Genomic DNA, 93,574 nt, shown 5'->3' with positions numbered 1-93,574 from the left:
CTTGGCCCCTATGCCGGCCTGGTGCTCCTTCAGGATGCCAATGATCTGCTCTTCGCTGAAACGGCTTTTCCGCATCGTCTGTCTCCTCGTTTGGAGAACAGGCTAACTTCAAACCGCGGATTTTTCAGGGGAGCAGGTCATGTCGAACCCGCCCCGCCTTGCTGGCGGCGTAGAGCTCCTTCCCGGCCGCCGGAAACACCTCTGCGAGCGCCTGCCGCATATGTTGGATCGTCTGCTTGCGCGTCTGCGACGGCAGTTGTGCGGCAACTGCCTCGAGTTCTCCGGGGCTGGGCGCGAGCGGGTCCGTCGCCAGCGACACCCACTGACCCAACGCTCCGCCCAGCCTTTTGCGCTGAGCGGTGGAGAGCTCGAGCGCCTCGAAGCGCTCCCGGATCGACGGCGGCCATGTTGCCGCCGGTTTTGCAATGCGGGTTCTGGGCATCTCTTATTGTCCCTTTATCTCGAAATGTACCTTCGCGAGGACGGCGCGTTGGCTGCGTTCGAGAAGATGCAGATATTGCCGCTGGGCGATCAGCGAGCTGACTTCCGCGTAGTAGCTCTGGGTGGTCTCGATGCTCTTGTGCCCGAGAAGCCGTCTGACAAGGTCCATCGCGCTCGGGTCCTGATCGAGGGTGATCTTACCCGCGATATGGCGCATTACATGCAGGTTGACCTCGAGGCCGCAGTGCTTCTTGAGTTGCTTCTTGAAGGTGCCATTGGCCTTCTCTTTCGTGATATGCCCCATGTCCTGCGCAAAGCGTTTGCCGCCATGACCAGGAAACAGGTGAGGATTCTGGTCACTCGAGCCGGCATTCGCCCGTGCCGGGGGCAGGAAATCGCGAATGTAGGCCTTGATCATCCAGACCGTTTCCCGGTCGATCTGGACATGGATCGTTTCTATCGTCTTTGTCTCGATCGCGGGAATGCGGAGCGTTCCTGCGCCCTCCGATGTGGGCAGCAAGAGATGCGGGTCATCTCCGGTCCAGCGCAGACCCACCAGCGAGCTGCGCCTAAGCGGTCCGACATATTGGGCAATCCGGATGAAGATCACATTCCTGGCCTGAGCGATGTGTTTTCGGGCGGGGGTCTTCTTGTGTCCGACACCGCGCCGCGAGAGATGCCAGAGGGTAGCAGGGGCTTCGAAATACCGCCGAAGGCAAGCCTCTTCCGAAAACGCCTGCAGGCGCTCTGCGTGGCGTTTGCCGATCCGGCGCTCCGCAAAAATCCGGACCTTCTTTCCTTCCGAGTTGAGCTTCATCCCAAAGACCGCGGGATCGATGTCGCGCTTGAATTCCTCAAGATCCTGCATGTCATCGGCAGACAGGCCGGTTGCTCGCGCTACCGAGCAGAGCGTCTCAACCAACCCGTGCTCGTAGCGACCCTTTTCCTTCGAGTTGTAGGTCTTGCCTTGCGACTCCACCCGGACCCGGCGGGCCCGCCGGGCGCCGACAACCATCGCCTGGGCGACCGGGAGCGCGAAAAGATCCGACAATGCGCCCGGTTTTTCCACGACCCGCTCGCTGGTCTGCGCCGCATGCCAGGCGCGTTTGACAGCGTCGCGCCAGTTCTTCCGTGACCCTTCCTAGAGAACGATGCTGCCGTCCTCGATGTCTTGACGCGCCGGGCCAACACCGAACTCGAGGTATTCGTCGTTCGGATCGTCGACCACGAGCGCGCTCCAATCGGAGAGGGAGCGCGCGGAAACCGCCCTGTCGAGAATGGCATCAAGCGGCCCGCGAATCTCCTCTGGCACGTCCGACCAGCGCAGGCTTTCTTGACGGTGAGATGTGGTGGACACCGAGGGCAGTGGTGTCAATCGTTGCCCGTCGGTGGTGGCCGCGTTCCAGACGCGGATGAAGCGCCTGAGCTTTTCAGTATGTGTCGCAGAGCGGGTTGCACGATCATTCTCGAAGAACGCCAGACAGAAGCCCTCCGGCAGTGCCATGGGAGCCAGACCGAGCTTCGCGCCCGTAAGCGCGAAGCGCTTGGCGACGGCAGCGACGCTCTTTTCGTGGTCTGCCAGATCGGCTTGCACTGCGCGGAGCGCGCGCGCCCAAGGCCGCAGCAAGGCATCGACCTCGGCCTTCCGGACCTCCCGCTGGAAAGGATCAACGAGTTTCACGGCACGGAGGATCAGAGAGCGTTTGTTCTCGACGCTCTTCTGGCTGTCTACACCAAAATCTTCCGGAGTGGCGTTGGCCAGCATGCGACCGATCTGCGCGACCGTGGCGTGCATGTCCTCCGGCACCGCGGAGTGGCACCGAGCCAAGGAGTCGATCGCGACGGTGGCGCGGCGAGCGTCCTCCTGGTTCATGACAAGGCTGGCCGCCAGCTGAGCGTCGCGCAGAGTTGGGATCTTGTCCCGCAGAGTGAGGGCCAGCCAGCGCGTCGGTTCATCATTCCAGATGCGCAGGGCCCGCCGCGCATCTGATAGGATCTGGCTCGCTCTCGTTCCAAGGGCATGTCTTAGATCTGGGCCGACATCCTCGAGAGCGGCACGCAGACGGTCTACCGACAGATTGTTGTTGTAGCCGAGGACCGCGGTCATATCGCGCAAGGAGGTGACGGTTGCCTTACGGGTCGCGACCGGCAGGTTCGACAGGCACAGCGCACGCTCCAGATCGGCGGTGTTGCCTTCGGCAATGAAGTTCGTGTGTTTCATAAGGGTGTTCTCTTTCGGTTTGATCTGCCGCTTGTTGGACGCGGTCTCACCCAGAAGACCGGGTCCAGCAGGCGGCATTTGAAGTCAGGGGGAGCCATTGGAGGGCGTGTCGGGACATCCTCGGACGCCGGGGGACAGGCACGGACATCGGGGCGGAAGGGAGGGTCTGCATTCCCACGCCATGCAAACCCCTCCCTCTCCCCGATCATGCCTAACAAGCTGAATTGGCTATCTTTTCTTCGGCCTTCGGATTCTCCCGCCGAGCCTCGAGCTGGATGCAGTAGGTGCGCCAGTTGTCGAGCATCTCGCTCTCGATGCCCTTGAACCGCCAGACATCGAGAGCGGTCAGCGTCCATCGTCCGGTGGACCGGGACCCTTTGAGCTTGCCCGCCTCGAGGTAGCGACGCACCTGCCGCTCCGAACGGTTCAGCTCATCGGCCGCCTCGGATATCGAAAGCGGGGCGTCGGGCGGCTGTAGTTCCATGCTGATCTCCAATCCTGAGGTCTCGAAGAACACATGGTTCCCATCCAGAGATGGCGGAAATCGGCATTCAGGAGAAAGGCCGAGCGTGACGCGCGCTCAACCCGAAGGAGAGCCCTCCACCAGCGAATGCGCGAATTGTGCCAGGTCAGACGCCACCATGCCTGAAATCCGTCGGCGACGGTTGGCGGCAGCCGACCGTCTTTTCTGGGGATTCCAGATTCCTTGATTCAGGGGCGGGATTCGGCTCGTGTTTTCATAGGGTTCTGGGGCATCGGTCGCAGGAACAGGACCGTTGGGCCGCAGGAACAGGACCCTGAGGTTGCAGGAACAGGACCCGGGGGTCGCAGGAACAAGACCCGAGGTCGCAGGAACAGGACCCGGGAGTCACACCATGCCTATACCCCGGAAATGGCGGCATAGGCGCTGGTCTTGATTGGCTCGGACCGCCGCAATCAATCGCTCGCACCAATCAACCAGATATTTTTCTCTTTTTTGAGGATCTCGGGCGCACCCACCTCGACAATACGACTGATATCCGCGGCATCGTTCAGACCGCTCAGCCACGGCACGTCTCGAAAACAGGACGTACCAGCTGACCTGATCACCCGACTTGTTTTGCCTCCCCTGGCCGCAAAGACCGCACCGACAAAGCCCTTGCGCAGGATCGCAGCAACAGGGTCAGCCCCGCCATTCGGCCGCCGTAAGGGCTTATGCGATGGCGGGAGCCTCCAGTGGGCGGCGCCCCGTCCCTGCCCTTGCGCTCGGCGCGGCGCGCCCGCCCTCGAGACGGGAACCATCCAGCGCTGGATCTGTGTTTGACAGGAAAGACCGACCGATCGGAGGTGCGCCATGCCGCTCGACCAGACCGCAAAGACCGCCATCCTCTACAGGATGGTCATGCCCGGCCATCTCTGCCCCTTCGGCCTCAAAACCAAGGCGCTGCTCGAACGCGAGGGCTTCGAGGTCGAGGACCATTGGCTGGAGAGCCGCGAGGAGACCGACGCCTTCAAGGACCGTCACGGGGTGAAGACGACGCCACAGGTCTGGATCGGCGATACCCGCATCGGCGGCTACGACGAGCTGCGCGCGCATTTCGGCAAGCGCGTGAAAAGCGAGCACGAAACCAGTTACCAGCCGGTGATCGCGATCTTCTCCGTGGCCTTCCTGATGGCACTGGCGGTGAGCTGGGTCGCTTTTGAGACCATCTTCACCTTCCGCGCGCTGGAGTGGTTCGTGGCGATCTCGATGACGCTCCTGGGGATCCAGAAGCTGCAGGACGTCGAGGGCTTCTCGACGATGTTCCTGAACTACGACCTCCTGGCCCGGCGCTGGGTGCGCTACGGTTACCTCTACCCCTTCGGCGAGACGCTGGCGGGCGTCCTGATGATCGCCGGTGCGCTGACCTGGATCTCGGCGGCGGTGGCGCTTTTCATCGGCACGGTGGGCGCGGTTTCGGTGTTCAAAGCGGTCTACATCGACAAGCGCGAGCTGAAATGCGCCTGCGTCGGGGGTGGCAGCAAAGTGCCCCTTGGCTTCGTCTCGTTCACCGAGAACCTGATGATGATCCTCATGGGTCTCTGGATGCCGCTAAAGGCGCTCTTGTTTTGATGCGGCGCGCTGAACGAAACCGTGATGCGGCAGCCAGGGCGCGGAGGCTTGCACCGGCGCTGGCCGGCGGCATAGCGTGACCGACGATGCGCCTCACGGTTCTCCTGCTCCTCCGCGCCGTCTGCCTGGCGCTGCTTCTGCCCTTCGCCGGGGCGGCACATGCGGAAGCGCGCGAAGCTGGATCTGACCCGCACTGCGCCAGCCACGAGGATTGCGCCAAGGCGCAAGAGGTCCTCTTGGATCACACTCTCCCGGATGATTGCTGCGACACGGGTCACCCGGCCGGGCACGGCGCCACGCAGTGCGCGTTGCACGGCTGCGGCGCGTTTCTTCTGGAGGCCGGCGTAGCGCCGGACCATTTCGCCGCGCGGGCCGCCGGGTTCCCCCGGGCCGGCCCCGGCATGGCACCGCGCAGACGCGCAGCGGCGCCGCATCGCCCTCCCGCGCGCTGAAGAATTCTCTGTCAGACGAAGCTTTCCGATCCTGAGCCGGCAGGCTGCCGGCGCGCATCTCCTTATGGAGGACAAATGAGACAATTTGCACTTTCCACCGCCCTTCTGGGCCTCGCCGGCACCGCCTTTGCCGCGGGCTCCGGGGACCACAGCCACGGCGACATGCCCGCGGGCCAACCCGGAGCGGCCGCCGAGGTCACCCGCACGATCGAGATCCGCATGATCGAGACCGACGGCGGCATGGGCTACGAGCCGAACGCGCTCGAAGTCCAGGCTGGCGAGACCGTCCGGCTCGCGGTGACCAACGCGGGCGCGCTCGAACACGAACTCGTGCTGGGCACCGAAGCGAGCAACCGCGCCCATATGGCCGAGATGGCGGAGATGCCGGACATGGAGCACGACGACCCGAACGCGCTGCGCCTCGACCCCGGCGAGAGCGGCGAGATCGTCTGGACCTTCACCGATGAAGGCACCTTCCAGTTCGCCTGCCTGATCCCGGGCCACATGGAGGCCGGCATGCACGGCCCCGTCACCGTCAACTGAACCCGTTCGGGGCCGACGCGCGTACTGTTGGAACCCGCGCCCGGCTCCCAGGAGACCGAGATGAAACAGACCACTCTGACCCGCCGCGCCATGCTGACCGGCCTTGCGGCTGCGGGCCTCACCGCATTTTTGCCCCGCAATGTCCGGGCCGCCGCGCCGCGGATGCATGTCCTGAAGGACCCCAACTGCGGATGCTGCTCCGCCTGGATCGAGATCCTCGAGGCCGAGGGCTTCGAGGTCACCACCGAGGCCTCGGTCGGCACCGCGCTCAGCCGCTACAAGCTCGACAACGGCATCCCGATGGACGTGGTCTCGTGCCACACCGGGAAGATCGAGGGCTATATGATCGAAGGCCACGTGCCGGCCGCCGACATCCGTCGTCTGCTCGACGAAGCCCCCGACGCGGTCGGCCTCGCGGTGCCCGGCATGCCCTACGGCTCGCCCGGCATGGGCCCGGAGAGCCAGCGCGAGGCCTACGACGTGCTGCTGATCCTGCGGGACGGCTCGACCGAGGTCTTCACCTCCTACGACGCGGCCTGATCGCCAAGATCAGACGCGCGCGCCGGCCATTGCGGCCGGCGCGCCTGTTTGTCCCGCCGAGGTCCGGCGCCGCGACGCGAACATCCACCACATCACCGGCCACGCTATGTTCGACGACGAAGGGCGCCTGACCGCGGATGTCGATGCCTTTCCGGCGAGCGAGATCGTCTTCGCCACCGGGTCCCGACCGCATGTGCCGGCAATCCCCGCGATCGAGGAGGATGCGCACCGCCAACCCAACGGTCCGGGCCGCAGGCGATGTCACCGGGCGCGACCAGTTCGTCTACACGGCGGCCTATGGCGCCAAGCTCGCGGCCCGGAACGCGGTGGCAGGCGAGGCGCGCACCTACGACAACAGCACGATGCCCTGGGTGGTCTTCTCCGACTCGCAGGAAGCAGGTGCAGGAACAGGACCCGGGGGAAATGCCATGCCGATGCCCGAGATCTGACAACTTGAGCGCAGGTCTTGCGCAGCATCGGACGCGAGCTCCGGCGACACCACTGTCTGTGACCGACGGTGGAGCCTGAAGCGCAAGGCCGCGCCACCGCATTTTTGGCGCCAGCTCCTCGAATCGATGCTTCCCGGACCCTCCGCCCTCGTATGATCGATAGTGATCGAGTGATTGTTAGTGATCACTTCTCCACGCCATCAATCATACTACGCAGTTCGAACGAGGCGGCCAATGACAATCCATAACTATCTATTTGTATTCAGAAATTAACCTCACCACCACGTCAAGAAAGCTCCCGCCCCCTTCTTTGGAGCGGTTTCTCGTTGACAAAACTTCCTTCATTGCGACCATATATGCACAGTATTGATTGGTATTGATCGCCGCATACTGGCAGCGTCTCGGTGCCCCGAACCCCGTGAAGGATCCCATGAAGGACAGCCCCGATCTCTCAGAAATCCGCCGGATGAAGATCGCCGAGATCGTGGAGCGGCGCGGCTCGGTCGCCGTGCGCGACCTCTGCAAGGAGCTGGGGCGGTCCGAGGCGACGATCCGGCGCGACCTGCGCGAGCTGGGGCGCCAGGGCCTGGTGTCGCGCACCCATGGCGGCGTGATGTCGAAGACCAGCGCGATCGCCGACCTGCCCCAGGACGAGCGCAAGCTGATCGGCGCGGATGAGAAGCAGCGCATCGCGCAGGTCGCCATCGACCGGCTGGAAGGCGACGAGGTGGTGTTCCTCGATGCGGGCACGACCGCGCTGACCCTCGCCGAACTGGCCGGTCAGAAACCCGGCTGCCGCTATGTCACGACCTGCCTCGGCGTCGCGAAGCGCCTGAAGGCCCAGGGCCTGTCGGATTTCTACCTGGTCGGCGGCCGCTATCTGCCGGTGAACGACTCCGTTGTCGGCAGCCTCGCGATCGCCAACCTGCGCTCCCTCACTTTCGACGTGGCCTTCTTCTGCTGCTCGGCCGTCAACCTCGAGCGCGAATGCATCGAGATCGGCGACGAGACCTACGCGCTGATACAGAAAGAGGCGATCTCGGCCTCGCGCACCCGCTACGTCATCGCCGACCACCGGAAGTTCGACACCTACGCCTTCTCTCGCACGGCGGGCTTCGACGAACTCGACGGGATCATCACCAACGCGGAGCTGGGCGAGGAGGTGCTTGCCCAGCTCGGCGCCAAAGACATGGAAGTCATCAAGGCATGAACAAACCGCTCGCAAAGGATCTGGAAGGGGCCACCGAGGCGGTGTCGCTCGAGGTGCGCAACCTGCACAAGAGCTGGGGCGCCGTGGAGGTGCTCTCGGACGTCAGCTTCAAGATCAGGGCGGGCGGCTTCCTGACCCTGCTCGGCCCCTCGGGCTGCGGCAAGAGCACCCTGTTGCGGCTGATCTCGGGGCTCGACGAGGTCAGCGGCGGCGAGATCCTGATCGACGGCAAGGACGTCTCCCGGGTGTCGGCCGCCGACCGCAACCTCGGCATGGTGTTCCAGAACTACGCGCTCTTCCCCCATATGACCATCGCCGAGAACATCGGCTACGGGCTGAAGATCCGCAAGGTCGACAAGCCGAAGAAGGACAAGGCCATCGCCCGCGTGTCCGAGCTGATGGGCCTCGGGCCGCTGCTCGAACGCAAACCGGCACAGCTCTCGGGCGGCCAGCAGCAGAGGGTGGCCCTGGCGCGGGTTCTGGTCTCGGACCGGCCCCTGGTCTTGATGGACGAGCCGCTCTCCAACCTCGACGCCAAGCTGCGCACCGAGATCCGCAGCGAGATCCGCGCGCTCAACAAGCAGCTCGGCATCACCGTCGTCTATGTCACCCACGACCAGAGCGAGGCGCTGTCGATGTCCGACGAGGTCGTGCTTCTGAACGGCGGCAAGATCTCGCAATGGGGCACGCCGCACGATCTGTACGAGAACCCGGCCAACACCTTCTCGGCCAGTTTCATCGGGACGCCGCCGACCAACCTGTTGGAGGCCGCGGATGTCGACCTGCCCGGCACGCTGCGGATCGACGGGGCGATCGCCCCGGATGACTGCCTGATCGGCGTGCGCCCCGAAGAGATCCGCTATCCGCGCGGCGACAAGCCCTTCGGGCTGACCGCGCGGGTCCAGTCGCTGGAATACGAGGGCAAGGTGACGCTCGTCCACCTCGAGACCCGCTCGGGCGCCCGGGCGATCGTCTCGCATGGCGGGCTCGAGGCGCCCGAGCCGGGCACCGAGGTGACCTTCGGCTGGGATCACCAGGCGACGCATTTCTTCTCGAAACAGGGTGGCAGCGCGATACCGCGACGCTCCTGACCTGGCGGGCCGCAAAGAGGAGGCGGCCCACCGACCTGCAACCAAAGGGGGGGACCCACAATGAACTTCAAGAGCACCACAGCGCTTGCGCTTATGGCGGGCGGAATGGCCGGCCTGCAGGCCACGACCGTCACCGCGGCGGATCTCGAGTTTTACTTCCCGGTCGGCGTGAACGCCCCGGCCGTGGAGACGATCCAGGCCCTGACCGACGAATGGGCGGCGGCCAACCCGCAGCACAACGTGAAGGCGGTCTACGCCGGCAACTACGAGGAGACGACCACCAAGGCGCTGACCGCCGCCAATGCCGGCGACCCGCCGCAGGTGGCCGTGCTGCTGGCGATCGACATCTTCACCCTGATCGAGGAAGGCGCCGTCACGCCGATCTCGGACATCGCGGATTCGCCGGAAGAGCAGGAATGGCTGGCGGGCTTCTACGACGCCTTCATGAACGACACCAAGTTCGACGGAAAGATCTACTCGGTGCCATTCCAGCGCTCGACCCCGGTCTTCTACTACAACAAGGAGGCCTTCCGCGAGGCCGGGCTCGATCCCGAGGCCCCGCCCGAGACCTGGGACGCGATGATCGAGATGGGCAAGCAGCTCACCAAGCGCGACGACAACGGCAACGTCACGCAATGGGGCACCCGCATCCCGACGCTGGGCCTGGGCGGCGCCTGGCTCTTCGGCGGGCTGGTCGCCTCCAAGGGCGACGTGCTCTCGACCGAGACGGGCACCGAGGCGCGGATCAACACGCCCGCGGCCATCGCCTCCCTGGAGTTCCTGACCACGCTGGCCGAGGAAGAGGTCATGGCGCCGGGCGGGATTTCCTGGGGGGATACGCCCAAGGCCTTCCTCGAAGGGCAGACCGCCTCGATGTGGACCTCGACCGGCAACCTGGCCTTCGTGAACGAGAACGCGAGCTTTGAATGGGGCGTCGGCTTCCTGCCGGGCGGTGACGGCCCGGGGGCTCCGATCGGCGGCGGTAACTTCTACATCTTCGAGGACACCACCGACGAGGAGCGCGAGGCGGCGCTGGACTTCATCAAGTTCATGACCGCGCCCGAGAATGCGGCCCGCTGGAGCATCGCGACGGGCTACGTGGCCCCGCGCCCCGACACCTGGGAAACGCCGGTGATGAAGGACTACGCCGAGCGGCTGCCCCAGGCGCTCGTGGCGCTGGACCAGCTGCCCCACGCGGAGCGCGAGTTCGCCACCTTCCAGCGCGCGAAGGTGACGCAATACCTGGTCGAGGCGATCGAAAGCGTCGTCACCGGCAGCACCGAGGCCGAGGCCGCGGTCGCCGAGGCCCAGGAAAAGGCCGACGCCGTGCTCGGCGACTACCGCTAAGCCGGCGGGTCTGGCCAAGGGCGCGCGCCCTGCCCTCCCGGGGGCGCGCGCCCGCTCTCTCCATCCCTCCCTCAAGGCCGTTACAACCGGAGACCGGGCGACCATGAACAAGCGATTGCCACTCGGGCTGGGGTTCATCCTCCTGGTCTTGCCCTGCAGCCTGCTGGCGGCCTTCACGCATTACCCTGCGATCAAGGCGCTGGTGAACTCGCTCTGGAACAATTCCAGCTCCTTCCGGCCCTCGCGTTTCGTCGGCGCGGAGAACTACCAGGCCATGCTGAACGACGACCGCCTGGCGCAGGTCCTGTGGAACAGCATGATCTACGCGCTCGGGACCGTCCCGCTGGCGATCGGCCTGTCGATCGGCATGGCGCTCCTGGTCAATTCGCGCTTCCCCGGCACCTGGCTGATGCGGCTGTCCTTCTTCATGCCCACCATGCTGCCGCTGGTGGCGGTGGCCAACATCTGGCTCTTCTTCTACGCGCCGGGCATCGGCCTCGCCTCGCAGATCCTCAATGCCTTCGGTCTGCCCTCGATCAACTTCCTCGGGCGCACCGACACCTCGCTGGCCTCGATGATCGTCGTCGCGATCTGGAAGGAGGCCGGGCTCTTCATGATCTTCTACCTGGCCGCGCTGCAGGGCATTCCGGCCAACCTCAAGGACGCAGCGCGGCTCGAAGGCGCGGGCCCGGTCCGGGTTTTCTTCGATGTCGTCCTGCCGCTCCTGCGCCCGACCACGATCTTTGTGGCGGTCAACGCGCTGATCAACGCCTTCCGGCTTGTCGACCACATCATCGTCATGACGCGCGGCGGTCCGAACAACTCCAGCGCCCTGCTGCTCTACTACATCTACGAGGTCACCTTCGGGCACCGCGATTTCGCTTACGGCGCGACGCTGACCGTGCTGATGGTGGTGATCCTCGGGCTCTTGGCAGCATTCCAGTTCTGGGTGCTCAACAGAAAGGCGCATTACCAATGAGCCGCGATCTGAACCGCATCCTGATCGGCACCCTGTCGCTTGTCCTGGCCGGTGTCTGGGGCCTGCCCTTCCTCTATTCGGTCTGGACGGCCTTCCACCCCGAGGAGTTCGCCGCGAACTTCCAGTGGAACGCGCCGCTCACCTTCGACAACTTCCTGGAGGCCTGGAACGCCGCGCCCTTCGCGCTTTACTTCGCGAACACGCTGATCCTGATCGTCATCGTGCTGATCGCCAATTTCGTGCTCTGCACGCTGGTGGCCTATGCCTTCGTCCGCTACCGGTTCCGCTGGGCGGGGTTCCTCTTCGCGCTGGTCATGGTGCAGCTGCTGATCTCGCCGGAAATCCTGATCGTCGAGAACTACCTGACCCTGTCGCAGATCGGGCTGACCGACACGATCATCGGCATCGCCCTGCCCTATCTCACCTCGGCCTTCGGGATCTTCCTGCTGCGCCAGACCTTCATGACGGTGCCGAAATCCCTCGACGAGGCCGCCCAGATTGAGGGCGCGGGCGCCTGGCGCGTGCTCTGGACGGTCTATGTCCCGCTCGCGCGGCCGATCTACCTGGCCTACGGGCTGGTGATGACCAGCTTCCACTGGAACAACTTCCTCTGGCCGCTGATCGTGACCAACTCGCCCGAGGTGCGGCCCGTGACCGTGGGGCTGAGCGTCTTCGCCACCGTCGAAAGCGGCATCGAATGGTCGCTGGTCAATGCGGCCACGCTGATGACCACCGCGCCGCTCATCATCGCCTTCCTCATCTTCCAGCGCCAGTTCGTCGCGAACTTCATGCGCGCCGGGATCAAGTGACGCACCGCGCCCCGGCCGGACAAGGGACTGTTCCTCTGATGCGATTTGCCCATATCTCCGACCTGCATCTCTGCCGAGAGCCGCAGGGCATGCATGGCCTCAGGGAGGACACCCCCGCCATCGTCGAGGCCGTGGCGCGCGACCTCACCGAGATCTCGGACAACCTGGACTGCGTGATCGTCTCGGGCGACCTGACCGAGGACGCGGCGGAGGACTCCTTCGCCCAGTTCGAGCGCCTGTTCGCGGCGATCGGCGTGCCGGTCTACACGATCCCCGGCAACCACGACGGGCCCGCCGCCTATCACGCGCAGAAGGCACGCTCGGAGTTTCTGGCCCGCGCCGATCTGACCGGGCGGCTCCGGCGCATCGGCGGCGTGCGGCTCTTCGGCCTCGACACCAACCTCGAGGGCCAGGCCACCGGGGCGCATGACGCCGCCGACCTGCGGACCCTCTCCGAGGCCTTGCAGGCGCCCGAGGACGCCCGACTGGTCATCGTCATGCACCACCCGCCCTTCCGGACCGGACAGGCCGATTTCGACCAGATCACCGAGACCACCGGCGCGGAGGACTTCGCAGGCGCGGTCCGCGCCGCACCTCGCAAACCGATCCTGCTTTGCGGCCATGTGCACCGCCCCTATTTCGCCGAGTTCGAGGGCGCGATGTGTTTCGTCGGCGGGACGCCCACCGCGCCTTTCGTCGCCGCGCGCCCCTTCGGTGACACGCCGATCCGGCCCTCGCCCGAGCCCTATGCCTATTTTGTGCATCAGATCGACGAGACCGGGGCCCATGTCGCGACACCACGCAGCGTCGACATCGCCGGTTCCAAGCAAGCGGGGCGCAGCCATGCTTGACGCCCGCGGCTGCGACGACCTGATCGATGCGGTGGTCACCGTCTCCCGCGCCGAGATCATGCCACGCTTCCGGCGCCTCGCGCCCGGCGACATCGCGACCAAGGCGAACCCGTTCGACCTGGTGACCGAAGCCGACCTGCGCGCCGAAGAGGCCCTGGGCCGCGCCGTGGCGCAGATCCTGCCGGGGGCAGAGATCGTAGGCGAGGAAGCCGTGTCCCGGGATGCCGCGCGGCTCGACGCCATCGGCACCGCCGAACACTGCGTCATCATCGATCCCATCGACGGCACGGCGAATTTCGCCGCCGGACTTGCGGTCTTCGGGGTCATCCTTGCGGTCGTCGCGCGCGGTGAGACGATCTTCGGCCTGCTCTTCGACCCGGTCATGGAAGACTGGGTTGTGGCGCGGCGCGGCGACGGGGCCTGGCTGGCCGATACCTCGGGCAATGCCTCGCGCCTGCGCGCCAGCGCCCGGGAGGAGATGCCGGGGAGCCGGGGCCTCTTGCCGCTCAACGCCCATGACGGGCCGCAACGCGGGCCGTTCCTTTCGCAGTTCTCCGATGTCGGCCAGGTCCAGGACCTGCGCTGCTCCTGCCACGACTACCGGCTGCTGGCCTCCGGCGAGGCCGATTTCCTGGTCTCGGTCGCGCTGAACCCCTGGGATCACGCCGCCGGTCAGTTGGCCATCGCCGAGGCCGGGGCCTGGTCACAGGTCGACGGTGAGGCCCGCTATTCGCCGCGCCTCCGCCAGGGCCGCATGGTCGCCGCCGGAACCGAGGCGCTGGCTGCGGATGTCACGAGATGCCTGCCCGCCCGCGCATGAGAATGCCCCTCGGCTGGGCGCAAAAGCCAAGGACCCGCGCGGCCGCCCGTGCGCCAGGGGCCAGCACCCTGCCAAGAGAGGGGGTCACGCCGTGCTGTTTCTCTTGAACATCGCCAGCGCCGCCGCCCTTCTGGTCTGGGCCGTGCGTCTGGTGCGCACCGGCTTCGAGCGCGCCTTCGGCGTGCAGCTGCGCGTCTGGCTGCGCCACTCCACCTCCAACCGCGTCCGGGCCGCGGGCTGCGGGGCCTTCTCGGCGATCCTGCTGCAAAGCTCTACTGCCGTGGCGGTGCTCATGGCCGGTTTCGTCTCCGCCGGCAGCATCAGCGGGTTGGCCGGGCTCGCCATGCTGCTCGGCGCGGACCTCGGCTCCGCGATCGTCGCCCAGCTCTTGAACTCGCGCCTCTCCGCCGTGGCGCCGGTCCTCCTGCTCGCGGGGGTGCTGATCTTCCTGCGCAGCCGCCGCCGCACCGCCCGCCAGATCGGGCGCGTGCTGATCGGCCTGGCGCTGATCTTCGTCTCGCTCGACCTCATCCGCGAGGCAAGCCAGCCGCTTCTGGCCAATCCCGCCGCCAGCGCCGTCATGGCCTATTTCGCCAACGACCTGATGACGGCCTTCCTGGTCTCGGCGCTCTTTGCCTGGCTGGTGCATTCCAGCGTCGCGGCGGTGCTTCTATATGCAACCATGGCGGCCAACGGCATCCTGCCGGTCGAAGCCGCCTTTGCCATGGTGCTGGGCGCCAATCTCGGCGGCTGCATCATCGCGCTTCTGCTGACCCTGAGCGCCGATGTGACCGTCCGGCGCGTGGTCTGGTCCAACCTCGCGCTGCGGGGCGGCGGCGCGCTGATCGCGCTTTACGCCCTGTCCGTCATGAGTGCGCCGCCCGACTGGTTCGGCAGCGAGCCTGGCCAAGCCGCGCTGAACCTGCACATCGCCTTCAACGCCGTGGTCCTGCTGGCCTGCCTGCCGATCGCCGGGCGCATCCATGGCGCCGCCGTGTCGCTTCTGCGCGATCTGCCCGACGACGCCGAGCCCGCGGCCCGGCAAAGCGCGCTGGATCCCGAGGCGCTGGCCCATCCCAAGCGCGCCCTGTCCTGCGCGCGGCGCGAGCTGGTCCACCTGAGCGGCCTCGTCGAGGCCATGTTTCGCCAGACGATGCCGCTCTTCCAGGCCTTCGACGAGGACCGCGCCCAGCAGATCGTCGCCTGCAACCGCCAGGTCGAGGAGGCCTCGCTCGATCTGCGGGTCTACCTGGCCGGCGTCGGCGCCGACGAGGAACGCGACCGCATCGTAGCCCAGGCCTTCGACCTCGTGGGCACGGGCGTCAACCTCGAGGCGGCGGCCGACGTCCTGGCGCAGACCATGGTGGCGCTGGCCGCGCAGAAGCACCGCGAGGACCTGCGCTTTTCCGAGGACGGATGGCAGGAGCTCCTGGATTTCCACGACACGGTGCTGCGCAACATCCAGCTGGCGGTCTCGGTCCTGATGAACGGCGATCCGGCCCTGGCCGAGGCGCTGGTCGAGCAGAAGGACAAGGTCCGCGCGACGGCGAGCCGGCTCGAGCAGCGCCACCTCCTGCGCCTTCAGACCGGCGGCGAGGACACGCTGGAGACCAGCAGCCTGCATCTCGACCTCCTGCGGGCGCTGAAAACGGTCAACGCCTCCTTCGCCATGATCGCCTACCCGGTCCTGAACGAGAACGGCAGGCTGCTGACAAGCCGCCTTGCCGCCGGCCCGGCCTGAGACCCGCCAAGAGGGAGAGACGCAAGATGCACCAGGACGTTCTGGCCGAGAGCCCGCACCGGCGCCACAACCCGCTGAAGGACGAATGGGTCCTTGTCTCGCCCCACCGCAACAAGCGCCCCTGGCAGGGCAGTCAGGAGACCCCTGCCCTCGATGACAAACCTACGTTCGACCCGGAGTGTTACCTCTGCCCCGGGAACCGGCGCGCGGGCGGCGCGACCAACCCTGCCTACGAGGGGCCTTTTGCCTTCAACAACGACTTCCCCGCGCTCCTGCCCGACACGCCCCGGGGCGCCGAACCCGAAGACCCGCTCTTTCGCGCGGAAACCGCGCGCGGCACGGCGCGGGTCTTGTGTTTCTCGGAGCGCCACGACCTGACCCTGCCGCAACTGCCGGTCCCTTCGATCCGCCAAGTGGTCGACCTCTGGGCGCAGCAGATCGAGGAGTTGGGCCGGCTCTACCCCTGGGTCGCGGTCTTCGAGAACAAGGGCGCGGCGATGGGATGCTCGAACCCGCACCCGCACGGCCAGGTCTGGGCCTCGGATTTTCTGCCCAACGAGGTCGCGCGCGAAAACCGCTGCCAGGCCGCCTACCGCGACCGGCACGGGACGTCCCTGCTCGTCGATTACGCGGCACGCGAGGCCGATCTCGGCACGCGGACGGTGGTCGAGAACGCGCATTGGATCGTCGTGGTGCCCTATTGGGCCGTCTGGCCATTCGAGACCCTGGTCCTGCCGAAACGTCCGGTGCAGCGCCTGCCCGAGTTGTCGGCGGAGGAGCGAGACGCGCTGGCAGAGATGCTCAAGGCGCTCTGCACCCGCTACGACAACCTCTTCGAGACGGAGTTTCCCTATTCGATGGGCTGGCACGGCGCTCCGACGACTGGCGCGTCGGCTCCGCATTGGCAGTTGCACGCGCATTTCTACCCACCGCTCCTGCGCTCGGCCTCGGTGCGCAAATTCATGGTCGGCTACGAGATGCTGGCCGAGGCGCAGCGCGACCTCACGCCGGAAATGGCCGCCCGGCACCTGCGCGAGACATCGGGCGTGCATTATCGCGACCGCGCGACCGCACTCTGAGCCTTCGCCTGCACGAGCGACGGTACCGATGCCGGCGGGGCTGGCACGGCTACATCGACCGTAATAGGAGCGTGCGACTGCGTTACGATGATCCCGGCACCGTGACATCGGATGAAGCTCAAATCGACGTTGAAGGCAGCACGCGAAGATCTGCAGCGCGTCGCGACACCCGCTCTGATGGATCCGGACCGCGGGTGGGGCGAAGTGCCAATCCGACCTCGGATTGCTGAGATCCGCCTGACAGGTCCTGGCCTTTCAGGGCCGGAGGGAATGGCCCTGCCGAGACGATCTACTCCGCTCTCACCACCCTCTGAACTGCCGGGCTCCACCGCAGCGGCATAGCGCGCACCGCCGGGCGTCTGCTCGCGTCCGACGACACGCTGGCACGGCGTGAAACCCTTCGCCGAAACCGCGCCGCAAGGCCGGCTCTCCTCGAATGCGCGGTGAACGAGACCGGAGCCGCCATCCTTTTGCCAGAGTTTCGCCCAAACCGGGTCACCCCTCGCGACGGTATTGGGGACCGGTCAAGATTCTGCCCCACCAGCCTTGGATGTCTAATATGACCGCGCTTCCCTTGCCGGCTTCCTTGGACGGCCATGCCGCAACTGATGCGCATTTCGGCGCCAATATTCTCGCTCCCCGCGCCGCGATGACGGGCCCGGGCTCTTATGCAGAGGCCATCGAAGAGCTCGGCGTCAGCGCTCTGCGCTATCCGGGCGGCTCCCTGACCGAGGCCTATTTCGACATCGGCGACCCCGATGCTGCCCGCGTCACCGACAACGAGACCGGCGAGGAGATCGACTTCATGCCGATCTCTGACCTGATGGGCTACGCCGCGGCGACCGGACAGCCGGTGACCCTGGTCATCCCGACCCGCACCGCGCTGTCCGAGACCGAACTCGACGAGCTCGGCAATCGCCTGCCGGATATCGACGAGGCGGAACTGCGCGATTTCGTGCGCGACACCGTGACCGGGGAATACGGGGATGCCACCATCGCCGCCTTCGAGATCGGCAACGAATACTGGGGGGCCGGGCGGATGAACTCGGCCGAATACGGCCGCCTGGCCGCCGAGATGACCGAGATCATCGACGACGAGCTCGCGCGCATCGCGGAGGAGACCGGAACGCCGGTCGAGACCGACATCATCGTGCAGATGGGGCAGAACTACGATCACGCCGATCTCGAGGACGACTACGCCGGGCTTTCCAACGAAGAGATCCTCGCCGACCTCAACGAGACCTACGGGCTCGAGCTGACGGCCGAGGAGGCCGTCTCGGGCAGCGGCCGGATCAACTGGCAGCTCGTCAACAACGAGATCGTCATCCAGGGGTTCGAGGATGCCGGCGCGCTGGACGAGGTGGACGGGGTCACGGCCCACGTCTTCTCCAAGGCCCCGGAAATCGAGAACTCGCGCTACAACGACATCACCCAGATCGAGAATACCTGGCACGAGGTCGACCCCGACCTCGAAATCCACGTCACCGAGTGGAACCAGAAATCCACGACCGAGGCGCTCGATCGCACCGAGGACTACGGCCTCTATCAAGCGCACGAGATGCTCAATATGCTCGAGGTCTTCCTCGACACCGGCGTGGATGCCGCCCATGTCTGGCCTCTCATTCAGAACACCCGCAATGCCCTTTCGGGCGAGACCGAACACGACGATCCCACCGCACCAGGTGAGATGTTCGCGATGATGTCGGAAAGTCTTCCCGGCAAGACCGCCATCGACTTCCTACCCGACGACAGGGAGACCGAATATCGCCTGGACGGGATCGACGTGCACGGCTTCACCGACGCCGAGGACATCGTCTTCTACATCGCCTCCACCAGCCGTTTCGAAACCCAGACCACCAAGATCGATATCTCCGGGCTGGTCGTCGACCAACAAGCCGTCAGCGCGCGCCAGCTCGGCGTCGCCGAAGGGGACGCGCCGGGGGACACCGACTCCCAAGCCCGCCTGGAGCTCCTGGCGGAGGAAGAGGTGCTCGAAGATGGCGTGATCACCGCAACGCTGGCGCCAGGCGAGATCCTTGAGATCACTCTCTCCGGGGTCGTGCCCACCGAAGACTTCGCGCCGGTCATGGCCGCCGCTGCCGCGTCAGAAGAACCCTCGCTCTATGAGGAACTGATGATTGACGATCCCGCCCCTGCCGAAGTGGTCGAGACAGACGACGGGAGCTCTGAGGGTGGCGATGGCGGCGGCGATGGCGGCGAGGACGGGGCCGATATGGACATCTTCCTCGGCCTCCTTCCGCTCCTGGTTCTCGGTGGCATCGTTGGGTTCTGAGACGCCTCTCTTGGGCCAAGGCACTCAGATTTGATGCTGGTTGGATCTGCCCCAAGCGTCTCGACGGGCTGACCATGAGGAATCTGGGGCGAGGCCCGTGCGGCGGCCTCGACGCCGCCGCTGGAATGCGCCCTAAAGGAGGCTCGCCAACAGGCACTTTGCCCGGAGCAAGTCGCGCGCCTCTTGGCGGAGCTCGATCAGGGGCTCCAGTTATTCAAAGAGCGCCGCCAGCGCGCGTCCGTGGTGGGTGAGAATGGGGATCTCGCGGACAGTGCCGACATCACCCTGATCCGGGGCGAAATAGCCGTCGAAATAGGTCTCGGTCTCGATCGTCTCGTCGACAAGAGTTTCGACGGCAAGCTCTGCGCCGAGTGCCCGAACCTGCACTGGTTCCGCTCGCTGTCTCATGCCCGGGACGAGATCGGGCGCTGGCGCAACCACTACAACATCGAGCACCCGCCTTCAGCGCTCGGGTACCCGTCCTCAACGGAGTTTCCGATCACACCACCACGCCAGCGCTTGAACCTCTTATGGCCTCCACGCTGCCGCTCGACACTAAATATCGACCGAAACCTTCTGGGTTGACGCGGCCATAACCTAAGGGAAGGTAAATCTCCGACCCTGCATGATTTTTGCCGCGCAGTGAGGGCGTTTCAATGGTGGGCCGGGCAACGGAAATTCTCTCAGGAAGCGCGCTTTCCATACAGAAAGTTGAGATTCCAATAATCAATCCACTTAGCGTATTGCTGATGAAGATCTTTCGGGGTCTACTAATGACCGCGATCTATCTGCTCCGCGCGGACAAGGGAGAGGAACATGTCTGCTGGACACGAAGGCCGCTGTCTTTGCGGCAAAATCAGCTACGACACAGGTGATGACCCTCTTTGGATCACTGTTTGCTATTGCCGGTTCTGCCAGCGCGCCACGGGATCGGACCGGATGATCGAGCCGATCTTCGAGCGCTCTTCATTCGCATTCAAAAACGCGCAGCCCACTATTTTTGCCCTCCCCTCGGAGGGAAGCGGTAAGGAAATAATTGTTCATTTCTGTCCGGACTGCGGCACCAAGCTGGCCTTGACCTTCGAGCGCTGGCCCGATCGCATCGGCATCTATGCAGGAACGTTGGATATGCCTTCGGCTGTGTCGGCAACAACAGAAAATACCAAACATATCTTCGTCTCCGAGGCCCAGCCAGGGACGATCTTGCCGGCAGGATTCAAGACCTTTGACCGCCATGCTACCGAGAACGACGGCAGTCCGCTCGAACCAACGACGCACGCTTCACCTCACATCGTGGGCGGCTGACGCGATTAGGGCCGCCCGGGCACCGAATGCGGGGGCCACGCAACCGGATTTGATCGAATGTTCCCCAGTAGCGCTGTCCTGTTGCCAGTCATTCAGGCGCGTAGCATAAAAGGCCGCATTGAGGGTGGCGATGCAGCATACTGAAGACCGAACCGCGGTCCGCTTTAGTCCGGACATGGTCTCGGGGGCGGATCGGCCAACTGTCCGACACAGGCCGGAGGCCGCCATGGTCACTTCGGGCTGGGCGCGGTCATTTGCTGCGCTTGTCATGAACGGCAGCAGTGCGCAGAAACAGGTCACAAGCAGGGCATGCAACCTTACCGATATCTCTCTCCTTCTTGCTCGCAATGCTCAATTACCCGGTCGACCCAACGGTCAAACCAAACCCACGTTCCCTTATAGTCGCCCTGGCATCCATATCCTTTACCCGGATTCTTGCCGTCAAGTTTTTTCCAAAGAACGATATGGTCATGCATTTTAAAGTTTGGAATGCCAGCAGCATTGACTTTCTCGACCACCTTCCCTGGCGGGAGGCGAGCCTTGGTGACCTCCTTCAACATTATCCTCTCGATTTTATTCGCTTCGTCGCTTCCGGAGGCAACGATCGACACAGCTACGTCTGCAGCCCCTGGCTTTTTAGCTGTCATTGGCACAAAGCCGTATGACGTTCTATAAGCTGGATCCTTCATCTGCTCGTCGGTCAGCCCGTTCTCGAAGGCATCAATGGTCGTTTCAAGGCTTTTTGGCAGGCCAGAAGCTTTCTTCAAGGCAGATATCTGCTCGGTTCCGAAAGAGACGAACTGGAGTGCGATTGGGAGACGTTTTTTCTAGGCCATACTGAGCACCAAATTCCTTCTTGAGGAGGTCATTGAAATTCAACGCACAGGATTACAGCTTGGCGCCAAGGGCGTCGTCAATTCGGCTAGTTGTCCGGTGCTCAATTTCGTTTCGAATCTCGATCAGAAATTCGAGGTTCTTGGCGACGCCACCTTTTGCCGGGCATTTTCCTTGCTTCAAGCAATGAGCAAGATCCCAGTATTTATCTTCACTCGCCTTTTTTTCGCCCAGGGTATTTGTAGTCCACGCCCTCGCGCTTGAACCATGCATGCAAAAGGTATGTCATGTAATCATCGCAGCCACGATGAAAAGTTCGGATCGGAACGTGAACCCGCCAGCGTTAAAAGTTTGGATAGCTGAAATCATGGCTTCGCGGGCCTTGATCAATAATTCATCTCCACGAAGGCTCAAGCCAGTTTCGTGGTCAATATCCGGCCAAGTTACAAGAAATGCTTCAAGATTTTCATCTGCCGCAGCTTTGACTGCCTTGTGCTTCGCTTCAGTTCGAATTTCGCCAATGAGCCGATGATTTACCGACCTCGTTGGTCGAGTGAAATACGCCAGAATATCTTGGTCATTGTACTCGTCTTTGCCGAGCATCGCCTTGACCAATGCGACTTCCCATCTTTCGAGGGTGTTTCCCTTGCGCCTTTTAATTTTCTTCTTCGGCGGCCCTTCCTCGACCATACATCACCTTCGTTGAAACTACATTGGGCTTGTCGCGTTTGCGTGCCGCCCCAAGACCTTATCTATGCAGATCAAGTATCCCTGGCCAAGGGGTCTCTACAACCCAAGGCTGAGTTTCTCTTGGGTCAGCACTGCGCGCACAGGCCCAATAAGGCTTGTTGAGAGGCCCCTCGAATTGGCGACCTTAAGTTGCTACTTTGCAGCGACGGATGCTCGCATAAATGTCCGGTATGGGCCGCAACCGGACCCCGAGAGAACCCCAGACCGCACATGAGACGCACCACTCCCATGGCAATGCTCGGGTTTGCTCAAAACAAGACCTGACCGAGCGCGAGTCGCCGAGACCAATCCCCCACCTCCCATCCAATTTCTGCAACTATACGTCCAATCATTGCAGTTTTAGCATCTCTCACGACACCGTAGGGTCCGGGCATCCGCATCTCTGGGAGGAGTGACATGCTTAGAACCACCGTTGCCGCCACGGCCCTCTGCACCGCCTTCGCGTGGGCAGTTCCCCTTGCCGCCACGGCGGGAAAGCAGGACGACACCATGCGCGTCGCCCTGGCCGAGGAAATCCTGAACCTCGACTACAACTACACGACCAAGCGCGAATACATCATCATGGCGGAGTTGACCGACGCGACGCTCTTCGATCTCGACCCCGAGACGCAGGAGTTCGCGCCGGCCGTCGCCACCGAGTGGAGCTGGGTCGACGACACCACGCTGGACGTGACCCTGCGCGAGGGCGTGACCTTCCACGACGGCTCCGCGCTCACCGCCGAGGACGTCGCCTATACCTACAACTGGATCGTCTCCGAGGAGAGCGAAGCCCAGGCCAAGGGCACCATCGAGCGCTGGCTCGACCGCGTCGAGGTGACCGGCGACCTGTCGCTGCGCTTTCACCTGAAGACCGTCTATCCGCTGGTTCTGCGCGACATGGCGCAGCGGGTGAAACTGCGCCCCGAAGGCGCCTATCGCACCGAGGGCGGCGAGATCGACGAAAGCGCGATGGCCATCGACCTGATCGGCGCGGGCCCCTACCGGGTCGTGTCCTTCGAGCCGGGCCAGGAGGTCGTTCTGGAGCGCTTCGACGCCTATTGGGGCGAGGCACCGGCGATCGAGAATGTCGTGGTGCGCAACCTGCCCGACATTGGCACCCAGCAGGCCGAGCTGATGTCCGGCGGTGTCGACTGGATGTTCAAGGTGCCGCTCGACGTGGCGGAATCCCTTGGCAGCACGCCGCAGGCGACGCATCTCTCCGGCCCCGACCTGCGCGTCGGCTTCCTGGTCCTCGATGCAGCCGGCTACACCGACGCGGACGGCCCGCTGACCAACGTGAAGGTCCGGCAGGCGGTCAACCACGCGCTGAACCGCGAGGAGATGGCCGAATACCTCATCGGCGGCTCCTCCGAGGGCATCCACACGCCCTGCCACCCGGCGCAGTTCGGCTGCACCGAGGATATCGCGGCCTATCCCTACGACCCCGAGAAAGCGCGCGCGCTCCTTGCCGAGGCCGGTTATCCCGATGGCTTCCCGCTGGAGCTCTGGGCCTACCGCGACAAGCCCGCGGCCGAGGCCATCGCCGCCGATCTCGAGGCCGTCGGCATCGACGTGAACCTGCGCTACGTGAAGCTCGCCTCGCTCAACCAGGCGCGCGCGCAGCAGGAGATCCCGGCCTATTTCGGGACCTGGGGCTCGGGCGGCACCGCCGATACCGCGGCCATCGCCCGCGTGCATTTCTCGAGCGACAGCGACCGCAATCTCTCCGGCGACGCGGAGCTGACCGAAACCGTGCTCGCCGCCGAGCAGACCGCGGACCCCGAGCAGCGCAAGGCGCTATACGAGGAGGCCCTCACGACCATCGCCGATCAGGCCTATTGGGCGCCGCTGTTCTCCTATTCGCAGAACTACCTCGTGAACCCCGACCTCGACTTCCCTCTCAGCCCCGACGGGCTGCCGCGTCTCGACAACGCGTCCTGGAAGTGACCTGACATGGTCCCGCGCCCATGATGGCGCGGGACCAGCACGAGGCGGAGGAGACCACATGCTCAGATACATCCTGCAACGCGGCGCGCTGGCGCTCGCGGTGGCCTTCACGGTCTCGCTGGCGACCTTCTTCCTGCTGAATGTCGCGACCGACCCCGCCTATGCCATCGCCGGCGAGGACGCGACTCCGGAGGTGCTGGCGCAGATCCGCGAGACCTACGGGCTCGATCGGCCGCTCGCCACGCGCTATTTCGACTGGCTCGGCGGCGTGCTGACCGGCGATTTCGGCGAAAGCTACTACTGGAACAAGCCGGTGGCGGAACTGGTCGCCTCCCGCGCACCGACGACCATCGCGCTGGCCCTTTCGGCGCTTTCGGTGACCATCCTGATCTCGATCCCGCTGGGGGCCTTGGCGGCGCTCAAGCCCAACTCCTGGGCCGATCGCTTCGCGCTCGGCGTCGCGGTCTCCGCGCAGGCGGTGCCGAACTTCTGGCTCGGGCTGATCATGATCATCCTCTTCGCCGTGACCGTACCGATCTTCCCGGTCTCGGGCGACGACACCTGGCTGCACTTCGTCCTGCCCGCCTTCGTGCTGGGCGCCAGCTCGGTGCCCGCGGTGATGCGCCTGACGCGCACCGGCCTCATCGAGGTGATGGACAGCGACTACATCCGCACTGCCCGCTCCAAGGGGTTCCGCGGCATGCCGCTTTTGACCCGCCACGCCATGCGCAACGCCATCCTGCCGGTCGTCTCGGTGCTGGCGGTGCAGCTCGGCCAGAAGTTCGGCGGCTCGGTGATCACCGAGAGCATCTTCGCCATCAACGGGCTGGGGCGGCTGGCGCTCGAGTCGATCCTCGGCTCGGACATCCCCACGGTGCAGATGCTGATCTTCGTCTTCGCCCTCGTCTTCGTGGCCATGAACCTCCTGGCCGACATCCTGAACGCTGCCCTGGACCCGAGGATCCGCATCGGATGAGCCTGACCCGGACCACCCCCGCCCAGACCGACCCGACCCAGCCCCTGGCCGCGGAAAGCGCCGCCGAGGCCACCCAGCGCACCCCCGAGGCTCTGCCGCCGACGCCACGCCGGCTGGCCCTGACCCGGGCGCGCGGCCACGGCGGGCTCTTGATTGGCGGCACGATCATCGCGCTTCTGGTGCTGGTGGCGATCTTCGCGCCGCTGCTCGCGCCGCATGATCCCTTCGCCCAGTCGCTGAGCGCGCGGATGCTGCCGCCCGTCTGGGCCGAGGGCGGCAACCCGGAATACCTGCTTGGCACCGACCAGAACGGCCGCGACTACCTGAGCCGGCTGATCTACGGCGCGCGTATCTCGCTGATGATCGGCCTCGGCGCCGCCTGCATCGGCATGGTGATCGGCGTCACCCTGGGCGTGGTCGCGGGCTATTTCGGCGGCTGGATCGACCACGCGGTGAGCTTCCTTCTGACCGCCCAGCTGGCGCTGCCCGGGCTGCTCCTGGCCATGGCGCTGGTCTTCATCATCGGCCCGTCGGTCTGGGTGGTGATCTGCATCGTGGGTGTGCTGCACTGGACCTATTACCTGGTGGTCACCCGCGCCGCGACCCAGCGCATCCGCAGCCTGGACTTCGTCGCCGCCGCGCAGGCCGCGGGCGCCAGCCCCGGCCAGGTGATCCGCCACGAGATCCTGCCCAACCTGGTCAGCGCGATCATCGTGATCTTCACCTTCGAGCTCGGCATCGCGATCCTCGCGGAATCGAGCCTGTCCTTCCTCGGCGTTGGGATCCAGCCGCCGATGCCCTCCTGGGGCCTCATGATCGCCGAGGGTAAACAGGCGATGTTCTACCGCCCCTGGCTGGTGGTGCTGCCCGGCCTCTGCCTCTTCGCGCTGGTGATCGGCGCCAACCTTCTTGGCGACGGCCTGCGCGACGTGACCTCGCCCGACGGGAGGAACTGATATGACCATGCTCGAGATCGACAACCTGTCCGTCTCCCTCGACCTGCCGGCCGGCCCGCTGCACGCGGTGCGCGACGTCTCGCTCAGCCTCGACCGTGGCGAGAGCCTCGGCATCGTCGGCGAAAGCGGCTCGGGCAAGTCCATGTCCGCCCTGGCGCTGATGCGGCTCCTGCCACGGCGCGCGGGCATGACGGCCGATGCGATGCGCTTCGACGGCACGGAGCTCACTCGGGTGGACGAGGCGACATTCGCCCGCGACTACCTGGGCCCGAAACTGGGCATGATCTTCCAGGAACCCATGACCTCGCTGAACCCGGTCTACCGGATCGGGCGGCAGCTGACCGAGGCGAGCGTCCGGAGCGGCAAGCTCTCGGCCTCTGCAGCCCGGGAGCGCGCCATCGAGCTCCTGGACCGCGTCGGCATCCCCGAGCCCAGGGCCCGCATGGCGCAGTATCCCCACCAGCTCTCGGGCGGGCAGCGCCAGCGCGTGATGATCGCGATGGCGCTGATGATGGAGCCGGACCTGCTGATCGCGGACGAGCCCACGACCGCCCTCGACGTCACGGTGCAGGCCCAGATCATGGAACTGCTGGCCGATCTGCGCCGCGAGATGGGCATGGGCATGATCCTCATCACCCACGACCTGGCCGTGGTGGCCCGCAACGTCGACCGCGTCGCGGTGATGTATGGCGGCGAGGTGGTGGAATCCGGCGCGGCCGCCTCCGTGCTGCGCGAACCGCGCCACCCCTATACCCGCGCGCTTCTCGGAGCGATCCCGCGCACCGACGGCCCGGTGCGCAAGCTCGAGGCGATCCCCGGCACGGTGCCGTCGCTCTATGCGCGCCCCCGGTCGTGCGTCTTCGCGCCGCGCTGCGCACAGGCCCGGCCCGAATGCACCGTGTCCCGCCCGCCGGTGCAGGGAGACGCGGGTCACTGGCGGCGCTGCGTGCTGGCCGACGCCGAGCTGCGCGCGGCACAGCAGGCCCCCGAGGTGATCGAGCGCGCGCGGACCGGTGCTGCCGAGACCGCGCTCGAGGCCCGTGGCGTCAGCCGGGTCTTCCAAAGCCGCAAGGGTCTGTTCGGCCCTCCGCACGAAATCCGCGCCGTCGACAATGTCGACCTCAGCGTGCACCGGGGCGAGATCCTCGCCCTCGTGGGCGAAAGCGGCTCGGGCAAATCGACGCTCGCGCGCATGTTGCTCGGCCTCGATGCGCCGACCTCCGGGGAGATCCTGCTCGACGGCATCCCCGTCTCTGACATGGCCCCGATGGACCGGGCCGGCCGCGTGCAACCGATCTTCCAGGACCCCTACTCCTCGCTCAACCCACGCCGAACCCTGGCCGAGATCATCGCCCGCCCGCTGGCCCTGCGCGGCGAAGGCGACGCCGGGTCGCGCCGCAAAAAGGCGCGCGAGATGATGGAGCTCGTGCGCCTGCCGGACCGCCTTCTGCACTCCTATCCGTCGCAGCTGTCGGGCGGGCAAAGACAGCGGGTCGCCATCGCCCGCGCGCTGGTCACCGACCCGCGGATGCTGGTCTGCGACGAGCCGACCTCCGCGCTCGATGTCAGCGTGCAGGCGCAGATCCTGAACCTTCTCAGCGAGTTGCAGCTCGATCTGGGCCTGACCTGCCTGCTCATCACGCATGACATGGCGGTGGTCCACCAGATCGCCACCCGTGTCGCGGTGATGCTGAACGGGCAGTTGATCGAGACCGGGCTGGCCGAGGATGTGCTGGTTCGGCCCCAAACGACCTACACCAGGCGCCTTCTCGCGGCGGCGCCGAGGTTCGAACACGACGAGGCAGCGAGCGAGGAAATGGCGCCATGAAACACGACCGCGCGCAGACCGTCACGCCGGAGACGCTGTTCTCCCAAGCCTCGCTCTGGCAATCGTGGCTCGACGTCGAGGCCGCCCTCGCCCGCGCGCAGGCAGAGATCGGCATGATCCCGGCCTGGGCGGCCGAGGACATCAGCCGCCACGCCCGGATCGAGGCGATCGGCGAGGATCGCATGCGCGCCTCCATCTCTCGCACCATGGCCCCGGTCCTGTCGCTGACCCGTTGCCTTGCCGAGGATGCGGGCGACGCGGGCCGCTACGTGCATTGGGGGGCCACGACGCAGAACGTCATGCAGACCGGACGGCTCCTGCTGATCCGCCGTGCCCGCCGGGGGCTCGATCAGGCCCTCGCCGAGGCCTTCGACCGGCTGGCCGCGCTGGCCTTGAGCCATGCGGAGACGCCGATGGCCGGGCGCACCAACCGCCGCCACGCTGTGCCGATCACCTTCGGGTTCAAAATCGCCGGCTGGATCGAAGAGCTGACCCGCGCGGCCGACCGCCTGGACGATGCCGGGCGGCGCGCGTTCCGGCTGCCCTTCGGCGGCGCCGTGGGCGCCTTCCATGGCTACGGCGAGGATGGTCCCGCGCTCATGACGGCGCTTGCGCGCGAGCTGGACCTGGGCGAGCTCGCGGTGCCTGGCCGAACGGTGAACGACCTCTTCGTCGAGTTCGTGATGCAACTCGGGATGTTCGGGATGACGACCGAACGCATCGCCCGCGAGGCCTACACCCTCATGACCGAGGAGATCGGCGAGCTCAGCGAACGTCTCGACGAGGGCGTCGTCGGTAGCTCCACCATGCCGCACAAGGTCAATCCCAAGCACGTGGTCCGGCTCCAGGCCGACTGCGCGCGGCTCCGCTCTCAGGCGGCGCCTGCGATGGAGGCGGGTTTGACCAGCCACGAGGGCGACGCCGCGGCGAACCACCTGCTGTCCTCGGTGATCGACACCGCCCTGCCCCTTGGCTGGACCGTGGCCCGCGACCTCGCACGGCTGCTCGACCGGATCGAGGTCCACCCGGAGCAGATGCGCGAGAACCTGATGCGCTCGGGCGGGCTGGTCGCCACCGAGCGGCTGATGATGGCGCTGGCGCCCGCGACCGGGCGGGCGGAGGCGCATGACCTCGTGCATCACGCCGTAGAGGAGGCGCTGGCGAGCGGCTGCGCGCTGGAAACCCGGCTGCTCGAACACCCCGAGGTGCGCGCCCTGGGCGAGGCCGAAGTGCAGGCGCTTCTCGATCCCGCGGGCTACACCGGCCAAAGCGCCGCCATCGCGCGGCGCCTGGCCGAAACCGCCAAGGCGCGTGCTGCAGCACTTCGCGGCTGAGCCGTCAGATCAGCTCGAGCATGGCAGCGGCCGCCGGATCGGCGGCGCGCCGCGCCTCGATCACCGCGCTCACCGCGTCGAGAAAGGCCGTCGCCAGGGGCGCGCGCGGCCCCGGCGCATGGATCGCCGCATAGGTGACCGGACGCGGGCCGACCAACGGGCGCAGCACCGCCTGGTCGCCGGGCAACAGCTCGACCGAGGCGCGGTCGGTCAGGGTGATCCCCAGCCTGTCGCGCACGAGTTGCAGCGCCACGATGCTGGAGCTCGTCTCGACCGCCACCTGCGGCTCATACCCGCTGACGCCGAGCACCTGGTCCAGCCGGTCGCGCCAGCGCTGCCCGGGCCGCAGAGCGACGAAGCGCTCGTGGGCGATGTCCTCGACCGTCAGCTCGTCGCGCGCCGCCAACGGGTGATCGGACGGCATCAGCACCTCGGTGCCCGCCTCGAGGATCGGCTCCACGTCGACATCCAGGATCGCGTTCTCGACCGGCAGCGAGATGAGGCCCAGGTTGTAGCTGCGAGCGGCCACCTTGCTTTCGATGTCGAAGCGGGTCTCGACGTTGAGCGAACACTGCATCGAGCGCCCCCCGGCCTCCATATGCGCCAGCGCCGGAGACACCAGCGAGCGGGCGATCGGCGCGGCCGTGACCAGGGACAGCCGACGGTGCGAGCGATTTCGGATATCGGCGGCCAGCGTGGGGATTTCATCGAGCCCGTCGAGCGTCTGCACCACCCGCCGGTAGAAGATATCGCCGTCATCGGTGAGCACGAGCTGGCGCTTTTCGCGGCTGAACAGAGAGATATCGAGCTCCTGCTCCAGCAGCGACAACAGCCGGCTGGCCGCCGAGGCCGAGACATTGAGCTGGCGCGACGCCTCGGCCAGCGAGCCGGTCAGCACGATCTGCCGAAAGAGCTGAAGAGACTTTAGGTTCATGCAGTCGACCGCGCCTTCGGCCTGGTTTCATGCGCCGAGGCGCGGAGATCTCGCGTCACTTTTGGAGGGCACCCTCTTCGCTGAAATCCGCAGCACCCGACGTAACACCTCGACGGTTTCACTTTCTCGGCTCCCACCGAGGCAATACTGCGATGGTGAGAAAGAGCAATCAAGGCGACCGAAGGCTCACAAAGTCCATGGTTTGCGGGTATAACGCTTCGATCGGATACCCGCGTGGCAACGGCCGCTCCCGATATGCACAGGTCCCTGGAGTTTGCGGGATCGGCGCCGCCGAATAGGGCGAGCCGGGTCTCCGAGTCGTCATTCGTCGCGTAGGACTTCCATGAAGACGCTGGCCGGGAAACGCTCCTTCACCGAAAAGATAGGAACGGTCAAAATGGGCAACGAACGCCAGTGGACCTGGTCGTAGTTAAGCACCTTCTCAGCTCCGGGTGCTCGCACATCCAGAGGCTCTGCCACGAGGCGGATCGCATCAGCCACCACGCTACACTATCTCTTTCCGCATCAGCTATCGAGCTGATGCTTTGTCCAGTTCAGGGTTCGTTCTGTCCATGTTCGCGGACGTTCCGCGGCGAGCCACTCCCTCAAGACACCCGTAAGTCCTTGATTATCCTATTCTATAATTCGGAGACTCCCGCGTGATCGCCACGTCGTGCACGTGGCTCTCGCGCAGGCCCGCGTTGGTGATCCGCACGAAGCGGCAGCCGCGGCGCATGTCCTCGACGGTGGCATTGCCGGTGTAGCCCATGGCGGCGCGCAACCCGCCGACGAGCTGGTGCAGCACGGTGCCCGCGGCGCCCTTGTAGGGGACCTGGCCCTCGATACCCTCGGGGACGAGCTTGTCGGTGGCGGCGTCCTTCTGGAAGTAGCGGTCGGCCGAGCCGCGCGCCATGGCGCCCATGGAGCCCATGCCGCGGTAGGCCTTGAAGGAGCGGCCCTGGTAGAGGATCACCTCGCCCGGGCTCTCGTCGCTGCCCGCCAGCATCGAGCCCACCATGGCGCAGGAGGCGCCGGCGGCGATGGCCTTGGCGAAATCGCCCGAGAACTTGATGCCGCCGTCGGCGATGATCGGCACGTCGCCGGCCGCCTCGGCGCATTCCATGATCGCGGTGAGCTGCGGCACGCCGACGCCGGCGACCATCCGGGTGGTGCAGATCGAGCCCGGCCCGATGCCGACCTTGACCGCATCGGCGCCCGCGTCGATCAGCGCCCGGGTGGCCTCGGCGGTGGCGACATTGCCGGCGATGACCTGGACCTCGTTGGAGAGCCGCTTGGCCCGGCTCACCGCCTCGATCACGCCGCGGCTGTGGCCATGCGCGGTGTCGATCACCACGATGTCGACCTCGGCGTCGACCAGCGCCTCGGTGCGCTCGAAGCCGCTGTCGCCGACCGAGGTGGCCGCAGCGACGCGCAGCCGTCCAAGCCCGTCCTTGCAGGCGGTGGGGTTGACCACGGACTGTTCGGTGTCCTTCAGGGTCAGGAGACCGGTGAGCTTGCCCTGGGCGTCGGTCACGAGCAGCTTTTCGATCCGCCGCGCCTTCATCAGGTTGATCGCCTCCTGCCGGTCGGCGGGTTCGGTCAGCACCGCCAGCCGCTCCGAGGTCATCATCGCGTGCACCGGCGTGTCGTCGCGTTCGGCAAAGCGCATGTCGCGGTTGGTCACGATGCCGACCAGGCGGTGAGCCTCGTCGACGACGGGGAAGCCGGTGAAGCCGTAGCGCTCGGTCAGGGCGCGGGCGTCGCCCAGCGTCTGGTTCGGCGTCAGCGTGATCGGGTTGTAGACGATGCCGCTTTCGAAGCGCTTCACCCGGCGGACCTCGCGGGCCTGTTCCTCGACCGAGAGGTTCTTGTGGATCACCCCGATGCCGCCCGCCTGGGCCATGGTGATCGCCATGCGGCTCTCGGTCACGGTGTCCATGGCCGAGGACAGGAGCGGGATGTTCAGCGACACCGCCCTGGTCACGCGCGTGCGGGTGTCGGCGGTCGAGGGCAGGACCTCGCTTGCGCCGGGCAGAAGCAGAACATCGTCGAAGGTGAGCGCCTCGCGAATCTCCATGAGCAGACCTCTCGGGTTGGAGCCTCGTTTGGCGCTTCCCTATCGCACGCGACCGAAGGATTGGAAAGGCGCATTCGGGGAAAATCTGGTGGGGTGGATGGGGGTGGTCGGGTTCGGTTTGCGGATTGGGGGCGTGGGGTGGTGGCTTTGCGGTGGCGGCGCGGGTTGTGGGCTGGGGTGTCTTGAGCGGAACGGGTGTGGCCGGGTCGCGCAGAGACGGCCCGCATCAGCCCCCGGCCTCGCCCCCGCCCCCATCTCAACGCGCCCCACCAGAGGGCGCGCCGGACCGGGGGTCGGCGCTGCTGACCTCCGAGCGAGGCGCTTTTTCCCAGCAAGGGCAGGACTAGCGACGATCTTAGCACGCCACCCCAAGAAGCGCCGGCCCAAGGGGCCGGTCCGGCGCGCGCCCGGCACCTTCGGTGCTATTCGGGCGCAAGGAGGCGCGAGGGAAGCGAATGATTGGCGTAGATTGCGAATGGGGTTCAGAGAAAGCCGCTGCGCAGCGCGCAAAAAACATAGAAGACAAGGCTGCCTTCAGATTTCGTGATCCGCCCGAGACCAATCGGCCCTCCCGCTCTCAACAAGCGCTTCCAGAGGGCGCGCGCCGGACCGGGGGCCGGCGCTGCTGACCTCTGAGCGAAGCGCTTTATCTCAGCAAGGTCAGGACGAAAGACAAGCTAAGCGCGCCACTCCAAGGAGCGCCGGCCCAAGGGGCCGGTCCGGCGCGCGCCCGGCATCTTCGATGCTGTTCGGGCGCAAGGGGGTGCGTGGGAAGGGAGCGATGGGTTTAAGTTGCGCAGGAGGTTCAGAGCACGCCTCTGCCAGCGGCACCAAAACTTAAAACACATGCTCCTCCCATGCCTCCCGGCTCCCACAGATCAGACGACCCGCCGCCTTCTCCGCTCCCGCGGCCACCTCCTCCGCGCCCCGCACGTCCATCCCCCCACTCCCCCCTTGCCAGCCCCGCCCACCGCGCTCAAAACTCCCTCCCATGACCCATGGCTACGACACCGGCCGGCTGAACCTGCCCTTCACCGGCATCTGCACCTTCGCCAAGAAACCCTTCGAGCCCGACTGGAACCGGCTCGACGCCGATGCGGCGATCCTCGGCGCGCCCTTCGACGGGGGCACCCAGTGGCGGCCGGGCGCGCGCTTCGGGCCGCGGGCGGTGCGCGAGGCCTCGACGCTCTTCTCCTTCGGCCATTCCGGCGCCTACGACCACGAGGACGACGCCACCTACCTCGGGCCCGACGTGCAGATCGTCGACATGGGCGACGCCGACATCATCCACACCGACACCCAGCAGAGCCACGACAACATCGAGACCGGCGTGCGCGCGGCGCTCAATGCCGCCGCCCTGCCGGTGGTGATCGGCGGCGACCACTCGGTCAACATCCCCTGCCTGCGCGCCTTCGACGACCAGGGCGACATCCATATCCTGCAGATCGACGCCCATCTCGACTTCGTCGACGAGCGTCACGGCGTAAGGCACGGCCACGGCAACCCGATGCGGCGGGCGGCGGAGCGGCCCTATGTCTCGGGGCTGACGCAGCTCGGGATCCGCAATGTCTCCTCCACCGCCAAGGAGGGCTACGACGACGCGCGCGGAATGGGCTCGGACATCCTTTCGGTGCGGCAGGTGCGCAAGCTCGGGCCGCGGGCGACGGCGGCGCGGGTGCCGCGGGGCGCGCGGGTCTATGTCACGCTCGACATCGACGCCTTCTGTCCCTCGATCGCGCCCGGCACGGGCACGCCCTCACATGGCGGCTTTCTCTACTACGAGGTGCTGGAGCTCCTGCAGGAGATCGCCCGGCAGAACGAGGTCGTGGGCCTCGATCTCGTCGAGGTCGCCCCGGCCTATGACCCGGCAGGCGTAACCTCGATCCTCGCGGCGCAGGTGCTGATGAACACGCTTGGCTTCATCTTCCACGCCCGCGCGGCGGGCGGCTGAGCGGGATGTAAGCGCTCAAAGTTTGGGCAGCGGGACGGGTCGCTCGCGGCGATGGCTCGGAGGACCGAGCCGGTCTCCTTGGCTTTGGAAATAGGCGGCCCGCAGATTGTCGCCCCTTACCCGTTCACATGCATCCCAGCGCCGCCGGTCCACCAACCCACTCACACACTCTCTCAGCCCTGCCCCTGCTCGTCCCGCCTCCCCGCTTGACCCACACCGCGCCCCTCAATCGCACCTCCACAACACAACCGAGATCCCCACCCTGCCCCCGCCCTGCCCGCGGCTCGGCGGCAACCCGCCGCCTCACACCGCGCGCGGGGGCTTGAACTCCGGCGCCGAGGGGCGTTCAAACGGAAGGGAGACTCCAGCCCCCACCGGACCCTCACCCTCATGCCGCAGCCGCTCAACGGCCTTGTCATCCTCGATCTCACCCAGGCGCGCGGAGGCCCCTTCGCGGCGCTGAGCCTGGGCGAGCTGGGCGCTAAGGTCATCAAGGTCGAACGCCCCGGGACAGGCGACGCCGGCCGCGCCGTGCCGCCCTTCAAGAGCGGCAAGAGCGCGCTGTTCGCCGCCCAGAACCACGGCAAGGCCTCGATCGCGCTGGACCTGCGCAGCGAGACGGACCGCGTCACCTTCGAGCGGCTCCTGGCCCGCGCCGACGTGCTTCTGGAAAACTTCCGCCCCGGCGCGCTCGAACGGCTGGGCTACGGCTGGGAGGCGCTGCACGCGGCCTACCCCGGGCTGATCTACGGCGCCCTCTCGGGCTTCGGTCAGACCGGGCCCGAGGCCACCCGGCCGGGCTACAGCGGCATCGCCGCGGCCCGCGCGGGCCAGATGGGCCAGGGCCACACCGGCCAGGCCGAGGTCGCGGGGCTCTACCTCGCGCAAGGGGTGCTGGCCGCCCTTTACGACCGCAGCACCACCGGGCGCGGGCGTCGGGTCGATGTCTCGCTCCTCGACACGGAGTTTGCGCTTCTCGGTCCCGCCTTCGCCGCCGCGGCGGCGGGCAGCAAGACCCCCGAGGAAGGCGCCCCGCCGCCCTTCGCCCCGGTCGAGACGCTGGAGGCCGCCGACGGCGCCTTCGTCCTGGCCGCGGCCAGCGACAAGCTCTTCGAGAAGCTCTGCATCGCGCTGGCGCTGCCGCTCAGCGAGGATCCCCGCTTTGCCCGCGCCGAGGCGCGCTGCGCCAACGCGCGGCTCCTGAAGCGGCTGATCGAGGCGGTGACGCTCGAGCAGACCCGCAGCCACTGGCTGCAGAAGCTCACCGCCGCCGGCATCCCCGCCGCGCCGATCCAAAGCCTCGACCAGGCGATTAAGGACCCCCAACTCCTGGCCCGGACCATGGTGGTCGACGTGCTCGACCGCAACGGCCGCAAGGCGCATCTCGCCCCCGGCAACCCGATCAAGATCTCGGGTGCCGAGGACCGCTCGGCCCGGGGCCCGGCGCCCGATCTCGACGGCAACCGCGGCGAGGTGCTGCGCTGGCTCGACGAGGCGTGAGGCCGCAGCCCGCGCGGGCGGCTTTCACTTCCCGCAAAACCTCATATGGTGCGCGCAACGAATGCGCCCCCGAGAGGAGTCCATGAGCCAAGATCCCCTCGTCGTCTTCACCCCCTCGGGCAAGCGAGGCCGCTTCCCCGTGGGCACCCCCGTCCTGACCGCCGCGCGCAAGCTCGGCGTCGATCTCGATTCGGTCTGCGGCGGCCGTGGCATCTGCTCGAAGTGCCAGGTCGCGCCCTCCTTCGGGGAGTTCTCGAAACACGGGCTGACCTCGCGCGAGGAGGCGCTGTCTGACTGGAACCGGGTCGAGGCGCGCTACGACGAGAAGCGCGGGCTGAAGCCCGGGCGGCGGCTCGGCTGCCAGGCCGAGATCCGCGGCGACGTCGTGATCGACGTGCCGCCCGAAAGCCAGGTGCACCGGCAGATCGTGCGCAAGGCCGCCAGCGCCCGGGCGATCCCCATGGATCCCGCCACCCGGCTCTATTACGTCGAGGTCTCCGAGCCCGACATGCACGAGCCCTCGGGCGATCTGCAGCGGCTGGAGACGGCGCTGCGCCGCGAATGGGGCATCGAGCGGCTCGAGGCCGACCTTTCGGTCATGGCGAGCCTGCAGCCGACCCTGCGCAAGGGCGGCTGGAAGGTCACCGCCGCGCTTTACCGCGACCACGCGGGCGGGGCGCACAAGCTTACCGCGCTGTTTCCGGGCTTCCACGAGGCGGGGCTCTACGGGCTCGCCATCGACCTCGGCTCGACCACCATCGCAGCGCATCTGACCGACCTCGACACCGGCGCGGTGATCGCCTCCTCGGGGCTGATGAACCCGCAGATCCGCTTCGGCGAGGACCTGATGAGCCGGGTCTCCTACGCGATGATGAACCCCGGCGGCGACCAGGAGATGACCCGCGCCGTGCGCGAGGCCATCGACCGGCTCGCGGTCGAGATCGCCGGCGAAGCGGGCATCGACCCGGCGCATATCCTGGAGCTGACCTTCGTCTGCAACCCGGTGATGCATCACCTGCTCCTGGGCCTCGACCCGGTGGAACTGGGCCAGGCGCCCTTCGCGCTGGCGACCTCGGAAAGCGCGCGGCTGACGGCGCGGGATCTCGACCTCGGCCAGCTGCGCGACGCCGCGCGGGTCTACGTGTTGCCCTGCATCGCGGGCCACGTCGGCGCCGATGCGGCGGCAGTGGCGCTCTCCGAAGAGCCCGGCAAATCCGAGGACCTGGTGCTCATGGTCGATGTCGGCACCAACGCCGAGATCCTCCTCGGCGACACCTCGCGGGTGCTGGCCTGTTCCTCGCCCACCGGCCCGGCCTTCGAGGGGGCGCAGATCTCCTCGGGCCAACGCGCCGCGCCGGGCGCCATCGAGGCGATCCGCATCGACCCCGAGACCAAGGAGCCGCGCTTCCGGGTGATCGGCTGCGGGCTCTGGTCCGACGAGCCGGGCTTCCTCGAGGAGGTCGGCGCCTCGGGCATCACCGGCATCTGCGGCTCGGGCATCATCGAGGCGGTGGCGGAACTGCGCATCGCGGGGCTGATGGACCCCTCGGGGCTGATCGGCTCGGCCGAGCAGACGGGCTCGGCGCGCTGCGTGCCCGAGGGGCGGACGCATGAATACCTGATCTGGGACGCCAGCGCCGAGGGTGGCCCGCGCATCACCGTGACCCAGGGCGACATCCGCGCGATCCAGCTGGCGAAATCGGCGCTTTACGCGGGCGCGCGGCTCCTGATGGACGAACGCGGGGTCGAGAAGGTCGACCGCGTGGTCCTCGCCGGGGCCTTCGGCGCGCATATCTCGCCGCGCCACGCCATGGTGCTGGGGATGATCCCCGACGTGCCGCTCGACAAGGTGACGAGTGCGGGCAACGCCGCGGGCACCGGCGCGCGCATCGCGCTCTGCAACATCGCCCGCCGCGCCGAGATCGAGCGCATGGTGCGCGAGATCACCAAGGTCGAGACCGCCATCGAGCCGCGCTTCCAGGAGCATTTCGTCGCCGCCAACGCGATCCCGCACAAGACCGACGCCTTCCCCGAGCTCGCGCGGCTGGTCACCCTGCCCCAGGTCAGCTTCGGCGCCGGCGCCGACCGCGAAGGCGGCCGCCGGAGACGGCGGCGGGGGTAGGTCTTTGTCGCTGTGCGCTGTGACACGGCGGACCTGCGGGCTTTGCCGTCATTTGGTCCGGCACTGTGATGGCTTAGCAGTCGGCTAGTTCGGCGCCGTGGAGTTTCGCTCGGCCCTGTCTCGCCTCGATCCCACAGAGTTAACGAAACCTTTAGGTATCTGCCGTTTAGACGAAGGGCGTGACTGTGCGCGCGCCCGGAGCCCTCTGCCTTCGGTCTTAAAGTTGTCAGTTGACAACCCATCAGCCGGAGGCTACATATTGCGGCGACCGAAACACCCGGACCGGACCATCGAAGAGGCGCTGCGCGCGCTGGAGGACCTCGGGTGGTCGGTTCGGAAATCCAAGGGCCGCAGCGCCCATGCCTGGGGCATGGTGCGCTGTCCCGAAAACGCCAAGGACCTGTGCCGCAACGGGGTGTTCTGCCAGAACCAGGTCTGGAGCACCCCGCGCAACCCGACGTCCCATGCCCGCCAGCTTCTGCGTAAGGCGCAGGGCTGCGTCATCGCCCGGGACAAATCGCAAGAGTGAGCCCGTGAGTAAGCCCATGAGTGACGCCACCGAGTTCGAGTTCGACCTGGTCTTCGCCCTGCCCCGCAAGGACCTGGACCAGGACGCCCTGACCGATGCGCTTTTCGAGGCCGGCTGCGACGACGCGCTGATCGGCTTCGGTGCGCCGGGGATGCTGGGCCTCGCCTTCACCCGCGCGGGCGACGAGGCCGAGGCGGTGATCTCCGACGCAATGCAGGCCGCGCTCTCCGCCCTGCCGGAAGGCACGCGGCTGCGCGAGGTGAAGCCCGATCTGGTCAGCCAGGGCGATGTGGCCGCGCGCCTGCGGGTGACGCGCCAGGCGCTGCAGAAGCGCGAGTTGCCGCCTCCCTCGATCGGCGGGCTCTACCGCGCCGCCGAAATGCAAAGCGCGCTCGAGGCGCAGCCCGGCAAGGTGCAGGCGGCGCTTGAGGACGCGCGCGCCTGGTTCGCCGCCGCCCCCGCCGCGCAACGCATCAACGCGCGCCTGAGCCTCGAGGGCTGAGCAGTCCTCGGAGACAGTGGTGTTCGCGTCGCCAGGCTGTGGCGTGACGATCGGGTCAGAACGGAGCGCCTTTGCTGTCGATCATGGGCGCATCGACGCGCCGTCCGGTCATATTCTTTCGCGTCTTAGAAAACCGTGCAGTGGCCTGCGCGCCATGCGGTGCCGATCCCGCGACCCGCATGGCAGCCAGGAACTGGCTCCGTGTTCCCGCTCCACACGCTAGGTTAGCGGTGATGGGCCATCACGGCCCCAAAACAAGCCCGCGAAAGGTCAGCCCTCCTTTCCCAATCCGTCGCCCCACCCCGCAGAGACGCAACTATCGCAAAGAAATCCGCCCCCGCGCGGCAACATTTTCTGCGCTTTCGCGGTTGACCACGGCCCGGCGCGACCGTAAACGGATCAGGCACGCAGTCAGGAGCGCCCGGATGACCGGCATTCTCGTACTTATCGTAAGGACATGGCGCATGGGCCGGTAACGGACACCATAACGGTACCCCATGCGCCCTCGGACCCCCGGGGGCTTTTTTATGCGCGCAAGACGAAACGCCTTTAACGGAGTAGATCGATGACCAAGGCGATGACCGGAGCGAAGATGGTTGTTCAGGCCCTCAAGGACCAGGGCGTGGACACGGTATTCGGCTATCCCGGCGGCGCCGTGCTACCGATCTACGACGAGATCTTCCAGCAGAACGACATCCGCCACATCCTGGTGCGCCACGAGCAGGGCGCGGTCCATGCCGCCGAGGGCTATGCCCGCGCGACCGGCAAGCCGGGCGTCTGCCTCGTGACCTCGGGGCCCGGGGCCACCAACGCGGTGACCGGGCTGACGGATGCGCTGATGGATTCGATCCCGATCGTGGTTCTGACCGGCCAGGTGCCGACCTTCATGATCGGCTCGGACGCCTTCCAGGAGGCCGATACCGTCGGCATCACCCGCCCCTGCACCAAGCACAACTGGCTGGTGGACGACACCAACAAGCTCTCGGCGACGATCCACGAGGCCTTCCACGTGGCGACCAACGGCCGGCCCGGGCCGGTGCTCGTGGACATCCCCAAGGATGTGCAGTTCGCCAGCGCCGCCTACCAGCCCAAGGCCCAGGCCAAGACCCGGCGCTACCAGCCGCAGGTCAAGGGCGACATGGAGATGATCACCCGCCTCGTCGAGGCGATCGAGAACGCCGAGCGGCCGGTCTTCTACACCGGCGGCGGGGTGATCAACTCGGGCCCGGCGGCGAGCCAGCTGTTGCGCGAGCTGGTCGATGCCACCGGCATTCCGATCACCTCGACGCTGATGGGCCTCGGCGCCTACCCGGCCTCGGGGCGGCACTGGCTGGGCATGCTGGGGATGCACGGGCTCTACGAGGCCAACCTGGCGATGCACGGCTGCGACCTGATGATCAACGTCGGCGCCCGTTTCGACGACCGGATCACCGGCCGCATCGACGCCTTCTCACCGAACTCGCAGAAGGCCCATATCGACATCGACCCCTCGTCGATCAACAAGGTGATCCGCACCGACATGCCGATCATCGGCGACGTGGCCCATGTCCTCGAGGACGTGCTCAAGGTCTGGAAGTCGCGCGGCCGCAAGATCAACCGCGAGGGGCTGCAACGCTGGTGGGCCTCGATCGAGGACTGGAAGAAGGTCGACTGCCTGTCCTTCAAGCCCTCGGCCAAGACCATCAAGCCGCAGCACGCGCTGCAGCGGCTCGAGGCGCTGACCAAGGACCGCGACCGCTACATCGCGACCGAGGTCGGCCAGCACCAGATGTGGGCCGCGCAATACCTGGGCTTCGAAGATCCGAACCGCTGGATGACCTCGGGCGGGCTCGGGACCATGGGCTACGGCTTCCCGGCCTCGATCGGGGTGCAGACCGCCCATCCCGAGGCGCTGGTGATCAATGTCGCGGGCGAGGCCTCCTGGCTGATGAACATGCAGGAGATGGGCACCGCGGTGCAGTTCCGCCTGCCGGTCAAGCAGTTCATCCTCAACAACGAGCGCCTGGGCATGGTGCGCCAGTGGCAGGAGCTCCTGCACGGCGAGCGCTATTCGCACTCCTGGTCCGAGGCGCTGCCGGACTTCGTGAAGCTGGCCGAGGCCTTCGGGGCCAAGGGCATCCAGTGCGACGATCCCGCCGACCTCGACGAGGCGATCCTGGAGATGATCAACCACGACGGGCCGGTGATCTTCGACTGCGTGGTCGAGAAGCACGAGAACTGCTTCCCGATGATCCCCTCGGGCGAGCCGCACAACAAGATGCTCTTGGGCGAGGCCTCGACCAAGGACGCCATCGGCGCCTCGGGCGCGGTCATGGTGTGAGCCATCGCAGGGGGGCCCCCGCGTCCCCCTGCCGCCGCAAGCGCAACTCCGGCCAGATCCAGACAGAAGACCAGGAACCCACATGTCCGCACTGAAGATCAAGAAGGGCTCGACCAAGCATTCGGCCTACAACCTGCGCCCCACCTTCTCGGAGGTGATCGAGACCCACACCCTGGCGGTCATCGTCGACAACGAGCCGGGCGTGCTGGCACGGGTGATCGGGCTGTTCTCGGGGCGCGGCTACAACATCGACAGCCTGACCGTGGCCGAGATCGACCACGAGGGGCACCAGTCGCGCATCACCATCGTGACCACCGGCACCCCGCAGGTGATCGAGCAGATCAAGGCGCAGCTCGGGCGCATCGTGCCGGTGCACGAGGTGCATGACCTCACCGTCGAGGGCCGCTCGGTCGAGCGCGAACTGGCGCTCCTGAAGGTCTCGGGCAGCGGCGACAAGCGCGTCGAGGCGCTGCGGCTGGCCGACATCTTCCGCGCCCAGGTGGTCGACTCGACGCTCGAGAGCTTCGTCTTCCAGATCACCGGCACGCCGGAGAAGGTCGATGCCTTCGCCGATCTCATGCGGCCGCTCGGCTTGAACGAGATCGCCCGCACCGGCGTGGCGGCGCTGGCGCGCGGCACCTGATCCTTTCCTGATCTCTCCCGGGGCCCACGCGGGCCCCGATGCGCCTCAGGCGACCCAGAGCTCGGTTCCGGTGAAGGGGCCGAGCAGCCCCGGCCCGGGCTCACGCCCGTCGGCCGCATGGCGCACCAGAAGCGCGGCCAGCGTCTCATGCGTGCCGCGGCTCAACAACTTCGGGTTGCGGACCAGACGGTAGTCCGGCCGCACCTCCAGCTCGAAGCCGATCAGGTCCCCGGCATCGAGCCGCGCCTCCCCCTCGGGCAAGACCGCCCCCGGCTCCGGCAGGATGAAGGCAAGCTCCGCCTGGTCGTCGCACCAGACGACCGCCCTGCCCGTTTGGTAATCAGCCCATAAAATCACACCAATCATAAAACCGGTCCCTAAGAAAATTACGCGCCCCGAAGTCCCAGTTTTCATTAAGACTTCTGACATGAAAACGCCATTTTTCACATTTCTGTCACCAATTTCGTGTCATTTGACAGAGACAGTGACGCTCATTAGCGTCATTTACATGCGGTATTCGGGACACCAGGGCGGAGGCTCGATCCGGGCACGGAAGCGGGCCTGCCATGCGTGAGGGGCGTCCCACGCGCGTTTTCACGCGCCCCCAGGACGACCCTTCGGAGTTGCGCGCGCGATTCGGGCGCAACCTCCGAGAGCTGAGCAGCCGGGCCCATTCGATCTCCGCGCTCTGCCGCGAGCTCGGGATCAACCGCACCCAATACAACCGTTACCTGAGTGGCGAAAGCTTCCCCCGGCCCGACATCCTGCACCGGATCTGCACCCATTTCGGCACCGACGCGCGGATCCTTCTCTGCGATGTCTCCGAGATCGAGGCCGAGCGGCGCGAGCTCTCCGCCCTGGCCGAGGTCGCGGGTTTCGTCGGCGCGGCCGAGCGGCGCGGGCCTTCCGAAGGCGAACTGCCGAGCGGCTTCTACCGCTTCTCGCGGCGCAGCTATATCGCCGAAGAGCTCTTCCTGACGGCGGTGGTGAAGATCTACCGCGCCGCCGGGCGGGTCTTCGTGCGCGGCTACGAGCACCGCCGCATCGCCCGTGAAAAGGGCCTGCCGGTCGACCGCTACACCCGCGAATACCGCGGCGCGGTCCTGCCCCAGAGCCATGGCATCGCCGCGCTGGTCAGCCGCCGGGGCGGCGAGACGGCGAGCCTCAACTTCCTGACCCGCGCGCCGAGTCTGGCCAACAACTTCTGGGTCGGCTTCACCGCCCGCACCGTCGCCGAAAGCGGCACCGGGCGGCTGATCGAACGGCTGGTCTTCGAATACCTGGGCAGCGGCGTCGCGGATGTGCTGCCCGCCGCCCGCGAGGCGGGCCTGCGCGGTTTCGCCGAGCTGCCGCCGATCCACCGGCAGCAGCTGCGGATCAACGATCCGATTTCCTGAGCCTCAGTCCTCGCGCGCGTCGGCGCGGCTCTTGCCCGAGACCTTCAGCGCCAGCGTCGCCGCCATGAAGGGATCGAGGTCGCCGTCGAGCACGCCGGAGGTGTCCGAGGTCTCCACGCTGGTGCGCAGGTCCTTCACCATCTGGTAGGGCTGCAGCACGTAGGAGCGGATCTGGTTGCCCCAGCCGGCCTCGCCCTTCTGCTCGTGCTGGGCGTTGATCTCGGCGTGGCGCTTTTCCAGCTCCATCTGGTAGAGCCGCGATTTCAGCGCCTTCATGGCGATGTCGCGGTTCTGGTGCTGCGACTTCTCGGACGAGGTCACGACGATGCCGGTCGGATGGTGGGTGATCCGCACCGCCGAGTCGGTGGTGTTGACGTGCTGGCCGCCCGCCCCCGAGGAGCGATAGGTGTCGACCCGGATGTCGGCGGGGTTCACCTCGATCTCGATGTTGTCGTCGACCACCGGGTAGACCCAGACGCTGGCAAAGGACGTCTCGCGCGTGCCCTTGCCGAAGGGCGAGATCCGCACCAGCCGGTGCACGCCCGACTCGGTCTTGAGCCAGCCGTAGGCGTTCTTGCCGGAAATCTTGTACGCCACCGACTTGATGCCCGCCTCGGAGCCCGGCTCTTCGGACTGCAGCTCGACGTCGTAGCCCTTGGACTCGGCCCAGCGGACATACATCCGCTGCAGCATCTGCGCCCAGTCGCAGGCCTCGGTGCCGCCGGCGCCGGCGTTGATCTCGAGGAAGGTGTCGTTGCCGTCGGCCTCGCCGTCCAGGAGCGCCTCGAGCTCCTTCGAGGCGGCGGTCTCGGCCAGGCTGCGCAGCGCGGCTTCGGCCTCGGAGATGATCTCCTCGTCGCCCTCGGCCTCGCCCATCTCGATCAGCTCGACCTGGTCGGCCTTCTCCTGCGAGAGGCTGCGGTAGGTGTCCATGGCGTCGACCAGCAGCTGGCGGTCGCGCATCAACTTCTGGGCGGCGGCGGGATCGTTCCAGAGGTTGGGATCCTCGACCCGGGCGTTGAACTCCTCGAGCCGGTGTTCGGCGGTCTCCCAGTCCAGCCGCTGGGCGAGAAGCGCCAGGGATTTCTCGATCCGCTCGACATTCTGTTCGGCCTCGGCGCGCATGGGTGCTCCGTCTCAATTCGCTGGGTCAGCGCGTGATAACGCAAGGGGCATGGGCCCACAAGAAGGGTGGTCGCGGCAAGCGGGTGGTGCGGGGCTTGGGGGCTGGAGGTGCCGGGGTGCGGTCGTTGGGGGATGCCCGGGCGGGCGCGGGCGCGCCCTGCCCTCGGCGTCTTTCTCTGCGCCTTGAGCGCGGGTCAGATGCCCTTAGAGGCGCGCCAACATGCTCACCCCTCCGGGCTCAATGCGCAGAGGCAAGCGCCTCGCCTAGCCCGGTGCGCACCGTCGCGAGCGACGCTAAGAGCGCCGCCGCTCCGTCCGGTCTCAGTAGAGCCCGCCCGAGGACAGCGTGCCGAAGCTCGCCTTGGGCCCCACCACGGCCTTCTTGCCGGTCGAAGTGGTGACCTCGCGGCTGCCGCCGCCGGGCTGGATGATGTCGAAACCCGAGCCCATGGCCCAGCCGCCGTCGAACTGGATGCCGAACATCGGCTCCATGCCCTCGCGGAAGCACTCCGAGACCACGTTGTCGCCCGAGGCGCCGTCCCCCAGCCGCGCGCCGGTGAAACGGTCGATGTTGATGAACATGCATTCCTCGGGGATCGCGAAGGCGCCGCCGCCGAACTTCTGCACGGCCTCGGACATGAACTGCTGGAACACCGGCCCGCAGATGCCGCCGCCCGAGGCGCCGCTCCCGAGGCTGCGCGGCTGGTCGTAGCCGATGTAGCAGCCCGCCACGATGTTCGAGGTGAAGCCCACGAACCAGACGTCCTTGGCGTCGTTGGTGGTGCCGGTCTTGCCCGCGGTGGGCACCGACAGGTTCACCGCGCCCGAGGCGGTGCCGCGATCCACCACGCCGCGCATCATCGAGGTGAGCTGATAGGCGGTCACCGGGTCCATGATGCGTTCGCGGTTGTTGGCGATGGTCGGCGCCTCGCCCTCGGGCAGGTTGGCGTCGTAGCAGTTCACGCAGACGCGCTCGTTGCCGCGCTGTTTCTCGTGGTTGTAGACGGTGTTGCCGTAGCGGTCCTGCACCCGGTCGACCAGCGTCGGCTCGACCCGCTCGCCGCCGTTGGCGAACATCGCGTAGGCCGCGACCATCTGGAAGAGCGTCGTCTCCTCGGAGCCGAGCGCATTGGCCAGGACCCGCTGCATGTCCTCGTAGACGCCGAAGCGCTCGGCGTAGCGGGCGACCGTGTCCATGCCGATCTCCTGCGCGAGGCGCACGGTCATCAGGTTCCGCGAGCGTTCGATCCCGGTGCGCAGCGGCGTCGGCCCGTAATACTGGTTCGAGGCGTTCTTCGGCCGCCAGACACCCTGGGGCGTGTTCACCTCGATCGGGGCGTCGACGACGATGGTCGCCGGGCTGTAGCCCGAGTCGAGCGCGGCGGCATAGACGAAAGGCTTGAAGGAGGAACCCGGCTGCCGCTTGGCCTGGGTGGCGCGGTTGAAGACCGAATGCTGGTAGGAGAAGCCGCCCTGCATGGCGATCACCCGGCCGGTGTTGACGTCCATGGCCATGAAGGCGCCCTCGACGCGGGGCACCTGGCGCAGCGACCAGCGCAGGAAGCTGCCGTCCTCGTCCGAGGTCATGGCGCGCACATGCACCACGTCGCCGCGTTCGAAGTTCTCGAAGAAATCGCCGCGCAGCCACTGGATGTCCTCGCGCGGGACCTCGCCTTCGCCTTCGCCCTCGATGCCGAGGGTCAGGCTGTTCTCGGCCACATCGAGAACCACCGCGGGCAGCCAGGGGTTCTCGAGCGTGATGTCGCGGGCCACGGTGACACCGGAGAGCGCACCTTCCCAGTCCGACAGCGCCTCCTCGGGGATGGTCTCGCCGGTGCCGCGCCAGGTGCCGCGGCTGCGGTCGAAGCGCTCGAGCGCGCCGCGCAGCGCGCCGGCGGCCTCGCCCTGCATCTCGGGATCGAGCGTCGCGCGGACCGAGAAGCCGCCCGAGAAGAACTCGCCCTCGCCGAAGTCGCGGCTGAGCTGGCGGCGGATCTCGTCGGTGAAATAGTCGCGCGGCGGCAGCTGCTTCTGGAAGGGCTCGAAATCGCCCGCCTGCACCGAGCGCAGCGGCATCTCGCGCTCGCGCTCGTAGGTGGCCGCGTCGATATAGCCGTTCTCGTGCATCTCGCGCAGCACGTAGTTGCGCCGCGACATCAGCCGGTCGGCGTTGCGCACCGGGTGGAAGTCCGAGGGCGCCTTGGGCATCGAGGCCAGGAAGGCCGCCTCGTGCGGGGCGAGCTGCGACAGGGTCTTGTTGAAATAGGTCTGCGCCGAGGCGGTCACGCCGTAGCTGTTCTGGCCCAGGAAGATCTCGTTCAGATAAAGCTCGAGGATCTCGTCCTTGCTCAGCGTCTCCTCGAGACGGGTCGCGAGGATGATCTCCTTGATCTTGCGCTCGGCCCGGCGGTCGCCGCCCAGGAGGAAGTTCTTCATCACCTGCTGGGTGATCGTCGAGGCCCCGCGCACGTCCTGCCCGCGCGAGCGCACCGCGTCGAAGACCGCCGCGGCGATGCCGCGCGGGTCGTAGCCTTCGTGGTTGTAGAAATTCTTGTCCTCGGCCGAGATGAAGGCCTGTTTCACCAGGTCCGGGATCTCCTCGGCGGGGGTGAAGAGCCGCCGCTCCTGGGCGAACTCGTCGATGATCTTGCCTTCGGTCGAATAGATCCGGCTGATCGTCGGCGGGGTGTATTGCGCCAGGCTTTCATGGCTCGGCAGGTCGCGGCCGTAGATCCAGAAGACCGCGCCGATGGAGATCGCCACGGCAAGGACGCCAAGCGTGACCAGCGAGAAGATCGCGCCGAAGAAGGACAGGATGAACCGGATCATGACAGCTTTCCCACGAGGAACGTCGATCGCATTACAGACTCCGCGCGCAGGCGTCAAAACACGATCTTTTTGAGCTTCGGCGGGGTCCCGCGCAGCGGCACCCCGAATGTCGTCATTTGCGCCGCAGACCTTCGAGCGCGGCATCCTCGATCAGCCAGGCCGACAGCCCGTCGCGGATGCCCGCGGCCATGCCCGCGCGCCAGGCGCCGTCCTGCAGGTTGCGCAGCTCCGCCGGGGTCGACAGGTAGCCCACTTCGATCAGGACGGAAGGGATGTCGGCGCTTTTCAGGACCGAGAAGCCGGCCGAGCGCAGCGGGCGCTTGTGCACGTTGCCGGTGGCGTTGTCGATGCCCGCGACCAGCGCGCGGGCCAGCGCCGCGCTGCGCGGCGCGGTGTCGAGGCGGGCGAGATCCATCAGCACGTCGGCCACCCGGTCGTCGGTCCGCGCGAGGTCGAGCCCGGCCAGGATGTCGTCGCGGTCGTGCCGCGCGGCCAGCGCCGCCGAGGCCGCGTCCGAGGCCTCCTCGGACAGGGTGTAGACCGTGGCGCCGCGGGCGATGCCCTCGGCCAGCGCATCGGCATGCAGCGACAGGAAGACATCGGCCTCGGCCTCCTGGGCGGCGGCGACGCGCGCCTCGAGGGAGACGAAGACATCCTCGTCGCGGGTCATCGCCACCTCGAAGCCGCCGGCGCGCAGGAGCACCTCCTTCAGTTCGCGGGCGAAGATCAGCATCAGGTCCGACTCGTCCGCCCCGCCGTGTTCGGCGCCGGGGTCGATGCCGCCGTGGCCGGGATCGAGCATGACCCGTAGGGGGCGGCCTTCGCGGCCGCCGCGCGGGCGGGCGGTGACGGGGGCCGGGTCCGGCAGGTCCCAGCGCGGATCGCGCGGCGCGCCCGCCGCGGCGGCGAAGCTTTCGGCGTCGGTCGGCTGCAGCCGGACGGTCAGCCGCGCGGTGCCGCTGTCCTCGGCGATGCGCAGGCCCGCGCGTTCCACCGCCATGGGTTCCTCGAGCAGCGCCACAAGCCGGGTCCATCCTTCGCGGTAAGGGCCGGTGCGCACCTCGCGCACCCGCTCGGAGCGGTCGAGCGCGGGGTCTTCGACGCCGCCCCAGTCGACCTCGCGGAAGTCGAGCACCAGCCGCTGCGGCGCGTCGAGGGTGAAGATCCGCCAGGGCACGCCCTGGCTCAGCGCCAGCGTGATCTCGGTGCCCCGGCCCCAGCCCAGGTCCTCGATCCCGCTTTGCGCGGCGTCGAGCCGCGCCAGCGCGCCAAGCGCGGGCTCCTGCGCGCGCGCGCCTTCGGGCGCGCCGAGGCCCGCCAGGGCGAGGCCCAGAAGTAATGCGATCCGCCTGATCATCCGCCCGATCTCTTGCCCGTCTCACGCGAGTATAATGAAGCCCCGCGCCGCCGTCTGCCCTTTGCGGGCCCCCGTGACGCGCGGGGAGTTGTTGGCGCGGGGGGCCTATTGTCGCGGCGGGGCGTGGTGGCTGCGCTCAGCTAAGTGCCTGCGGACCGCCCGCTCCGTTCCCCGAGGCGGCGCGCCCTAAGCGAACAGCACCAACCCACCCGCGCAGGCCCCGCCGCCCGCGCTCAGCTCCGCGCCTCCATGAAGGCCTTGAGCCGCGCCAGACCCTCCTCGATGTCCTCGCTTGCCCGCGCGTAGGAGAAACGCAGCGTCTGCCCGCCGCGCGCAGGGTCGAAATCGAGCCCCGGCGTCACCGCGACCCCGGCTTGCTCCAGGATCTCCGCGGCGAAGGCCCGGCTGTCCGTCGTCAGATGCGACACGTCGGCATAGACGTAGAAGGCCCCATCGGGCGGCGCGATGCGGTCGAAGCCCGCCTTGGGCAGCCCCTCGAGCATCAGCGCGCGATTGCGGCGGTAGACCGCCATGTTCTCCTCGAGCTCGTCGCGGGCGTCGAGCGCGCCAAGAGCCGCCACCTGCGCCGCATGCGGCGCGCAGATGAAGAGGTTCTGCGCCAGCCGCTCGACCTGGCGGAGCTGCGCCTCGGGCATGACCATCCAGCCCACGCGCCAGCCGGTCATCGAGAAATACTTCGAGAAGGAGTTGATCACGCAGAGGTCGTCGGAAATCTCCAGCGCCGAGACCGCCCGGCCCTCGTATTCGATGCCGTGGTAGATCTCGTCCGAGATAAAGGCGGCGCCCCGGTCCTGCGCGCAGCCGATCAGGTCGGAGAGCGCCGCGCGGTTCAGCATGGTGCCGGTGGGATTGGCCGGCGAGGCCACCATGAGCCCCTGCCAGTCATGCGGCGCGAGGTCGGCGGGCGTCGGCTGCAGGCGGTTCTCGTCCGAGGATTCCACCTCGCAGGCCTTGAGGTCCAGCGCCCGCAGGATCTGCCGGTAGGAGGGATAGCCCGGCCGCCCCAGGGCCACCGTCTCGCCCGCGTCGAAAAGCGCGGTGAAGGCCAGGATGAAGGCCCCCGAAGAGCCCGGCGTCACCACCACCCGCGCGGGGTCGAGATCGACGCCATACCATTCCTTGTAAAGCCCCGCGATCCGCGCCCGGAGCGCCGGCAGACCCAGCGCCACGGTATAGCCAAGCGCGCCGCTTTCCATCTCGCGGGCGAGCGCCGCGCGGGCGGCTTTCGGCGCCGCGGTGCCCGGCTGGCCGACCTCCATGTGGATGATCCGGCGCCCCGCCTCCTCGGCCGCGCGGGCCTGCTCCATGACGTCCATCACAATGAAGGGATCGACATCGCCCCGTCTTGAGTTCCGCATCTTGCCCTCTCTAAAGTCGCGCCATGTCTGAAAGGAGCGGGGCGGACAGTCAATGCGGGCGATCCGGGTCTTGATGCTGAGCCTCTGCCTGGCGCTCGTGGCGGGCACGCCCGCGCGGGCGCTGACGGTGCTGCGCGACGCGGATATCGAATACGCCCTCGACGAGCTCGCCCGCCCGATCCTGAACGCCGCGGGGCTGAGCCCCCGGGCGGTGAAGATCCTGCTGGTCGACGACCCGAGCCTCAATGCCTTCATCGCCGACAACCGGCACATCCTGATCCATTCCGGGCTGGTGCTGAAGCTCGACACCGCCCGCGCGCTGCAGGCGGTGATCGCCCATGAGGCCGCCCATATCGCCAACGGCCATATCCCGCGCCGCGCCGCCAACATGCGCTCGGCGCGGACCGCGGCGGGCTTGGGGCTGGTGCTGGCAGGCGTGGCCGCGACGCAGAACGCCGAGGCCGGGCTGGGCATCGCCATCGGCACCTCCTCTTCGGCGCTGCGGCGGCTTTTGGCCCATACCCGGGCCGAGGAAGCCTCGGCCGATCAAAGCGCGGTGCGCTACATGCTGCGCGCGGGCATCGACCCGGTGGGTGCGGTCGAGGTGATGGAGATCTTCCGCGGGCAGGAGGCCCTCTCGGTCTCGCGGCAGGATCCCTACATGCTGACCCATCCGCTGTCGCGCGACCGGCTGCGCACGCTGCAGGCGCTGGCCAAGGCGCATTCCGCCGACATCCCCCAGGACCCCGGCGCGGCCTATTGGTTTGCCCGCGCACAAGGCAAGCTCTCGGCCTTTCAGCGCCATCCCGGCTGGACGCTGAAGCGCGCGGGCGACAGCGCCACGACCGACATCCGCCACATGCGCGAGGCCGTGGCCCATCACCGCCGCGCCGACAAGACCCGGGCGCTGCGCGCGCTCGAGGCGGCGCTGGCGCTGCGCCCGAACGATCCCTTCCTTCTCGACCTCAAGGGCCAGATCCTGCTCGAGAGCCGCGAGGCCCGGGCCGCGATCCAGGCCTACCGCCAGGCGACCCGCTTCGCCCCCGGCCATCCGCTGATCCTGGCCGGGCTTGGCCGGGCACAGCTTGCCGCCGGGGATGCCCGCGGCGCGCTTTCCGCGCTCGAGGCCGCCTATGCGCGCGATCCCCAGGATCCGCGCTTGCTTCGTGACCTCTCGGTCGCCTATGCCCAGACCGGACAGACCGGCATGGCCTCGGTCGCGACCGCCGAACGCTACGCCCTGCAGGGCCGGCTGGCCGACGCCAAGATCCACGCCGACCGCGCCCTGGCGCTTCTGCCGCGCGGAGCCCCCGCCTGGCGCCGCGCCGAGGACGTGGCCCTCATCGCCCAGAGCGCCGCAAGGCGCCGCTGAGCCCGAGACATGACCAAAGGAGCCTTCATGCTGAAACCCGCCCTGACCGCCCTGGCGCTGCCCCTCGCCGGCGGCGCCACCGCGCAGACCATCGACGTGACCGACATGTCCGAGGCCGAGCGCGGCGCCTTCCGCGCCGAGGTCCGCGCCTATCTGATGGAGAACCCCGAGGTCATCATCGAGGCGGTGAACGCGCTCGAGGCCCGGCAGGCCGAACAGGAGGCCGCCGCCGCCGAACAGGCGCTGACCGCCAATTCCGACGCGATCTTCAACGACGGCATGTCCTGGGTCGGGGGCAACCCCGAAGGCGACATCACCGTGGTGGAATTCATGGACTACCGCTGCGGCTACTGCCGCCGGGCCAAGGACGAGGTCGAGGCGCTGGTGGCCGGCGACGGCAACATCCGCTTCGTGCTGAAGGAGTTCCCGATCCTCGGCGAGGCTTCGGTGATCATGTCGCGCTTCGCCATCGCCACCGGCAATGTCGCGGGCGAAGCCGCCTACAAGCAGGTGCATGACGCGCTGATGGAGATGACGAGCGAGCCCAGCGAGGCGGCGCTGCGCCGGCTGGCCGGGGGCTTCGACCTCGATGCCGACGCGATCCTGGCCGAGATGAACTCCGAAGCGGTGACCCGGCAGATCGCCGAGACCCGGCAGGTCGCCGAACAGCTGGCGATCCGCGGCACCCCGACCTTCGTGATGGGCGACCAGCTGGTGCGCGGCTACGTCAGCCTCGAGGAGATGCAGGAGATCGTCGCCGCCGAACGCCAGGAGGGCTGATGCCGGCACGCCATGGCCTGGCCGCGGCGCTCTGTGCGGGCATTGCGGCCACCCTGCCCTATGCCGCGCCCGCCGCGGCGCGGGACACCTCCACGATCCCGCAGGACAGCACCGCGCCGGAGGGCCTCTCCTCGATCCCCGAGGCGGCCCCCCGGCGCGGGGCGCAGAACACCCCCGAGAGCGCCGGGCAAAGGCCCGGCTTCGCTACGCCCGAGGCCCGCGCGGCCTTCGGCGCGGAGCTGCGCGCGCTGATCCTGGACGAGCCGGAGATCGTCGGCCGGGCGCTGACGCCCACGGTCCCGGAAGCCGCCGACATCTACGCCGAGGAGCGCGAGGCCGACCTCGCGACGCTCGCCGAGGCGCGCGCGGCGCTTTTCGATCCCGCCTGGCCCCGGCTCGGGGCCGCCGAGGCCGCACCCGCGCTCGCCTTCGTCACCGAGCCCGGCTGCCAAACCTGCGCCGAGGCCCAGGCCGAGCTCGTGAACCTGCTCGACAGGCTGGGCCTCACCGCCACCAGGATCGACGCGGGCAGCCCGCGCGGGGCCGCGCTCATGGACCGGTTGACGCTCGATGCCGTCCCGTCCTACGTGCTGCCCGACATGATGGTGCGCGGGCAGGTCCCCTCTTTCGTTCTCGAGCGATATCTCTCACCCTGAGGTCGCTGCCGCGGCGTGCCATCCGACCCTTTCCACGACGACACCCGCGCGGCGGCCCCGGAGGCTCGATGACCCTGAAGATCGACGTCACGCTCGATTACGCGCTTGATGCGCCCACCGACTGCCTGGTGCAGATCAATGCCGCCGCCCTGCACGACCAGGGCATCCGCGAGGAACAGCTGACCACGCATGGCGCCCAGGCGCGGATCAACCCCGCCGAGGACGAGATCGGCCTGCGGCTCTGGTTCCACGAGGCCGAGGCGCTGACGCTCGACTACACCGCCGAGGTGGCGATCGACCGCGAGGTCGCGGACGTGGCGAGCCTGCGCTCGGACAGCCCGGCGGACCTGCCGCGCGACGTTGTGAAATACCTCCTGCCCTCGCGCTACTGCCCCTCGGACAAGTTCATGAGCTACCTCTCGACCGCCTTCCCGGGGCTCGGCGGCGGCGCGCTGGTGGTCGAGATCGAGGAGTTCGTGCGCCGGAACTTCGCCTATGTGCCCGGCGCCTCGGGGCCCGAAACCTCGGCGCTCGAGACCTTCGTGACCCGCCAGGGGGTCTGCCGCGACTTCGCGCATATGCTGGTCACGCTGGCGCGCGCGGGCACCATCCCGGCGCGGGTGGTGAGCTGCTACGGGCTGAACGTGACGCCGCAGGATTTCCACCTGGTGGCCGAGGTCTTCCTCGAGGGGCGCTGGCACATGGTCGATCCGACCGGCATGTGCCGCCCCGACCAGATCGCCCGGATCTGCGTCGGCCGCGACGCCACCGACGTGGCCTTCCTGACAAGCTACGGCCCCGCCACGCTGATGCGGCAGAGCGTCATGGTCTCGGAACTCTGAGGCGCAGCGCGGGCCTCGCAAAGGCCCGCCCCCGCTCACTCGGCCGGTTCGGCCTCTTCGGGGCGCTCGGCCTCGCCGCGCTCGATCGCCTCGGCGCGTTTCTCGACCTCTTCGACGATATGGTCGATCATCTGGTCGTTGGACATCTTGTGGCTGGCCTTGCCCGCCAGGTAGACCATGCCCGAGCCCGCGCCGCCGCCGGTGAAGCCGACGTCGGTCATCAGCGCCTCGCCCGGCCCGTTCACCACGCAGCCGATGATCGAGAGCGACATCGGCGTCTTGATATGGGCCAGCCGGTCTTCCAGCGTCTCGACGGTCTTGATCACGTCGAAGCCCTGCCGCGCGCAGGAGGGGCAGGAGATGATGTTCACGCCCCGATGCCGCAGGCCCAGCGATTTCAGGATCTCGTAGCCGACGCGCACCTCCTCGACCGGATCGGCCGAGAGCGAGACGCGCAGCGTGTCGCCGATGCCCATCCAGAGGAGGTTGCCGAGGCCGATCGAGCTCTTGATCGTGCCGGACATCAGCCCGCCCGCCTCGGTGATCCCGAGGTGAATGGGCGCGTCGGTCTGTTCGGCCAGCTGCTGGTAGGCGGCGGCGGCCATGAAGACATCCGAGGCCTTGCAGGAAATCTTGAACTCGTGAAAGTCGTTGTCCTGCAGCACCTTGATGTGGTCGAGCCCGGATTCGACCATGGCGTCGGGACAGGGCTCGCCGTATTTCTCCAGGAGGTGGCGTTCCAGCGAGCCGGCGTTGACGCCGATGCGCATGGAGCAGCCGTGATCGCGGGCGGCCTGGATGACCTCGCGGACGCGGTCCTGGCTGCCGATGTTGCCGGGGTTGATGCGCAGGCAGGCGGCACCGGCCTCGGCGGCCTCGATCCCGCGGCGGTAGTGGAAGTGGATGTCGGCCACGATCGGCACCGGGCTTTCGCGGCAGATCTCCTTCATCGCCTTGGCCGACGCCTCGTCGGGCACCGAGACCCGCACGATGTCGGCGCCGGCCTCGGCCGAGGCCTCGATCTGCGCCAGCGTCGCCTTGACGTCGGTCGTGGCGGTGTTGGTCATGGTCTGCACCGAGATCGGCGCATCGCCCCCGACCGGCACCGATCCGACGTGGATCTGGCGGGACTTGCGGCGGTAGATGTTGCGCCAGGGACGGACGTGGTTGAGGCTCATCGCCTGCTCCTTTCACCCGTGCGCCGCGCAGCTGCCGCGGCACCTCTTCAGGATCTAGCTAGTAGGCTGGCGCAGGGCTTGCAAGCCGCGCGGTCACTCCGCCTCGGGAGTGGTGGCGGCGCCCGAGATGTTCAGCTCGGCCACGACCCGGGCGAGATCCGCGTCGGTGTCGATCTCGGCGACCTGGTAGGTCGAAGACAGGTTGTCGACCGAAAGCGCCAGGTCCGAGGTGACCGAACCGCGCGGGCCGACGGGGCCGTAGGTGCGGCCCTGCATGGCGAAATAGACCGCGCCGGACTCGCCCACCCGCAGGGTCGGCGGCTCCTCGGTGCGCGGCACCTCGAAGGTGTCGCCGGCGTTCATGATCGCCTCGTAGATCACCGTGCCGTCGGCCGAGCGGACCCGCACCCAGGCGGGACGCACGGCCAGCATGGTGACGCCGGGGCCCGCCGCCTCGAGGACCTGCGGGCTTTGCGGGGCGGCATCGGCGGCTTCCGCCGCGACGCCGAGCGCCTCGGCCAGGGCGCCCTCGACGCCCGAGGTGGCGGTGTCGCGCTGGGTGCCGAGCGCCGCGAAGTCACGCGGCGCGCTGTCCGGCGTCTCGCCGCGCGGCAGGCTGCGGCGGTCGGCCTCGGCGAAGGCGCCGACGCTGGCGGGATCGAGCGTGGAGATCGGCGCGTCGCGGGCCACCAGCACCGGCACGTCCAGCGCCTGAGGGCGGTAAAGGCGATCGAGCGCCTCGGAGGAGGGCGGCGTGAAGACGCCCGCGCCCCCGGCATCGGCGGTCTCAGTGCCCTCGGCGGGCTCCGCGGTCGCGGCCTCCACGGGGTCGAGATCGGACAGCACCACAGGCGTCTGGTCGACCGGCGTCAGCCGCACGCGCTGCACTTCCTGCAGCACGCTCCAGCCGCCGTAGCCAAGCCCGCCCACCAGCGCCAGCAGCACCAGCGTGGAGCCGATGGCCCCCGGCTCGATCCGGCTCAGGAAACTGTCGCCGGTCGGCGCGAAGGAGATCCGCGGGTCGGCGAAGGGATCGCGGTCGCCCGAGACCGGCTCGGCCACCACGTCGCGCTTCTTCTTCACCGTCGAGGCGGCATCGGACATGCCGTGGGCGGTGGCGAAGCCGCTTTCGGTGCAGAACTGGGCGTAGGCTTCGTCCGGGTCGAGCCCGAGGTAGCGCGAGTAGGAGCGCACGTAGCCGGCGATGAAACCCGGGGTGTCGAAGGCGGTGGGGTCGCAATTCTCGATCGCGGCGATGTAATTCGCCTTGATCCGCAGCTCGCGTTCCACGTCGAGCAGCGATTTCCCCATGGTCGCGCGTTCGCCGCGCATTACATCTCCGAGGCGCACCTCGAAGTCGTCGTAGCTTTGCGGCACGACCGGGGGGTGTTCTTCATCAATTCGGGATTTGCGCCCGATCATGGCATCTGCCCCACTCTTCCCATGAGCCACCCGGCTGTCCGGTCCGGGAGACTATGCCACGATTCGTGTCGCGGCGTTATTTCCCGTCGTTATACCACAAAGCAACGGGAAACTAAGACTTTTGGGGATCAGGCACTCAGGTCGGCACGATTCAGCGCACAATGCGACCACAGCTCGTCCATGGCGCGGACGAGGTGATCGATCTCGCGCGGGCCATGCACCGGCGAGGGCGTGAAGCGCAGCCGCTCGGTGCCGCGCGGCACGGTCGGGAAGTTGATCGGCTGCACGTAGATCCCGTAACCCTCAAGAAGCATGTCGGAAAGCTTCTTGGTGTGCACCGGGTCGCCGACGATCACCGGCACGATATGGCTGCCGTGATCGATGATCGGCAGGCCCATGCCCTTGAGCCGGGTCTTCAGGATCGCCGCCTGGGTCTGGTGCCGCTCGCGCAGCGCCTGGTCCTGTTTCAAATGCGCAACAGAGGCCGCGGCGCCCGCCGCCACCGCCGGCGGCAACGAGGTGGTGAAGATGAAGCCCGGCGCATAGGAGCGGATCGCGTCGCACATCTTGGCCGAGGCCGCGATATAGCCGCCCATGACGCCGTAAGCCTTGGCCAGCGTGCCGTTGATGATGTCGATCCGGTGGGCCAGGCCATCGCGCTCGGTCACGCCGCCGCCGCGCGGGCCATACATGCCCACGGCATGGACCTCGTCGATATAGGTCAGCGCGCCGAACTCGTCGGCGAGGTCGCAGATCGCCTCGATCGGGCCGAAATCGCCGTCCATCGAATAGACCGACTCGAAGGCGATGAGCTTCGGCGCCGCCGGGTCGTCGGCCTCGAGAAGCGCGCGCAGGTGTTCGACGTCGTTGTGACGGAAGATGCGCTTGGCCCCGCCGTTGCGGCGCACGCCCTCGATCATCGAGGCGTGGTTCAGCTCGTCGGAATAGATGATCAGCCCGGGAAAGAGCTTCGGCAGCGTCGAGAGCGTGGCGTCATTGGCGATATAGGCGGAGGTGAAGAGCAGCGCCGCCTCCTTGCCGTGCAGATCCGCCAGCTCGGCCTCGAGCCGCTTGTGGTAGACCGTGGTGCCCGAGATGTTGCGCGTCCCGCCCGAGCCCGCGCCGGTGGCGTCGATGGCCTCATGCATGGCGGACAGGACCACGGGATGCTGGCCCATGCCCAGATAGTCGTTGCCGCACCAGACGGTGATCGGCGTCTCCTGCCCGTCGGGCCGGGTCCAGGTGGCGTGCGGGAACTGGCCCTGGCGGCGCTCGATGTCGATGAAGGTGCGGTACCGGCCTTCGTCGTGAAGGCGGTCGATCGCTTGGGTCAGTTGCGCGCCGTAGTCCACGCCGTGTCTCCTTCTCAGGGCGGGCCGGGCCCGCCGCGTCGCCGGTTTCGGTTCACTAAAGCGCGGATCCGCGCAAGACAACCGCTCCCGACCGCGACCGAGGGGCGCAGCCTGCCCCCTTCATATGGCCGCCCGCGGCCTTTGGGAAAACCCGCGTTCCGATCGGAAACAAATGGGTCCGTAGAAGCCGCAGCCCATCATTTCGCCCGAAACCGCCCCGGGGCAAGCCCGCGCGTGCCTGTCGCGACCATTTGGCAGGCGCCCGCGGGCGCCCCGGGGTCGCTCTGGACACCGCCTGCCCGGCTGATACCGTCGCGCCAAATCCGAACAGGAAAGGCCCTCTCCCCATGTCTCTCGACGCCGTTCTCTCTCGTATCGACCAGGATCTCGACGCCGCGCTCGACCGGCTCTTCGACCTTCTGCGGGTGCAATCGATCTCGACCGATCCGGCCTACAAGGCCGAATGCACCAAGGCCGCCGACTGGCTGGTCGAGGACCTGCGTTCCATGGGCATCGCCGCCGAGAAGCGCGAGACGCCGGGCCATCCGATGGTTGTCGCCCATGTCGACGGGCCGGGGCCGCACCTTCTGTTCTACGGCCATTACGACGTGCAGCCGGTCGATCCGCTGGAGCTCTGGCACCGCGACCCCTTCGATCCCGCCATCGAGGAGACCGAGGACGGCCGCGTCATCCGCGCCCGGGGCGCTTCGGACGACAAGGGCCAGCTGATGACCTTTGTCGAGGCCTGCCGCGCCTATATCGCCGAGAACGGCGCCCTGCCCTGCAAGATCACCTTCTTCTTCGAGGGCGAGGAGGAATCCGGCTCGCCCTCGCTGGTGCCCTTCATGAAAGAGCACGCCGAGGAGCTGAAGGCCGATGTGGCGCTGATCTGTGACACCACCATGGCCGCGCCCGGCCTGCCCTCCATCGCCACCCAGCTGCGCGGCATGCTGAAGGAGGAGTTCACCCTCAAGGGCCCGAAGATGGACCTGCATTCGGGGCTTTACGGCGGCCCGGCGCTGAACCCCCTGCGCGAGATCTCCAAGCTCGTCGCCAGCTTCCACGACGAAAGCGGCGCGGTCGCGGTCGAGGGCTTCTACGACGGCGTGCCCGAGCTCTCCGACGAGCTGCGCGCGCAATGGGCCAACGCGGGCTTCGACGAGGGCAGCTTCTTGGGCCGCATCGGCATGAGCCGGGCGCATGGCGAAGAGGCCTTTTCGGCGATGGAGCAGGTCTGGGCCCGCCCGACGCTCGAGGTCAACGGCATGTGGGGCGGCTACACCGGCGCGGGCACCAAGACGGTGATCCCCGCCGAGGCGCATTGCAAGCTGACCTGCCGGCTCGTCGGCGACCAGGACCCGGCGGCGGTGCGCCAGGCGCTGCGCGCCCATGTCGAGGCGCGGCTGCCGACCGATTCCGAGGTCGTCTGGGAAGGCTCGCTCGACGGGGCCAAGGCCTCCGTCATGGACATCACCCGGCCCGAGTTCGAGAAGGCCCGCGGCGCGCTGAGCGCGGAATGGGACCGCGAGGCGGTCTTCGCGGGCATGGGCGGCTCGATCCCGATCGCGGGGTATTTCTCCTCGATCCTGGGCATGGAGAGCATGCTGATCGGCTTCGCCAAGGATGACGACGCGATCCATTCCCCGAACGAGAAATACGACGTGCAGAGCTTCCACAAGGGCATCCGCAGCTGGGCGCGCATCCTCGAGGCGCTGGGGCAAAGCTGAGGGCGTCGAGCCCTGGCGCGGACGTGAAGGCGGCGCGCCAGGGCGCTGATCTTGCATGACAAATCACCCTCGGGCCTTGTGTGGCCCGGGGCGTCCCCCTACCGCCTCCACGCGAGCGCCGCCGGTGCTCCTTCTTTGCGCCACATTCTTTGGCGGTAATCGCCGGATGCAGAGGCGTTTCCGAAAACTCGACCAGGCGGATTTCCGGGCCCGCGTGACGCGGCTCGATCCGCATTACGCGCGCCACGGCGTGTCCCGCGCCCGGCCCCGGTCGAAGAGCGAGAGGCCGCTCCTTTGGGCCATGCTGGGCTTCAGCCTGAGCCTCTGCCTGACCGCGCTGGTGCAGAACCGCGCGGCGATCTCCGAGAGCCTGGCGCAGGGCAGCCTCGGCGCAGACCACCGGCTCTGGCTTCTGGGCGGGGTCACGGCGCTGGCGATCTACGGCATCCTGCGGCTGGCGGCGTTTGCGCTGCAGTGCCTCTTTGCCAAGCCCGCCCGCCGCGGCGCGCCGGGCGGGCTCGTCGTCGGGGCGCTCGGGGCGCTCCTGGTCCTGCAGGTGCCGAGCGAGACCTACCGCGCGGGCCTCGCGCTTCTCGGCGCCGAGGGTGACCGCATCGCCCGCGACGCCTCGCGCGGCGCGCAGGAGCGGCTGAACATCGACGCGGCGGAGCTGCGCTTCGTCTCGCGCACCATCGAGTAAGGGGTGAGAGACGGGCGGGTCGACGTGGAGAGATCGACGCCGAACCAGCAACTCATGAGCTTTCAGCGCCACTGAAAGAGTGGCGCTCATCTCATTGAAATTAATCGGATAAGTGTCGCAAAGCGCGGCATCCAAAAGACCGCCACCCACCCCCGACGCGCCCGCCTCTCAGATCACCCCGAAGAACCGTTCCGGCAGCTGATACTGCACCCCGTAGTCCTTCCGGTCGAACTGCCAGAACCCGGTCTCCCCGCGCGGCGCCCAGCTTTCCTGCATCTCGCGGCGCAGCCAGTCCAGCTCGAAGCCCGAACGCTCCTCGAGCAGCCGGAAGCTCTCGAAGACGACGCGGTCCTCGCCGCGCGCCTCGGCGAACCAGTGCCGTCCGATCGAGGTCTCCTTCACGCCCACGCCGATCTCCTCGACCACCGCGTTGCGGCGATCCATGGCGCGGACATACTGGCCGAAGTCGCAGAATTTCAGGTGGAAGAGATAGAGCCCCTCGGGCGTGTTGAGGTTTTCGGCCTTGGCGTAATGCCCGCCCCGCGACAGCTGCGCGGGCCGGCCCAGGACGCAAGGTTTGGAGTGATAGGGCAGAAGCTTCACGTGCCGGCGCGGGCCGAGGACATGGTCGCCCACCGGCGCCTCTTCGCGGTCGATCCGGTGGATCACGTCGAGCCCGATGGGCGTGTAGACCCGCGGCCGCCGCTTGGTCGCGAGCCAACCCAGCAGGTCCTGCCCCATCGCAGGGTCCATCACGACCAGCTCGTCGACATCGCCCACGACGACATGGGCGTAATAGCCCAGGAGCCCCGCCACCATGCCGTTCAGGAGCCGCCAGCGCTTGCGCTCGAACATCGGGTCGGCCTGGCCCGGCAGGCCGATGACGTTGCAGCCCGCCGCCATCTCGGCGACCTCCGCGCCGCGCCCGTGGTTGACCACGTAGCAGTTTTCCCGCCCGAAGAGCCCGCCGTAATAGCGCAGCCATTTGTCGAGGAAGAAGGTGTCGTCCCGCACCATGGTCAGGGCGGCGGCATGGGTCTGCATCTCTGCTCGGGCCTCCTTCGCGGGGTCTGAGGCCCGAGCTTAGCCCCGGCGGCGCGCGGCGTCAGCCCTCCGCGCGCGGATCGAGGAGCCGTTTCAACAGCCCGGTCTCGCTGACCTGGCCGAGAAGCGCGCCGCCCTCTTCGACGCCGACCGGCGCATCGGCCTCGGCGCAGCGGCGCATGACGTCGGCCACATGCATGTCGGCGGGCACGCGGACCTCGCAGGCACCCTCGGCGGGCTCCATGACGTCGCGGGCGGTCAGCACGCCGAGCGGGTTCATATGGGCGACGAACTCGGCCACGTAGTCGTTGGCGGGCTTGGAGTAGATCTCCTGCGGGCGCCCGCATTGCACGATCCGGCCGCCTTCCATGATGGCGATGCGGTTGCCGATCTTGAAGGCCTCGTCGAGGTCGTGGGAGACGAAAATGATCGTGCGCTTGAGCTCGCGCTGCAGCTCCAGCAGCTCGTCCTGCAGCTTGTTGCGGATCAACGGATCCAGCGCCGAGAAGGGCTCGTCCATGAGCAGGATCGGCGCGTCGGTCACAAAGGCCCGCGCCAGGCCCACGCGCTGCTGCATGCCGCCCGAAAGGTCGCCGACCTTGCGGTCGCCCCAGCCGTCGAGCCCGACGAGCCCAAGCTGCCGGTCGGCCTTCTCGAGCCGCTCGTCCTTGCTGAGCCCGCCCAGCTCCAGGCCAAGCGCCACGTTCTCGCGCACCGTGCGCCAGGGCAGCAGGCCGAACTGCTGGAAGACCATGGCGACACGGTTGAGCCGCATCCGGCGCAGCTCGGCCGCGGGCGCATGGGTCACATCGACCATGCCGCCGCCGTCGCTGACCTCGACCTTGCCGCGCACCACCGGGTTCAGCCCGTTGATCGCGCGCAGGAGCGTGGACTTGCCCGAGCCGGAAAGGCCCATGAGCACCAGGATCTCGCCCTCTTCCACGTCGATGGAGCAATCGTGCACGCCCAGCACCTGGCCGGTCTCGCGCTGGATCTCGGGGCGGTCCTTGCCGGCGTCCATCATCGGCAGGGCGGTTTCTGGTTCGTCCCCGAAGACGATGGAGACATTGTCGATCTTCACGGCATGGGTCATTTGCGGTCTCCCATGTTGAGGATGCGGTCAAGCATGATGGCCACGACGACGATGACGAAGCCGGATTCAAAGCCGAGCGAGGTGTTCACCTGGTTCAGCGCGCGCACCACCGGCACGCCCAGCCCGTCAGCGCCCACTAGCGCGGCGATCACCACCATCGAGAGCGACAGCATGATGGTCTGGTTCAGCCCCGCCATGATCTGCGGAAAGGCCGAGGGCATCTCGACCTTCCAGAGCAGCTGGCGCGGGGTGGCGCCGAAGGCGGTCGCCGCCTCCTTGAGCGCGGTCGGCGTCGAGGAGATGCCCAGGTAGGTCAGCCGGATCGGCGCGGGCACCACGAAGATCACCGTGGCGATCAGCCCCGGCACCATGCCGATGCCGAAGAAGACGATCGCCGGGATCAGGTAGACGAAGGTCGGCAGCGTCTGCATCAGGTCGAGGATCGGGCGCAGCGCGGTGTAAAGCTTCGGTCGATGCGCCGCGGCAATGCCGATCGGCACGCCGACGCCCATGCAGACCACGCAGGCCGAAAGGATCAGCGTCAGGCTCTCGAGCGTCTCGGTCCAGTAGTCCTGGTTCAGCACGAAGAGGAAACCCAGCGCCACGAAGAGGCAGATCTTCCAGTTGCGCTGCAGCACCCAGGTGATCGCCACGAAGGCGGCGATGACCACGAAGGGATGCGGGGTCTCCAGGGTCCAGAGGATCCCGTCGATCATCATCTCCATGAGCCAGGAGAGCGCATCGAGCAGGAATCCCAGGTTGCTGCGGATCCAGTCGAACACCGCCTCGGCGGTGTCCCCTACGGGTATCTTGTAATCGGTCAGCGTCTCGAGCATCGCGGGGCGCTCCTGGTTACTGGCGTATTGTTGATTGACGGGTCAATTAATCACGCTTTATGCTTTCATTGCAACCGGAGTCTGGCTCAAAGGGAATATCCACCCGGATGACCAAGGAAATTCGACGCCGCGCCGACCTGATCGAAGCCACCCTGCGCGAGATCGGCGCGGAAGGCACGCTCAATGTCACCGTGGGCAAGATCGCCCGCCGCGCCGGGGTCTCTCCCGGGCTGGCCTTCCATTACTTCGGCGACAAGGAGCAGCTCTTCCTCGCCGCGATGCGGGCGATCCTGCGCGCCTTCCACGGCCAGGTGGTCGCGGCGCTGCACGAGGCCGAGGGCCCCGCCGCCCGGCTCGAGGCGATCCTGCGCGCGAGCTTCGCGCCCAGCCATTTCGAGGATGGCGCGGTGGCGGCCTGGCTGAACTTCTATGTGCTGGCGCAGACCTCGCCCGAGGCGCAGCGGCTGCTGGCGCTTTATCACCGGCGGTTCCATTCCAACTTGGTGCACGACCTGCGCCCGCTGGTCGGCTCCGAGCGCGCCCATGGCGCCGCCGAGCGCATCGCCGGGCTGGTCGACGGGCTTTACCTGCGCTTCGCGCTCGACCGCAACGCCGTCGATCCCGCGCCCGCCATCGCCCAGGTGCTGGCCGCGCTCGAGGCCGAGATCGCGGCCTGAGGCGCGGCGTTCCGGGCCAGCGTTTTCAGTAAGGTTGGGTTCGGTCACCGCGTCGGATCGGTCCGCGCGAAGAGGCGCTCCGCGCTCGAGTCAGGCCGGTCCGCACGCAGCAGCACCCCGCCCCCGCGTCGGACCAGCCCGCGCGCGGCGGAGCTCAGTCCTCCGCGCCCTCTTCGGCGGGCGCGCCGCGGCGCGGGCGATAGCCCGTCGCCACCACGAATTTCTCCGAGGAATCGCTGCGCGAGGCCGGCGGCTTGACGTTGGCGACCTTGGTGAAGCGCTGCTTCAGCAGCGTCTGCAGCTCGGTCTCCGCCCCGCCGGCCAGCACCTTGGCCACGAAGGTGCCGCCCTCTTCCAGCACGTCGAAGGCGAACTCCGCCGCCGCCTCGCAAAGCGCCACGATGCGCAAATGGTCGGTCTGCTTGTGCCCCGAGGAGGAGGCCGCCATGTCCGACATGACCACATCCGCGGCCCCGCCGAGCCAGTCCTTCACCTTGGCGTCGGCGTCGTCCTCGAGGAAGTCGAGCTGGTGGATCTCGGCGCCGGGGATCGGCTCGACCTCCTGCAGGTCGACGCCCAAGACCCGGCCCTGGGCCTTGCCCGGCTTCTCGTTCAGCGCGTTGACCCGGCGCACCGCGACCTGGCACCAGCCGCCGGGGGCACAGCCCAGGTCCACGACCCGCGCACCAGGCACGAGGAAGCGGTATTTCTCGTCCAGTTCGAGGATCTTGAAGGCGGCGCGGCCGCGGTAGCCCTCGGCCTTGGCGCGCTTCACGTAAGGGTCGTTGAGCTGGCGCTGCAGCCAGCGCGTCGAGGAGAGCTTGCGCCCGCGCGCGGTCTTGACCTTGGTCTTCAGCTCGCGCTGCCCCCGGCCCGAGCTTTTCCGGTCTCCGATCTTCTTCGCCATGGTCCAAGTCTTCCCGTCTGCCAGCCTCGCGCGAGGGGCCTAGGCCGCGCGCCCCGCAGCCCGCGCCTTCGCACGGCGCCGCGGTTCAGTAAAGCGCGTCCTCGAGCACGCCGTCGGCCGACATCTGCGCGTAGAGCAGCCCCTCGCGCAAGCCCCGGTCGGCCACCGAGAGCCGATCGGTCGGCCAGCAGCGCAGGAGCGCCTGCAGGATCGCCGCGCCCGACATGATCAGCGCGTGCCGGTCCTGGCCGATGCGCGGATCGCGGCGGCGGCCCTCGGGGCCCATGGCCAGGTAGTTCTGGATCACCGCCTCGATCTGGTCGGAACTCATGCGCAGCCCGTCGACCTTGGTGCGGTCGTAGCGCTTGAGCCCGAGGTGCGAGGCCGCGACCGTGGTCACCGTGCCGCTGGTGCCGACGATCTGGAAACCCTCGCGCGCCTGTTCGTCCTTGTAGGGCGCGAACTCGGCGAGGTTCTCCTCGAAGTACCAGGACATGAGCGCGTAGCGCGCGGCGTCGTCCTCGACGTCCGAGAACTGGTCGCGCAGCGTCGCGACGCCCAGAGGCACCGAGATCCAGTCGACCACCTTGGCCGCCGGAAAGGGGCTCTCGGGGGCGTGGAAGCCCGCGTGCAGCCGCATGATCGCCCGCGGCCGGTCGCGCTTCGGCACCGAAGAGAGGTCGATCCAGACCAGCTCGGTCGAGCCGCCACCGATGTCCACGACCAGGAGCTGCTCGGTCCGGGTCGAGACCAGGGGCGCGCAGGAGATCACCGCCAGCCGGGCCTCTTCCTCGGGCTGGATGATCTCGAGCGAGAGGCCGCTTTCGCGCTTCACCCGGCGGATGAAGTCGCGCGCATTGGCGGCGCGGCGGCAGGCTTCGGTCGCCACCAGCCGCATGCGCTGGACATTGTGCCGCTTGATCTTCTGCTGGCAGACCCTGAGGGCCGCGACGGTGCGGCCCATGGAGCCGCGCGACAGCCGGCCCGTCCGCTCGAGCCCGTAGCCCAGCTGCACGGAGCGGGAAAAGCTGTCGACCACATGGAACTGACTGCCCTTGGGCTGGGCGATCAGCATACGGCAACTGTTTGTGCCCAAATCCAGCGCGGCATACAGCTCGCCTGGATCCGGGCCTTCTGGCGCGGGGCTCTCGACCGGTTGCAGGAAAGCGCCCGCACCTTTGGGACGCTCTGGCGCCATGTTCATGCGCCTTTCCGGATTTCAACTTGAGCCCACGATACGCATTTGGGCAAGGCTCGGCAACACGGATCTGGGTCGCCGGGCGGCCCGCCCGAGGGCCCGCGCATGGCGCGAAAACGCTTGCCGTGCGGGGATTTGGCGGGGATCATCGCGGGAATTTGAGCAAGAGCGGACCCGCGCCCATGCAGATTACCCTGCCCCCCGAGGGGCTCTACCTGCATCTCGGGGCGCATCGCACCGGGACCGGCTCCTTCCAGGAGTTCCTGGCCTCGAACGAGGACGCCTTCGCCGACATGGGGATCAATCTCGCGGTGGCCAATCGCGACGGCTTGAGCCCGGGCTCGCTGCGCCTGCGCCTGCCCGACGCGCGCCACTTCCGGCGCGGGGAATTGGAGGAGCGGGCGGTCCTGCGCGACGAGGCGCTTTCCGAGGCGCGGGTGAACCGCCGCGCGCGGACGCTGATCTCCGAGGAGAACATCCCCGGCAGTTTCAACGCGATCTTCGCCGATGCCCCCTACCGCGCGGCGCGCGAGCGCATGGGGTTTCTGAAGGCGGCGCTCGCGCGCCCGGTGCGCCGGGTGGTCTTCGTGACGCGCAGCTACGACAGCTTCTACCCCTCGGCCTACCGCAAGCGCTGCGAGTTCCGGAAGATCGCGCCGTTTTCCGACTATGCGCCGCGGTTCCTGGCCGCAGAGCGCGGCTGGCCCGAGCTTATCGCCGACATCCAGGCGGCACTGGCTTCCGAAAGCCTGGTGGTGCTGCGCTACGAGGACCGGCCCGATCACGCGGGGCTCCTGCGGGCGCTGATGCCCGAGCTGTCCCAAGAGGGGCTCACGCCGCTGGCCCGGCGCTACAACGTCTCGGCCAGCGATGCCGCCTGCCACGCGATCCAGGCGGGTTTTGCCGCCGATCCCGGCCAGACGGCCCGCCAGGTCCGGGCGCTGATCCGCGCGCACGCCGAGGACCGGAGCGCGCCACCCATCGCCGCCTTCACCCCCGAGGAGGTCGGTGTGCTGCGCGAGCGCTACAGCCGCGACCTCGAGGTCGTCGCCGCCATGCCCGGCGTGCGCCTGGTCACCGCGCCGCAGCCCGCGGCGGGGTGAGTGGTGGAAAGGTCAGGGCTGGGGCCGAGTGTGGTCCGCCACCCCAAGGAGCGCCGGCCCATCGGTCCGCTCCGGCTTGCGCCAGGCACCTTCGATGCTGTTCGGGCGCAAGAGGCACGGGCTCCACCGAACCGCATCGAGCCAAGCGATTGATTCAAAAATCACGGCTGCAAACGCTACGCTGCGCCCCTCTCCACCAGCCCCACCAGAGGGCGCGCGCCGGACCGGGGGCCGGCGCTGCTGCCCTCCGAGCGAGGCGCTTAATCCAGGCAAGGTCAGAACTAGGGGCCTGCTATGCGCGCCACTCGAAGGAGCGCCGGCCCATCGGGCCGGTCCGGCGCGCGCCCGGCATCTTCGATGCTATTCGGGCGCAAGAGGCGCGGGCTGAACCGAGCGGCAATGAACCAAGCGTTCGATCCTAAGACCACGGTTGCAATGCTGCCCCCCACCCTCTCCACCCATCCCACCAGAGGGCGCGCGCCGGACCGGGGGCCGGCGCTGCCGACCTCTGAGCGAGGCGCTTTATCCCAATAAGGTCAGGGCTAACGATGATCTACGCGCACCACCCACAGGAGCGCCGGCCCAAGGGGCCGGTCCGGCGCACGCCAGGCATCTTCGATGCTGTTCGGGCGCAAGAGGCGCGGGGTGAGCCGACCCACACAAGACCAACCGCCGCAACACCACCACCCCACCCCACAACATGAGCCCGGCTCACCAAGACGGTGAGCCTTTTTCCGATCCCCGCCTGTGGCACTCCGCGCCCGCGCCGCTATGCTGCAAGAGGTCGCCCAGTGACCGCCGAGGGTCGAAAATCGACCCTGACGGCGCGCGCTTTCTCGATATGGCTCGACCACCACGGAAGGAACGGCTCATGCCCGACGTCACCATCGTCTATTGGCGCGATATCCCCGCCCAGGTCATCGTCGGCCGGGGCCGCCGCGCCGAGAAACGCCCCCTCGCGGAGCGTTTCGAACAGGCGATCGACCGCGCGGCGATGAAATCCGGCGCGGCCGAGACCGACGCCTATCTCGCCGAATGGCGCAAGGGCACGCCCTACCCCGTGGATGGCAGCCCCGCCGAGGCCGCCGCGGCAGAGGCCGCGCGACTCGAGGCGGAATACGATCAGCCGCGTCTGAAGGCGCTGATCGACAATCATGGCCGGGATTAGAAACCCGGTCCGGCGCGCGACGGAGGTCCTCATGGCGCTTCTTCCCTTCCGCAAGACCAAGACCCCGGCCCCCGGCCCCGAGCGCGGCGCGCTCGCCGCCTTCATGGCCGGCCATTCCATCGAGGTCATGCCCCGCACCGCCGCCAAGATCGCGGACTTCCGCGCGCTCCTGGCGCCCGGCACCCGCGTCTACATCGCCCATATCGACGGCACGCCGATCGAGGAGATGGTCGAGACCGCCCGCCGCCTCGCCGCCGAGGGCTTCGAGGTCATGCCGCATTTCCCCGCCCGGATCATCCCCGACCGCGCCACGCTTCAAGACTGGATCGCCCGCTACCAGGGCGAGGCGGGCGTCACCCAGGGGCTGATCCTCGCCGGCGGCGTCGCCACGCCGAAAGGCGCCTTCGACAGCTCCATGCAACTTCTGGAGACCGGGCTCTTCGACGCGGCGGGCTTCACCCGGCTGCATGTCGCCGGCCACCCCGAGGGCAACCGCGACATCGACCCTGATGGCGGCGAGCGCCTGGTTATGGACGCCGCGCGCTGGAAACAGGACTTCTCCGAGCGCAGCGACGCGCAGATGGCGCTGGTCACCCAGTTCGCCTTCGAGGCCCAGCCGATCATCGACTGGACCGAGCGGCTCGCCGCCGAGCGCATCCGCCTGCCGGTGCATGTCGGCCTCGCCGGGCCCGCGAAGCTGCAGACGCTGATCCGCTTCGCGGTGGCCTGCGGCGTCGGCCCCTCGCTCCGGGTCTTGCAGAAGCGCGCCATGGATGTGACCAAGCTGGTGCTGCCCTATACGCCCGACGAGGTCGCCCGCGCGCTGGCAGCGCACAAGGCGGCCCATCCCGAAAGCCTCATCGAGGCGGCGCATCTCTTCCCGCTCGGCGGGATCGGCCCGAGCGCCGACTGGCTGCGCGACCTCGAGACCACGGCCCGGGCCCGCGCCCGCGGCGGGTCGTGACGCGCCCCTGACCGGAGACCCGATGCCCGCCCTTCTCTTCGACCTCGACGGCACCCTCCTGGAGACCGATCCGATCCATATGGCGGTGTTCCGCGACATGATGGGATCGCGCGGGCTCGCGGTCGACGAGGCCTTCTACATGCGCCACGTGCACGGACGGCTGAACGTCGACTTCTTCGCGGAGTTCCTGCCCGACGAGCCCGACCCGCAGGCCCTAAGCGACGCCAAGGAGGCCGAGTTCCGCCGCCGCCTGCCGAAGCCCTATCCCGCCATGCCCGGCGCCAAGGCGCTGATCGCCCGGGCCCGGGACGAAGGCTGGGGCCTGGGCGTGGTGACCAATGCCAACCGGCTCAACGCCGAGGCCATGCTGGAGGCGACGGGCCTTTCAGATGCCGTCGACACGCTGGTGATCGGCGAGGAATGCGCCCGCGGCAAACCCGACCCCCTGCCCTACCAGGAGGCCATGCGCCGCCTCGGCGTCACCCCGAACCACGCCATGGCCTTCGAGGACAGCCCCTCGGGCACCCGCGCGGCCCGCGCCTCGGGGGCGCTGACCCTGGGCATCCGCTCGAGCCTCACCGACGCCGCGCTGCGCCAGGCCGGCGCGCATCTGACGCTGGCGGATTTCACCGATCCCGCGCTCGAGCCCGCGCTCGCGCGCCTCACCCATCCCAAAGGAGCTTTTGCCACATGACCCGGACCATCCTGGAGTCGCAGACCAAGACCGCGATCATCGGGTTCGACGAGCCGTTCTGCGTGATCGGCGAGAGGATCAACCCCACCGGCCGCAAGAAGCTGGCCGCCGAGCTCGAGGCCGGCGATTTCTCGACCGTGGAGAAGGACGCGCTCGCCCAGGTCGCCGCCGGGGCCACGGTGCTCGATGTGAACGCCGGGGTGGTCTACAACTCCAACCCAAACCCCAACGAGACCGAGCCGCCGCTGATGCGCAAGATGATCGAGCTGGTGCAGGGGCTGGTGGACGTGCCGCTCTGCATCGACAGCTCGGTGCCGGGCGCCCTCGAGACCGGGCTCTCGGTGGCCCATGGCCGCCCGCTGGTCAATTCGGTCACCGGCGAGGAGGAGCGCCTCGAGGAGATCCTGCCGCTGGTGAAGAAATACAACGTGCCGGTGGTGGCGATCTCCAACGACGACACCGGCATCTCCGAGGACCCCGAGGTGCGCTTCGCGGTGGCCAAGAAGATCGTCGAACGCGCGGCGGACTACGGCATCCCGGCGCATGACATCGTGGTCGACCCGCTGGTCATGCCGGTCGGCGCCATGGCGACCGCCGGGCTGCAGGTCTTCGAGCTGGTGCGCAAGCTGCGCAGCGAGCTCGGCGTGAACACCACCTGCGGGGCCTCGAACATCTCCTTCGGGCTGCCGAACCGCCACGGCATCAACAACGCCTTCCTGCCCATGGCCATCGCCTCGGGCATGACCTCGGCGATCATGAACCCCGTGGCCCTGCCGGTGCCCGCCTCGAAGATCGCCGAGAAGCGCGCCGAGGTCGAGGCCGCCGGCGTCACCCTGCCCGAGGGCATGGACGACGAGACCTTCTGCCAGCTCTTCGGGCTTGGCTCGACCAAGGCCCGGCCGGGCAAGGAGATGGAGGCGATCCGCGCGGCCAACTTCCTGACCGACAACGACGCCTCGGGCGCGGCCTGGATCCAGTTCAACCGCCCCGCGGGCGCGGGCGGCGAAGCGGGCGGCGGCCGCCGCCGGCGCCGCCGCGCCTGAGCCGCGCGGGGCGCGCCTGGCGCGGGCTTATTGCGGGCTTGGCGCGGGTTTTGCCTGCTGGACATTTGATGAGACGGTGCGGGCGCCTTCGGACGCCCGCGGCATGTCTGGCCCTCGGCGCGCTTTGCGCGCTTCGGACGGGGTAGAGGGCGCTGCCCTCTCTTGGCGGCTTCGCCGCCAATTCACTCCCGAGGTATTTTTGCCAAGTTGAAGCAGGGGGGTGGTGCGAGGGGGCCTTGGGCTGGGCTGTGGGGGATTGGCTGCGGGAGCCTTGGGAGGAGAAGGGCGGTGCGTCGGGGCCGGGGCTTGGTGGTGCGGATGGGGCGGGACTGGGTGCCGCACTTTAACACTACGCAGGTTAAACAGGCCGAGGGTGGTGCGCTGTTGGCGCGCGTGGGGGCGTCGCGCACCGGACGGACGTGCGGCGGTAGCGGCGGGGATAGACCGCAGTAGTGGCCGCAGCGCCGGCCACTGGCGCGCGGCTTATTCCGCGGCGCTGCGCTTCTTCTCTTTCCGGGCCTTCTTCGCGGCAACGGCTTTTTCGGCCAGGTCGCGGGCGATGGCGAAGGCGCCCTGGATCTTGTCCTTGTCGCTCTTCCAGTCGCGGCGCACCACAATCTTGTTGTCCTTGACCTTGGCCAGGCCCTTCTGCGCCTTGAGATAGGCCACCAAGCCCTCGGGGTCGGCGAACTTGTCGTTGTGGAACTGCACCGTCGCGCCCTTGGGGCCGCCGTCGAGCTTGGCGATGCCGGCCTTCTTGCACATCGCCTTGATGCGCACGATCAGCAGGAGCGTGTTGACCTCTTTCGGCAGCTTGCCGAAGCGATCGATCAGCTCGGCGGCGAAGCCCTCGAGCTCGACCTTGGTGGTCAGCGAGGAGAGCCTCCGGTAGAGACCCAGCCGCACGTCGAGATCGGGCACATAGGCCTCGGGGATCATCACCGAGACGCCGAGGTTGATCTGCGGCGACCACTGCTCGTCCATGTCGCTGATGCCCTCGACCTCGCCGGAGCGGATCTTGGCGATCGCCTCCTCGAGCATCGACTGGTAGAGCTCGTAGCCCACGTCGCGCATCTGGCCGGACTGCTCCTCGCCGAGGAGGTTGCCGGCGCCGCGGATGTCGAGGTCCTGGCTGGCGAGCGAAAAGCCCGCGCCCAGGGTGTCGAGCGAGGAGAGGACGCGCAGGCGCTTCTCGGCGGTGGCGGTCAGCCGGGCGCGCGGCTTGGTGGTCAGATAGGCATAGGCGCGCGCCTTGGAGCGGCCGACCCGGCCGCGGATCTGGTAGAGCTGCGAGAGGCCGAACATGTCGGCGCGATGCACCACCATGGTGTTGGCGGTGGGGATGTCGAGGCCGGATTCCACGATGGTCGTGGCCAGCAGCACGTCGTATTTGCCGTCGTAGAAGGCGTTCATCTTGTCGTCGAGCTCGCCCGCGGGCATCTGGCCATGGGCCACCACGAAGGACAGTTCGGGCAGCTGCACGCGCAGGAATTCCTCGATCTCGGGCAGGTCCTTGATGCGCGGGCAGACGTAGAAGCTTTGCCCGCCGCGGTAGTGCTCGCGCAGGAGTGCCTCGCGGATGGTGACCGCGTCGAACTCCGAGACATAGGTGCGGATCGAGAGCCGGTCGACCGGCGGCGTGCCGATGATCGACAGGTCCCGCACGCCCGAGAGCGAGAGCTGCAGCGTGCGCGGGATCGGCGTGGCGGTCAGGGTCAGCACGTGCACATCGGTGCGCAGCGCCTTCAGGCGTTCCTTGTGGGAGACCCCGAAGTGCTGTTCCTCGTCGACGATCAACAGGCCGAGGTTCTGGAACTTCACGTTTTTCGACAGGAGCGCATGGGTGCCGATGACGATGTCGACGGTGCCCCTGGTCAGCCCCTCGCGGGTCTTCTGCGCCTCCTTGGTGGAGACGAAGCGCGACAGGGCGCGGACCTCGAGCGGGAAGCCGCGGAAGCGTTCGGCGAAGCTCTGGTAGTGCTGGCGGGCAAGCAGCGTCGTGGGTGCGATAACCGCCACCTGGACGCCGGACATCGCCGCGATGAAGGCCGCGCGCAGCGCCACCTCGGTCTTGCCGAAGCCCACGTCGCCGCAGATCAGCCGGTCCATCGGGTGGCCGCTGGTCATGTCGGTCAGCACATCCTCGATGGCGCGCAGCTGGTCGTCGGTCTCGTGGTAGGGGAAGCGCGCGAGGAAGGCGTCCCAGGCGCCCGTCGGCGGATCGAGCACCGGTGCCGTGCGCAGCGCGCGTTCGGCGGCGATGCGGATCAGCCGGTCCGCCATCTCCTTGATGCGTTCCTTGAGCCGCGCCTTCTTGGCCTGCCAGGCGCCGCCGCCGAGCTTGTCGAGGAGCCCCTCCTCGTGGCCGTAGCGCGACAGGAGCTCGATGTTCTCCACCGGCAGGTAGAGCCGCGCGCCCTCGGCGTATTCCAGCGTCAGGCATTCATGCGCGGCGCCCGCGACGGTGATCACCTCCATGCCCTGGAAGCGGCCGATGCCATGATCGACATGCACCACCAGGTCGCCCGGCGTGAGCGACTGCGCCTCGGTCAGGAAGTTCTCGGCGCGGCGCTTCTTCTTGGGGGCGCGGATCAGCCGGTCGCCGAGCACGTCCTGTTCGGAGATGACGGTGATATGGCCTTTGCCCTCGGGGCCCCAGGGGCCCTCGAAGCCATGCTCCAGCGCCCAGACCGCGAGGTGCAACCCGCGCTTGCCGATCCGCGTGCCGTCGCCGATCGGGATCGCCTCGGCCAAGCCCTCGTCCTCGATCAGGCCCGTGAGGCGCTCGCGGGCGCCCTCGGAATAGGAGGCGATGACCACCGGGCCCGCCTCGAGCTTGGCGGTGACGTGATGGGCGAGGCTGCCGAAGAGGCTGACGCTTTCCTGCTGGCGCTCGGGGGCGAAGTTGCGCCCGAGCCGCCCGCCGGCATCGGCGGTATGGGGCCCGGAGGCCTGCGGCAGGGGCGAGAACTGCACCCGTCGGCGGCCCGCGACGGTGGCGTCCCAGCCGGCCTCGTCGAGGTAGAGCAGCTCGGGCGGGGCCGGCTTGTAGACGCTGTCGATGCGGGATTTCTCCTGCATGGCCAGGCGCTGGGTCTCGTATTGGTCGGCGATCTGGTCCCAGCGGGCGATCCGGGCCGGGGCGCTCTGGTCGTCGAGAAGGACCGGCGCGCCGGGCAGGAAGTCGAAGAGCGTCTCGAGGCGCTCGTGGAAGAAGGGCAGCCAGTGTTCGATACCCTGGTGCTTGCGCCCGGCGCTGACCGCCTCGTAGAGCGGATCGTCGGTGCCCGCGGCGCCGAACTCGATACGGTAGTTCTGCCGGAAGCGGGTCACCGCGGCCTCGTCGAGGATCACCTCGGAGACCGGGGCAAACTCCACGACCGAGAGCTTCTCGGTGGTGCGCTGGCTCGCCGGGTCGAAGCGCCGCGCGCCGTCGAGCACGTCGCCGAAGAGATCGAGCCGGACCGGCCCGCCCTCGCCCGGGGGGAAGACGTCGATGATGCCGCCGCGGATCGCGTAGTCGCCGGGCTCCATGACCGTGGGTGCCTGGGAGAAACCCATGCGCACCAGGAAGGCGCGCAGGGCCTCCTCGTCGATGCGCTGGCCGACCTCGGCGGTGAAGGCGGCCTCGCGCAGGACCTCGCGGGCGGGCAGCCGCTGGGTCGCGGCGTTGAGCGTGGTCAGAAGCACGAAGCGCTCGGGCGCGCCATGCACCAGGGTCGCCAGCGTCGCCATGCGGGCGGCGGAGATATCGGCGTTGGGCGATACCCGGTCGTATGGCAGGCAGTCCCAGGCCGGGAAGGAGATCACCGGCATCTCGGGCGCGAAGAAGGCCAGGGCGTCGGCCATGCGCTGAAGCCGCTTGTCGTCGCGCGCCACGAAGATGACCGGCCCTTCGGCCCGGGTGATCTCGCGCAGGACCAGGGTCGCGTCGAAGCCCTCGGGCGCGCCGCCGGTCAGGATGTCTCTGTCGCCTGCCATGGCGGGCACATGGCGCGCGATGCGGCCCGCGTCAACCGGGGAAGGGCCCGACCACCATGTTCTGATACATGCCCCAGAGCGCGGTGACGAAGATCGAGACCATGCCGATCGCCTGGACCGCGATCCGGTGCCGCGCGAGACGCCGCCGGAGCGGTGCCCCGGAGAGCCCCTGGGCAGCCAGGATATGGGCGGTGCGGAGGCTGAGGAGGCCGACGAGCGACATCGGCAGGCCGAGAAGGAAGAGCGCCTGGGCGAACTCCACGTCGAACCAGAAGCCCGAGACCCCGAGGCCCGCGAGCAGGAAGGTGCCGATGGCGGTGATCCAGAGCCCGGCCTCGTGGCCGATCAGCAGGAGCCGGTTGACGTTGACCCGGACCATGTCCTCGAGGTCGGTTTGTGCCTGGCCGCCGCGGCGGGCGGCACGGCCGACCATGTCGAAGGGCACGCCGAGGACCCAGTGGCTGGCGGTCGACCACATCACCGCAAGCGCGATCCAGAACCAGAGGTTCGAGAAGGACCGCATGTCGATCACTTCGAGGATGGTGAGGTGCCAGTCCAAGCCTGCTCCGTCGCCTGTGGGTCGTCGCGCCTCTGGGTGCGCTGGCACGGGGCTCGACCCGCGCCTGTCCCTTATTCCCGCTGCGCGGCGTGATGACAACGGATTTTGGCGGGATGGGAGGGTGGTGAGAGGTCGGGGCGGCAGGGATGCCATAGGGGGGGCGTGGGATGGTGGTGATGGGTATCGCTCAAGAGCGGTGGCATGGTGGTGGATGCGAGTTGGGATGGCCCAGGGTCAGTGGGATGACTGTGGCGATGGATGTTTGTGACTGATCGGCGGGATGGCCCTTGGCTTTGAGCGGTGGGAAGGTGTGAGGGTCGGCAGCGCCCGTGCGACTTGGGGCCATGCCCCTGCCCTCAGCGACTGGCTGCGCGCGCTCCGGCCTAAGGGCATTCGAGCGGGACGTGCGGCGCCCTGCCCTGTCCAACTTTCGCGCCCATGCCGCCGCACCGCCTTCCATCCGAGGCTTGATGCCCATCCCGCCCCGGCCTCTCGCGCCACGCCGATTTCCCCGCGCGACCTGCGCCCGAATAGCACCGAATGTGCCGGGCGCGCGCCGGACCGGCCCCTTGGGCCGGCGCTCCTTGGGGTGGCGTGCTTAGCTTGTAGTTTGTCCTGACCTTGTTGGGATAAAGCGCCTCGCTCGGAGGTCGGCAGCGCCGGCCCCCGGTCCGGCGCGCGCCCTCTGGTGCGAGGGGTGGCGAGGGGTGCGGAGCTCGAGCTGTTGGCGTTTCGGCGGAGTGTGATGCCGGGCTGGTGGACAGACAGCGTAGTGGGCTGCGGGCCCGACTCCTTGAGCTGACATGCCAATGTCATTCTCAGACCGTGCGGATCGTCGCAGATGCACAGGCCCCGGCAGAACCGAGCCATGGCGACGCCTGCGAATACGGTTTTGTTGCAGAGCACAGCGCCAACGCTCCAGCTCCGACCCCACCCCCAAGCACTGGACTTCCCGCCCGCCCTTGTGCACCCAATGGCGCAACCCGAGCCACACGAGGTGCCCGTCCCATGACGCCCGTCCAAGCCCCCTACCCCGCCACGCGCTTCCGGCGCACCCGGCAGAGCCCGGCGTTGCGCGCGCTGGTGCAGGAAACCAGCCTCGCGCCCTCGGATTTCATCTGGCCGATCTTCCTGCGCGACGGCGAGGACCTGGCCGAACCGGTGGCCTCGATGCCCGGGGTGCAGAGGCTCTCGGTCGACCGCGCGGTGGCGGCGGCGCGCGAGGCCCGGACGCTGGGCATCCCGGCGATCTGCCTTTTTCCCTACACCGATCCCGCGCTGAAGACGCCGGGCTGCGAGGAGGCCTGGAACCCCGAGAACCTCTCGAACCGGGCGACCCGCGCGATCAAGGAGGCGGTGCCCGAGGTCGCGGTGATGACCGATGTGGCGCTCGATCCCTACAACTCCGAAGGCCACGACGGCTTTGTCGAGAACGGCGAAATCGTCAACGACCGCACCGTCGAGGCGCTGGTCAGACAGGCGCTCTCCCAGGCCGAGGCCGGGGCCGACATCATCGGACCCTCGGACATGATGGACGGGCGGATCGGCGCGATCCGCGCGGCGCTCGAGGCCGAGGGCCACCAGAAGGTCTGCCTGTTGAGTTATGCCGCGAAATACGCCTCGGCCTTCTACGGGCCCTTCCGCGACGCGGTCGGCGCCTCGGGCGCGCTCAAGGGCGACAAGACCACCTACCAGATGAACCCCGGCAACACCGAGGAGGCGCTGCGGCTGGTCGCCCGCGACCTCGAGGAAGGCGCCGACATGGTCATGGTGAAACCCGGGATGGCCTATCTCGACATCTGCCACCGGGTGAAGGAAGCCTATGGCGCGCCGACCTTCGCCTACCAGGTCTCGGGCGAATACGCGATGCTCGCGGGTGCGGCCGAGCGCGGCTGGCTCGACGGGCCGCGGGTCATGCTCGAGAGCCTCCTGGCCTTCCGCCGGGCGGGCTGCGACGGGATCCTGACCTATTTTGCCCCGGAGGCGGCCCGCGCCCTCAACGGCTAGCGGTTTCATGCCGAAAGTGCCCAATATCGGGTGACAATACCTCGCCATAGGCGTAACTTTGCCGCGATCCGGCGCAAGACCGGGCGGGCGCGGCGCCCTTCGGCCCCGCGCGGCAAGAGAGACACAAGGCCGCCCAGAGGCGCGGCCCATCGAGAGGCGAGCAGGACGATGACGAAGATTTCCCGCCGCGGTTTCACCCTCGCGCTCGGCGCGACGGGGCTACTGGCGGCCTGCAACAACGGGGTCGGATCGAACGGGGCCGCGCGCATCGACGCGCGGGTCGATACGACGCTGAACATGCTCTACGCGCAATACCCCGGCACCACGCAGCTGCGCGACAAGGCCGCCGGCATCCTGGTCATGCCGCTGGTCACCGAGGCCGGGCTGGGCTTCGGCGGCGCCTACGGCCGCGGCGCGTTGCGCGTCGGCGGCGGCACGGTGGACTACTACTCCGTGGCGCGCGCCTCGGGCGGCATCCAGATCGGCGCCCAGCAATACGCCCATGTGCTGTTCTTCATGACCCAGGAGGCGCTCATGGGCTTCCGCCGGTCGCCCGGCTGGTCGGCGGGCGCCAACGTGGAATACGCCATCCCCGAGGGCGGCGAGACCCTGGCGGCGGAGACGCTGACCTCCACCGCCCCGGTCATCGCGGTGATCTTCGGCCAGGCGGGCTTCCGCATCGGCGCGACGCTCGAAGGCTCGAAATATACGCGGATCATTCCGTGAGATGAGCGGACGCGGGCGCCTGTCTGGCGCCCGCGGCTGGTCTGGCCCTCGGCGCGCTTTCGCGCGCTCCGGGCGGGTTTAGAGGGCGCTGCCCTCTCTTGGCGGCTCTGCCGCCAATTCACTCCCGAGGTATTTTTGCCAAGCTGAAGCAGGGGGCGGGGTGCCGTTGTCCCTTGGGTCGGGCTGTGGGGGATTGAGTGCGGGATCCTTGGGAGGAGGAGGAGGGTGCGCCGGGCCTGGGTTTGGTGCTGCGGCTGAGGGTCGGCCGGGGCGCGGTGGTGCTTTTGGCCGGGCTTCGAGGCGGGACTGGTGATTGCGCCGGGTGCTGTCCGGGCGGGCGCGCGTGCGGGAAGCGCAGGGCGGGCTTGGGACAGTCATTGAGCGCCTTGCGCGGCAGGCCCGCGCAGGCAAGCTTGGAGCCCTGCGCGGGCGGCGCTGCCCTTGGCGCGGTTGCGGGCGGGCCCCTGTGACAGGGCCCGCCCGCCTGGGTTTCAGAGCCCCCGGGCTTCGCGGATCAGGCGCAGGATGTCCTGGGCGGCTTCGGGGATATTGGTGCCGGGGCCGAAGATCGCTTTCACGCCCTGGGCTTTCAGGAACTCGTAGTCCTGCTGCGGGATCACCCCGCCGCAGATCACCAGGATGTCCTCGGCGCCCTCGGCCTTGAGCGCTTCGATGAGCTGCGGGGCCAGCGTCTTGTGGCCCGCGGCCTGGCTCGAGATGCCGATCACATGCACGTCGTTGTCGATCGCGTCCTGGGCGGCCTCCTCGGGGGTCTGGAAGAGCGGGCCCACGTCCACGTCGAAGCCGATGTCGGCGAAGGCGGTGGCGATCACCTTGGCGCCCCGGTCGTGGCCGTCCTGGCCCATCTTCACAACCAGCATGCGCGGGCGGCGGCCCTCGGCCTCGGCGAAGGCCTCGACCGATTTCTGGATCGCGGCGAAGCCCTCGTCGCCCTCGTAGGCGGCGCCATAGACCCCCGCCAGCGTCTTCACCTCGGCCCTGTGGCGGCCGAAGACCTTTTCCATGGCCATCGAAATCTCTCCTACAGTGGCGCGGGCCCGGGCCGCCTCGACGGCACCCTCGAGCAGGTTGCCGCCGGCCTCGGCGCGGCGCGACAGCTCCTCGAGCGCGGCGTCGCAGGCTTGCTGGTCGCGGTCCGCGCGGATGCGCTCCAGCGCCGCGACCTGGCCCTCGCGGACCTTGGCGTTGTCGATGTCGAGGATGTCGAGGTCGTCCTCCTTGGGCAGGCGGTACTTGTTGACCCCGACGATCACGTCCTCGCCGCGGTCGATCATCGCCTGGCGGCGGGCGGCGGCCTCCTCGATGCGCAGCTTCGGCATGCCGCTTTCCACCGCGCGGGTCATGCCGCCCATCTCCTCGACCTCCTCGATCAGGGCCCAGGCCTTCTCGGCCAGGTCATGGGTCAGCCGCTCGACGTAATAGGAGCCCGCCAGCGGGTCGACGACCTTGGTCACTCCAGTCTCTTCCTGCAGGATCAGCTGGGTGTTCCGAGCGATCCGCGCGGAGAAGTCGGTGGGCAGGGCGATGGCCTCGTCGAGCGCGTTGGTGTGCAGGCTCTGGGTGCCGCCGAGGACCGCCGACATCGCCTCGTAGGCGGTGCGGATGACGTTGTTGTAGGGGTCCTGTTCGGCGAGGCTCACCCCCGAGGTCTGGCAATGGGTGCGCAGCATCTTCGAGCGCGGGTTCTTGGCGCCGAGGTCGGTCATGATCCGGTGCCAGAGCATCCGCGCGGCGCGCAGCTTGGCCACCTCCATGAAGAAGTTCTTGCCGATGGCGAAGAAGAAGGACAGCCGGCCCGCGAAGCGGTCGATGTCCATGCCGCGCGCCACCGCCGCCTCGACGTATTCCTTGCCGTCGGCCAGCGTGTAGGCGAGCTCCTGCACCAGGTTCGCCCCGGCCTCCTGCATGTGGTAGCCGGAGATCGAGATCGAGTTGAAGCGCGGCATCTCGTTCGAGGTGTATTCGATGATATCCGCGATGATCCGCATCGAGGGCTCGGGCGGATAGATATAGGTGTTGCGGACCATGAACTCCTTGAGGATGTCGTTCTGGATCGTCCCCGAGAGCGCCGAACGGTCGTGGCCCTGTTCCTCGCCCGCGACGATGAAGCTTGCCAGGACCGGGATCACCGCGCCGTTCATGGTCATCGAGACCGAGACCTGGTCGAGTGGGATGCCGTCGAAGAGGACCTTCATGTCCTCGACCGAGTCGATCGCCACGCCCGCCTTGCCGACATCGCCGACGACGCGCGGGTGGTCGCTGTCGTAGCCGCGGTGGGTGGCCAGGTCGAAGGCCACCGAGACCCCCTGCTGGCCGGCGTCGAGCGCGCGGCGGTAGAAGCGGTTCGATTCCTCCGCCGTGGAGAAGCCCGCGTATTGCCGGATCGTCCAGGGCCGGCCGGTGTACATGGTCGCGCGCACGCCCCGGGTGAAGGGCTCGAGCCCCGGCAGCGAGCCCAGGTGCGGCAGATCCGCGGTGTCCTCGGCGGTGTAGAGCGGCTTGATCGTCAGCCCCTCCAGCGTCTCCCAGTCGATCGCCTCGAGCGGGCGGTCCTTCAATTCCTTCTGCGCGAGGGCGCGCCAATCGTCGATCCTGGCACTCATGTCGTCATCCTCTCTGGTCGGGCCGGTGCGGGGCGGCGCGGCGGGGCCTTCGGGCCCGGACGGCGGCCTGCGTCAATTTTTTCGTGAACGGGGGGAGTTACGGGATTAGAAACCGGGGGTTTTGGGCATATATTGGCGGGCATGACGCGGATCTTCACAGCCCTCGCCCTGACCCTGTCCATGTCACTTGCCGCGCCCGGCGCGCAGGCCGCGGATGCCGGGGCCGATCCCACCGAGCTTGTCCAGGAGGCCGGCGAGCGCAGCCTCGAGGAGTTCCTTTGGCTGAAACGGCCGATCGTGGTCTTCGCCGACAGCCCGGCCGATCCGCGATACGTCCAGCAGATGCAGTTCATCGCCGACCGGCCCGACGCGCTCGAGGATCGCGACGTGGTGGTGCTGACCGACACCGACCCCGCGGCGCGCTCGGCGCTGCGCCGCGAGCTCAGGCCGCGCGGCTTCATGCTGGTGCTAATCGCCAAGGACGGCACGCGGGTGCTGCGAAAGCCCTTCCCCTGGAGCGTGCGCGAGCTCAGCCGCTCGATCGACAAGCTGCCGGTGCGCCAGCAGGAGATCCGCGACCGCCAGGGCACGACGCGCGAGTGACGCGCCGCGCCGCCCGGGCGGAGATATGCCGCGCGGGGCCCCATGGCCTTATTCGAACTCCATGATCACGTCGTCCACGGCGAGGCTGTCGCCGGGGCCCGCGTTGATCTTGGAGACCACGGCCTTCTTCTCGGCGCGCAGGATGTTCTCCATCTTCATCGCCTCGACGGTGCAGAGCGCCTGGCCTTCCTGGACCTCGTCGCCCTCGGCGACATTGACCGAGACGATCAGCCCCGGCATCGGGCAGAGCAGCATCTTCGAGGTGTCCGGCGCCTCGCGCTCGGGCATCAGCCGGGCGAGATCGGCCTGGCGCGGGGTGCGCACATGCACCTTGAGGTCCGCCCCGCGCGAGCGGATGCGGAAACCGCCCGAGATCTTGCCGACCTTCATGATCAGCGGCGCGCCGTCGATCTGCATCCGCGCCAGCGCGTCGCCCGGGGTCCAGCCGCCAGTCACGCGGTGGCTGCCGCCATCGGCGAAGCGCACGGTGGCGCCCTCGGGGTCGGCCTCGACTTTGACGTCGAAGCTTTCGCCCTGGAGCGTCACGTTCCAGTCGCTGCCGACGTGGCGCTCGTGGTTGTCGAGCCGGCCCGAGATGCGCGCGCGGCGGATCTCGGCGATGCGGTTCATCGCCGCCGTGGCCGCCGCGATCCGGCGCAGCGAGGCCGCGTCGAGCGCCACGCCGCCGAAGCCCTCGGGGTATTCCTCGGCGATGAAGGCGGTGGTCATGTCGCCCGCGGCGAACTTCGGGTGATCCATGACCGCCGAGAGGAAGGGCAGGTTGTGACCGATGCCCTCGACCTCGAAGGCGTCGAGCGCGATGCGCATGGTCTCGATGGCGCTAGCGCGGTCCTGCCCCCAGGTGCAGAGCTTGGCGATCATCGGGTCGTAATACATCGAGATCTCGCCGCCCTCGAAGACGCCGGTGTCGTTGCGCACCACGCCCTCGCCCAGGGGGCCCTCCTCGGGCGGGCGGTAGCGCGTCAGCCGGCCGATCGAGGGCAGGAAGTTGCGGTAGGGATCCTCGGCGTAGAGCCGGCTCTCCATCGCCCAGCCCTTGATGCCCACGTCGCCCTGCGCGATCGAGAGCGCCTCGCCGCCGGCCACGCGGATCATCTGCTCCACGAGGTCAATGCCGGTGATCAGCTCGGTCACCGGGTGTTCGACCTGCAGGCGGGTGTTCATCTCGAGGAAGTAGAAGTTCTTCTCGCCGTCGACGATGAACTCGACGGTGCCGGCGGAGGTATAGCCCACCGCCTTGGCCAGCGCGCAGGCCTGTTCGCCCATCTTGCGGCGCGTCGCCTCGTCGAGGAAGGGCGAGGGCGCCTCTTCGATGACCTTCTGGTTGCGGCGCTGGATCGAGCATTCCCGCTCGTTGAGGTAGATGCAGTTGCCGTGCGAATCCGCCAGCACCTGGATCTCGATGTGGCGCGGCTGGGTGACGAATTTCTCGATGAAGATCCGGTCGTCGCCGAAGCTGTTGGCGGCCTCGTTCTTGGAAGACTGGAAGCCCTCGCGGGCCTCCTCGTCGCTCCAGGCGATGCGCATGCCCTTGCCGCCGCCGCCGGCGGAGGCCTTGATCATCACCGGGTAGCCGATCTCGGTGGAGATCTTCACCGCCTCCTCGGCGTCCTCGATCAGGCCCATGTAGCCGGGCACGGTGTTCACCCCGGCCTCCTGGGCGAGCTTCTTCGAGGTGATCTTGTCGCCCATGGCCTCGATCGCGCCCTTGGGCGGGCCGATGAAGGCGACGCCCTCGGCCTCGAGGGCCTCGGCGAACTTCGGGTTCTCCGACAGGAAGCCGTAGCCCGGGTGCACCGCCTCGGCGCCGGTCTCGCGGATCGCGGCCATGACCTTGTCGATCACGATGTAGGACTGGTTGGCGGGCGCCGGGCCGATGTGCACCGCCTCGTCGGCCATCTCGACGTGCAGGGCGTTCTTGTCGGCGTCGGAGTAGATCGCCACGGTGGCGATGCCCATCTCACGCGCGGTCTTGATGACCCGGCAGGCGATCTCGCCGCGGTTGGCGATCAGGATCTTGTTGAACATGGGCGTCCCCCCTTCAGTGGGCCGCGGGGCCGCGCGGGGCCCCTTCGGCAGCGTGCAAAGAAAAAAGGCCACCGGGGCGCCCTGCCCCGATGGCCTTCGGAATATCTGTCAGGGACCGCGCGAGGGCGGTCCGGCTGCGATCAGCAGCGGTTCGGATAGGTCCGGCAGTAAGCGACGTTGCCCGCCGCGCCGACCACGGCGCCCGTGGTGGCGTCGCCGCCGGTGGCTGCTGCGGTGCCGGCGCCGGCCGCGCCGCCGATGAGCGCCTGCTCACCGAGGGTGTCGCCGCAAGCCGCGAGACCGAGAAGGGCGAAGACTGCCGAGATTTTTGCGATGTGACGCATGGATTCTGCTCCCTGATAGGCAAAGAAACGTTCGATAGTGCGATAACACACAAGTTTCGAACGGGGTTCCATCCGAAAAGCGCATCAGAGCCGTCTTGGGCGGATTGCAGCCCGTCCGTCGCGCGGCGGCAGGCACCGCGCGCGGGCCGATCGGGGAAAAGACCGGGCGGTCGGATCGGGGATAATCCGGACCGCCCGGAAGGGGAAGGGTAACGGTAGACGGCCGGTGCAACGAACCGGACCGCGTGCGATCCCCTTGGGGACAGGGGCAGAATGTCGCGGCCCCCCTGCCCCGGAAACCCCGGATTCCCGGTGCGGCGGATTTCGGCTTCTCCCCGCTCATCGGGCCTGTGGCTCGGCAAGATCATGCCCAGATGTCCCCGTCGATGGCCTCGGGGAAGGCGGCGCGGGCGGCGGCCTCGTCGATCACCAGGAGGGCGTCGTAATCCTCGGGGTCGAAGGGGTCGTCATAAGGCAGCACCTCGCGCCCGAAGAGCCAGGACAGCCGGCCCGCGTCGAGGTTGCCGCGCGCGAAGGGCTCGGTGCCGAACTGGTCCCAGAGGGCTGCCATGAACCACAGGTCCGCGCGCCGGTCGGGGGCGCGGCGGTCGGCGTAACGGTCGCGCCGGACCAGCGGCGTGGCGCCCTTGGGGTTGGCGCGGCGGATGGTGAACTGGAAGTCGCTGCCGGGCAGACGGCCCGGGAAACCGCGGTGCTTGATCATCGGCCCGCCTCCTGAAGAAGGCGCCGCGCGGGGCCGGGAACCGGGGCGGCGGTGTGACGCCGCCCCGGGACGCGATTACTTGTACTTGCCGGTCTGGACCGGCTCAGTGGTGATCGGCTCGGGCTCGACCACGACGAACTCTTCTTCGGCTGCCTGCTGGCCGCAAGCTGCGACTGCGGTGACGAAGCCGAAAAGTGCGAGAAGTTTGATGCTCTTGGACATTCCTGTCTCCTGTTGTTCCGTAGCGGATGCACGGACGCTGCCTCAGTCAATGCGCCGTGTCCAGTCGAGGTTGCGATTGCTTGGGTGCAATCGCGACCGACCATATAGCAAGACGAAAGCGGAAGACACGGGGCGCCTTGCGCAGTCGCGGAATCACGCGCGACTGACGCAGGTTGTCCACAGGCCCGGGCCATGAAAACAACATCTTGCGGGTTCATCAGAAAGCCTCCCAGATGCAGCGGTCGTCTTCGATGCGATAGGCCTCGAAGACCTGGGTGATGCCGGGGTGCGCGACCCCGAAGACCGAGGGTTCGGAGCCGATGGAGATCACCAGCCGGTCGGGCCGCGGCCTGTCTGCCGGAAAACCGGGCAGCGCCACCTCCTGGCAGAGGTAATCCATATCGGCGGAAAGCTGCTCAAGGTCCTCGGCGCGGGCGGTGATGGCGGGGTCGACATAGCGCATCCGCATGAGCCGCTGACCGCTGTCGCGCTCCTCGACGAGAATCTCCTGGAGCGCCGCGGAGGCGCCCGAGGGCAGCGCGACCTCGGCCTCGGCACCGCCCTCCTGCGCCACGGCAGGCCCGGCGCAAAGGGTCAAAGCCACGGCGGCAGATCCCGCGAGGGACGCCGGCCAAGACATTGATAAGGGGGGAAAGTGGCAGCCCCGGCCCCGTTGCCGGGCTCCTCCCGCCGAGGCTGCCGAAAGGCGGGTCGCACCCGCATCTCTCTCCTGGCGCTGGCCCGGAAACCGGGCCGTCAGAGCGCGGGTCAAGACCCCGCCGCCAGGACGTTGGACGGCACCCTGACGCAGCGCCGCGTTTTCCGCAAGATCAATCTTTGGGCGATGTGCTTCATGCCGATGCATGTCGCGTCCTTTGCTGCCTCATTGCGCCTGAGCGGGGCAAAGGCCGCTTGGCCCCTGCCCGCCCGGATCACAGCGGAATGTTGTCGTGCTTCTTCCAGGGATTCTCGAGCTTCTTGCCCCGGAGCGAGGCAAAGGCCCGGCTGACCCGCCGCCGCGTCGAGCGCGGCTGGATCACCTCGTCGATGAAGCCCTTTTCGGCCGCGACGAAGGGATTGGCGAAGCGGTCCTCGTATTCCTGGGTGCGCGCAGCGATCTTCTCGGCATCGCCCAGCTCGGAGCGATAGAGGATCTCGGTCGCGCCCTTGGCCCCCATGACCGCGATCTCGGCGGTGGGCCAGGCGTAGTTGAAATCCCCGCGCAGGTGCTTCGAGGCCATCACGTCATAGGCCCCGCCATAGGCCTTGCGGGTGATCACCGTGACCTTGGGCACCGTCGCCTCGCCATAGGCAAAGAGAAGCTTCGCCCCGTGCTTGATGACGCCGCCGTATTCCTGCCCCGTCCCCGGCAGGAAGCCCGGCACGTCCACGAAGGTCAGGATCGGGATCTCGAAGGCGTCGCAGAAGCGCACGAAACGCGCCGCCTTGCGCGAGCTGTCGATGTCGAGACAGCCCGCGAGCACCATCGGCTGGTTCGCCACCACGCCCACGGTCTGCCCCTCGAGGCGGACGAAGCCGGTGATGATGTTCTTCGCGAAGTCTTCCTGGATCTCGTAGAAGTCGCCCTCGTCGGCGACCTTCACGATCAGCTCCTTCATGTCGTAAGGCGTGTTCGCGTTCTCGGGCACCAGCGTGTCGAGCGAGCCTTCCTGCCGGCCCGGCTCGTCGAAGAAGGGCCGCACCGGCGGCTTCTCGCGGTTGTTGAGCGGCAGGAAGTCCACCAGGCGGCGGACCTCGGCCAGGGCCTCGACATCGTTCTCGAAGGCGGCATCGGCGACCGAGCTTTTCTTCGTGTGGGTCGAGGCGCCGCCGAGCTCCTCGGCGGTCACGACCTCGTTGGTCACGGTCTTCACCACGTCGGGCCCGGTGACGAACATGTAGGAGCTGTCCTTCACCATGAAGATGAAGTCGGTCATCGCCGGGCTGTAGACCGCCCCGCCCGCGCAGGGGCCCATGATGACCGAAATCTGCGGGATCACGCCGGAGGCCATGATGTTGCGCTGGAAGACCTCGGCATAGCCCGCGAGGCTTGCCACGCCTTCCTGGATGCGCGCCCCGCCAGAGTCGTTCAGCCCGATCAGCGGCGCGCCGTTCTGCATGGCCATGTCCATGATCTTGCAGATCTTCTGGGCATGGGTCTCGGAAAGCGAGCCGCCGAAGACGGTGAAGTCCTGACTGAAGACATAGACCATGCGGCCGTTGATCGTGCCCCAGCCGGTGATCACGCCGTCGCCGTAGGGGCGCTGTTTCTCCATGCCGAAATCGGTGCAGCGATGGGCCACGAACATGTCGAACTCCTCGAAGGAGTCCTCGTCGAGCAGCAGCTCGATGCGCTCGCGCGCGGTCAGCTTGCCCTTGGCGTGCTGCGCGTCGATGCGCTTCTGCCCGCCCCCGAGCCGCGCCTCGGTGCGCCGCTCTTCCAGCTCGCGCAGGATATCTTTCATGACCCACTCCCTTGTCGCATAAGCTGCACCTGCCAAATCGCGGGGGGCCGGACAAGAAAAATTCGGCAAATTTGCAAAGTTTGGAAAATCTTGACTTTGCGAAATGCAAATCCGCAAATCAACCCAAGCGCGACGCGGCTTTATGGACTTCCGGCACCGCCGGGCCTAGAGCTTTGCCCATGAGCGCCCCCGACACGCGGTTTCTCGACCGCAGCACCCCGCCGCATCTTGCCACGCTGATCCTGCTTTCGGGCGTCTCGGCCTCGGCGATGAACATCTTCCTGCCGAGCCTGCCGCGGATGGTCGAGTATTTCGACACCGAATACCGGCTGATCCAGCTGTCCGTGGCGGTCTATCTCGCGGTCAACGCCATCCTGCAGATCTTCGTCGGCCCGATCTCCGACAAGATCGGCCGCCGCCCGGTGATCCTCGGCGGCATCGCGATCTTCTGCCTGGCCACGCTCGGCTGCCTGATCTCGACCAATGTCTATGTCTTCCTGGTCTTCCGCATGATGCAGGCGGCCATCGTGACCGCCATGGTGCTGAGCCGCGCGGTGGTGCGCGACATGGTCCCCCAGGACCGCGCCGCCTCGATGATCGGCTATGTCACCATGGGCATGGCGGTGGTGCCGATGATCGGCCCGGCGATCGGCGGCGTGCTCGACGAGCTCTTCGGCTGGCAGGCCAACTTCTGGCTGCTGCTGGCGCTGGGGCTCGCGATCTTCTGGCTGACCTGGCGCGATCTGGGCGAGACCGCGCGCCCCTCGGGGCTGACGCTGATCCAGCAGTTCCGCGAATACCCCGAGCTTTTCGCCTCGCCGCGCTTCTGGGGCTACGCCATGGCCGCGGGCATGTCGTCGGGGGCCTTCTTCTCCTATCTCGGCGGCGCGCCCTTCGTCGGCACCGAGGTCTTCGGCCTCAGCCCCGCCTGGCTCGGCATCTATTTCGGCGCCCCGGCGGTCGGCTATTTCCTCGGCAATTTCGCCTCGGGGCGCTTCTCCACCCGCTTCGGGGTCAACCGCATGGTGCTGGCCGGCGCGCTGATCAACGGCGCGGGCATCCTGATCTCCATGCTGGTCTTCCTGATGGGCTGGGGCTCGGCGCTGAGCTTCTTCGGCTTCATGTGTTTCGTGGGCCTCGGCAACGGCATGACCATCCCCAACGGCACCGCCGGCGCGCTTTCGGTCCGCCCGCACCTCGCGGGCACCGCCTCGGGGCTCGCCGGCGCCATCATGATCGGCCTCGGCGCGGCGCTCTCGGCGCTCGCGGGGATGCTTTTGCAGCCCGGAACCGGGCCCTGGCCGCTCCTCTGGCTGCAGCTCGTCACCGCGATCTTCGGCGTGCTGGCGATCCTCGTGGTGATCCGCCGCGAACGCCAGATCGCGAGGCTGGACCCGGCCTGAGCAATTTGCAAACTTGGCGGCGAAAGCTGCAAAGGCGCAAATCATGGCCCAACAGAAACTCTACGCCGGGGCGAAGCTGCGCGACCTGCGCACCCGCCTGGCGCTGACACAGCGCGACTTCGCGGCCAAGCTCGGGGTCTCGCTGCCCTATCTGAACCAGATGGAGAACAACAACCGCCCGGTCTCCACCACGGTGGTGCTGGCGCTGGCGCAGGAGTTCGGCTTCGACGTCACCGAGCTTGGCCGCGGCGATGCCGAGCGGCTGATCACCGACATGCGCGAGGCGCTCGCCGACCCGGTCTTCGCCGATGCCCCGCCGCTCGCCGACCTGCGGCTGACCGCGGCCAATGCACCGGGGCTCGCGCGCGCCTTCCTCGAGCTGCACCGCGCCTACCGCCAGACCCACGAGCGGCTGGCCTCGCTCGACGAGGCGCTGGGGCGCGAGGACGCCCGGCTCGCCCCCTCCCCCTGGGAGGAGGTGCGCGACTTCTTCCACTACTGCGACAATTACATCGACGCCGTGGACCGCGCGGCGGAGCATTTCGCCCGCCGCCTCGCCGAGCGCGAGGACCCGCGCCGGGCGCTGATCGCCCATCTCGCGGGCCAGGGCATCGAGACCCGCTTCGAGGACAGCGCACCGCTCCGCCGCTACGACGCGCGGGGGCGATGCCTGACGCTGAACGCGCTCGCCCCCTTCGAGACGCAGGTCTTCCAGATGCTCCTGCAGATCGCGCTGAACGACCAGGACCCGCTTCTCGAGGCGACGCTCGACCTCGCGCGCTTCCAGTCCGAGGAGGCCCGCGCCATCGCCAAGATCGGCCTGGCGAATTATTTCGCCGGCGCCGCGCTGATGCCTTATACCGCCTTTCTCACCGCCGCCCAGGAGGTGCGCCACGACCTCGAGCTTCTGGCCGCGCGCTTCCATGCCTCGATCGAACAGGTGGCGCATCGGCTCTCGACGCTGCAGCGCCCCGGCGCCAAGGGCATCCCCTTCTTCTTCGTGCGCGTCGACCAGGCCGGCACGATCACCAAGCGCCATTCCGCGACCCGGCTGCAATTCGCGCGCTACGGCGGCGCCTGCCCGCTCTGGAACGTGCACCGTGCCTTCGAGACCCCGGGCCGCTTCCTGCGCCAGCTGGCCGAGACGCCGGACGGGGTGCGCTACATCAGCCTGGCGCGCGACGTCTCGAAACCCGGCGGCAGCTTCGGCGCGCCGGTCCGCCGCTACGCCATCGCGCTCGGCTGCGAGGTCACCCATGCGGGCGCGCTGACCTATGCCGACGGGCTCGACCTCAGCCGCACCGACACCTTCGAGCCGATCGGCATCTCCTGCCGCATCTGCGAGCGCCGCGACTGCCACCAGCGCTCGGTCCCGCCGCTCGAACGCCGCCTGCATATCGCCCCCGACGAACGCGGCCTGCTGCCCTACAGCGTCGAGTGAGGCGCCCCCCTTCTCCTCCCGTTGCCCGCAGCACCAACCACCCAAGCCCGACCGCCCCAACCCCAGGCGCAGCCACACCTGCTTCAGCTTGGTCAAAATACCTCGGGAGCGCGAGGGCAGAGCCCTCGCACACCCGCGCCTTCCACCCGCGCAAACGTCTGATTTTTATGGTAAAACGCCCCAAAGCGACCCAGAGAACCCCGCGCGCCGTTACTCCTCCGAGACCACCGGATAGTCCCGCGCCAGCCCCGCGATGACCGCGCGGTCCGCATCGCAAAGCGCCCCTCGCCCCCAGGGCCTCAGCCGCGCGCGCACCGCGGAGAGAAGCGCCTCTTCCTGCCCCGGCGCCCAGGCATAGCCCGCGCGCCGCGCGTCGGCCTCGAAATCCCCCGGGCGCCCGGGCTCGGGCCAGACCGCCAGCCCGCGCCGCGCCAGCCGGCGCCAGTCGAAGCGCGGGCCGGGGTCGATCTTGCGCCCCACCGCCATGTCGGAATGGCCGATCACTCGCGCGGGCGCGATCTCCCAGCGGCTCAGGATCTCCGCCAGAAGCCGCTCCAGCGCCGCCATCTGCGGCTCGGGAAAGGGCTGCGCGCCGGTATTGGCCAGCTCGATCCCGATCGAACGGGAGTTCATGTCGGTGATCGCGCCCCATCGGCCCGCGCCCGCGTGCCAGGCGCGCAGCGCCTCCTCGACGAGCTGCCAGCCGCGCCCGTCCTCGGCCAGGACGTAATGCGCCGAGACCTGCGCCTCGGGCAGGCAGAGCCGCTTGACCGCCGCCTCGGCGCTGGTCATGGCGGTGTAATGCAGGACGACGTGATCGGGCCGCGCGCCCTCGCGGCGCGGCCCGGAGTTGGGCGAGGTCAGCCGCTCGATTCTCAGCCCCCGCGGACCGAGGAGCGGAAGACCTCGGGGTTCCAGCCGCAGGCGAAGCCGTCGCCGTCGGCGTCCAGCCCCTCGCGGTCGCGCTCGGGCCCGCCCGCGGCCAGGAAGGCCTCCTGCGCGAGGTCCGCCGAGGCATAGGCCCGGCAGTTCCGCGCCTCCTTGTCCTTCGAGGAGAAGGGCCCGCGGCGATAGAGCGGCTGGCCCACGGCATTGTCGGTCTGCAGCGCATAGGCCACGATGTTCGGCCCTTCGTTGCCCTGCCGCTGCGGCACGGCGCCGGGCTGGACGACCTCGTATTGCGCGCGGTTCTGCGCGATCAGCGCGGCGTCCTGCTCGATCGAGCGTTCGTCGGAGACCGCGTCGAAGTCCTGTTCGTCCGAAATGCCGGCGGCATTGCTGACCTGCTGCGGCGGCGGGTTCGAGGGCGAGGCATTGACCGGATCGACGCCGGAGTTCTGCTCGCGCGCGAGCGCCCGGGCGGCCATGTCGGCCACGTCACCCTCTGCGCCGCCGTCCTCGCCCGAGCCGCCGTCCAGCGGCTGGCTCTCGACCTCGGCGGGCGCCGACATGGCCCCGCCCTCGAGCTCGGCGTCGACCGCCGCGCGGCGATTGTCGTCATAGGCGTCGAAGCCCACGCCCGCGCCGCTGTCGGGGATCGAGGGCGCGCAGGCCGAAAGCGAGACCAGCGCCGCGGGGATCAGGATGTGAAAGCGCATCACGCGCACCTCCGAATGCATTCGTTGCCGGCCGTTACCACCAGCGCTCGGGCTTTGCCACGAAGCCCGCCGCGCGCTCGAGCGCATAGGCGGTATTCAGCAGATCGCCCTCTTCCCAGGGGCGCCCGATGAGCTGCAGCCCAAGCGGCAGGCCCTGCCGGTCGGTGCCCGCCGGGACCGAAACGCCCGGAAGCCCCGCGAGGTTCACCGTCACGGTGAACACATCGTTGAGATACATCTTGACCGGGTCGGCGTCCTGCATCTCGCCCAGGCCAAAGGCCGCCGAGGGGGTGGCCGGCGTCAGGATCGCGTCGACACCCTGGGCGAAGACCTCCTCGAAGTCGCGCTTGATCAGCGTGCGGACCTTGCGGGCGCGGTTGTAATAGGCGTCGTAGAAGCCCGCCGAGAGCACATAGGTGCCGACCATGACGCGGCGCTGGACCTCGTGGCCGAAGCCCTCGGCGCGGGTCTTCTCGTACATCTCGGTGATGCCGTCGCCCTGCGCCAGCTGGGCGCGGCGGCCGTAGCGCACCCCGTCGTAGCGCGCGAGGTTCGAGGAGGCCTCCGCGGGGGCGATCACGTAATAGGTCGGCAGCGCGTATTTCGTGTGCGGCAGCGAGATGTCGACCACCTTGGCGCCGGCATCCTCGAGCATCTTGCGGCCCTCGGCCCAGAGCGCCTCGATCTCCTCGGGCATGCCGTCGAGCCGGTATTCGCGCGGAATGCCGATGGTCTTGCCCTTGATGTCGCCGGTCAGCATGGCCTCGAAGTCCGGCACGGCCTGTTCGGACGAGGTGCTGTCCTTGGGGTCGTGCCCGGCCATGGCCTGCAGCATGATCGCCGCGTCGCGCACGTCCTTGGTCATCGGCCCGGCCTGGTCGAGCGAGGAGGCGAAGGCGATGATGCCCCAGCGCGAGACCCGGCCATAGGTCGGCTTCAGCCCGGTGATCCCGGTGAAGGCCGCGGGCTGGCGGATCGAGCCGCCGGTGTCGGTGCCGGTCGCGGCGAGGCAGAGATCGGCCGCCACCGCCGAGGCCGAGCCGCCCGAGGAGCCGCCCGGCGTCAGCGCCTGCTCGCCCGCCTTCCAGGGGTTGACCGCGTTGCCATAGGTCGAGGTTTCGTTCGAGGAGCCCATGGCGAACTCGTCCATGTTGAGCTTGCCCAGCATCACCGCGCCGGCCTCGAAGAGCTGCCGGGTCACGGTCGATTCATACTCCGGGCGGAAGCCCTCGAGGATGCGGCTCGCGGCCTGGCTGTCGACGCCCTCGGTGCAGAACAGGTCCTTGATGCCCAGGGGGATGCCGGTCATCGCCGCAGACTCGCCCGCCTGGATGCGCGCATCGGCGGCCTCAGCCATCTCGCGGGCGCGCTCGGGCGTCTTGTGCACGAAGGCCCCGAGCGCATCGGCGCCCTCGATTTCCGCGAGGCAGGCCTCGGTCAGCTCCAGGGAGGTGACCTCGCCCTTCTTCAGCGCGTCGCGCGCCTCGGCGATCTTCAGTTTGCTCAGCTCGCTCATCTCGCTGCCCCTTCCCGACCGCTTATTCGACGACCTTCGGCACCGCGAAGAAGCCTTCGCGGGCGTCGGGCGCATTCTTGAGCACCCGCTCGGGCTGGCCGCCCTCGGTCACCGCGTCGGCGCGGCGCTTGAGCCGCATCGGCGTGACCGAGACCATGGGCTCGACGCCCTCGACATCGACCTCGGACAATTGCTCGATGAAGCCCAGGATGGTGTTGAACTCCTGGGCGAGCTCGGGAAGCCGCTCTTCCTCGACCCGGATGCGGGCAAGCTTGGCGACGTGTTTGGCCGTTTCTTGATCGATCGACATCGGGCAGGGCCTCTCAAATCGGGTGCATGTGGATCTGGCCCCCGCCTTTATCGCCCGTCCCTTCCGCCCGCAAGCCGCCCGCGCCCCCAAGGCCCGAGGTTTCCCCCGGCGCGCCCCGCCCCCTTGGCCTGACCGGGCCCCAAATACTCCGGGAGCGCGAGGGCAGAGCTCTCGCTCCGGCCGGGCGGGCCTCAATGGCCCGGCCGGACGGATGGCCAGCCCGAACCTCAAGACCAAAAGCACAGACCCATAACACCCGTCCCCCCGCCCCTGGCCTGACCGGGCCTCAAATACTCCGGGAGCGCGAGGGCAGAGCCCTCGCTCCGGCCGGGCGGGCCTCAATGGCCCGGCCGGACGGAAAACCACCCCCCCCTCGTCACCCCCGCAAGAGATGCTAGGCTCCCGCCAAACCACCCCGGACCACCCCGGTCCCAGACACGTAGGAGAGGGAAATGAAACTCACCTGGCTCGGACATGCCTCCTTCCGGCTCGAGATTGGCGGCAAGGTGCTGCTGATCGACCCCTGGCTTGCGGGCAACCCCAGCTTTCCCGACGACCGCCGCGCCGAGGCGGTTGCCGGGGCCAGCCATATCCTCCTGACCCACGGCCATTTCGACCATGCCTCCGAGGTCGTGGACCTCGCGCGCGAACTGAAGGCGCAGGTTGTCGGCCAGTTCGACCTGATGAATTTCTGGGGCGAGCGCGAGGGGCTCG

Annotated in this window: 80 protein-coding genes and 2 pseudogenes (1 of these 82 cut by a window edge); 47 read left to right on the top strand and 35 right to left on the bottom strand. The window is 68.0% G+C overall.

From position 1 onward, the window contains the following. Positions 1-124 precede the first annotated feature (124 nt). The 4 genes from ACX938_RS03935 to ACX938_RS03920 form a co-directional block, all read right to left on the bottom strand. Positions 125-442 carry a hypothetical protein gene (locus ACX938_RS03935; RefSeq protein ID WP_459430064.1) on the bottom strand — a complete coding sequence of 106 codons (318 nt, stop codon included), beginning with the start codon at positions 440-442 and terminating at the stop codon, positions 125-127. A 3-nt stretch (positions 443-445) separates the two neighbouring features. Further along, on the bottom strand, positions 446-1,510 hold the full coding sequence (locus ACX938_RS03930) for a tyrosine-type recombinase/integrase (RefSeq protein ID WP_459430063.1): 1,065 nt from the start codon (positions 1,508-1,510) through the stop codon (positions 446-448). Positions 1,511-1,582: 72 nt separating this feature from the next. Beyond that, entirely contained in the window at positions 1,583-2,662 is a 1,080-nt protein-coding gene (locus tag ACX938_RS03925) for a hypothetical protein (protein ID WP_459430062.1), read from the bottom strand. Between the two features lie 211 nt (positions 2,663-2,873). Then, a complete protein-coding gene (locus ACX938_RS03920; RefSeq protein WP_459430061.1) occupies positions 2,874-3,179 on the bottom strand; it encodes a helix-turn-helix domain-containing protein in 306 nt (101 codons plus the stop codon). Between the two features lie 816 nt (positions 3,180-3,995). Here ACX938_RS03920 and ACX938_RS03915 point away from each other — a divergent pair. The 14 genes and pseudogenes from ACX938_RS03915 to ACX938_RS03850 all read left to right on the top strand — a co-directional run bounded on the left by ACX938_RS03915 (position 3,996) and on the right by ACX938_RS03850 (position 18,958). Then, complete coding sequence (locus ACX938_RS03915; protein WP_459430060.1) at positions 3,996-4,754, top strand: MauE/DoxX family redox-associated membrane protein; 759 nt, start codon at positions 3,996-3,998, stop codon at positions 4,752-4,754. Between the two features lie 527 nt (positions 4,755-5,281). Next, positions 5,282-5,749, top strand: coding sequence for a cupredoxin domain-containing protein (locus tag ACX938_RS03910; protein ID WP_459430059.1), 468 nt, complete (start codon positions 5,282-5,284; stop codon positions 5,747-5,749). 60 nt (positions 5,750-5,809) lie between these two features. Continuing rightward, positions 5,810-6,289: a DUF411 domain-containing protein gene (locus ACX938_RS03905; RefSeq protein ID WP_459430058.1), complete on the top strand. Its 480-nt coding sequence runs from the start codon at positions 5,810-5,812 to the stop codon at positions 6,287-6,289. 221 nt (positions 6,290-6,510) lie between these two features. After that, a pseudogene (locus tag ACX938_RS03900) lies at positions 6,511-6,696 on the top strand (mercury(II) reductase); the annotation flags it as partial. Between the two features lie 472 nt (positions 6,697-7,168). Next, on the top strand, positions 7,169-7,948 hold the full coding sequence (locus tag ACX938_RS03895) for a DeoR/GlpR family DNA-binding transcription regulator (RefSeq protein WP_459430057.1): 780 nt from the start codon (positions 7,169-7,171) through the stop codon (positions 7,946-7,948). Further along, a complete protein-coding gene (locus ACX938_RS03890) occupies positions 7,945-9,039 on the top strand; it encodes an ABC transporter ATP-binding protein (RefSeq protein ID WP_459430056.1) in 1,095 nt (364 codons plus the stop codon). Before ACX938_RS03895 ends, ACX938_RS03890 begins: the two co-directional genes overlap by 4 nt. A 105-nt stretch (positions 9,040-9,144) precedes the next feature. Beyond that, positions 9,145-10,386, top strand: coding sequence for an ABC transporter substrate-binding protein (locus ACX938_RS03885; protein WP_459430055.1), 1,242 nt, complete (start codon positions 9,145-9,147; stop codon positions 10,384-10,386). A gap of 103 nt (positions 10,387-10,489) precedes the next feature. Continuing rightward, positions 10,490-11,365 (top strand): carbohydrate ABC transporter permease, encoded by an 876-nt coding sequence (locus ACX938_RS03880; RefSeq protein ID WP_459430054.1) that lies wholly within the window; start codon positions 10,490-10,492, stop codon positions 11,363-11,365. Beyond that, complete coding sequence (locus ACX938_RS03875; protein WP_459430053.1) at positions 11,362-12,174, top strand: carbohydrate ABC transporter permease; 813 nt, start codon at positions 11,362-11,364, stop codon at positions 12,172-12,174. Before ACX938_RS03880 ends, ACX938_RS03875 begins: the two co-directional genes overlap by 4 nt. A 38-nt stretch (positions 12,175-12,212) precedes the next feature. Then, positions 12,213-13,025 (top strand): metallophosphoesterase family protein, encoded by an 813-nt coding sequence (locus ACX938_RS03870; protein WP_459430052.1) that lies wholly within the window; start codon positions 12,213-12,215, stop codon positions 13,023-13,025. Next, a complete protein-coding gene (locus ACX938_RS03865) occupies positions 13,018-13,845 on the top strand; it encodes an inositol monophosphatase family protein (protein WP_459430051.1) in 828 nt (275 codons plus the stop codon). Before ACX938_RS03870 ends, ACX938_RS03865 begins: the two co-directional genes overlap by 8 nt. A 91-nt stretch (positions 13,846-13,936) precedes the next feature. After that, positions 13,937-15,586 carry a Na/Pi cotransporter family protein gene (locus ACX938_RS03860; RefSeq protein ID WP_459430050.1) on the top strand — a complete coding sequence of 550 codons (1,650 nt, stop codon included), beginning with the start codon at positions 13,937-13,939 and terminating at the stop codon, positions 15,584-15,586. 26 nt (positions 15,587-15,612) lie between these two features. After that, positions 15,613-16,665 carry a UDP-glucose--hexose-1-phosphate uridylyltransferase gene (locus ACX938_RS03855; protein WP_459430049.1) on the top strand — a complete coding sequence of 351 codons (1,053 nt, stop codon included), beginning with the start codon at positions 15,613-15,615 and terminating at the stop codon, positions 16,663-16,665. A gap of 559 nt (positions 16,666-17,224) precedes the next feature. After that, positions 17,225-18,958, top strand: a complete 1,734-nt coding sequence (locus ACX938_RS03850; RefSeq protein WP_459430048.1) for a type I secretion protein — start codon at positions 17,225-17,227, stop codon at positions 18,956-18,958. A 210-nt stretch (positions 18,959-19,168) separates the two neighbouring features. Here the strand turns inward: ACX938_RS03850 and ACX938_RS03845 are convergent, their stop codons facing one another. Continuing rightward, positions 19,169-19,345 (bottom strand): hypothetical protein, encoded by a 177-nt coding sequence (locus ACX938_RS03845; protein WP_459430069.1) that lies wholly within the window; start codon positions 19,343-19,345, stop codon positions 19,169-19,171. On the opposite strand from ACX938_RS03845, the gene ACX938_RS03840 reads away from it, so the two are divergent. Then, a complete protein-coding gene (locus tag ACX938_RS03840; RefSeq protein ID WP_459430068.1) occupies positions 19,271-19,543 on the top strand; it encodes an integrase core domain-containing protein in 273 nt (90 codons plus the stop codon). The genes ACX938_RS03845 and ACX938_RS03840 overlap by 75 nt on opposite strands. Before the next feature lie 231 nt (positions 19,544-19,774). Then, positions 19,775-20,263 (top strand): GFA family protein, encoded by a 489-nt coding sequence (locus tag ACX938_RS03835; RefSeq protein ID WP_459430047.1) that lies wholly within the window; start codon positions 19,775-19,777, stop codon positions 20,261-20,263. Between the two features lie 317 nt (positions 20,264-20,580). On the opposite strand, the gene ACX938_RS03830 is transcribed toward ACX938_RS03835, so the two are convergent. Both ACX938_RS03830 and ACX938_RS03825 read right to left on the bottom strand, forming a co-directional pair. Beyond that, positions 20,581-21,030, bottom strand: a complete 450-nt coding sequence (locus ACX938_RS03830) for a hypothetical protein (RefSeq protein WP_459430046.1) — start codon at positions 21,028-21,030, stop codon at positions 20,581-20,583. A 121-nt stretch (positions 21,031-21,151) separates the two neighbouring features. After that, a pseudogene (locus ACX938_RS03825) lies at positions 21,152-21,700 on the bottom strand (DUF3644 domain-containing protein). Between the two features lie 636 nt (positions 21,701-22,336). On the opposite strand from ACX938_RS03825, the gene ACX938_RS03820 reads away from it, so the two are divergent. The 5 genes from ACX938_RS03820 to ACX938_RS03800 are packed head-to-tail and all read left to right on the top strand — an operon-like array spanning position 22,337 to position 28,867. After that, a complete protein-coding gene (locus ACX938_RS03820) occupies positions 22,337-23,773 on the top strand; it encodes an ABC transporter substrate-binding protein (protein ID WP_459430045.1) in 1,437 nt (478 codons plus the stop codon). A 58-nt stretch (positions 23,774-23,831) separates the two neighbouring features. Next, positions 23,832-24,749: an ABC transporter permease gene (locus tag ACX938_RS03815; protein WP_232755229.1), complete on the top strand. Its 918-nt coding sequence runs from the start codon at positions 23,832-23,834 to the stop codon at positions 24,747-24,749. Then, complete coding sequence (locus ACX938_RS03810) at positions 24,746-25,705, top strand: ABC transporter permease (protein ID WP_459430044.1); 960 nt, start codon at positions 24,746-24,748, stop codon at positions 25,703-25,705. Before ACX938_RS03815 ends, ACX938_RS03810 begins: the two co-directional genes overlap by 4 nt. A 1-nt stretch (position 25,706) precedes the next feature. After that, positions 25,707-27,533 carry an ABC transporter ATP-binding protein gene (locus tag ACX938_RS03805; RefSeq protein ID WP_459430043.1) on the top strand — a complete coding sequence of 609 codons (1,827 nt, stop codon included), beginning with the start codon at positions 25,707-25,709 and terminating at the stop codon, positions 27,531-27,533. Then, positions 27,530-28,867: a lyase family protein gene (locus ACX938_RS03800; RefSeq protein WP_459430042.1), complete on the top strand. Its 1,338-nt coding sequence runs from the start codon at positions 27,530-27,532 to the stop codon at positions 28,865-28,867. The genes ACX938_RS03805 and ACX938_RS03800 overlap by 4 nt, the downstream gene beginning before the upstream one ends. 4 nt (positions 28,868-28,871) lie before the next feature. Here ACX938_RS03800 and ACX938_RS03795 read toward each other — a convergent pair whose 3' ends face one another. Both ACX938_RS03795 and guaB read right to left on the bottom strand, forming a co-directional pair. Then, entirely contained in the window at positions 28,872-29,801 is a 930-nt protein-coding gene (locus ACX938_RS03795; protein ID WP_459430041.1) for a LysR family transcriptional regulator, read from the bottom strand. 628 nt (positions 29,802-30,429) lie between these two features. Next, positions 30,430-31,878, bottom strand: a complete 1,449-nt coding sequence (gene guaB / locus ACX938_RS03790; protein WP_232755356.1) for an IMP dehydrogenase — start codon at positions 31,876-31,878, stop codon at positions 30,430-30,432. Positions 31,879-32,869: 991 nt separating this feature from the next. On the opposite strand from guaB, the gene speB reads away from it, so the two are divergent. The 7 genes from speB to ilvN all read left to right on the top strand — a co-directional run bounded on the left by speB (position 32,870) and on the right by ilvN (position 41,445). Next, entirely contained in the window at positions 32,870-33,829 is a 960-nt protein-coding gene (gene speB, locus ACX938_RS03785; RefSeq protein WP_459430040.1) for an agmatinase, read from the top strand. A 390-nt stretch (positions 33,830-34,219) separates the two neighbouring features. Next, a complete protein-coding gene (locus ACX938_RS03780) occupies positions 34,220-35,329 on the top strand; it encodes a CaiB/BaiF CoA transferase family protein (protein WP_459430039.1) in 1,110 nt (369 codons plus the stop codon). A gap of 82 nt (positions 35,330-35,411) precedes the next feature. Next, a complete protein-coding gene (locus tag ACX938_RS03775) occupies positions 35,412-37,451 on the top strand; it encodes an ASKHA domain-containing protein (RefSeq protein WP_459430038.1) in 2,040 nt (679 codons plus the stop codon). Between the two features lie 259 nt (positions 37,452-37,710). Beyond that, a complete protein-coding gene (locus tag ACX938_RS03770) occupies positions 37,711-37,980 on the top strand; it encodes a hypothetical protein (RefSeq protein WP_459430037.1) in 270 nt (89 codons plus the stop codon). Between the two features lie 16 nt (positions 37,981-37,996). Beyond that, positions 37,997-38,482, top strand: coding sequence for a hypothetical protein (locus ACX938_RS03765; RefSeq protein ID WP_459430036.1), 486 nt, complete (start codon positions 37,997-37,999; stop codon positions 38,480-38,482). 565 nt (positions 38,483-39,047) lie between these two features. Beyond that, the gene (locus tag ACX938_RS03760) at positions 39,048-40,802 is read left to right on the top strand and encodes an acetolactate synthase 3 large subunit (protein ID WP_459430035.1); all 1,755 of its coding nucleotides are present in this window, start codon (positions 39,048-39,050) and stop codon (positions 40,800-40,802) included. Positions 40,803-40,884: 82 nt separating this feature from the next. Further along, the gene (gene ilvN / locus ACX938_RS03755; protein WP_232755363.1) at positions 40,885-41,445 is read left to right on the top strand and encodes an acetolactate synthase small subunit; all 561 of its coding nucleotides are present in this window, start codon (positions 40,885-40,887) and stop codon (positions 41,443-41,445) included. A gap of 45 nt (positions 41,446-41,490) precedes the next feature. Here ilvN and ACX938_RS03750 read toward each other — a convergent pair whose 3' ends face one another. Further along, entirely contained in the window at positions 41,491-41,802 is a 312-nt protein-coding gene (locus ACX938_RS03750) for a hypothetical protein (protein ID WP_459430034.1), read from the bottom strand. Between the two features lie 266 nt (positions 41,803-42,068). Between ACX938_RS03750 and ACX938_RS03745 the strand changes: the two genes are divergently transcribed. Further along, a complete protein-coding gene (locus ACX938_RS03745; RefSeq protein WP_459430033.1) occupies positions 42,069-42,842 on the top strand; it encodes a helix-turn-helix domain-containing protein in 774 nt (257 codons plus the stop codon). 3 nt (positions 42,843-42,845) lie between these two features. On the opposite strand, the gene prfB is transcribed toward ACX938_RS03745, so the two are convergent. The 4 genes from prfB to ACX938_RS03725 all read right to left on the bottom strand — a co-directional run bounded on the left by prfB (position 42,846) and on the right by ACX938_RS03725 (position 49,532). Beyond that, positions 42,846-43,967, bottom strand: a complete 1,122-nt coding sequence (prfB, locus tag ACX938_RS03740; protein WP_232755366.1) for a peptide chain release factor 2 — start codon at positions 43,965-43,967, stop codon at positions 42,846-42,848. A gap of 321 nt (positions 43,968-44,288) precedes the next feature. Beyond that, entirely contained in the window at positions 44,289-46,796 is a 2,508-nt protein-coding gene (locus ACX938_RS03735; RefSeq protein ID WP_459430032.1) for a penicillin-binding protein 1A, read from the bottom strand. Positions 46,797-46,908: 112 nt separating this feature from the next. After that, complete coding sequence (locus ACX938_RS03730; RefSeq protein WP_459430031.1) at positions 46,909-48,153, bottom strand: N-acetylmuramoyl-L-alanine amidase; 1,245 nt, start codon at positions 48,151-48,153, stop codon at positions 46,909-46,911. A 233-nt stretch (positions 48,154-48,386) separates the two neighbouring features. Continuing rightward, positions 48,387-49,532 (bottom strand): pyridoxal phosphate-dependent aminotransferase, encoded by a 1,146-nt coding sequence (locus ACX938_RS03725; protein WP_459430030.1) that lies wholly within the window; start codon positions 49,530-49,532, stop codon positions 48,387-48,389. Between the two features lie 52 nt (positions 49,533-49,584). On the opposite strand from ACX938_RS03725, the gene ACX938_RS03720 reads away from it, so the two are divergent. The 4 genes from ACX938_RS03720 (at position 49,585) to ACX938_RS03705 (ending at position 53,182) form a co-directional block, all read left to right on the top strand. Then, complete coding sequence (locus tag ACX938_RS03720) at positions 49,585-50,904, top strand: M48 family metalloprotease (protein ID WP_459430029.1); 1,320 nt, start codon at positions 49,585-49,587, stop codon at positions 50,902-50,904. A 27-nt stretch (positions 50,905-50,931) separates the two neighbouring features. Next, entirely contained in the window at positions 50,932-51,684 is a 753-nt protein-coding gene (locus ACX938_RS03715; protein ID WP_459430028.1) for a DsbA family protein, read from the top strand. Then, entirely contained in the window at positions 51,684-52,340 is a 657-nt protein-coding gene (locus ACX938_RS03710) for a hypothetical protein (RefSeq protein WP_459430027.1), read from the top strand. The genes ACX938_RS03715 and ACX938_RS03710 overlap by 1 nt, the downstream gene beginning before the upstream one ends. 68 nt (positions 52,341-52,408) lie before the next feature. Continuing rightward, the gene (locus tag ACX938_RS03705) at positions 52,409-53,182 is read left to right on the top strand and encodes a transglutaminase-like domain-containing protein (protein ID WP_459430026.1); all 774 of its coding nucleotides are present in this window, start codon (positions 52,409-52,411) and stop codon (positions 53,180-53,182) included. A gap of 35 nt (positions 53,183-53,217) precedes the next feature. On the opposite strand, the gene ispG is transcribed toward ACX938_RS03705, so the two are convergent. The 3 genes from ispG to hemA all read right to left on the bottom strand — a co-directional run bounded on the left by ispG (position 53,218) and on the right by hemA (position 57,134). Continuing rightward, positions 53,218-54,360, bottom strand: coding sequence for a flavodoxin-dependent (E)-4-hydroxy-3-methylbut-2-enyl-diphosphate synthase (gene ispG / locus ACX938_RS03700; RefSeq protein WP_459430025.1), 1,143 nt, complete (start codon positions 54,358-54,360; stop codon positions 53,218-53,220). Between the two features lie 93 nt (positions 54,361-54,453). Continuing rightward, positions 54,454-55,737: a helix-turn-helix domain-containing protein gene (locus ACX938_RS03695; RefSeq protein ID WP_370635007.1), complete on the bottom strand. Its 1,284-nt coding sequence runs from the start codon at positions 55,735-55,737 to the stop codon at positions 54,454-54,456. A gap of 173 nt (positions 55,738-55,910) precedes the next feature. Next, positions 55,911-57,134 (bottom strand): 5-aminolevulinate synthase, encoded by a 1,224-nt coding sequence (gene hemA / locus ACX938_RS03690; RefSeq protein WP_459430024.1) that lies wholly within the window; start codon positions 57,132-57,134, stop codon positions 55,911-55,913. Positions 57,135-57,481: 347 nt separating this feature from the next. Between hemA and ACX938_RS03685 the strand changes: the two genes are divergently transcribed. Further along, positions 57,482-58,861 (top strand): dipeptidase, encoded by a 1,380-nt coding sequence (locus tag ACX938_RS03685; RefSeq protein ID WP_232755377.1) that lies wholly within the window; start codon positions 57,482-57,484, stop codon positions 58,859-58,861. A 166-nt stretch (positions 58,862-59,027) separates the two neighbouring features. Further along, on the top strand, positions 59,028-59,561 hold the full coding sequence (locus tag ACX938_RS03680; RefSeq protein WP_459430023.1) for a hypothetical protein: 534 nt from the start codon (positions 59,028-59,030) through the stop codon (positions 59,559-59,561). Positions 59,562-59,729: 168 nt separating this feature from the next. Here ACX938_RS03680 and ACX938_RS03675 read toward each other — a convergent pair whose 3' ends face one another. The 3 genes from ACX938_RS03675 to choW all read right to left on the bottom strand — a co-directional run bounded on the left by ACX938_RS03675 (position 59,730) and on the right by choW (position 62,534). Further along, positions 59,730-60,605, bottom strand: a complete 876-nt coding sequence (locus tag ACX938_RS03675; protein WP_459430022.1) for a glycosyltransferase family protein — start codon at positions 60,603-60,605, stop codon at positions 59,730-59,732. Between the two features lie 61 nt (positions 60,606-60,666). Continuing rightward, positions 60,667-61,698, bottom strand: coding sequence for a choline ABC transporter ATP-binding protein (gene choV / locus ACX938_RS03670; RefSeq protein ID WP_459430021.1), 1,032 nt, complete (start codon positions 61,696-61,698; stop codon positions 60,667-60,669). After that, positions 61,695-62,534: a choline ABC transporter permease subunit gene (gene choW / locus ACX938_RS03665; RefSeq protein ID WP_232755381.1), complete on the bottom strand. Its 840-nt coding sequence runs from the start codon at positions 62,532-62,534 to the stop codon at positions 61,695-61,697. Before choW ends, choV begins: the two co-directional genes overlap by 4 nt. Before the next feature lie 107 nt (positions 62,535-62,641). Between choW and betI the strand changes: the two genes are divergently transcribed. Continuing rightward, positions 62,642-63,211: a choline-binding transcriptional repressor BetI gene (gene betI, locus ACX938_RS03660; protein WP_232755382.1), complete on the top strand. Its 570-nt coding sequence runs from the start codon at positions 62,642-62,644 to the stop codon at positions 63,209-63,211. Positions 63,212-63,365: 154 nt separating this feature from the next. Here the strand turns inward: betI and ACX938_RS03655 are convergent, their stop codons facing one another. Further along, positions 63,366-64,118 carry an RlmE family RNA methyltransferase gene (locus ACX938_RS03655; protein ID WP_459430020.1) on the bottom strand — a complete coding sequence of 251 codons (753 nt, stop codon included), beginning with the start codon at positions 64,116-64,118 and terminating at the stop codon, positions 63,366-63,368. Between the two features lie 85 nt (positions 64,119-64,203). Beyond that, a complete protein-coding gene (locus ACX938_RS03650; RefSeq protein ID WP_232755384.1) occupies positions 64,204-65,316 on the bottom strand; it encodes a Ppx/GppA phosphatase family protein in 1,113 nt (370 codons plus the stop codon). Between the two features lie 182 nt (positions 65,317-65,498). Here ACX938_RS03650 and ACX938_RS03645 point away from each other — a divergent pair, with 182 nt between their 5' ends. The 5 genes from ACX938_RS03645 (at position 65,499) to ACX938_RS03625 (ending at position 70,288) form a co-directional block, all read left to right on the top strand. Continuing rightward, positions 65,499-66,419 carry a hypothetical protein gene (locus ACX938_RS03645; RefSeq protein WP_459430019.1) on the top strand — a complete coding sequence of 307 codons (921 nt, stop codon included), beginning with the start codon at positions 65,499-65,501 and terminating at the stop codon, positions 66,417-66,419. An 871-nt stretch (positions 66,420-67,290) separates the two neighbouring features. Then, complete coding sequence (locus ACX938_RS03640; RefSeq protein ID WP_459430018.1) at positions 67,291-67,587, top strand: virulence factor; 297 nt, start codon at positions 67,291-67,293, stop codon at positions 67,585-67,587. Between the two features lie 31 nt (positions 67,588-67,618). After that, on the top strand, positions 67,619-68,551 hold the full coding sequence (locus ACX938_RS03635; protein WP_459430017.1) for a methylenetetrahydrofolate reductase: 933 nt from the start codon (positions 67,619-67,621) through the stop codon (positions 68,549-68,551). Between the two features lie 22 nt (positions 68,552-68,573). After that, positions 68,574-69,245 carry an HAD family hydrolase gene (locus ACX938_RS03630; protein WP_459430016.1) on the top strand — a complete coding sequence of 224 codons (672 nt, stop codon included), beginning with the start codon at positions 68,574-68,576 and terminating at the stop codon, positions 69,243-69,245. Further along, positions 69,242-70,288 (top strand): methyltetrahydrofolate cobalamin methyltransferase, encoded by a 1,047-nt coding sequence (locus ACX938_RS03625; RefSeq protein ID WP_459430015.1) that lies wholly within the window; start codon positions 69,242-69,244, stop codon positions 70,286-70,288. The genes ACX938_RS03630 and ACX938_RS03625 overlap by 4 nt, the downstream gene beginning before the upstream one ends. Positions 70,289-70,771: 483 nt before the next feature. Here ACX938_RS03625 and mfd read toward each other — a convergent pair whose 3' ends face one another. Both mfd and ACX938_RS03615 read right to left on the bottom strand, forming a co-directional pair. Then, positions 70,772-74,269, bottom strand: a complete 3,498-nt coding sequence (gene mfd, locus ACX938_RS03620) for a transcription-repair coupling factor (protein ID WP_459430014.1) — start codon at positions 74,267-74,269, stop codon at positions 70,772-70,774. A gap of 31 nt (positions 74,270-74,300) precedes the next feature. After that, positions 74,301-74,828, bottom strand: coding sequence for a component of SufBCD complex (locus ACX938_RS03615; protein ID WP_459430013.1), 528 nt, complete (start codon positions 74,826-74,828; stop codon positions 74,301-74,303). A gap of 1,008 nt (positions 74,829-75,836) precedes the next feature. On the opposite strand from ACX938_RS03615, the gene hemB reads away from it, so the two are divergent. Next, on the top strand, positions 75,837-76,835 hold the full coding sequence (hemB, locus tag ACX938_RS03610; protein WP_232755392.1) for a porphobilinogen synthase: 999 nt from the start codon (positions 75,837-75,839) through the stop codon (positions 76,833-76,835). Positions 76,836-77,003: 168 nt separating this feature from the next. Further along, positions 77,004-77,561, top strand: coding sequence for a lipid-binding SYLF domain-containing protein (locus tag ACX938_RS03605; protein WP_232755393.1), 558 nt, complete (start codon positions 77,004-77,006; stop codon positions 77,559-77,561). A 491-nt stretch (positions 77,562-78,052) separates the two neighbouring features. On the opposite strand, the gene scpA is transcribed toward ACX938_RS03605, so the two are convergent. After that, the gene (gene scpA / locus ACX938_RS03600) at positions 78,053-80,185 is read right to left on the bottom strand and encodes a methylmalonyl-CoA mutase (protein WP_459430012.1); all 2,133 of its coding nucleotides are present in this window, start codon (positions 80,183-80,185) and stop codon (positions 78,053-78,055) included. A gap of 141 nt (positions 80,186-80,326) precedes the next feature. On the opposite strand from scpA, the gene ACX938_RS03595 reads away from it, so the two are divergent. Next, positions 80,327-80,788: a DUF4174 domain-containing protein gene (locus tag ACX938_RS03595; RefSeq protein WP_459430011.1), complete on the top strand. Its 462-nt coding sequence runs from the start codon at positions 80,327-80,329 to the stop codon at positions 80,786-80,788. Positions 80,789-80,836: 48 nt separating this feature from the next. Here ACX938_RS03595 and ACX938_RS03590 read toward each other — a convergent pair whose 3' ends face one another. The 6 genes from ACX938_RS03590 to ACX938_RS03565 all read right to left on the bottom strand — a co-directional run bounded on the left by ACX938_RS03590 (position 80,837) and on the right by ACX938_RS03565 (position 86,592). Beyond that, on the bottom strand, positions 80,837-82,837 hold the full coding sequence (locus ACX938_RS03590) for an acetyl-CoA carboxylase biotin carboxylase subunit (RefSeq protein WP_459430010.1): 2,001 nt from the start codon (positions 82,835-82,837) through the stop codon (positions 80,837-80,839). 140 nt (positions 82,838-82,977) lie between these two features. Next, positions 82,978-83,181 (bottom strand): hypothetical protein, encoded by a 204-nt coding sequence (locus ACX938_RS03585; RefSeq protein ID WP_232754977.1) that lies wholly within the window; start codon positions 83,179-83,181, stop codon positions 82,978-82,980. Positions 83,182-83,545: 364 nt separating this feature from the next. Next, positions 83,546-83,905, bottom strand: a complete 360-nt coding sequence (locus ACX938_RS03580) for a hypothetical protein (RefSeq protein ID WP_459430009.1) — start codon at positions 83,903-83,905, stop codon at positions 83,546-83,548. Positions 83,906-83,980: 75 nt separating this feature from the next. Next, the gene (locus ACX938_RS03575; RefSeq protein ID WP_232754975.1) at positions 83,981-84,127 is read right to left on the bottom strand and encodes a hypothetical protein; all 147 of its coding nucleotides are present in this window, start codon (positions 84,125-84,127) and stop codon (positions 83,981-83,983) included. A 217-nt stretch (positions 84,128-84,344) separates the two neighbouring features. Next, entirely contained in the window at positions 84,345-84,731 is a 387-nt protein-coding gene (locus ACX938_RS03570) for a DUF6497 family protein (RefSeq protein WP_459430008.1), read from the bottom strand. Positions 84,732-85,059: 328 nt separating this feature from the next. After that, positions 85,060-86,592 carry an acyl-CoA carboxylase subunit beta gene (locus ACX938_RS03565; RefSeq protein ID WP_459430007.1) on the bottom strand — a complete coding sequence of 511 codons (1,533 nt, stop codon included), beginning with the start codon at positions 86,590-86,592 and terminating at the stop codon, positions 85,060-85,062. A gap of 179 nt (positions 86,593-86,771) precedes the next feature. Here ACX938_RS03565 and ACX938_RS03560 point away from each other — a divergent pair, with 179 nt between their 5' ends. Further along, on the top strand, positions 86,772-87,995 hold the full coding sequence (locus ACX938_RS03560) for a multidrug effflux MFS transporter (RefSeq protein WP_232754972.1): 1,224 nt from the start codon (positions 86,772-86,774) through the stop codon (positions 87,993-87,995). Positions 87,996-88,038: 43 nt separating this feature from the next. Beyond that, the gene (locus tag ACX938_RS03555; protein ID WP_459430006.1) at positions 88,039-89,436 is read left to right on the top strand and encodes a helix-turn-helix domain-containing protein; all 1,398 of its coding nucleotides are present in this window, start codon (positions 88,039-88,041) and stop codon (positions 89,434-89,436) included. Positions 89,437-89,646: 210 nt separating this feature from the next. On the opposite strand, the gene ACX938_RS03550 is transcribed toward ACX938_RS03555, so the two are convergent. The 4 genes from ACX938_RS03550 to gatC are packed head-to-tail and all read right to left on the bottom strand — an operon-like array spanning position 89,647 to position 92,860. Continuing rightward, the gene (locus ACX938_RS03550) at positions 89,647-90,300 is read right to left on the bottom strand and encodes an N-acetylmuramoyl-L-alanine amidase (RefSeq protein ID WP_459430067.1); all 654 of its coding nucleotides are present in this window, start codon (positions 90,298-90,300) and stop codon (positions 89,647-89,649) included. A gap of 11 nt (positions 90,301-90,311) precedes the next feature. Next, on the bottom strand, positions 90,312-91,034 hold the full coding sequence (locus tag ACX938_RS03545) for a hypothetical protein (protein WP_459430005.1): 723 nt from the start codon (positions 91,032-91,034) through the stop codon (positions 90,312-90,314). A gap of 34 nt (positions 91,035-91,068) precedes the next feature. Next, positions 91,069-92,550, bottom strand: a complete 1,482-nt coding sequence (gene gatA, locus ACX938_RS03540) for an Asp-tRNA(Asn)/Glu-tRNA(Gln) amidotransferase subunit GatA (protein ID WP_459430004.1) — start codon at positions 92,548-92,550, stop codon at positions 91,069-91,071. Positions 92,551-92,572: 22 nt separating this feature from the next. Further along, complete coding sequence (gene gatC, locus ACX938_RS03535; RefSeq protein WP_232754967.1) at positions 92,573-92,860, bottom strand: Asp-tRNA(Asn)/Glu-tRNA(Gln) amidotransferase subunit GatC; 288 nt, start codon at positions 92,858-92,860, stop codon at positions 92,573-92,575. 452 nt (positions 92,861-93,312) lie between these two features. On the opposite strand from gatC, the gene ACX938_RS03530 reads away from it, so the two are divergent. Further along, positions 93,313-93,574 carry the 5' end (the start) of a metal-dependent hydrolase gene (locus ACX938_RS03530; protein ID WP_459430003.1) on the top strand. Its footprint extends 431 nt past the window's final position, so the window shows 262 of its 693 coding nt (coding positions 1-262); the start codon lies at positions 93,313-93,315; its stop codon lies beyond the right edge, outside the window.

The sequence above is a fragment of the Roseivivax sp. genome (genome assembly GCF_054552075.1).
Note: the sequence above shows the minus strand (reverse complement) of the source record. Positions and strands in the feature narration are given on the sequence as shown.

Excerpts from the sequence above, each read along its gene's own strand:
- ACX938_RS03810 (WP_459430044.1), top strand. The coding sequence starts at position 24,746 with ATGAGCCTGACCCGGACCACCCCCGCCCAGACCGACCCGACCCAGCCC.
- ACX938_RS03815 (WP_232755229.1), top strand. The coding sequence starts at position 23,832 with ATGCTCAGATACATCCTGCAACGCGGCGCGCTGGCGCTCGCGGTGGCC.
- ACX938_RS03590 (WP_459430010.1), bottom strand. The coding sequence starts at position 82,837 with ATGTTCAACAAGATCCTGATCGCCAACCGCGGCGAGATCGCCTGCCGG.
- ACX938_RS03720 (WP_459430029.1), top strand. The coding sequence starts at position 49,585 with ATGCGGGCGATCCGGGTCTTGATGCTGAGCCTCTGCCTGGCGCTCGTG.
- ACX938_RS03915 (WP_459430060.1), top strand. The coding sequence starts at position 3,996 with ATGCCGCTCGACCAGACCGCAAAGACCGCCATCCTCTACAGGATGGTC.
- ACX938_RS03820 (WP_459430045.1), top strand. The coding sequence starts at position 22,337 with ATGCGCGTCGCCCTGGCCGAGGAAATCCTGAACCTCGACTACAACTAC.
- prfB (WP_232755366.1), bottom strand. The coding sequence starts at position 43,967 with ATGCGCGCCGAGGCCGAACAGAATGTCGAGCGGATCGAGAAATCCCTG.
- ACX938_RS03580 (WP_459430009.1), bottom strand. The coding sequence starts at position 83,905 with ATGATCAAGCACCGCGGTTTCCCGGGCCGTCTGCCCGGCAGCGACTTC.
- ACX938_RS03865 (WP_459430051.1), top strand. The coding sequence starts at position 13,018 with ATGCTTGACGCCCGCGGCTGCGACGACCTGATCGATGCGGTGGTCACC.
- ACX938_RS03640 (WP_459430018.1), top strand. The coding sequence starts at position 67,291 with ATGCCCGACGTCACCATCGTCTATTGGCGCGATATCCCCGCCCAGGTC.
- ACX938_RS03680 (WP_459430023.1), top strand. The coding sequence starts at position 59,028 with ATGCAGAGGCGTTTCCGAAAACTCGACCAGGCGGATTTCCGGGCCCGC.
- scpA (WP_459430012.1), bottom strand. The coding sequence starts at position 80,185 with ATGAGTGCCAGGATCGACGATTGGCGCGCCCTCGCGCAGAAGGAATTG.
- ACX938_RS03765 (WP_459430036.1), top strand. The coding sequence starts at position 37,997 with ATGAGTGACGCCACCGAGTTCGAGTTCGACCTGGTCTTCGCCCTGCCC.
- ACX938_RS03605 (WP_232755393.1), top strand. The coding sequence starts at position 77,004 with ATGACGAAGATTTCCCGCCGCGGTTTCACCCTCGCGCTCGGCGCGACG.
- ACX938_RS03645 (WP_459430019.1), top strand. The coding sequence starts at position 65,499 with ATGCAGATTACCCTGCCCCCCGAGGGGCTCTACCTGCATCTCGGGGCG.
- ACX938_RS03775 (WP_459430038.1), top strand. The coding sequence starts at position 35,412 with ATGAGCCAAGATCCCCTCGTCGTCTTCACCCCCTCGGGCAAGCGAGGC.
- gatA (WP_459430004.1), bottom strand. The coding sequence starts at position 92,550 with ATGAGCGAGCTGAGCAAACTGAAGATCGCCGAGGCGCGCGACGCGCTG.
- ACX938_RS03835 (WP_459430047.1), top strand. The coding sequence starts at position 19,775 with ATGTCTGCTGGACACGAAGGCCGCTGTCTTTGCGGCAAAATCAGCTAC.
- gatC (WP_232754967.1), bottom strand. The coding sequence starts at position 92,860 with ATGTCGATCGATCAAGAAACGGCCAAACACGTCGCCAAGCTTGCCCGC.
- ACX938_RS03710 (WP_459430027.1), top strand. The coding sequence starts at position 51,684 with ATGCCGGCACGCCATGGCCTGGCCGCGGCGCTCTGTGCGGGCATTGCG.
- ACX938_RS03675 (WP_459430022.1), bottom strand. The coding sequence starts at position 60,605 with ATGCAGACCCATGCCGCCGCCCTGACCATGGTGCGGGACGACACCTTC.
- ACX938_RS03685 (WP_232755377.1), top strand. The coding sequence starts at position 57,482 with ATGTCTCTCGACGCCGTTCTCTCTCGTATCGACCAGGATCTCGACGCC.
- ACX938_RS03905 (WP_459430058.1), top strand. The coding sequence starts at position 5,810 with ATGAAACAGACCACTCTGACCCGCCGCGCCATGCTGACCGGCCTTGCG.
- ACX938_RS03895 (WP_459430057.1), top strand. The coding sequence starts at position 7,169 with ATGAAGGACAGCCCCGATCTCTCAGAAATCCGCCGGATGAAGATCGCC.
- ACX938_RS03725 (WP_459430030.1), bottom strand. The coding sequence starts at position 49,532 with ATGCGGAACTCAAGACGGGGCGATGTCGATCCCTTCATTGTGATGGAC.
- mfd (WP_459430014.1), bottom strand. The coding sequence starts at position 74,269 with ATGGCAGGCGACAGAGACATCCTGACCGGCGGCGCGCCCGAGGGCTTC.
- ACX938_RS03890 (WP_459430056.1), top strand. The coding sequence starts at position 7,945 with ATGAACAAACCGCTCGCAAAGGATCTGGAAGGGGCCACCGAGGCGGTG.
- ACX938_RS03780 (WP_459430039.1), top strand. The coding sequence starts at position 34,220 with ATGCCGCAGCCGCTCAACGGCCTTGTCATCCTCGATCTCACCCAGGCG.
- ACX938_RS03575 (WP_232754975.1), bottom strand. The coding sequence starts at position 84,127 with ATGTCCAAGAGCATCAAACTTCTCGCACTTTTCGGCTTCGTCACCGCA.
- ACX938_RS03560 (WP_232754972.1), top strand. The coding sequence starts at position 86,772 with ATGAGCGCCCCCGACACGCGGTTTCTCGACCGCAGCACCCCGCCGCAT.
- ACX938_RS03735 (WP_459430032.1), bottom strand. The coding sequence starts at position 46,796 with ATGATCCGGTTCATCCTGTCCTTCTTCGGCGCGATCTTCTCGCTGGTC.
- ACX938_RS03625 (WP_459430015.1), top strand. The coding sequence starts at position 69,242 with ATGACCCGGACCATCCTGGAGTCGCAGACCAAGACCGCGATCATCGGG.
- choW (WP_232755381.1), bottom strand. The coding sequence starts at position 62,534 with ATGCTCGAGACGCTGACCGATTACAAGATACCCGTAGGGGACACCGCC.
- ACX938_RS03935 (WP_459430064.1), bottom strand. The coding sequence starts at position 442 with ATGCCCAGAACCCGCATTGCAAAACCGGCGGCAACATGGCCGCCGTCG.
- ACX938_RS03585 (WP_232754977.1), bottom strand. The coding sequence starts at position 83,181 with ATGCGTCACATCGCAAAAATCTCGGCAGTCTTCGCCCTTCTCGGTCTC.
- guaB (WP_232755356.1), bottom strand. The coding sequence starts at position 31,878 with ATGGAGATTCGCGAGGCGCTCACCTTCGACGATGTTCTGCTTCTGCCC.
- ACX938_RS03565 (WP_459430007.1), bottom strand. The coding sequence starts at position 86,592 with ATGAAAGATATCCTGCGCGAGCTGGAAGAGCGGCGCACCGAGGCGCGG.
- ACX938_RS03875 (WP_459430053.1), top strand. The coding sequence starts at position 11,362 with ATGAGCCGCGATCTGAACCGCATCCTGATCGGCACCCTGTCGCTTGTC.
- ACX938_RS03870 (WP_459430052.1), top strand. The coding sequence starts at position 12,213 with ATGCGATTTGCCCATATCTCCGACCTGCATCTCTGCCGAGAGCCGCAG.
- choV (WP_459430021.1), bottom strand. The coding sequence starts at position 61,698 with ATGACCCATGCCGTGAAGATCGACAATGTCTCCATCGTCTTCGGGGAC.
- ACX938_RS03760 (WP_459430035.1), top strand. The coding sequence starts at position 39,048 with ATGACCAAGGCGATGACCGGAGCGAAGATGGTTGTTCAGGCCCTCAAG.
- betI (WP_232755382.1), top strand. The coding sequence starts at position 62,642 with ATGACCAAGGAAATTCGACGCCGCGCCGACCTGATCGAAGCCACCCTG.
- ACX938_RS03705 (WP_459430026.1), top strand. The coding sequence starts at position 52,409 with ATGACCCTGAAGATCGACGTCACGCTCGATTACGCGCTTGATGCGCCC.
- ACX938_RS03805 (WP_459430043.1), top strand. The coding sequence starts at position 25,707 with ATGACCATGCTCGAGATCGACAACCTGTCCGTCTCCCTCGACCTGCCG.
- ACX938_RS03910 (WP_459430059.1), top strand. The coding sequence starts at position 5,282 with ATGAGACAATTTGCACTTTCCACCGCCCTTCTGGGCCTCGCCGGCACC.
- ACX938_RS03795 (WP_459430041.1), bottom strand. The coding sequence starts at position 29,801 with ATGAACCTAAAGTCTCTTCAGCTCTTTCGGCAGATCGTGCTGACCGGC.
- ACX938_RS03925 (WP_459430062.1), bottom strand. The coding sequence starts at position 2,662 with ATGAAACACACGAACTTCATTGCCGAAGGCAACACCGCCGATCTGGAG.
- ACX938_RS03595 (WP_459430011.1), top strand. The coding sequence starts at position 80,327 with ATGACGCGGATCTTCACAGCCCTCGCCCTGACCCTGTCCATGTCACTT.
- ACX938_RS03630 (WP_459430016.1), top strand. The coding sequence starts at position 68,574 with ATGCCCGCCCTTCTCTTCGACCTCGACGGCACCCTCCTGGAGACCGAT.
- ACX938_RS03880 (WP_459430054.1), top strand. The coding sequence starts at position 10,490 with ATGAACAAGCGATTGCCACTCGGGCTGGGGTTCATCCTCCTGGTCTTG.
- ACX938_RS03650 (WP_232755384.1), bottom strand. The coding sequence starts at position 65,316 with ATGGCGCCAGAGCGTCCCAAAGGTGCGGGCGCTTTCCTGCAACCGGTC.
- ACX938_RS03715 (WP_459430028.1), top strand. The coding sequence starts at position 50,932 with ATGCTGAAACCCGCCCTGACCGCCCTGGCGCTGCCCCTCGCCGGCGGC.
- ispG (WP_459430025.1), bottom strand. The coding sequence starts at position 54,360 with ATGAGCCTCAACCACGTCCGTCCCTGGCGCAACATCTACCGCCGCAAG.
- ACX938_RS03885 (WP_459430055.1), top strand. The coding sequence starts at position 9,145 with ATGGCCGGCCTGCAGGCCACGACCGTCACCGCGGCGGATCTCGAGTTT.
- ACX938_RS03800 (WP_459430042.1), top strand. The coding sequence starts at position 27,530 with ATGAAACACGACCGCGCGCAGACCGTCACGCCGGAGACGCTGTTCTCC.
- ACX938_RS03545 (WP_459430005.1), bottom strand. The coding sequence starts at position 91,034 with ATGCGCTTTCACATCCTGATCCCCGCGGCGCTGGTCTCGCTTTCGGCC.
- ilvN (WP_232755363.1), top strand. The coding sequence starts at position 40,885 with ATGTCCGCACTGAAGATCAAGAAGGGCTCGACCAAGCATTCGGCCTAC.
- ACX938_RS03655 (WP_459430020.1), bottom strand. The coding sequence starts at position 64,118 with ATGGCGAAGAAGATCGGAGACCGGAAAAGCTCGGGCCGGGGGCAGCGC.
- ACX938_RS03730 (WP_459430031.1), bottom strand. The coding sequence starts at position 48,153 with ATGATCAGGCGGATCGCATTACTTCTGGGCCTCGCCCTGGCGGGCCTC.
- ACX938_RS03635 (WP_459430017.1), top strand. The coding sequence starts at position 67,619 with ATGGCGCTTCTTCCCTTCCGCAAGACCAAGACCCCGGCCCCCGGCCCC.
- ACX938_RS03555 (WP_459430006.1), top strand. The coding sequence starts at position 88,039 with ATGGCCCAACAGAAACTCTACGCCGGGGCGAAGCTGCGCGACCTGCGC.
- ACX938_RS03855 (WP_459430049.1), top strand. The coding sequence starts at position 15,613 with ATGCACCAGGACGTTCTGGCCGAGAGCCCGCACCGGCGCCACAACCCG.
- speB (WP_459430040.1), top strand. The coding sequence starts at position 32,870 with ATGACCCATGGCTACGACACCGGCCGGCTGAACCTGCCCTTCACCGGC.
- ACX938_RS03850 (WP_459430048.1), top strand. The coding sequence starts at position 17,225 with ATGACCGCGCTTCCCTTGCCGGCTTCCTTGGACGGCCATGCCGCAACT.
- hemB (WP_232755392.1), top strand. The coding sequence starts at position 75,837 with ATGACGCCCGTCCAAGCCCCCTACCCCGCCACGCGCTTCCGGCGCACC.